General features: G+C 71.0%; 100 protein-coding genes and 15 pseudogenes (2 of these 115 only partly in view). 58 read left to right on the forward strand and 57 right to left on the reverse strand.

What is annotated here, in order from left to right:
* On the forward strand, window positions 1–201 hold the 3' end of the coding sequence (locus ACVW19_RS31615; protein ID WP_457463764.1) for an SDR family NAD(P)-dependent oxidoreductase. It extends 1311 nt beyond the left edge of the window; 201 of the gene's 1512 nt are visible here — the last part of the coding sequence; its start codon lies off the left edge, out of view; its stop codon occupies window positions 199–201.
* 13 nt (window positions 202–214) lie between these two features.
* Here the strand turns inward: ACVW19_RS31615 and ACVW19_RS31620 are convergent, their stop codons facing one another.
* Window positions 215–664 carry a hypothetical protein gene (locus ACVW19_RS31620; protein WP_457463766.1) on the reverse strand — a complete coding sequence of 150 codons (450 nt, stop codon included), beginning with the start codon at window positions 662–664 and terminating at the stop codon, window positions 215–217.
* A gap of 485 nt (window positions 665–1149) precedes the next feature.
* Here ACVW19_RS31620 and ACVW19_RS31625 point away from each other — a divergent pair, with 485 nt between their 5' ends.
* Window positions 1150–1323, forward strand: coding sequence for a hypothetical protein (locus tag ACVW19_RS31625; RefSeq protein WP_202281012.1), 174 nt, complete (start codon window positions 1150–1152; stop codon window positions 1321–1323).
* A 90-nt stretch (window positions 1324–1413) separates the two neighbouring features.
* Here the strand turns inward: ACVW19_RS31625 and ACVW19_RS31630 are convergent, their stop codons facing one another.
* Window positions 1414–1842, reverse strand: a complete 429-nt coding sequence (locus ACVW19_RS31630; RefSeq protein WP_457463768.1) for a VOC family protein — start codon at window positions 1840–1842, stop codon at window positions 1414–1416.
* Window positions 1843–2116: 274 nt separating this feature from the next.
* On the reverse strand, window positions 2117–3538 hold the full coding sequence (locus ACVW19_RS31635; protein WP_457463769.1) for a lipase maturation factor family protein: 1422 nt from the start codon (window positions 3536–3538) through the stop codon (window positions 2117–2119).
* A 171-nt stretch (window positions 3539–3709) separates the two neighbouring features.
* Here ACVW19_RS31635 and ACVW19_RS31640 point away from each other — a divergent pair, with 171 nt between their 5' ends.
* Window positions 3710–5845, forward strand: a complete 2136-nt coding sequence (locus ACVW19_RS31640) for a SpoIIE family protein phosphatase (RefSeq protein ID WP_457463770.1) — start codon at window positions 3710–3712, stop codon at window positions 5843–5845.
* A gap of 125 nt (window positions 5846–5970) precedes the next feature.
* Here the strand turns inward: ACVW19_RS31640 and ACVW19_RS31645 are convergent, their stop codons facing one another.
* From ACVW19_RS31645 to ACVW19_RS31655, 3 genes are all read right to left on the reverse strand, one after another.
* The gene (locus ACVW19_RS31645) at window positions 5971–6633 is read right to left on the reverse strand and encodes a zf-HC2 domain-containing protein (protein ID WP_457463772.1); all 663 of its coding nucleotides are present in this window, start codon (window positions 6631–6633) and stop codon (window positions 5971–5973) included.
* Window positions 6634–6784: 151 nt separating this feature from the next.
* Window positions 6785–7306, reverse strand: a complete 522-nt coding sequence (locus tag ACVW19_RS31650) for a hypothetical protein (protein ID WP_457463774.1) — start codon at window positions 7304–7306, stop codon at window positions 6785–6787.
* A 135-nt stretch (window positions 7307–7441) separates the two neighbouring features.
* A complete protein-coding gene (locus ACVW19_RS31655; RefSeq protein ID WP_457463776.1) occupies window positions 7442–7987 on the reverse strand; it encodes a sigma-70 family RNA polymerase sigma factor in 546 nt (181 codons plus the stop codon).
* A gap of 224 nt (window positions 7988–8211) precedes the next feature.
* Here ACVW19_RS31655 and ACVW19_RS31660 point away from each other — a divergent pair, with 224 nt between their 5' ends.
* Window positions 8212–9366 carry a CapA family protein gene (locus tag ACVW19_RS31660; RefSeq protein ID WP_457463778.1) on the forward strand — a complete coding sequence of 385 codons (1155 nt, stop codon included), beginning with the start codon at window positions 8212–8214 and terminating at the stop codon, window positions 9364–9366.
* A gap of 22 nt (window positions 9367–9388) precedes the next feature.
* Here ACVW19_RS31660 and ACVW19_RS31665 read toward each other — a convergent pair whose 3' ends face one another.
* Window positions 9389–9868 carry a MarR family winged helix-turn-helix transcriptional regulator gene (locus ACVW19_RS31665; protein WP_457464872.1) on the reverse strand — a complete coding sequence of 160 codons (480 nt, stop codon included), beginning with the start codon at window positions 9866–9868 and terminating at the stop codon, window positions 9389–9391.
* Between the two features lie 120 nt (window positions 9869–9988).
* Here ACVW19_RS31665 and ACVW19_RS31670 point away from each other — a divergent pair, with 120 nt between their 5' ends.
* A complete protein-coding gene (locus ACVW19_RS31670) occupies window positions 9989–10804 on the forward strand; it encodes an alpha/beta fold hydrolase (protein WP_457463780.1) in 816 nt (271 codons plus the stop codon).
* A gap of 11 nt (window positions 10805–10815) precedes the next feature.
* Here the strand turns inward: ACVW19_RS31670 and ACVW19_RS31675 are convergent.
* Window positions 10816–11278: pseudogene (locus ACVW19_RS31675) on the reverse strand (universal stress protein).
* Between the two features lie 117 nt (window positions 11279–11395).
* Between ACVW19_RS31675 and ACVW19_RS31680 the strand changes: the two are divergent.
* Window positions 11396–12241: a polysaccharide deacetylase family protein gene (locus tag ACVW19_RS31680; protein WP_457463781.1), complete on the forward strand. Its 846-nt coding sequence runs from the start codon at window positions 11396–11398 to the stop codon at window positions 12239–12241.
* A gap of 39 nt (window positions 12242–12280) precedes the next feature.
* Here the strand turns inward: ACVW19_RS31680 and ACVW19_RS31685 are convergent, their stop codons facing one another.
* Complete coding sequence (locus ACVW19_RS31685; RefSeq protein ID WP_457463783.1) at window positions 12281–12949, reverse strand: class F sortase; 669 nt, start codon at window positions 12947–12949, stop codon at window positions 12281–12283.
* A gap of 332 nt (window positions 12950–13281) precedes the next feature.
* Here ACVW19_RS31685 and ACVW19_RS31690 point away from each other — a divergent pair, with 332 nt between their 5' ends.
* A complete protein-coding gene (locus ACVW19_RS31690) occupies window positions 13282–13779 on the forward strand; it encodes a hypothetical protein (protein WP_457463785.1) in 498 nt (165 codons plus the stop codon).
* A gap of 379 nt (window positions 13780–14158) precedes the next feature.
* Here the strand turns inward: ACVW19_RS31690 and ACVW19_RS31695 are convergent, their stop codons facing one another.
* Complete coding sequence (locus ACVW19_RS31695; RefSeq protein ID WP_457463787.1) at window positions 14159–14923, reverse strand: bestrophin-like domain; 765 nt, start codon at window positions 14921–14923, stop codon at window positions 14159–14161.
* A gap of 44 nt (window positions 14924–14967) precedes the next feature.
* On the reverse strand, window positions 14968–15099 hold the full coding sequence (locus ACVW19_RS31700; protein ID WP_457463789.1) for a hypothetical protein: 132 nt from the start codon (window positions 15097–15099) through the stop codon (window positions 14968–14970).
* A gap of 791 nt (window positions 15100–15890) precedes the next feature.
* Between ACVW19_RS31700 and ACVW19_RS31705 the strand changes: the two genes are divergently transcribed.
* From ACVW19_RS31705 to ACVW19_RS31715, 3 genes are all read left to right on the forward strand, one after another.
* Window positions 15891–16814 (forward strand): SCO0930 family lipoprotein, encoded by a 924-nt coding sequence (locus tag ACVW19_RS31705; RefSeq protein WP_457463790.1) that lies wholly within the window; start codon window positions 15891–15893, stop codon window positions 16812–16814.
* 321 nt (window positions 16815–17135) lie between these two features.
* Window positions 17136–17948: an SAM-dependent methyltransferase gene (locus ACVW19_RS31710; RefSeq protein ID WP_457463792.1), complete on the forward strand. Its 813-nt coding sequence runs from the start codon at window positions 17136–17138 to the stop codon at window positions 17946–17948.
* Complete coding sequence (locus ACVW19_RS31715) at window positions 17945–20089, forward strand: putative bifunctional diguanylate cyclase/phosphodiesterase (protein WP_457463793.1); 2145 nt, start codon at window positions 17945–17947, stop codon at window positions 20087–20089. Before ACVW19_RS31710 ends, ACVW19_RS31715 begins: the two co-directional genes overlap by 4 nt.
* A gap of 24 nt (window positions 20090–20113) precedes the next feature.
* On the opposite strand, the gene ACVW19_RS31720 is transcribed toward ACVW19_RS31715, so the two are convergent.
* Window positions 20114–20998 (reverse strand): LysR family transcriptional regulator, encoded by an 885-nt coding sequence (locus tag ACVW19_RS31720; protein ID WP_457463795.1) that lies wholly within the window; start codon window positions 20996–20998, stop codon window positions 20114–20116.
* Between the two features lie 131 nt (window positions 20999–21129).
* On the opposite strand from ACVW19_RS31720, the gene ACVW19_RS31725 reads away from it, so the two are divergent.
* From ACVW19_RS31725 to ACVW19_RS31750, 6 genes are all read left to right on the forward strand, one after another.
* On the forward strand, window positions 21130–21801 hold the full coding sequence (locus ACVW19_RS31725) for a succinate dehydrogenase (protein ID WP_457464874.1): 672 nt from the start codon (window positions 21130–21132) through the stop codon (window positions 21799–21801).
* Window position 21802: 1 nt separating this feature from the next.
* Window positions 21803–23761, forward strand: coding sequence for a fumarate reductase/succinate dehydrogenase flavoprotein subunit (locus ACVW19_RS31730; RefSeq protein ID WP_457463797.1), 1959 nt, complete (start codon window positions 21803–21805; stop codon window positions 23759–23761).
* Window positions 23758–24507: a succinate dehydrogenase/fumarate reductase iron-sulfur subunit gene (locus ACVW19_RS31735; RefSeq protein ID WP_457463799.1), complete on the forward strand. Its 750-nt coding sequence runs from the start codon at window positions 23758–23760 to the stop codon at window positions 24505–24507. Before ACVW19_RS31730 ends, ACVW19_RS31735 begins: the two co-directional genes overlap by 4 nt.
* 216 nt (window positions 24508–24723) lie before the next feature.
* Window positions 24724–25503, forward strand: coding sequence for a GNAT family N-acetyltransferase (locus ACVW19_RS31740; RefSeq protein WP_457463801.1), 780 nt, complete (start codon window positions 24724–24726; stop codon window positions 25501–25503).
* Entirely contained in the window at window positions 25503–26309 is an 807-nt protein-coding gene (locus ACVW19_RS31745; protein ID WP_457463803.1) for a lysophospholipid acyltransferase family protein, read from the forward strand. Before ACVW19_RS31740 ends, ACVW19_RS31745 begins: the two co-directional genes overlap by 1 nt.
* 121 nt (window positions 26310–26430) lie before the next feature.
* On the forward strand, window positions 26431–27486 hold the full coding sequence (locus tag ACVW19_RS31750; protein WP_457463805.1) for a DUF2382 domain-containing protein: 1056 nt from the start codon (window positions 26431–26433) through the stop codon (window positions 27484–27486).
* 34 nt (window positions 27487–27520) lie between these two features.
* Here ACVW19_RS31750 and ACVW19_RS31755 read toward each other — a convergent pair whose 3' ends face one another.
* On the reverse strand, window positions 27521–28549 hold the full coding sequence (locus ACVW19_RS31755; protein ID WP_457463807.1) for an LLM class flavin-dependent oxidoreductase: 1029 nt from the start codon (window positions 28547–28549) through the stop codon (window positions 27521–27523).
* A gap of 53 nt (window positions 28550–28602) precedes the next feature.
* Here ACVW19_RS31755 and ACVW19_RS31760 point away from each other — a divergent pair, with 53 nt between their 5' ends.
* Complete coding sequence (locus ACVW19_RS31760; protein ID WP_457463808.1) at window positions 28603–29094, forward strand: phosphatase domain-containing protein; 492 nt, start codon at window positions 28603–28605, stop codon at window positions 29092–29094.
* A gap of 102 nt (window positions 29095–29196) precedes the next feature.
* Here ACVW19_RS31760 and ACVW19_RS31765 read toward each other — a convergent pair whose 3' ends face one another.
* The 5 genes from ACVW19_RS31765 to egtA all read right to left on the reverse strand — a co-directional run bounded on the left by ACVW19_RS31765 (window position 29197) and on the right by egtA (window position 34032).
* Window positions 29197–29412: a dodecin gene (locus ACVW19_RS31765; RefSeq protein WP_457463810.1), complete on the reverse strand. Its 216-nt coding sequence runs from the start codon at window positions 29410–29412 to the stop codon at window positions 29197–29199.
* A 177-nt stretch (window positions 29413–29589) separates the two neighbouring features.
* Window positions 29590–30552 carry an L-histidine N(alpha)-methyltransferase gene (egtD, locus tag ACVW19_RS31770; RefSeq protein ID WP_457463812.1) on the reverse strand — a complete coding sequence of 321 codons (963 nt, stop codon included), beginning with the start codon at window positions 30550–30552 and terminating at the stop codon, window positions 29590–29592.
* Window positions 30549–31352 (reverse strand): ergothioneine biosynthesis protein EgtC, encoded by an 804-nt coding sequence (gene egtC / locus ACVW19_RS31775; protein WP_457463813.1) that lies wholly within the window; start codon window positions 31350–31352, stop codon window positions 30549–30551. Before egtC ends, egtD begins: the two co-directional genes overlap by 4 nt.
* Complete coding sequence (gene egtB, locus ACVW19_RS31780) at window positions 31352–32680, reverse strand: ergothioneine biosynthesis protein EgtB (RefSeq protein WP_457463815.1); 1329 nt, start codon at window positions 32678–32680, stop codon at window positions 31352–31354. Before egtB ends, egtC begins: the two co-directional genes overlap by 1 nt.
* Complete coding sequence (gene egtA, locus ACVW19_RS31785) at window positions 32677–34032, reverse strand: ergothioneine biosynthesis glutamate--cysteine ligase EgtA (protein ID WP_457463817.1); 1356 nt, start codon at window positions 34030–34032, stop codon at window positions 32677–32679. The genes egtB and egtA overlap by 4 nt, the downstream gene beginning before the upstream one ends.
* Before the next feature lie 271 nt (window positions 34033–34303).
* On the opposite strand from egtA, the gene ACVW19_RS31790 reads away from it, so the two are divergent.
* Window positions 34304–35209 (forward strand): TIGR02452 family protein, encoded by a 906-nt coding sequence (locus ACVW19_RS31790; protein ID WP_457463818.1) that lies wholly within the window; start codon window positions 34304–34306, stop codon window positions 35207–35209.
* On the opposite strand, the gene ACVW19_RS31795 is transcribed toward ACVW19_RS31790, so the two are convergent.
* Both ACVW19_RS31795 and ACVW19_RS31800 read right to left on the reverse strand, forming a co-directional pair.
* A complete protein-coding gene (locus tag ACVW19_RS31795; RefSeq protein ID WP_457463819.1) occupies window positions 35163–35609 on the reverse strand; it encodes a type II toxin-antitoxin system PemK/MazF family toxin in 447 nt (148 codons plus the stop codon). The two genes, ACVW19_RS31790 and ACVW19_RS31795, sit on opposite strands and share 47 nt — an antisense overlap.
* Window positions 35610–35690: 81 nt before the next feature.
* The gene (locus ACVW19_RS31800; protein WP_457463821.1) at window positions 35691–36128 is read right to left on the reverse strand and encodes a pyridoxamine 5'-phosphate oxidase family protein; all 438 of its coding nucleotides are present in this window, start codon (window positions 36126–36128) and stop codon (window positions 35691–35693) included.
* 200 nt (window positions 36129–36328) lie between these two features.
* Here ACVW19_RS31800 and ACVW19_RS31805 point away from each other — a divergent pair, with 200 nt between their 5' ends.
* Together ACVW19_RS31805 and ACVW19_RS31810 are read left to right on the forward strand one after the other, a co-directional pair.
* Window positions 36329–37204, forward strand: coding sequence for an aminoglycoside adenylyltransferase domain-containing protein (locus tag ACVW19_RS31805; protein ID WP_457463823.1), 876 nt, complete (start codon window positions 36329–36331; stop codon window positions 37202–37204).
* Window positions 37205–37284: 80 nt separating this feature from the next.
* Entirely contained in the window at window positions 37285–37713 is a 429-nt protein-coding gene (locus tag ACVW19_RS31810; protein ID WP_109382301.1) for a VOC family protein, read from the forward strand.
* An 81-nt stretch (window positions 37714–37794) separates the two neighbouring features.
* On the opposite strand, the gene ACVW19_RS31815 is transcribed toward ACVW19_RS31810, so the two are convergent.
* A complete protein-coding gene (locus tag ACVW19_RS31815; protein WP_109382302.1) occupies window positions 37795–38247 on the reverse strand; it encodes a YbhB/YbcL family Raf kinase inhibitor-like protein in 453 nt (150 codons plus the stop codon).
* A 187-nt stretch (window positions 38248–38434) separates the two neighbouring features.
* Here ACVW19_RS31815 and ACVW19_RS31820 point away from each other — a divergent pair, with 187 nt between their 5' ends.
* Window positions 38435–39094: a phosphoribosyltransferase gene (locus tag ACVW19_RS31820; protein ID WP_457463826.1), complete on the forward strand. Its 660-nt coding sequence runs from the start codon at window positions 38435–38437 to the stop codon at window positions 39092–39094.
* A gap of 53 nt (window positions 39095–39147) precedes the next feature.
* On the opposite strand, the gene ACVW19_RS31825 is transcribed toward ACVW19_RS31820, so the two are convergent.
* From ACVW19_RS31825 to ACVW19_RS31835, 3 genes are all read right to left on the reverse strand, one after another.
* A complete protein-coding gene (locus tag ACVW19_RS31825) occupies window positions 39148–40338 on the reverse strand; it encodes a CaiB/BaiF CoA transferase family protein (protein WP_457463828.1) in 1191 nt (396 codons plus the stop codon).
* 266 nt (window positions 40339–40604) lie between these two features.
* Complete coding sequence (locus tag ACVW19_RS31830) at window positions 40605–42125, reverse strand: catalase (RefSeq protein ID WP_457463830.1); 1521 nt, start codon at window positions 42123–42125, stop codon at window positions 40605–40607.
* Between the two features lie 428 nt (window positions 42126–42553).
* Window positions 42554–43117 carry an NAD(P)H-dependent oxidoreductase gene (locus tag ACVW19_RS31835; RefSeq protein WP_457463831.1) on the reverse strand — a complete coding sequence of 188 codons (564 nt, stop codon included), beginning with the start codon at window positions 43115–43117 and terminating at the stop codon, window positions 42554–42556.
* A gap of 176 nt (window positions 43118–43293) precedes the next feature.
* Between ACVW19_RS31835 and ACVW19_RS31840 the strand changes: the two genes are divergently transcribed.
* From ACVW19_RS31840 to ACVW19_RS31850, 3 genes are all read left to right on the forward strand, one after another.
* Window positions 43294–43959, forward strand: a complete 666-nt coding sequence (locus ACVW19_RS31840; protein WP_457463833.1) for a TetR/AcrR family transcriptional regulator — start codon at window positions 43294–43296, stop codon at window positions 43957–43959.
* Window positions 43960–44110: 151 nt separating this feature from the next.
* Entirely contained in the window at window positions 44111–45148 is a 1038-nt protein-coding gene (locus ACVW19_RS31845) for a LacI family DNA-binding transcriptional regulator (RefSeq protein WP_457463836.1), read from the forward strand.
* 186 nt (window positions 45149–45334) lie between these two features.
* Window positions 45335–46771, forward strand: a complete 1437-nt coding sequence (locus ACVW19_RS31850; protein ID WP_457463838.1) for an aldehyde dehydrogenase family protein — start codon at window positions 45335–45337, stop codon at window positions 46769–46771.
* A 40-nt stretch (window positions 46772–46811) separates the two neighbouring features.
* Here the strand turns inward: ACVW19_RS31850 and trxA are convergent, their stop codons facing one another.
* A complete protein-coding gene (gene trxA / locus ACVW19_RS31855; RefSeq protein WP_457463840.1) occupies window positions 46812–47210 on the reverse strand; it encodes a thioredoxin in 399 nt (132 codons plus the stop codon).
* Window positions 47211–47431: 221 nt separating this feature from the next.
* Here trxA and ACVW19_RS31860 point away from each other — a divergent pair, with 221 nt between their 5' ends.
* Window positions 47432–48832 (forward strand): dihydrolipoyl dehydrogenase family protein, encoded by a 1401-nt coding sequence (locus ACVW19_RS31860; protein WP_457463842.1) that lies wholly within the window; start codon window positions 47432–47434, stop codon window positions 48830–48832.
* 38 nt (window positions 48833–48870) lie between these two features.
* Here ACVW19_RS31860 and ACVW19_RS31865 read toward each other — a convergent pair whose 3' ends face one another.
* The gene (locus tag ACVW19_RS31865) at window positions 48871–49515 is read right to left on the reverse strand and encodes a peptide deformylase (protein ID WP_457463844.1); all 645 of its coding nucleotides are present in this window, start codon (window positions 49513–49515) and stop codon (window positions 48871–48873) included.
* A gap of 144 nt (window positions 49516–49659) precedes the next feature.
* On the opposite strand from ACVW19_RS31865, the gene ACVW19_RS31870 reads away from it, so the two are divergent.
* Window positions 49660–51084, forward strand: coding sequence for a PepSY-associated TM helix domain-containing protein (locus ACVW19_RS31870; RefSeq protein WP_457463845.1), 1425 nt, complete (start codon window positions 49660–49662; stop codon window positions 51082–51084).
* Between the two features lie 91 nt (window positions 51085–51175).
* Here ACVW19_RS31870 and ACVW19_RS31875 read toward each other — a convergent pair whose 3' ends face one another.
* The gene (locus ACVW19_RS31875; protein ID WP_457463847.1) at window positions 51176–51550 is read right to left on the reverse strand and encodes a tetratricopeptide repeat protein; all 375 of its coding nucleotides are present in this window, start codon (window positions 51548–51550) and stop codon (window positions 51176–51178) included.
* A gap of 134 nt (window positions 51551–51684) precedes the next feature.
* Between ACVW19_RS31875 and ACVW19_RS31880 the strand changes: the two genes are divergently transcribed.
* On the forward strand, window positions 51685–52650 hold the full coding sequence (locus tag ACVW19_RS31880; protein ID WP_457463849.1) for a pirin family protein: 966 nt from the start codon (window positions 51685–51687) through the stop codon (window positions 52648–52650).
* Window positions 52651–54061: 1411 nt separating this feature from the next.
* On the forward strand, window positions 54062–54247 hold the full coding sequence (locus tag ACVW19_RS31885; RefSeq protein WP_457463851.1) for a hypothetical protein: 186 nt from the start codon (window positions 54062–54064) through the stop codon (window positions 54245–54247).
* Window positions 54248–54270: 23 nt separating this feature from the next.
* Here ACVW19_RS31885 and ACVW19_RS31890 read toward each other — a convergent pair whose 3' ends face one another.
* The 3 genes and pseudogenes from ACVW19_RS31890 to ACVW19_RS31900 all read right to left on the reverse strand — a co-directional run bounded on the left by ACVW19_RS31890 (window position 54271) and on the right by ACVW19_RS31900 (window position 57188).
* Window positions 54271–55809 carry an ISL3 family transposase gene (locus ACVW19_RS31890; protein ID WP_457463853.1) on the reverse strand — a complete coding sequence of 513 codons (1539 nt, stop codon included), beginning with the start codon at window positions 55807–55809 and terminating at the stop codon, window positions 54271–54273.
* Window positions 55810–55939: 130 nt separating this feature from the next.
* A pseudogene (locus ACVW19_RS31895) lies at window positions 55940–56137 on the reverse strand (IS3 family transposase); the annotation flags it as partial.
* A 16-nt stretch (window positions 56138–56153) separates the two neighbouring features.
* Window positions 56154–57188 (reverse strand): IS110 family RNA-guided transposase, encoded by a 1035-nt coding sequence (locus tag ACVW19_RS31900; RefSeq protein WP_457463855.1) that lies wholly within the window; start codon window positions 57186–57188, stop codon window positions 56154–56156.
* Window positions 57189–57632: 444 nt separating this feature from the next.
* Between ACVW19_RS31900 and ACVW19_RS31905 the strand changes: the two genes are divergently transcribed.
* Entirely contained in the window at window positions 57633–58982 is a 1350-nt protein-coding gene (locus tag ACVW19_RS31905) for an IS30 family transposase (protein WP_457463857.1), read from the forward strand.
* Here ACVW19_RS31905 and ACVW19_RS31910 read toward each other — a convergent pair.
* The 3 genes from ACVW19_RS31910 to ACVW19_RS31920 all read right to left on the reverse strand — a co-directional run bounded on the left by ACVW19_RS31910 (window position 58954) and on the right by ACVW19_RS31920 (window position 60426).
* Window positions 58954–59562, reverse strand: coding sequence for an IS3 family transposase (locus ACVW19_RS31910; RefSeq protein WP_457463859.1), 609 nt, complete (start codon window positions 59560–59562; stop codon window positions 58954–58956). The genes ACVW19_RS31905 and ACVW19_RS31910 overlap by 29 nt on opposite strands.
* Window positions 59563–59576: 14 nt before the next feature.
* On the reverse strand, window positions 59577–59780 hold the full coding sequence (locus tag ACVW19_RS31915; protein ID WP_457463861.1) for a hypothetical protein: 204 nt from the start codon (window positions 59778–59780) through the stop codon (window positions 59577–59579).
* A gap of 406 nt (window positions 59781–60186) precedes the next feature.
* On the reverse strand, window positions 60187–60426 hold the full coding sequence (locus ACVW19_RS31920; protein WP_457463863.1) for a hypothetical protein: 240 nt from the start codon (window positions 60424–60426) through the stop codon (window positions 60187–60189).
* Between the two features lie 682 nt (window positions 60427–61108).
* On the opposite strand from ACVW19_RS31920, the gene ACVW19_RS31925 reads away from it, so the two are divergent.
* From ACVW19_RS31925 to ACVW19_RS31935, 3 genes are all read left to right on the forward strand, one after another.
* Window positions 61109–61426, forward strand: a complete 318-nt coding sequence (locus ACVW19_RS31925) for a trypco2 family protein (protein ID WP_457463865.1) — start codon at window positions 61109–61111, stop codon at window positions 61424–61426.
* A gap of 1 nt (window position 61427) precedes the next feature.
* Window positions 61428–65723 carry a trypsin-like serine protease gene (locus ACVW19_RS31930; protein WP_457463867.1) on the forward strand — a complete coding sequence of 1432 codons (4296 nt, stop codon included), beginning with the start codon at window positions 61428–61430 and terminating at the stop codon, window positions 65721–65723.
* 437 nt (window positions 65724–66160) lie between these two features.
* Window positions 66161–67144 carry a phosphotransferase family protein gene (locus tag ACVW19_RS31935; RefSeq protein ID WP_457463869.1) on the forward strand — a complete coding sequence of 328 codons (984 nt, stop codon included), beginning with the start codon at window positions 66161–66163 and terminating at the stop codon, window positions 67142–67144.
* A gap of 48 nt (window positions 67145–67192) precedes the next feature.
* On the opposite strand, the pseudogene ACVW19_RS31940 reads toward ACVW19_RS31935, so the two are convergent.
* Window positions 67193–68446: pseudogene (locus ACVW19_RS31940) on the reverse strand (IS256 family transposase).
* Window positions 68447–68752: 306 nt separating this feature from the next.
* On the opposite strand from ACVW19_RS31940, the gene ACVW19_RS31945 reads away from it, so the two are divergent.
* Window positions 68753–68887 carry a hypothetical protein gene (locus ACVW19_RS31945; protein WP_457464912.1) on the forward strand — a complete coding sequence of 45 codons (135 nt, stop codon included), beginning with the start codon at window positions 68753–68755 and terminating at the stop codon, window positions 68885–68887.
* Here ACVW19_RS31945 and ACVW19_RS31950 read toward each other — a convergent pair.
* The 3 genes and pseudogenes from ACVW19_RS31950 to ACVW19_RS31960 form a co-directional block, all read right to left on the reverse strand.
* Window positions 68887–68964, reverse strand: a pseudogene (locus tag ACVW19_RS31950) (YceI family protein); the annotation flags it as partial. The gene ACVW19_RS31945 and the pseudogene ACVW19_RS31950 overlap by 1 nt on opposite strands.
* Window positions 68945–69316, reverse strand: a complete 372-nt coding sequence (locus ACVW19_RS31955; RefSeq protein WP_457463871.1) for a YceI family protein — start codon at window positions 69314–69316, stop codon at window positions 68945–68947. The gene ACVW19_RS31955 and the pseudogene ACVW19_RS31950, both read right to left, overlap by 20 nt.
* A gap of 1129 nt (window positions 69317–70445) precedes the next feature.
* Window positions 70446–70967, reverse strand: a complete 522-nt coding sequence (locus ACVW19_RS31960) for a hypothetical protein (protein ID WP_457463873.1) — start codon at window positions 70965–70967, stop codon at window positions 70446–70448.
* Between the two features lie 158 nt (window positions 70968–71125).
* Between ACVW19_RS31960 and ACVW19_RS31965 the strand changes: the two are divergent.
* Window positions 71126–71489: pseudogene (locus ACVW19_RS31965) on the forward strand (carbonic anhydrase); the annotation flags it as partial.
* A 111-nt stretch (window positions 71490–71600) separates the two neighbouring features.
* Window positions 71601–72071, forward strand: a complete 471-nt coding sequence (gene cynS / locus ACVW19_RS31970) for a cyanase (RefSeq protein ID WP_457463875.1) — start codon at window positions 71601–71603, stop codon at window positions 72069–72071.
* A gap of 385 nt (window positions 72072–72456) precedes the next feature.
* On the opposite strand, the pseudogene ACVW19_RS31975 reads toward cynS, so the two are convergent.
* Window positions 72457–73697 (reverse strand): annotated as a pseudogene (locus ACVW19_RS31975) (IS6 family transposase).
* A gap of 935 nt (window positions 73698–74632) precedes the next feature.
* Between ACVW19_RS31975 and ACVW19_RS31980 the strand changes: the two are divergent.
* Both ACVW19_RS31980 and ACVW19_RS31985 read left to right on the forward strand, forming a co-directional pair.
* Entirely contained in the window at window positions 74633–74926 is a 294-nt protein-coding gene (locus ACVW19_RS31980) for a toxin Doc (RefSeq protein ID WP_457463877.1), read from the forward strand.
* Window positions 74927–74940: 14 nt separating this feature from the next.
* Window positions 74941–75147 (forward strand): hypothetical protein, encoded by a 207-nt coding sequence (locus tag ACVW19_RS31985; protein ID WP_457463879.1) that lies wholly within the window; start codon window positions 74941–74943, stop codon window positions 75145–75147.
* A 355-nt stretch (window positions 75148–75502) separates the two neighbouring features.
* Here ACVW19_RS31985 and ACVW19_RS31990 read toward each other — a convergent pair whose 3' ends face one another.
* Window positions 75503–75919: a hypothetical protein gene (locus ACVW19_RS31990; protein ID WP_457463881.1), complete on the reverse strand. Its 417-nt coding sequence runs from the start codon at window positions 75917–75919 to the stop codon at window positions 75503–75505.
* A 1064-nt stretch (window positions 75920–76983) separates the two neighbouring features.
* Here ACVW19_RS31990 and ACVW19_RS31995 point away from each other — a divergent pair.
* From ACVW19_RS31995 to ACVW19_RS32010, 4 genes and pseudogenes are all read left to right on the forward strand, one after another.
* Complete coding sequence (locus ACVW19_RS31995) at window positions 76984–77304, forward strand: hypothetical protein (RefSeq protein ID WP_457463882.1); 321 nt, start codon at window positions 76984–76986, stop codon at window positions 77302–77304.
* Between the two features lie 393 nt (window positions 77305–77697).
* Complete coding sequence (locus ACVW19_RS32000; RefSeq protein ID WP_457463884.1) at window positions 77698–78537, forward strand: IS5 family transposase; 840 nt, start codon at window positions 77698–77700, stop codon at window positions 78535–78537.
* 35 nt (window positions 78538–78572) lie between these two features.
* A pseudogene (locus ACVW19_RS32005) lies at window positions 78573–79107 on the forward strand (lysophospholipid acyltransferase family protein); the annotation flags it as partial.
* Window positions 79108–79273: 166 nt separating this feature from the next.
* Entirely contained in the window at window positions 79274–79993 is a 720-nt protein-coding gene (locus ACVW19_RS32010) for an IS6 family transposase (RefSeq protein WP_457463886.1), read from the forward strand.
* A gap of 583 nt (window positions 79994–80576) precedes the next feature.
* Here the strand turns inward: ACVW19_RS32010 and dacB are convergent.
* On the reverse strand, window positions 80577–82163 hold the full coding sequence (gene dacB, locus ACVW19_RS32015) for a D-alanyl-D-alanine carboxypeptidase/D-alanyl-D-alanine endopeptidase (RefSeq protein WP_457463888.1): 1587 nt from the start codon (window positions 82161–82163) through the stop codon (window positions 80577–80579).
* A 116-nt stretch (window positions 82164–82279) separates the two neighbouring features.
* A complete protein-coding gene (locus ACVW19_RS32020) occupies window positions 82280–82999 on the reverse strand; it encodes a hypothetical protein (protein ID WP_457463889.1) in 720 nt (239 codons plus the stop codon).
* Between the two features lie 94 nt (window positions 83000–83093).
* Between ACVW19_RS32020 and ACVW19_RS32025 the strand changes: the two are divergent.
* Together ACVW19_RS32025 and ACVW19_RS32030 are read left to right on the forward strand one after the other, a co-directional pair.
* Window positions 83094–83258: pseudogene (locus tag ACVW19_RS32025) on the forward strand (pirin family protein); the annotation flags it as partial.
* Between the two features lie 177 nt (window positions 83259–83435).
* Window positions 83436–84524, forward strand: a pseudogene (locus ACVW19_RS32030) (integrase core domain-containing protein).
* Window positions 84525–84758: 234 nt separating this feature from the next.
* Here the strand turns inward: ACVW19_RS32030 and ACVW19_RS32035 are convergent.
* Window positions 84759–85760 (reverse strand): GlxA family transcriptional regulator, encoded by a 1002-nt coding sequence (locus tag ACVW19_RS32035; protein ID WP_457463891.1) that lies wholly within the window; start codon window positions 85758–85760, stop codon window positions 84759–84761.
* A gap of 107 nt (window positions 85761–85867) precedes the next feature.
* Between ACVW19_RS32035 and ACVW19_RS32040 the strand changes: the two genes are divergently transcribed.
* From ACVW19_RS32040 to ACVW19_RS32055, 4 genes and pseudogenes are all read left to right on the forward strand, one after another.
* Window positions 85868–86506, forward strand: a complete 639-nt coding sequence (locus ACVW19_RS32040) for an HD domain-containing protein (RefSeq protein ID WP_457463893.1) — start codon at window positions 85868–85870, stop codon at window positions 86504–86506.
* Window positions 86507–86680: 174 nt separating this feature from the next.
* Window positions 86681–87949: an amidase family protein gene (locus ACVW19_RS32045; protein ID WP_457463895.1), complete on the forward strand. Its 1269-nt coding sequence runs from the start codon at window positions 86681–86683 to the stop codon at window positions 87947–87949.
* 244 nt (window positions 87950–88193) lie between these two features.
* Window positions 88194–88550, forward strand: a complete 357-nt coding sequence (locus ACVW19_RS32050) for a hypothetical protein (RefSeq protein ID WP_457463897.1) — start codon at window positions 88194–88196, stop codon at window positions 88548–88550.
* 79 nt (window positions 88551–88629) lie between these two features.
* Window positions 88630–88825: pseudogene (locus ACVW19_RS32055) on the forward strand (ISAzo13 family transposase); the annotation flags it as partial.
* 48 nt (window positions 88826–88873) lie between these two features.
* On the opposite strand, the gene ACVW19_RS32060 reads toward ACVW19_RS32055, so the two are convergent.
* Both ACVW19_RS32060 and ACVW19_RS32065 read right to left on the reverse strand, forming a co-directional pair.
* Window positions 88874–89140, reverse strand: coding sequence for a hypothetical protein (locus ACVW19_RS32060; RefSeq protein WP_457463898.1), 267 nt, complete (start codon window positions 89138–89140; stop codon window positions 88874–88876).
* A complete protein-coding gene (locus tag ACVW19_RS32065) occupies window positions 89137–90414 on the reverse strand; it encodes an IS701 family transposase (protein ID WP_457464876.1) in 1278 nt (425 codons plus the stop codon). Before ACVW19_RS32065 ends, ACVW19_RS32060 begins: the two co-directional genes overlap by 4 nt.
* A gap of 172 nt (window positions 90415–90586) precedes the next feature.
* Between ACVW19_RS32065 and ACVW19_RS32070 the strand changes: the two genes are divergently transcribed.
* Complete coding sequence (locus ACVW19_RS32070) at window positions 90587–91093, forward strand: hypothetical protein (RefSeq protein ID WP_457463900.1); 507 nt, start codon at window positions 90587–90589, stop codon at window positions 91091–91093.
* A 68-nt stretch (window positions 91094–91161) separates the two neighbouring features.
* Here the strand turns inward: ACVW19_RS32070 and ACVW19_RS32075 are convergent, their stop codons facing one another.
* Window positions 91162–91575: a DUF6069 family protein gene (locus tag ACVW19_RS32075; protein WP_457463902.1), complete on the reverse strand. Its 414-nt coding sequence runs from the start codon at window positions 91573–91575 to the stop codon at window positions 91162–91164.
* Window positions 91572–92183: a TetR/AcrR family transcriptional regulator gene (locus ACVW19_RS32080; protein ID WP_457463903.1), complete on the reverse strand. Its 612-nt coding sequence runs from the start codon at window positions 92181–92183 to the stop codon at window positions 91572–91574. Before ACVW19_RS32080 ends, ACVW19_RS32075 begins: the two co-directional genes overlap by 4 nt.
* Window positions 92184–92586: 403 nt before the next feature.
* Between ACVW19_RS32080 and ACVW19_RS32085 the strand changes: the two genes are divergently transcribed.
* Window positions 92587–94737, forward strand: coding sequence for a hypothetical protein (locus tag ACVW19_RS32085; protein ID WP_457463906.1), 2151 nt, complete (start codon window positions 92587–92589; stop codon window positions 94735–94737).
* Between the two features lie 300 nt (window positions 94738–95037).
* On the opposite strand, the pseudogene ACVW19_RS32090 reads toward ACVW19_RS32085, so the two are convergent.
* Window positions 95038–95596 (reverse strand): annotated as a pseudogene (locus ACVW19_RS32090) (alkaline phosphatase D family protein).
* A 101-nt stretch (window positions 95597–95697) separates the two neighbouring features.
* Between ACVW19_RS32090 and ACVW19_RS32095 the strand changes: the two are divergent.
* On the forward strand, window positions 95698–96360 hold the full coding sequence (locus ACVW19_RS32095; RefSeq protein ID WP_457463907.1) for an IS6 family transposase: 663 nt from the start codon (window positions 95698–95700) through the stop codon (window positions 96358–96360).
* 103 nt (window positions 96361–96463) lie between these two features.
* Here ACVW19_RS32095 and ACVW19_RS32100 read toward each other — a convergent pair whose 3' ends face one another.
* The 5 genes and pseudogenes from ACVW19_RS32100 to ACVW19_RS32120 form a co-directional block, all read right to left on the reverse strand.
* Window positions 96464–96610, reverse strand: a complete 147-nt coding sequence (locus tag ACVW19_RS32100) for a hypothetical protein (RefSeq protein ID WP_457463909.1) — start codon at window positions 96608–96610, stop codon at window positions 96464–96466.
* 161 nt (window positions 96611–96771) lie between these two features.
* Window positions 96772–97881, reverse strand: a complete 1110-nt coding sequence (locus ACVW19_RS32105; RefSeq protein ID WP_457463911.1) for a polyprenyl synthetase family protein — start codon at window positions 97879–97881, stop codon at window positions 96772–96774.
* Complete coding sequence (locus tag ACVW19_RS32110) at window positions 97878–99011, reverse strand: tetratricopeptide repeat protein (protein ID WP_457463913.1); 1134 nt, start codon at window positions 99009–99011, stop codon at window positions 97878–97880. The genes ACVW19_RS32105 and ACVW19_RS32110 overlap by 4 nt, the downstream gene beginning before the upstream one ends.
* 370 nt (window positions 99012–99381) lie before the next feature.
* A pseudogene (locus ACVW19_RS32115) lies at window positions 99382–99692 on the reverse strand (IS6 family transposase); the annotation flags it as partial.
* On the reverse strand, window positions 99611–100324 hold the full coding sequence (locus tag ACVW19_RS32120) for a hypothetical protein (RefSeq protein ID WP_457464914.1): 714 nt from the start codon (window positions 100322–100324) through the stop codon (window positions 99611–99613). The pseudogene ACVW19_RS32115 and the gene ACVW19_RS32120, both read right to left, overlap by 82 nt.
* A gap of 94 nt (window positions 100325–100418) precedes the next feature.
* On the opposite strand from ACVW19_RS32120, the pseudogene ACVW19_RS32125 reads away from it, so the two are divergent.
* A pseudogene (locus ACVW19_RS32125) lies at window positions 100419–100583 on the forward strand (pirin family protein); the annotation flags it as partial.
* A 612-nt stretch (window positions 100584–101195) separates the two neighbouring features.
* Here ACVW19_RS32125 and ACVW19_RS32130 read toward each other — a convergent pair.
* Window positions 101196–103298 carry a SpoIIE family protein phosphatase gene (locus ACVW19_RS32130; protein WP_457463914.1) on the reverse strand — a complete coding sequence of 701 codons (2103 nt, stop codon included), beginning with the start codon at window positions 103296–103298 and terminating at the stop codon, window positions 101196–101198.
* 508 nt (window positions 103299–103806) lie between these two features.
* On the opposite strand from ACVW19_RS32130, the pseudogene ACVW19_RS32135 reads away from it, so the two are divergent.
* Window positions 103807–104132, forward strand: a pseudogene (locus tag ACVW19_RS32135) (hypothetical protein); the annotation flags it as partial.
* A 26-nt stretch (window positions 104133–104158) separates the two neighbouring features.
* Here ACVW19_RS32135 and ACVW19_RS32140 read toward each other — a convergent pair.
* Genes ACVW19_RS32140 through ACVW19_RS32150 form a run of 3 tightly spaced genes read right to left on the reverse strand, consistent with a single transcriptional unit; the run spans window position 104159 to window position 107696 of the window.
* Complete coding sequence (locus tag ACVW19_RS32140; RefSeq protein ID WP_457463916.1) at window positions 104159–104509, reverse strand: UBP-type zinc finger domain-containing protein; 351 nt, start codon at window positions 104507–104509, stop codon at window positions 104159–104161.
* Entirely contained in the window at window positions 104506–106023 is a 1518-nt protein-coding gene (locus ACVW19_RS32145) for an ATP-binding protein (RefSeq protein ID WP_457463918.1), read from the reverse strand. Before ACVW19_RS32145 ends, ACVW19_RS32140 begins: the two co-directional genes overlap by 4 nt.
* Window positions 106020–107696, reverse strand: a complete 1677-nt coding sequence (locus ACVW19_RS32150; RefSeq protein WP_457463919.1) for an FAD-dependent oxidoreductase — start codon at window positions 107694–107696, stop codon at window positions 106020–106022. The genes ACVW19_RS32145 and ACVW19_RS32150 overlap by 4 nt, the downstream gene beginning before the upstream one ends.
* Window positions 107697–107995: 299 nt before the next feature.
* Here ACVW19_RS32150 and ACVW19_RS32155 point away from each other — a divergent pair, with 299 nt between their 5' ends.
* The 6 genes and pseudogenes from ACVW19_RS32155 to ACVW19_RS32180 form a co-directional block, all read left to right on the forward strand.
* On the forward strand, window positions 107996–108127 hold the full coding sequence (locus ACVW19_RS32155; RefSeq protein ID WP_457463921.1) for a hypothetical protein: 132 nt from the start codon (window positions 107996–107998) through the stop codon (window positions 108125–108127).
* 735 nt (window positions 108128–108862) lie between these two features.
* Window positions 108863–109777: an RNA repair domain-containing protein gene (locus ACVW19_RS32160; RefSeq protein ID WP_457463923.1), complete on the forward strand. Its 915-nt coding sequence runs from the start codon at window positions 108863–108865 to the stop codon at window positions 109775–109777.
* Window positions 109778–110678: 901 nt separating this feature from the next.
* Window positions 110679–111095 (forward strand): fluoride efflux transporter CrcB, encoded by a 417-nt coding sequence (gene crcB / locus ACVW19_RS32165; RefSeq protein ID WP_457464877.1) that lies wholly within the window; start codon window positions 110679–110681, stop codon window positions 111093–111095.
* Window positions 111095–111442, forward strand: a complete 348-nt coding sequence (locus ACVW19_RS32170) for a DUF190 domain-containing protein (protein ID WP_457463924.1) — start codon at window positions 111095–111097, stop codon at window positions 111440–111442. The genes crcB (ACVW19_RS32165) and ACVW19_RS32170 overlap by 1 nt, the downstream gene beginning before the upstream one ends.
* Window positions 111439–111813 (forward strand): fluoride efflux transporter CrcB, encoded by a 375-nt coding sequence (gene crcB, locus ACVW19_RS32175; protein ID WP_457463925.1) that lies wholly within the window; start codon window positions 111439–111441, stop codon window positions 111811–111813. Before ACVW19_RS32170 ends, crcB (ACVW19_RS32175) begins: the two co-directional genes overlap by 4 nt.
* A 215-nt stretch (window positions 111814–112028) precedes the next feature.
* Window positions 112029–112340, forward strand: a pseudogene (locus tag ACVW19_RS32180) (IS630 family transposase); the annotation flags it as partial.
* 125 nt (window positions 112341–112465) lie between these two features.
* Here ACVW19_RS32180 and fmdA read toward each other — a convergent pair.
* Window positions 112466–113104: the 3' portion of a formamidase gene (gene fmdA / locus ACVW19_RS32185; protein WP_457463926.1), read on the reverse strand. 609 nt of this gene lie beyond the right edge of the window; 639 of the gene's 1248 nt are visible here — the last part of the coding sequence; its start codon lies beyond the right edge, outside the window — the gene reads right to left on this strand; the stop codon is at window positions 112466–112468.

A 113104-nucleotide genomic window follows, 5' to 3' on the forward strand; every position in this document is an offset into this window, starting at 1 on the left:
CTGATGACGGCCGTCGACACCGGCTGGATCACCGACGAGCGCCCCCACCCGGACAAGATCCGCCTCGCCGACGCCGGCTTCCACGCACCCCTGGACCTGGTGGACGGCGCGGCCCGCGTCTACGACCCCATCGTGCGCGGTGAGGCGGGCGAGGACCTGTACGGCGTCTTCCTCAAGGACTACGCACCCGGCAGGTGGTGACGCCGAGGCGTCGTCAGTCCATCGCTCCCAACCGGGAGTTGCGCGCCGCCAGCAGTTCCAGCACGGTGCGCCAGTCCTCCAGGACCCCGGCGTCGAAACAGGCGGTGCGGGCCTCCTCGTCCGCCGCGCGCAGGGTGAGGAGGTCGTCCTCCGCCAAAAGGCCGGGCCGGGGCCGGCCGCGGACCAGGCCGGCGACCCGCTTGCCGAGCAGCGCGCGCACCGCGTCCGCGGCCCGGTCCGCACGGATGCCCGGCTCCCCCGGCTGCAACAGCCGCCCGACCGGCCGCACCAGGCCCGCCACCTGAAGCTCCTTGTCGGCGGGGCGCCCCCGGCGCAGCAGCGCGGCGGTCCGCAGCGCGTGGTCATACGTATCGACCGGGGCGCCGCCGGGGCCCGGGGAGTCCCGGGTGCCCCGGCAGGCGTACAGCAGGTCCATCAGCTCCTCGACACTGCGCAGCTCCATGCGCCGGTCCTCCTGGAAGACAGCCGTTTGCCGTACGGCAGCACAGCATGAGGAGCTTGCGTACCGGCCAACGGGACTTGAACTACGTCATGACCATGCAATTTTCTCGAACACTCGACCACGTGGACAGCCGTGTAGTCCGATCGAGTGACCAGCCGTGGCGGTACGGATGGCGAAAAAGGAGGCTATAAGGGTCTGTCGAGCGCAGTCCGACGGGCGATTGGTGCCGCGAGTTTCGAGCCCCATCGAGCAGGGGGCCGCTCATTTGGTTAACCTGAGTCGGACGGGCAGCCGTAAAGGGGTCCTACCCGCACCCACAGGTCCGTCATGGGACACGCCGCTTCACAACGGTCTGCTCTCCTACGAGTTACCGACGCCACCGCGTCCGAACGGCTTTCGACTCATGCCCGAGCGGACGTACGACGCGGGCGCGGCAGGACCGGCGCGAAACGTCCCGAGGGTGACCGACACATAAGGAGTGCGCGGTGACACCGGAGAAGACGACCAGCGATCAGCCGACCAAGGAACGCCCCGAGCGGGCGGGCCGCCCGGCCGGGCAGCTCTGCAGTCTCGACGTGTGGGCCCGGTCGGCCCCGATCCGCCTGGCGGGCTACGAGGACGACCTCGCCGAACCCCACATCCTGCCCAGCGTCGACTGACCTCCGCTCCGGCACCGCATCGCCGCCGCGAGGGAGACCTGTGCCCGGGACCCGGGCATCCTCCGAGGAGGATGCCCGGGACCGGTGGTGTCAGGGCCGGACGTAGGGCCGGGTCATGATCTCCAGGTTGTGGCCGTCCGGGTCCTCGAAGTAGGCACCGCGGCCGCCGAAGAGACGGTTGACCCTGCCGGGCTCGGTGTGGTTCGGGTCGGCGTAGTAGGTGACCCCGACCGCCTCCAGGCGGGCGATCATCGTGTCGAACCGCTCCTCGGGCACGAGGAACGCGTAGTGCTGCGACTGGATGGGCTCGTCCCGCAGTTCGTAGTAGTCGAGCGTCACGCCGTTGCCCAGGTCCACGGGGAGGAACGGCCCGAACGGGGCGCCGACCTCCAGCCCCAGTATCGCGGCGAGGAACTCCGCCGAGAGCCGGCGGTCCCGGGCGTATACGGCGGTGTGGTTCAACTGGACCGCCGTGGCGGGAGATTCGGGTGCGGTGGGCGTGATGGGTGCGTCGGACATGGCCGGTACGTCTCCGGGTGTCGGTTTCCGTCGGGATGCCGCGAGGCGCGGCGGGAAGCGAGAAAGGAAAGAGCGGAAAGGAACACGCAGAGGACGGCGGGGCGCGGGCGGTGCCCCGCCCTCGGCCGGGCGTGAGCGGGGACAGCCCCGCCCGGATCACGCCGAGGCCGGGAGCGTCTTTCGTGTGTGGCCCAAGGCCGACCCGGCAGTCACCCGGCCGACGATAGGCGCACGCCGCCGATCACCGCAACACCCGGGCGGCCGGAACACCGTCTCAGGGTGTTCCCGAAACCCGCGCCAGCCGGGTCGGCGGCAGATACTCGCGCACGAACGTCCGCTCCCAGCACGCCCCCGTCTCCCTCAGCTCCCGCCAGGACGTGTAGCGGTACCGGAAGAGCCGGGCACGCACGTACCGGGGCGGCGCGTCGGGCGGGAACGGGGAGCGGCGCAGCAACCGCAGCGTGTCCCTGTCGTTCTCCAGCAGCCGCTCCACCAGCGCGCCGAACCACGGCCCGGCGTAGGACGGCGACAGCGCGGCGAACCACATCAGCCAGTCGAGCCGCAGATGGTACGGCGCGAACTGGCGCGGCCAGCGCCGGGGATCACCCGGCTTGCCCCGGAACTCGTACTCCCGCCAGTCCGAGTCCGCCCGGGGTGCCTCGTCGGCGGTGCCCTCGACCACCACCTCGTACCGGATCCGGCTGACGCTGCCGAACGCCCCGTAGGCGTTGACCAGGTGGAGCGGGTCGAACGAGCGGTTCATCACCTGGCGGCGGGAGAGCATGTTGCGCGCCGGGTGGTAACCGAGGCAGAGCAGCAGCGCGGACACCGCGAGGACGACGACCACGTACCACAGCGGGGCGCCGGCCGTGTCCGGCGGCTCGGCGGGGAACGCGACCGCGGACAGGGCCAGCACGATCGTGATCCAGTTCAGCCAGGAGAAGTTGCCCGACAGCACCAGCCACAGCTGTGTGACGACCATCAGCGCGGCGGCGGCCGTGGCGATCGGCTGGGGAGTGAACAGCAGGAACGGCACGACGAGTTGGGTGACATGGTTCGCGGCCGCCTCGGCCCGGTGCAGCGGCTTCGGCAGATGGTGGAAGAACCAGCTCAGCGGTCCCGGCATCGGCTGGGTCTCGTGGTGGTGGTACAGACAGGTCAGCTTCCGCCAGCACGCGTCGCCGCGCATCTTGATCAGTCCGGCGCCGAACTCGACCCGGAACAGGATCCACCGCAGCAGGAACAGCACGACGACCGGTGGGGCCACCTCGTCGTTGCCGAGGAACACGGCGAGGAACCCGACCTCGAGCAGCAGCGACTCCCAGCCGAACGCGTACCAGGTCTGCCCCACGTTCACGATCGACAGATACAGCGCCCAGGGCACCAGCCACAGCAGCATCCCGCCCCCCAGCGGAAGCCAGGAGTCCAGCCCCGCGAGCAGTGCCGCCGACACCGCGCAGCCCGCCCACGCGCAGAGCGCGAAGAAGCGGTCCGAGTAGTGCAGGTGGAACAGGCTCGGCGCCCGCCGGAACGGCACCCGCTCCACGTACCGGGGCACCGGCAGCATGCCGCGTGCTCCGATCAGCGCACGGAACTGCAGCGCCGCCGTCAGGAACGCGACCAGGTACAGGCCGGCCAGTGCCCGCTGGAAGACCAGCCGGCTCAGCCAGTACTCGGATGCGGTGAACCACTCCACGGCCGTACGCTCCTTCCCCTCATCGTCCCGCCGCCGCTCCTGTGACTCTCCGTATACCACCGGAGTGACGGGGCAACCCCGTGCGTGCCACGGAGGCGGTCGACGGGGCGGGCGGCGTCCCGGAGCCCGCAGCGGTCGAAGAATCCGGCGAATCCTGACAAAGTTACTTTCATGGCTGATCGGGGAGCGAGCGCCCTGTCACTCCCGGACGACTGGCCGGACCACCCGGATCCGATCCTGGCGCTCAACCACATGGGCAGTTTCGACTGGGACCTGGACACCGGGACGCTTCAGATGGACGCCCAGGCCCGTGACCTCTTCGACCTGCGCGCCGACGAATTCGACGACCGTCCCGAGGCGCTGACGTCACGGGTGCCGACCGTGGAGATCGCCCGCCTGGACACCACCGTCTCGCAGGCCATGAAGGACGGCAGCGAGAACTACGGCGCCTACTTCCGGGTCCGCCGCCGTGACGGCACCCTGCGCTGGACCCACACCCACGGCTACATCCTCCGGGACGACACCGGACGGCCCGTCCGCATCATCGGCATCATCCGGGACGCCACCCAGGAACTCGGCGCCGATGAGGCGGGGCGGCAGCCTGTCGCCCAGGAGGACGCCCTGCGCGAGCAGACCAACGTCGTCCAGCTCATCACGGCCGCACTCGCCCACGCCCGCACCGTGCAGGACGTCATCGACGTCCTCAAGGACACCCAAGGCCTCACCCATCTGGGCGCCGCCAGTCTCGTCGTGGGTCTGGTCGAGGCCGGCCGCATCCGGCTGGTCGCCGAGGGCCCCGCCGGCAGCTTCGTCCCGGGCACCCGCGTCACCCGGATCGACGAGCAGTACCCGATGAGCGAGGCGGTACGGACGCTCAGCCCGCGCTTCATCGAGTCGCCGGAGGAGTTCGCCGAACGCTACCCGGTGCTGTGGCCGCACCTCACCGACCTGCACGTCACCTCGGCCGCCTACCTGCCGCTCATCGTCCAGACCCGCCCGATCGGCGCCATGGGCCTGCTCTACAGCGACCGGCGCGGCTTCACCGCCGAGGAGCGCAACATCCTCGTCGCCCTGTGCAGCAGCATCGCCCAGAGCCTGCAGCGGGCCATGTTCTACGAGCAGGAGATGGACCTCGCGCAGGGCCTGCAACAGGCCATGCTGCCCCGCACCATTCCCAGCGTGCCCGGCGCCGACATCGCCGTCCGCTATCGCGCGGCCGGCATCGGAGGCTCTCTGAGCCGGGACATCGGCGGCGACTGGTACGACCTGATCCCGCTGCCCAACGGCCGGGTCGGCGCCGTCATCGGCGACGTCCAGGGCCACGACACCCACGCCGCCGCCGTCATGGGCCAGCTGCGCATCGTGCTGCGGGCCTACGCCGCCGAGGGGCACCCGCCGGCCACCGTGATGGCCCGCGCCTCCGTCTTCCTGCACGAACTCGACACCGACCGCTCCGCGACCTGCCTCTATGCCGAGGCCGACCTGTCCACCGGTGTCCTCCAGGTGGTCCGGGCCGGCCACATCGACCCGCTCGTCCGCCGCACCGACGGCTCCTGCCGGCGCGTCTTCATCACGGGCGGGCTGCCTCTCGGCCTGTCCGCCGAGTTCGACAGGCTCGAGTACCCGGTCGGGACCATGGAGCTCGATCCCGGCGACGTGCTGATGCTGTGCACCGACGGCCTGGTCGAGCAGCCCGGCGCCGACCTCGACGACGGCATCGAGACGCTCCGCGCGCTCATCACCACCGGCCCCGAGGACGTGCGCGACCTCGCCGACCGGCTCATCGACGTGGCCGAGGAACGCGGTGGTGACGACGACGTGGCCCTGCTCCTGCTGCGCCGCCGCCCGCCGGACAGCCCGCGCTCCGGAGGGCGGCTCCAGCAGCACGTGGCCCCCGGCGACCCCGAGGCCCTCACCGAGGCCCGGCGCATGATCCGTGCCGGGGTCGGAGCCTGGGGCGCCGGGGACCGTGCCGACGAGATCGAACTGGCCGCCGACGAGCTGATCACCAACGTGCTGATGCACACCGAGGGCGCCGCCGTCGTCACCCTCAGGGTCCTCACCGGCACCGAACGGCGACTGCGCGTGGAGGTCACGGACTCCTCCAGCGCCCTGCCGCGCCGCCGGGAGGCGGGGGAGTCGGGCGTCTCCGGGCGGGGCCTGCTGCTGGTCGAGACGCTCACCGACGTGTGGGGCGTGGAGGCACGGGGCGGCGGCAAGTGCGTCTGGGGCGAGTTCGCGGTGACCACCTCCTCCGCGGACCACAGCCACGACGCCGACGGCGGCACGGGACGTGGTTCCCGCTGACCGGTCCGGTCCGGGGCGACACGGTCCGCGAGGCCGTGGTCGAGCCGGTGCCGGTGGTCGGTGGGTGCCGACGGGTGTCGGCGGTCGGCGGTCGGTGGTCGGTGGTCGGTGGGTGCCGACGGGCGTCAGCGGTCGGTGGGCGTCAGCGTCACCAGGTGCTCGCCGTCCGAGGAACGCAGCTCGTAGCGCATGATCTGTCCGGAGTGCAGGGTGGATCCGCCCGTCATGCTGTTGGGCCGGGCGTCGTGGCGGGGCACGCTCCAGCTGGTCACGGTCTCCTCGGTGCCGTCCTGCCCGACCACCACCAGCCGGCAGACGCGGGGACCCGCGCCGTCCTTGACCTTCAGCTCCAGCCGGCTGCCCCAGTCCTCGTCCTCCGCCGTGATCTCCGCCCACACCCCGGACCGTTCGTCGGTCGCCGCGATGCTCTCGCGCGGTGGCCGGTCGCCGCCGCTCGTCATCATGGCGAGCGCCGGCGCGGTCGTCGCGAGCACCACCGAGGCGGCCAGCGCGAACAGCAGCCGACGGCGTTCCGCCCGCCGCCGGGCCGCCACCTGGGACAGCAGCCGGTCCAGCATCCTCGGACCGGGCCTGGCCATCGGATGCGCCAGCGGCGGCGTGGAGCGCCGGTACAGCATCAACTGCCGTGTCGTCGCCCCGAATTCGGTCACCTGTGCAGCGCAGCTGGGGCACTCCATGAGGTGGTCCTCGAAGCGGAACGCCTCCGCCTCGTCCAGCACGCCGAGCGCGTACGCGCCGACGTCGCGATGCCGTTCCAGGGACCTCATGCCGAATCCTCGTACCGTTGGGTATGGGTGGGGTTACTCCTTGCTCCCACCGGTACGCACCGGGCAGTCGATTCACTCAAGCCGCACACCGAATCGTGACCAAAGGATTCGGAGCCCTCGGGCTCACGGATTGGTCCGATTCACCGGAAGGCTAGAAAAGGTGGATGGCGAGGTGCCCGAGCGGCAGCCCGAGCTGCCACGCCGGTGTCCACACCTTCGGTCCCTCGTCCTCGCCGGCCCCCGTGCCGCCGCCCGGCACCGCGTTCAGATCCGGCGCGAGCAACTCCGTCTCCCGCAGCCAGCGCCAGGCCGACCGGGCGAGTTCCAGATCGGGCCGCGCCGTGCTCCGGTCGGCGGCGGCACTTTCCGCGGTCAGGTCCGCCAGGCGTCCCTGCACCCACTCCTGCCACGGCTGGTCGTACGCGGTCAGCGACAGCCAGGTCTCCAGCTGGGTGATCACCCGGATGCCGGAGAGCTCGCCGTCGGCGTCGGACAGGAAGACGGTCAGTGCCAGCGCGTCCCGGCCGGCCCGGAACTCGAAGGACGTAGGCGGCATCAGGTCGCCGCTGCGCAGTAGTTCGTCGGCGATGTACTCGGCGTACAACCAGGCCATGGGGACGGTGAGTTCACCGTCTCCGATGTCGTCGGTGCTCTCTTGCCCTCTGTGCGGCATCCCTTTCAGCCTTCCTCCGGTACGTGCGCGTCGCCCGACCCGGGCTCCCGGTCCGCAACACGGATGAGGACAGCCGATTACTCAACCGGGGTCGTCGGCAAGGCGCTTTACGGAGGTTTGACCCGGCCGTCGGTTTCACCGCAGGTCGGTGGCGTATCCCGGAAGCACCCGGCGCAGGGCCCGCAGCGCGTAGAACGCGCGGGACTTCACGGTACCGGGCGGGATGCCGAGGGCGGCCGCGGCTTCCGCCACACTCGCCCCCTGGAAGTACACCAGCACCAGGACTTCACGGTGTTCAGGAGTGAGTGTCTTCACAGCCTTGCGGACATCGAGCGTGGCCGCGGCCCGCTCGGCGTGGTCGGAGGTCACCCGCGCGTTCTCCAGTACCGCGTCGCCCACCTCGGCGGGCCGGGCCTGCCGTGCCCGCCGCGCGTCGATGGCGAGCCGCCGTCCCACCGTCATCAGCCAGGGCCGTACGGAGTCGAAGTTGTTGGCGCGCAGGGCCTCGGGGTGCTGCCAGGCCCGTACCAGGGTCTCCTGGACGAGGTCCTCGGCGCGCTGCCGGTCCCCGTCACAGAGCCGCAGCAGCAGTGCGAAGAGGGGCCGGCCGTGCTCGCGTTGCAGGGTGGCGAGTTCGTGCTCGGCGGTTGTCCCGTTCGTGAGTGTGATTCCGGCCGTCATGGCGGTATGGCAGCGCACGGCGATCCCCGGGGACAGGGCGCGCACAGGAGCGTGCGGCGGACGGTCGATCGCGTCGGCGAACGGTTCGACGAACGGTCGCGGCGGCCGTTCGTGCACGCCGGACGGCTTAAAACAGCGTGTCGGAGCAGCGGTGAACCGGAAGTTGATTCTTACCTATTTGTCAGTAAATACGACATCGAAGAGACGTGTACCGGGGTGAAGCGATGATTGCACGCAGTAGACAGGTGGCCCTGGCCCTCACCGTCGTCCTCGCCGCGGGCGCCGCCTGCCAGGCCCGGGGTCACCACCCACCGGAATCCGGCCATCCGGGTGCCTCGGCCGCGCGGGACCACGGCTTCACCCTGGTCGCCTCGGGGGACGTACTGCCGCACGAATCGGTCATCGACCGCGCCCGCTTCGACGCCGGACGGGCCGGCCACGACTTCCGTCCGATGCTCTCCGGGATCCGTTCCGTCGTCGCCGGCGCGGATCTGGCGCTGTGCCAGGCGGGAACCGTGTACGGCGCCGACGGCGACCACAGCGGCTACCCCGCCTTCACGTCCCCGCCCGAGCTGGCCCGGGGCCTCGCCGCCACCGGCTACGACGGCTGCTCCACCGCCTCCGACCACGCCCTGGACGCCGGCGTCGACGGCATCCGGCGGACCCTCGACGCCCTCGACGGCGCGGGCGTACGGCATGCCGGGACGGCCCGCACCGAACCTGAGGCCCGTACGGCGACCGTGCTGCGCGCGGGCCGGGCCGAGGTCGCCCATCTCGCCTACACCTACGGCACCAACGGCCTCCCGCTGCCGCCCGACCGGCCCTGGGCCGTCGACCTCATCGACGAGACCAGGATCCTCGCCGACGCCCGCGCGGCCAGGAAGGCGGGCGCCGACGTGGTCGTCGTCTCCCTGCACTGGGGCACCGAGTGGCAGGAGGCCCCCGACGGGCAGCAGATCGCCCTGGCCCGCTCACTCACCGCCGCCCGCACCGGCGACCGCCCCGCCATCGACCTGATCCTCGGCACCCGCGCCCATGTTCCGCAGGCCTACGAGAAGGTCAACGGCACCTGGGTGATCTACGGGACGGGCGATCAGATCGCCGGTGAGACGACCGGCTCCGACGGCGCCCCGGACCCCCGCGGCAACCAGTCCACGCTGGGCCGCTTCACCTTCGCCCCGCCCGCGCGTCCGGACGGGCGCTGGGAGGTGACGAAGGCCGAGTTCGTCCCCCTCCTCTTCGACGTGGACGCCGGCCGCGTGGTCAACCTCAACCGGGCCCTCCAGAAGGGTGCCGAGGTGCGCTCCGTACGCGACCGGATCCGTGACGTGGTGCTGAGCCGGGGTGCGGCGAAGGACGGCCTGGTCATGGGGGAGTAGACCGTCCCGGTCAAGGCGGCGATCAGTTCACGTCCACGGTGTCGAACAGCGTCAGCATCTGTGCGAGGACCCGCACGCAGGTCCGTACGTCGGCGTCCGTGAGGTCGCCGCCGACCTCCCGCAGCACGGCGTGCTCCCGGGCGACGACGGCCGCGATCGCCGCCCGCCCCTCGTCGGTGAGCCGGATCAGCGACGACCGCCGGTGGGCGGGGTTGGGGGTGCTCTCCACCAGGTCCCGCGCCGCGGCGTCGTTGACCATGCGCTGCACGAACTGACGGCTGATCGCCTGCGCACGGCCCATCTGGGGCACGGTCATCGGACCGTGCTTGTGCAGCAGGTCCAGCACGGCGCGTACGCCGACGGACAGGCTCTCGACGCCCTGGGCCTGCCCGTCGGCGTACGCGCCCTGTTCTCCCTGTGCGCCCTGTGCGCCCTGTGCGCCCTGTTCTATTTTTCGCTGCACCTGCCGGTACAGCGGGCCGATCAGGTCGAACACCTCCATCAGGCGCGGGCCGAGTTCGTCGGGCGAAAGGAGCCTGTCGGTGTCGTTCCCGGTGTTGTTCACCCCCTCATTTTGACACCGTGGTTGCCGAATTCCGCCGGAAGTGACACCTTGGTTGTCATGACTACGGTTGCGGAACTCCGCTACTTCACCTCCTCCGACGGCGACCTCGCCTACCACGACAGCGGCACGGGAGCCCCGGTCGTCCTGCTCCACTCCGGCTTCGTCGACCACCGGCTCTTCGCGGACCAGATCCCGGCCCTCGCCGCCCACCACCGGGTGATCGCCCCCGACGTACGCGGCCACGGCTCCTCCGCCAACGCCACGCAGCCCTTCCGCTGGGCGGACGACCTCGCCGCCCTGCTGCGCCACCTCGACGCGGGGCCCGCGGTCCTGGTCGGCGTGTCGATGGGCGGGGCCATCGCGACCGACACGATCCTCGAACACCCGGGTCTGGTCCGCGCGGTCGTCGCCTGCGGGGCGGCCACCAGTGAGTTCGAGCACACCGATCCGTGGTCCCGCCGGATCCAGGCCGAGTTCGCCCGCGCCCTGGGCGCCGGGGACATCGAGGGCTGGCTGAACGCCTTCGTGCGGGTCGCGCCGGGCGAGCACCGGGGCCCCGACGGCGTCGACCCGGACATCCCGCGCCGACTGCGGGAGATGGCGCTGCACACGATCTCCAAGCACACCCCGGACGAGAAGGACCTGCGCGTCCCCGTCACCGGCACCTGGGACCGCGTGCCGACGATCGACGTGCCGGTGCTCGCGGTCAACGGCTCACTCGAACCCGCCGATCTGACCGCGGCGGCGGAGCGTCTCGTCCAAGAGGTGCGCGACGGCCGCGCCGTCACCATCGAGGGTGCGGGACACTACGCGTGCATGGAACAGCCCGAGGTCTTCAACGAGATCCTCCTCGACTTCCTGCGCGCCCTCTGACACCGCGGAACTCAGGGCGCCACCGTCACCGGCCGGCGTCCCGCCTTCATCAGGCGGGACCGCGACCGCCCCCACGAAGCGGTGGCCCGCCTGCTCGGAGGTGCCCACCAGCACCGCGTCCGCCTTCAGTTCGTCCGCCGCCTTCACGATGCCGTTGTAGGGGTCGCCGCGGAACGTGTGGAACTCCCAGCGGAAGTCGAGCACCCCCCGGACCCGCTCGGACGCCTCCCTGACCTGCGCCACCAGCTCCTCGGTGATCTCGTCGGTGGCGTCGGCCACCGGCGCCCCGAGCGCCACGCCCGCCGCCGTCACCGGCCGCACGTACACCACGGCGAGCAGTGCGTGCTGCCGCCGCGCCGAACCGGACGCGTAGGCCGCCGCGCGCAGTGAGGAGTCGGAGCCGTCCACTCCGACCACGATCACCTTCGGTCCGTCCGTGCCCCGTTCGAACTGTACGGAGTGCCGTTCCGTCACGGTGCAGAGGCTGTCGGAGCCCGGCACCGGCGGCGTGCTGGGCCGAGCGGGTGGAAACGTCCCGCCGGACCGGTGCCACCGAGGTGGGCCCGTCCCCCGGCGGGCGACTGATGAGTCATGCAGAAGGATCAGTCGCCCACCCGGCGCCGAGTGCTGCTCGCCGGTGCCGGCGCCGCCGTCCTGGGGGCGGCCGGCACGGCCGGAGTCCTCATGACGGGCGCCGGTACCGAGGCGGCACGCACCGCCCCGCCCGCCGCCGGAGGCCTGGCCGCCGGTCGCCCGCTCAAGCCCTCCACGTACCGCCTCAGGCCCCTCACCGGCTACGGCTCGCCGAGGAGCGTGCCCCGCAGGACCCAGGTGCGGAGCGCACCCCTGCTGCGCGTGTCCGGACGGGGTCGCGCCATGGTGCTGACCTTCGACGACGGACCCGACCCCCGCTACACCCCGGACATCCTCGACACGCTCGCCGCGTACGACGTACGGGCGATGTTCTTCGTGTGCGGGGAAATGGCCTCCTACCACAAGGACCTGCTGGGCCGTATGTCCGACGAGGGGCATGTCGTCGGCAACCACACCTGGTCCCACCCCCTGCTCACCACTCTCTCCCGGAGCAGGATCCGCTCCGAGATGGAACGCACCAGCGCGGTCATCGAGGACGGGTACGGCGAGCGCCCCCAGTGGTTCCGCGCGCCCTACGGTGCCTGGAACCGCGCCGCGTTCCAACTCGGCGCCGAACTCGGCATGGAACCCCTCGCCTGGACCGTCGACACCCTCGACTGGACCTCCCCGGGCACCCGCACCATCGTCGACCGGGTGAGGAACGGCGCCGCCCCCGGCGTCGTGGTGCTCTCGCACGACGCCGGGGGCGAGCGGTCCCAGAGCGTGCGGGCACTGCGCGACTATCTGCCCGAGCTGCTGGACTCCGGCTACCAGGTCACCGTGCCCCGCCGGCAGTACACCTGACACCGGACGGACGCCCCGCCCGGCTCGGGCGGGGCCCGCTCAGCGAACCTCGGCCAGCCGGGCGAAGACGACGACGTTGCCGTCGTAACCGTCCTGCTGGGTGAAACCGCCTCCGCAGGTGATGACCCGCAATTCCGACGTGCCTTTCGAGTTGTAGACCCGGTCACCGGGAAAGTCGTTCTTCGCGAAGACCTCGACGCCGTAGATCTCGAAATCCGCGGTCTTTCCGTCCTTGCGCTCGATCTCGACGTGATTTCCCTTCTGCAGCGCGCCGAGCCCGTAGAAGACGGCCGGCCCCTGGTGGTTGTCGACATGCCCGACCACGACCGCCGTGCCCTTCTCCCCGGGAGTGACGCCGCCGGTGAACCAGCCCGCCAGATTGGGGTCCTCGGGCGGTGGCGCGTCGATCCACCCCTCGGCGTCCAGACCCACCGCCATGACCGGCGCGTCGACCTGGACCGTCGGAATCCTGATCCGGCCCGGCACCGAGTACGGCAGCGGTGTCACCGGGCCGCCCGCGGTGTCACCGGGCGCCTGGCTGTCGGTGGCGGCCGCCACGGCGGGTTGCGGCGGCCCCGCGTCGAACTCCCCCGAACCGTTCCGGATGAGTGCGAGGCCGGTGAGCAGAACCAGCGCTATCACGCCCCACGGAGCACGCCTCTTCCGCCGCGCCTCCTCTTCGATTTCCGCCGGCTCGAAAGCAGACATTCGCTCTTCCCCTCTCGACACGGCCGTCGCCGCGTCACTCGCGCATGGCAGAAACGCTAAGTGCCGCGCGCGTGACCGGCGACGGGGGAAAGGCGAACGGGTGGCCGTGCCGTCATCGGTGCGCCATCCGGGGTTCCGCCGAACGGAGATCTTCCGACAGCCCGTGACCTGCGGTGATATCCGAATGAGTGAATGTGCGCGGACATCTCCTCACCGGTACGGACCATTGCCGAAATGCGCGCCGGGGCAGTGCAACTGAGGGTTTTGCTGGGAGGCGCTTTCTCGCCGATCGACCGGGGACCGGCCCCGGGGCGCCTTCCGCGGAGGATCACATGCGCAAGTCACGTGCCCTGGCGTCCGCGGGCGCCGCGGTCGCCGTCCTCGGGCTCGCCGCCCCGGTCGCCGTCGCGGACGGTGGCCGGGGCTCCAGCCCGTCCAACATCGTCGCCCTGCCCAGCGTCATCGCCCGCGGCGGCCAGCTGACCATCACCGTCGACGGCTGCCCCGACGGCGGACACGCGACGTCCAACGCCTTCCCGAGGACCGAACTGAGGCCCATCCACGGGGGAGGTGACACCGCGAAGGGCACCGCCACCGTCGACTTCGACGCCCGCGCCGGCTCGTACGACATCACCGTGCACTGCTCCGGTCGGAGCCTGACCCGGCCGGCCGCCTTCACCGTCCTCGGCGGGGTCCGCGGCGGCCTCGGCGGCAGCAGCACCGACGGGGCGACCCCGATCGACATCGCCATCGGCGGCGGACTGGTGACCGCCGCGGTCGCCGCCGGCGGTGTCTTCTGGATGCGCCGCCGTGCCGAGAAGCAGATCTGAACCCCATTCCTTTCGGCGGCCGTTCCTCGCACGTGTGACTTCAGGGCTGCGCCCCGGATCCCGCCCGGACCCGGGGCACAGCCCTGAAGTCGTGAAATCCCGCCGGGCGGAGCCGTCCTCCGCGCCGTCGCGGCGGGAGCGACGCGTATCGCGTGCATGGCGAGTCCTCCGGGTCCCGAGGAGCGGCGGCGGACCTGTTCCGCTCGCGCCGGAAATGCGCCTCGATGTGCGAAACGCTAGAAAGCCGCACCGGTTCGCGCGATCGCAGTCGCGCGAACGGGGTATCGCCGTGGGCCGCACGGGGGAACCGCGTACGGCAGCCGGGGGACGTGCACGGCGTGGCGCACGCCCCCGCGGCGGGTGCCGTGGTGGGTACCCGTCAGCCTCCGACGTGGGGGAACAGGAGGAGGAACGGATCGGCCGAGGCGGCGAGACCCCGGCTGAAGGGCGCGTCGAAGTCCCAGATCAGAAAGAGCAGGAAGGCGATCAACGCGGAGAACAGTGCGGCGAGGACCAGCTCCCGCCCGGTGCGGCGGATCTGCAGCGCGAAGATCATTCCGATGGTGATGACGGCCCCGGCGATCAGCCCGAACCACACCACGCCCGGCATGGTCTCCCCGGTCGACTCCGCCCGAGCGGCGCGCGCCTGGTCGGCGGCGGACACCTGGTCGACGAGCGGCTGATAGGCCTGCGCCTCGAAGTCCGTCCGCGGTTCGTAGTCGGTGACGTCCCGGCGGACCCGGTCGAGGAGGTCCGTCCCGCGTTCGGTGACCCGGCCGTCGTCGGCCATGACACGCCACTCGGTGGTGACGACGTGTCCGACATAGGCGTTGACATCGTCCCGAATGCGATCACGGACGTCGGCCGGATAGATCCGTACCCGCTCCGAGATCTCGTGCAGCGCCACCGCCTCCGCCCGCACATGCTCCTGCGCCGCGCCGCGGCCCTCCCAGACGCCGGCGATGGCCAGGCCGAGGACGATGGCGTACACCACACCGATCCACATCGTCATGTACTCGATGACGTCCGGGGTCTCGCTGGGGTCCTCGTCGTCGGCGGCCGTGCGGTGACGTACGAAAGTGATGATGATCACCACGACGCAGACGGCCAGCATCGCGAGGGTGAGAACAAGCCATTCCGGCAAGAGGTGCCTCCACGGCGGGACGGGCCCTGGGCGGGCGCTCGGGTTCAGCGGGGCCGCAGCGCGGCGACGGCGACCACGGCGGGCATGGTGATGAGCAGGACGAAGGTGAGGGGCGACGTGGCGCCGCCGGAAGGCCGTTCGACCGGGGGTGCCGCCCGATACCGCGGGTAGTGCACGGGCGTCGCGGCCGGCGGCGGCGTGGGCGCGGGGGTGGCCGAGGGCGCCGGGGCCGGCGAGGGGCGCGGCGGCGGAGCGGACGTCGGCGTGGGAGTAGGAGTGGGAGTGGGAGTGGGTGCCGGACGGGCGGGCGGTGGCGCGGGGCGGGCCCGACGCGGAGGGGGCGGAGGCGGCGGTTCGGGCTTCGCCGTGGGGGTGGGCTTCGGTGTCGGAGAAGGCAGCGGGGGCGGGGGAGCGGGGGGCGGCGGGGTCGGCGTGGGTTCGGGTGGCGGTGGAGGTGGTGTGGGCGTGGGTGGCGGGGCGGGGGGTGAACAGAGCGGGGGGAGCGGCCAGGTCATGCTCCCGGCGACCGCCACCGCCTCCGTTCCCCCCGGCCCCGTCGAGGCGTGGGCGCAGGCGTCGGCCGTCGCCGCGCCAGGGGCGCCGACGAGCGCCCAGGCCAGCGTCGCCATCGCCAACGCGCGTGCGGCGAGCGCGGATCGGGTCGGTACGAGTCCTTGCACGACGGAGATCATGAGCCGGGACGGGCCGGTACACGCGCGGGCTCCAAATGAATGCCCCGATGGAGTTAAATCCGTCATCTCCCGGTTGGTTCCGGTCTGATCGCCCGTTGGGAAACGGCGTACTGGCGTGCGATGCGGCAGGGCACACAGGCGGATCGGGGCGGAAGTACGGGTTCCGGAAGAAATATGGGCCGCCGTTGAACACGGCAGGTGCCCTCATACGTACTCCACGTCGAGCGGCGGCGCAGCAGGGCGCTGCAACACCCTTGCGATGATCTGGAGTTGAGATGAAGACCTCCTGGCGGACCGCCTCACTGGTGGTGAGCGCCGCGGCGGTGCTGACGCTGACGACGGCGTGCGGTCAGGACACCGCGCCGCCGGCCAGCAGCCAGAACGTCGGCGCCTCGGCCGTGCCCGGGGACCTCGGGGGCATCGACACAGGGGCCGGCGCGAAGACGCCCGATGCCCCCGCCGGCGGCGTGGGCACGCTGGGTGTCTCCACCAACGCCGAACTCGGCGAGCTGGTGACGGACGAACTCGGGCTCACGCTCTACCGCTTCGACCAGGACACCGCGCAGCCCCCCAAGTCCAACTGCGACGGCGGCTGCGCCGAGACCTGGCCCCCGGTGCTCGCCGACGACGCCAAGGCCGGCAAGGGCATCGACGCGTCACTGCTGGGCGAAGTCACCCGGGCGGACGGCACCAAGCAGCTCACCGTCGACGGCTGGCCCGCCTACCGCTACGTCAAGGACGTCAACGCCGGCGACGTCAAGGGTCAGGGCGTGGGCGGCAAGTGGTTCGGGCTGACCCCCGAGGGCAAGAAGGCGCAGGCGGCCGACCTGCCCGGTCTGTCCACCCGCAAGGACCCCGAGCTCGGTGAGATCGTCGTCGACAAGGACGGCATGACGGTCTACCGCTTCATGAAGGACGAGGCCTGGCCGAAGCCGGTCTCCGCCTGCACCGGCGCGTGCCTGGAGAAGTGGCCGGTGGTGGCGCCGGTCGACATCAACGACACCAAGGGCATCGAGAAGAAGAACTACATGAAGTTCACCCGCCCGGACAACGGTGCCGAGCAGCAGACGATCTACTGCTGGCCGATCTACACCTTCGCCGGTGACAAGGCCCCGGGCGACACCAACGGCCAGGGCGTCGGCGGCACCTGGTACGCCGTGCGCCCCGACGGAAAGCCGGTCGGCGCGCCGGAGAAGTAGCAACCTCCCCAGGAAGCCGCACACTTCGGCGCCGCCGATCCCGGTCCGCCCCTCCGCGCCGCACGGAGGGGCGGACCGTTTTGCTGTGATTCACCGGAACTCGTGGAAATTTCGGCGGCCTTCTCCCCGCGTTTCACCGCACGTCGGAACTCTCCGGAATTCCGTCGGTACTTTTCGTGACGTTTTTACGGGCGTCAATTTGGTATGTGCCACTGGCAGTGACCGGGAACGGATGGTCAATTTCCGTTTGGGGTCGCTCCCTTGGCAGGCGATCAGTAGCCTCAGCTCGAACGCCGGATCGCCTACGCTGTGGAGAGATACATGGAGCGTCCCGCCTGGGCCCCCCGGAGCATCGACATCACGGTGCCCAGTGTTTCCCGGATGTACGACTACTACCTGGGCGGTTCGCACAACTTCGAGGTCGACCGGGAAGCGGCCCGCAGGGCCATGGAGTTCATGCCGGGACTGCCCAAGGTCATGCAGGCGAACAGGGCGTTCCTGCGCCGGGCGGTACGCTTCGCGGTCGGCGAGGGCGTCACCCAGTTCCTGGACATCGGCTCCGGTATCCCGACGTTCGGCAACGTCCACGAGGTGGCGCAGGCGGCCGCTCCCGGCGCGCGGGTGGTCTACGTCGACCACGACCCGGTGGCCGTCGCGCACAGCCAGGCCGTTCTCGAGGGCGGCGACGGCGCGGGCGTCGTCGCCGGGGACCTCCGAAAGCCCCGGGACATCCTGGCGAGTTCCGAGGTGAGGCGCCTGATCGACCCGAACCGGCCGGTGGCGCTGCTGCTCGTTGCCGTCCTGCACTTCGTGGAGGACGCGGACGACCCGTACGCGGCGGTGGCCGAACTGCGTGAGGCCCTCGCGCCCGGCAGTATGCTGATCCTCACCCATGCCTCGTACGAGGGAATTCCGTTGCCTCCGGAGCGGGCCGGTGGCGCGGTGGACGTGTACAAGGACATCCGCAACCCGTTGATCATGCGCTCGCGTGACGAGATCGCGCGGTTCTTCGAGGGGTACGACATGGTGGAACCCGGACTGGTGCCGATGCCGCGGTGGCGGCCGGACACCGCACCGGAGGACGAGGATCCCTACGAGCTCTCCGGACTCGCGGGCGTGGGGCGTACCGCGTGAGCGCGGAGCCGGACGGGCCGGAGGGCAGACTGCGCCGGTTCGCGACGATCTGGAGCCGGGCGGTCTTCCCCGTGACCTCGACGTCGTCGACCCGGCCCGAGTTCGAGGAACAACTGCTCCCGCTGGCCAGGCGATTGACTGAAGCGCTGCTGGCCAGGGCCTTCGACCCGGACGTCGGCCAGGCGGTCGGCGCCGCCCTGATCCAGGTGCACTGCACCGACCCGGAGGCGCTCAGCCGGACCCTGGACTGCGTGGACGCCTATCTCGTCCTGTACTGCGGAGGGGACGGCGACCGTGAGGACCTGCGGGCGCGCAGCGCCAGACTGCAGCACGCCATGGCCGCCGGATTCGCGCGGGCGCTGCGGGAGCGGACGCTGGCCGAGCAGGAGGCCGTCGCCCGGGCCGCGCTGGAGGCGCAGGGCGTGGTGGCGCAGGCCCTGCACGCCACCGAGGCCAGGTTCCGCGCGGTCTTCGAAGGCGCGGCGATAGGAATCGGCATCGCCGACCTCGACGGCAACGTCCTGCAGGTCAACGGCGCCCTGCGGCGCATGTTCGGCCTGTCCGAACAGGGCCTGCGCAGCCGCAACGTCAGGGAGTGGACACACCCCGACGACGCCCCGCAGACCTGGAACCTCTACGACGAGCTGGTCCGCGGCGACCGTGAGCACTACCACCTCGAGAAGGCGTTCCACCGGCCCGACGGAACGGTCCTGTGGACCAATCTGACGGTGTCCCTGCTGCGCGACGCCGACGGTGAACCGCAGTACCAGCTCGCCCTGATGGAGGACACCACCGAGCGGCGGCTGCTCAACCTCCGGCTGCGCTACGAGGCCACCCACGACGCGCTCACCGGTCTGCCCAACCGCACGCTCTTCTTCGAGCGGCTGGAGAAGGCGCTCAGCGCCGGCCCCGGACAGCGCTTCGGCCTGTGCTACCTCGACCTGGACGGCTTCAAGACCGTCAACGACAGTCTCGGGCACGCGGCCGGCGACCGGCTGCTCGTCGAGGTCGCCGACCGGCTCCAGTCCTGCGCCACCGCGCCCGGCGAGATGGTCGCCCGGCTCGGCGGCGACGAGTTCGTGGCGCTGACCACGGGCCCCGACACCGAGCACACGGTCGACGAGCTCGCCGCCCGCATCATGAACGTGCTGCTCGCCCCCATCGGCGTCGACGGCCGCGACCTGACCGTGCGCGGCAGCGTCGGCGTCGTCGAGGGACCGGCCGGGGAACGCAGCCCGGCGGAGGTGCTGCGCAGCGCCGACATCACCATGTACCGGGCCAAGTCGGCGGGCGGCAACCGCTTCGAGCTGGCCGACCCGGAGTCCGACGCCCGCGCCATCACCCGGCACGGACTCACCACGGCACTGCCCGCGGCCCTGGAACGGGGCGAGTTCTTCATCGAGTACCAGCCGCTGGTCCACCTCGGCGACGGCAGCGTCCGGGGCGCCGAGGCGCTGGTGCGCTGGCTGCACCCGCAGCACGGCGTGCTGTCCCCGGACCGGTTCATCCCGCTCGCCGAGCACACCGGGCTGATCGTCCCGCTGGGCCGCTGGGTGCTCGAGCAGTCGGTGCGCCAGGCCCGCGCGTGGCAGGAGCGGCACGGCGGCACGGGGGCGCTCGGCCCGCTGCGCATCAACGTGAACCTCTCGCCCTGCCAGCTCACCCACCCCGGCCTGGTCCAGGACACCGTCGACATTCTGGAGCGCACCGGTGTCGAGCCGGACGCGCTGTGCCTGGAGGTGACCGAGTCGGCGCTGATCGGCGCGGACGACGACCTGCTGAAGCCGCTGCGGCGGCTGGCGGAGATGGGCGTGGACATCGCCCTGGACGACTTCGGCACCGGCTACTCCAACCTCGCCAACCTGCGCCGCCTCCCGGTGAGCGTCCTCAAGCTGGACCGTTCCTTCACCCAGAGCATGCAGCAGTTCCCGGCCGACCCGGTCGACCTCAAGATCGTCGAGGGGATCGTCTCCCTGGCCCACAGCCTCGACCTCGCCGTCACGGTGGAGGGGGTGGAGACGGGGGCGCAGGCCGAGCAGCTGCGCATACTCGGCTGCGACACGGCGCAGGGCTGGTACTACGCCCGCCCCGGCCCACCGGAACGCCTGCACGACCTGGTCCTGGCCGACGCGACGGGCTGACGCCGGGCGCCCCGGCCCACCGGCTCACCGCTCCAGGAGCATCCGCTGAAGTTCCCGGGCCGCGCGGGGCGGGGCCACGTCGCTGCGGTGGGCCAGGGCGATGGTGCGGTGGAGGCCGGGGCGGGCCAGGGGGGTGACCCGCAGGCCCTGTCCGGACCGTGCGGCGACCATGCGGGGCACCACGGCGACGCCCAGCCCCGCCCGCACGAAGCCCAGCACGGCGTCCATCTCCCCGCCCTCCACCGCGAAGTCCGGTTCGAAGCCCTCCGCACGGCACGCGGCCACGGTCAGCTCCCGCAGGTCGTAGCCGTGCCGGAACATCACCAGCCGCTCGCCCTCCAGATCGGCGACGCGCACGGTGCGCCGGCCCCGGCCGGGCTGGGAGGCGTCCGGGGAGGACACCACCACCAGGTCCTCGCGCAGCAGCTCCACCGTGGTGAGGGCGGGGGAGGGGGTCGGCAGGGGCAGGACGACCAGAGCCAGATCGAGCGCACCGCGGGCCAGCTCCCGTACCAGGTCGTGGGAGCCGTTCTCCTCGACCAGCAGCCGGACGCCCGGGTAGCGGTCGTGGAAGGCGCGCAGCACGTCCGGCAGCAGACCGGTGCACAGGCTCGGTGTCGCCCCCAGCCGTACCCGGCCGCTGCGCAGCTGCACCAGCTCCTGCACCTCGTGCCGGGCCGTGTCGGCGTCGGCCAGGATGCGCCGCGCCAGCGGCAGCAGCGCCTCGCCCGCGTCGGTGAGCTTGATGTTGCCGCGCGCCCGCAGGAACAGGTCCGCCCCCAGCTCCCGCTCCAGCGCCTTGATCTGCTGCGAGAGGGACGGCTGCGCGACATGGACCATTTCGGCGGCCCGGGTGAAGTGCCGGGTCTCGGCGACCGCCACGAAGTACTGGAGCTGCTGGAACTGCATGGGGCCACTATAGAGCTTCCATAGGTGGTAGCTATGGAAACGAGCTGGACCATGTCTTGGACCGATGGGGGCCTTTGGCCCTAGCGTCTTGTGGCATGGCTCTGGCAACGCGGACGGACCGACGGCCGTCCATGGCGCGCACCGTGTGGGACTCGACCGTCGGCAAGAAGACAGTGATGGCCGTCAGCGGTCTGGTCATGCTGCTCTACCTGGTCGCCCACATGATCGGCAACCTGAAGATCTATTTCGGGGCCGTCGAGTTCAACGAGTACGCACACTGGCTGCGCACCTTGGGCGAGCCCCTCCTGCACCACGAGTGGGCGCTGTGGGTGGTCCGGGTCGTGCTCGTCGTCGCGGTCGTCGCCCACGCCGTCTCCGCGTACCAGCTCAGCCGCCGCGACATCAAGGCGCGTCCCAGCAAGTACGTCCACAAGAAGGCGCGGGCCAGTTACGCCACGCGCACCATGCGCTGGGGCGGGATCATCCTCGCCCTCTTCATCGTCTGGCACATTCTCGACCTGACCACCGGCACCGTGCACTCCGGTGGTTTCGAGACGGGCAAGCCCTACCAGAACGTCGTGGACACCTTCTCCACCTGGTACGGAAACGTCATCTACATCGTCGCGGTGCTCGCCCTCGGAATGCACATCCGGCACGGCTTCTGGAGCGCCGCCCAGACCCTCGGCGTCGGCAGCCGCACCCGCGACCGCGCGCTCAAAGCCGCCGCCAACGTCCTCGCGCTGCTGCTCACGATCGGCTTCGTCGCCGTACCCGTGGGCGTCATGACCGGAGTGGTGAGCTGAAATGACTGCCTACGCTGCTTATACCGAGTACGCGACCGGCGAGCCGGTCGCCGACACCAAGGCCCCGTCCGGGCCGATCCACGAGCGCTGGGACACCCGCCGCTTCGAGGCCAAGCTGGTCAACCCCGCCAACCGGCGCAAGCAGACCGTCATCGTGGTCGGCACCGGTCTGGCCGGCGGCGCGGCCGGGGCCACGCTCGCCGAACAGGGCTACCGCGTCATCCAGTTCTGCTACACGGACTCCCCGCGCCGGGCCCACTCCATCGCCGCGCAGGGCGGCATCAACGCGGCGAAGAACTACCGCAACGACGGCGACTCCGTCCACCGCCTCTTCTACGACACCGTCAAGGGCGGCGACTTCCGGGCCCGCGAGTCCAACGTGCACCGCCTCGCGCAGATCTCCGTGGAGATCATCGACCAGTGCGTGGCCCAGGGCGTGCCCTTCGCCCGTGAGTACGGAGGTCTGCTGGACACCCGCTCCTTCGGCGGCGTCCAGGTCTCCCGCACCTTCTACGCCCGCGGCCAGACGGGCCAGCAGCTCCTCCTCGGTGCCTACCAGGCGCTGTCCCGGCAGATCGCCGCCGGGAACGTGGAGATGCACCCGCGCACCGAGATGCTCGACCTCATCGTCATCGACGGCCGGGCGCGCGGGATCGTCGCCCGGGACCTGATCACCGGGGAGATCGACACCTACTTCGCCGACGCCGTCGTCCTCGCGACCGGCGGCTACGGCAACGTCTTCTACCTGTCGACGAACGCCATGAACTCCAATGCGACCGCCGTCTGGCGGGCGCACCGGCGCGGCGCGTACTTCGCCAACCCCTGCTTCACCCAGATCCACCCCACCTGCATCCCGCGCACCGGCGACCACCAGTCCAAGCTGACGCTGATGAGCGAGTCGCTGCGCAACGACGGCCGCATCTGGGTGCCGAAGGCGAAGGGCGACGACCGCCCGCCGAACGAGATCCCCGAGGACGAGCGCGACTACTACCTGGAGCGCATCTACCCGTCCTTCGGCAACCTCGTCCCCCGCGACATCGCCTCCCGCGCCGCGAAGAACGTCTGCGACGAGGGCCGGGGCGTCGGCCCCGGCGGCCAGGGCGTCTACCTGGACTTCGCCGACGCCATCGAGCGTCTGGGGCGGGCGGCGGTGGAGGCCAAGTACGGCAACCTCTTCGACATGTACCAGCGGATCACCGACGAGGACCCGTACCGGGTGCCGATGCGGATCTACCCCGCGGTGCACTACACGATGGGCGGCCTGTGGGTCGACTACGACCTCCAGACCACCGTCCCCGGACTGTTCGCCGTCGGTGAGGCCAACTTCTCCGACCACGGCGCCAACCGCCTCGGTGCCTCCGCGCTGATGCAGGGCCTGGCGGACGGCTACTTCGTCCTCCCCGCCACCATCAACGACTACCTCGCCCGCAACCCGCACAAGGACGAGGTCGGCGTCGGCCACCCGGCGGTGCAGGAGGTGCTGGCCGAGACCGAGGACCGGCTCAACCTCCTGCTGTCCGTGGACGGCGACCGCACCCCCGACTCCTTCCACCGCGAACTCGGCGAACTCATGTGGGAGTTCTGCGGCATGGCCCGTACCGAGTCGGGCCTGCGCAAGGCGCTGGAGCGCATTCCGCAGATCCGTGAGGAGTTCTGGCGGCGGATCAAGGTGCCCGGCACCGGCGAGGAGTTCAACCAGTCGCTGGAGCGGGCCAACCGCATCGTCGACTACCTGGAGCTCGCCGAGCTGATGTGCCTCGACGCGTTGCACCGCTCCGAGTCCTGCGGCGGCCACTTCCGTGAGGAGTCCCAGAGTCCCGAGGGCGAGGCGGCCCGCAAGGACGAGGAGTTCTCCTACGCGGCCGCCTGGGAGTTCACCGGCACCGGCGAAGCCCCCACCCTGCACAAGGAAGACCTCGTCTTCGAGTACGTCCACCCCACTCAGCGGAGCTACGCATGAAGCTCACCCTGCGCGTCTGGCGGCAGAAGAACGCCCAAGCCGACGGCGCCATGTCCACGTACGAGGTGGACGGCATCTCGCCCGACATGTCCTTCCTGGAGATGCTCGACACCCTCAACGAGGAACTCACCCTCAAGGGCGAGGACCCCGTCGCCTTCGACCACGACTGCCGCGAGGGCATCTGCGGCGCCTGCTCGCTGGTCATCAACGGCGACGCCCACGGCCCCGAGCGCACCACCACCTGCCAGCTGCACATGCGGTCCTTCAAGGACGGCGACACCATCGACGTCGAGCCGTGGCGGGCGTCGGCCTTCCCGGTGGTGAAGGACCTCGTGGTGGACCGGTCGGCGTTCGACCGGATCATCCAGGCCGGCGGCTACGTCAGCGTCCCCACCGGCTCCGCGCCCGAGGCGCACGCCACGCCGGTACCGAAGCCGGACGCGGACTTCGCCTTCGAGCACGCCGAGTGCATCGGCTGCGGCGCCTGCGTCGCGGCCTGCCCGAACGGCGCGGCGATGCTCTTCACCTCGGCGAAGATCAACCACCTGAACGTGCTGCCGCAGGGCGCGCCCGAGCGCGAGACCCGGGTGCTCGACATGGTGGCGCAGATGGACGAGGAGGGGTTCGGCGGCTGCACCCTCGCCGGCGAGTGCGCCACCGCCTGCCCGAAGGGCATCCCGCTGACCTCCATCACCGGGATGAACAAGGAGTGGCTGCGGGCCACGCGCAAGGGAACCGGCCGGTAGCCGCCGGGCGGGCAGCGGGAGAACGTTCGCCAGGGGGTGGACGGGCGGGACCGGGAGTGGTGCTCATCCCCGGTCCCGTCTGCTGTCCGGGTGACGCCCGGCATTCAGCATTCCCACATCCGTACTCCCGGCCCAGGTCACGTACACGCCAACCGGCACAGGCAGAAACAAGGGGAGTCCCACTTCCCCGCTCCGGCGCGTGACCAGGAGAGAGCCATGACCGGCGTGCTGACCGCAGACCACCCCGCGAAGCCCGCGGCACCCACCCGTTACACCGTCACCCTCGCCCGCGACGAGGAGGACGTGCGCGCCGCCCAGCGACTGCGGCACGACGTCTTCGCCGGCGAGCTGGGCGCCCTGCTGTCCACCCCCCAGCCGGGCCTGGACGTCGACCCCTTCGACGCCTACTGCGACCACCTGCTCGTGCGCGAGGAGGTGAGCGGCCAGGTCGTCGGCACCTACCGGCTGCTGCCGCCGGAGCGCGCCGCGGTCGCCGGGCGCCTGTACGCCGAGAGCGAGTTCGACCTCGGTGCGCTCGCCCCGATCCGGCCGGGCCTCGTCGAGGTCGGCCGCTCCTGCGTGCACCCCGACCACCGCGACGGCGCGGTCATCGGCCTCATCTGGGCCGGCATCGCCCGCTACATGGTCGACCAGGGGCACACGTGGCTGGCGGGCTGCTGCTCCATACCGCTCGCCGACGGCGGCGCGCTCGCCTCCGCCACCTGGGACCGGGTGCGGGGCAAGCACCTCGCCCCCGAGGAGTACCGCGTACGCCCCCTGCTCCCGTGGCGGGCGAACCCCGGGGTGGCTGCGGCGCCCGCGGCCCGCACCGAGCTGCCCGCCCTGCTGCGCGGCTACCTCCGGCTCGGCGCCCGGGTCTGCGGCGAGCCCGCGCACGACGTGGACTTCGGCGTCGCCGACCTGTACGTACTGCTGCCGATGGACCGGGTGAACCCGCGCTACCTGCGGCACTTCCTCTCCCTCGTACCGGCCTGATGAGCGTCTGGCTGCCCGCTGCGCCCTGCACCCCGAGCGGCTGTGTGGAGCCGACGAGGGCCGCGACGGCCGTACCGAGGGCGGTGCTGCGGCTGACGGCGGTCGCCCTCCTGGTCCTCGCCGGGGTGGCGCTGCTGCCGATCGGCCGGCGGGTCCCGGCGGGGCTGGTGGGCCGCTGGTGCCGGTGGATCGTGCGGGCCGCCGGGGTCCGGGTCCGGGTCACCGGTGCCGCCCCGCCCACCGGCGGGCTGCTCCTCGTCGCCAACCACATCTCCTGGCTCGACATACCGCTGCTGAGCGCGGTCCGCCCGGCCCGGATGCTGGCCAAGTCCGAGATACGGCGATGGCCGGTGGCCGGACCGCTGGTCGGACGCGGTGGCGTCCTGTTCATCGACCGTGACCGCCTGCGCGCCCTGCCGGACACGGTCGCCCGGATCACCGGGGCGCTGCGCGAGGGTTCGGCGGTCGCGGCCTTCCCCGAGGGCAGCACCTGGTGCGGCCGCCGGCAGGGCTCCTTCCGCCGGGCCGTCTTCCAGGCGGCGCTGGACGCCGGGGCCCCGGTCCAGCCGGTCCGCATCCACTACCGGAGCGCGCACGGAACGCCGGCCACCGCCGCGGCCTTCGTCGGCGACGACACCCTGTTCGCGTCCCTGTGGCGGGTGGTCTCGGCGCGCGGTCTGATCGCCGAGGTCGAGATGCGGGCCGCGATCCCGCCGGGCACCCACTTCGACCGCCGCGCCCTGGCCGCCGCCGCGCAGCCGCCGGACGGCGGCCTCGGGCGGGAACATCCGGTCGAGGACGTGTGACGGGCCACCAGAAGTGAGCGCTGTTGAAAATTAAGTGCGTTTTATCCCTTATGTGAAGTTTCCATGGTGTTGATGAGGACATCCGGACGGGAGTGACACCCTGAAAGGAGGGTGAGGCCAGATGATCACCCGCGATGAGGTCAAGATCCTCCTGGATCACCCCGTCTACGACGGCGAGGGCAACAAGATCGGTGAGGCCAAGCACGTCTTCTTCGACGACATGAGCGGCCGCCCCGAGTGGGTGAGCGTCAGGACGGGCATGTTCGGCTCCAGCGAGTCGTTCATCCCCATCCGTGACGCCGAACTGGTGGAGGACCACCTCGAAGTCCCGTACCTCAAGGAGAAGGTCAAGGGCGCACCCGACGTCGACGTCGACTCACAGGGCCACCTGTCGGAGTCGGAGGAACACCGGCTGTACGAGTACTACGGCATCGACTGGAGCGGTGTGCTGCGCGACGACACCAAGCACTCCGGCGAGGGCCGCGGCGACCGGCACCCCGGCATGGGCAAGGCGGGAACGGCCGGCGCGGCGGGCGCTGCCGGCGCGGCGGGCGCGGCTGGGATGGCGGGCACGACCGGAAAGGCCGGGACGCCGGGCACGACGGGGACATCGGGTGCCGCTGGAACAGCCCGCACGACGGGCAGGGACCGGACAGTGTCCACGGCGAACACGGCTGCGGCCGGCGCCGCGGGAACGTCGGCGACGACCGGGAAGGCGGGCAGGACCACCGCGCGCGGCGGGCCGGGCGCCGATTCCATGACGCGCATGGAGGAGGAGATGCACGTCCGCGTCGAGCGACGCGAGACCGGACGGGCCAGGCTGCACAAGTACGTCGTGACGGAGGAGGTCGAGAAGACCGTGCCGGTGCGCCACGAGGAGGTGCACGTGGTGCGCGAGCCGATCACGGAGGCCGACCGCGAGGCCTCGCTCTCCGGCACCGAGATCGGCGAGGCCGACTACGAGGTCACGCTGCACGAGGAGCGCCCCGTCGTGGAGACCAGGGCGGTACCCGTGGAACGGGTGCGGCTGACCATGGAGGAGCGCACCGAGAACGAGACCGTACGCGGCCGGGTCCGCAAGGAGCGCATCGAGAGCGAGGGAGTACCGGACGACACCCTGCGGAGCGACGACGCGACCCGGCGGGGCCGCGACGTTCCGCGGCGCGGCCGCGGCTGACCGGACGGAACCGCGTGCGCGCCGGTGAGGCTGCTCACCGGCGCGCCGCGCCGCCGTCCGGATCCGGGAGACCGGCGATACCGGCGAGCCGCCGGTAGGAGTCCAGCAGGGCCGTACGGTCGTGGGTGCTGGTGGTGACCAGGACCTCCTCGGCGCCCGTCTCCTTCAGCACCACCTCCAGTTCGTCGGCCACCTGCTCCTCGGTGCCGGCGATGTGGCCCCTGAGCCCGGACTCGTACAGGTCGCGTTCCCTGGCCGTCATGAGGAGCGACTCGACGCGCTCGGCGGGCGGCAGCGGCGGGAAGGTGCCGCGGGTGCGGGAGTGCGCCATCGACCAGGCCTCCGGAATCAGCAGCCGGCGGGCCTGTTCGGGCGTGCCGGCCACGGCGACCGTGCCGGAGATCACCACGTACGGCTCGCTCGCCCATACGGACGGGCGGAACCGCGCGCGGTAGTCGTCGATGCCGCGGCGCATCCGGTCGCGCCCGCGCAGGTCGCCGATGACCATCGGCAGGCCCGCACGGGCGGCGATCGCCGCCCCCTCACCCATGGCGAGCACGAACGGGGGCACGGCCAGCCCCTCGGCCGGGCGGGCGCGCACCCCGGTGGGGGAGGTGCCGCGGAACCAGCCGAGCAACTCGTCGATCTGCGCGCCGAAGTCCTCGGCGTCGTCCTTGTCGCGGCCCAGAGCCTTGCGCACCCCGTCGGTGAAGCCGACCGAGCGCCCCAGGCCCATGTCCACCCGCCCCGGGAAGAGTGACTCCAGCACCCCGAACTGCTCCGCCACGACGAGTGGTTGATGGTTGGGCAGCATCACCCCGCCGGTGCCCACACGGATCGTCCCGGTCGCCGCGGCGACGGCGGCGGCCAGCACCGTCGGCGCGGAGCCGGCGACCCCGGGCACGCCGTGGTGCTCGGAGACCCAGAACCGGTGGTAGCCGAGCCGCTCCACCTCCTGCGCCAGCCGCACGGTGTCACGCAGCGCCTCGGGACCGGTGTGTCCCTCACGGATGCGGGAACGGTCGAGAACGGAGAAGCGGGTGCGGGCGATCAGCGGGGTCACACCCGGTTCAACGCGTGGTCCGCCACCGCATTCCCCTGTCCGGGCCGGACGGTGTGACCGACGGTGAAAAACGCCCGCTCGCCGTGTTCGACCTGGACGACACCCTCGCGGACACCGCGCACCGGCCGCGGTTCCTGGAGCGCAGGCCGCGCGACGGGGACTCCTTCTTCGCCGCCGCGCCCCACGACCCGCCCCTCGCCGAGGGCGTCGCGCTGGTGCGCGAGAGCACGGGGGAGTGCGAGATCCTCTGCCTCACCGGACGCCCGGAGCGCTGCCGGCACGACACGCTGGACTGGCTGACGGCCCACGGGCTGCCCGAAGGGCCGGTCCGCATGCGCGGCGACGCCGACCGGCGGCCCGCCCGGTACACCGAGCCGGCGATCCTGCGCCGCCCCGCCCGCACCCGGGAGATCCGGATGCTCGTGGACGACGGCGAACTGGTCTGCGCGGACGCCCGGCGGGCCGGGTTCACCGTCGTGCACGCCCGCTGGACGGCCCCGTCGGGGGAGTTGGAGGCGGCGCAGGAGCGGGAGGGGCGGACCTGACGTCCTCCCCTCCCGCAGGTACGTTCCCGCAGGTACGTACAGGGTCCTGTGCCTCCTCACGTGCCGCCCCGTCCCGGGCGGGGCCCCCCCTCCGGAGCGGGCTCAGTCCGTCTCCTCCAGGCGGAAGCCGACCTTCAGGCCCACCTGCCAGTGCGCGATCCGGCCCTCCTCGATCTGGCCGCGCACCTGGGTCACCTCGAACCAGTCCAGGTTGCGCAGGGTCTGCGAGGCGCGCTCGACACCGTTGCGGACGGCCTGGTCCACGCCGTCGGGCGAGGTGCCGAAGATCTCCGTGACCCGGTAGGTGTGGTTCGACATACGGGTGCTCCTTTCGACGGCGGCTCCCACCGGTACGCGGGACGCCTCCTGATGTCGCACGTCACTCCACCGTGCCTCAGGCCGTGGCGTACCGCGAGACGTCGGCCGCCCCGGCCCCGATGCCCGCAGGCCGGGCCCTTCGCCCCGTCCGTCAGACGGGAACAAGCCCCCCCCACGTCAACGGACCATGCTCAGCGACAGCGCGAACCGCTCCTCCTCGTCCGTCCACCACCGGGTCAACTCCAGCCCCACTGAACCGAGTTCCTCCCGCACTCCCTCCTTGCGGAACTTCGCCGAGACCTCGGTGCGCAGTTCCTCGCCCGCGTCGAAGTCGACGGCGAGACCGAGCGCGGGCACCTTCACCGTCTGCGCCGCGCGCGAGCGCAGCCGCATCTCGACCCACTCGCGCTCGGCGTCCCACACGGCCACGTGGTCGAAGGCGGCCGGATCGAAGTCGGCACCCAACTCCCGGTTGATCACGGTCAGGACGTTCTTGTTGAAGGCGGCCGTCACCCCGGCCGCGTCGTCGTACGCCCGGACCAGCACCTTCTCGTCCTTGACCAGGTCCGTGCCCAGCAGCAGCGCGTCGCCCGGGGCGAGCAGCGCGCGGACGGAGGCCAGGAACGCGGCCCGCTCGGCGGGCAGCAGATTGCCGATCGTGCCCCCGAGGAACGCCACCAGGCGCGGGCCCGGGGTGTCGGGCAGCGTCATCCGGCCGGTGAAGTCGGCGATCAGCGCGTGCACGGCCAGGCCCGGCCGCTCGGCGACGAGCGCCTGCCCCGCCCGGGTCAGGGCGCTCTCGCTGACGTCGACGGGGACGTAGGTGTGCAGTCCGGTCAGAGCGTCGATCAGGTGGCGGGTCTTCTCCGAGGAACCGGAGCCCAGTTCGATCAGGGTGCGGGCACCGGCCGCCGCGGCGATCTCACCGGAGCGGGCGAGCAGGATCTCGCGTTCGGCCCGCGTCGGGTAGTACTCGGGCAGCTCGGTGATCTCTTCGAACAGCTCACTGCCGTACGCGTCGTAGAACCACTTCGGCGGCAGCGTCCTCGGCCTGCCGGTCAGGCCCTGGAGGACGTCGGCGCGCAGGGCCGCGTCGGTGGCGTCCTCGGGCAGGGTGCGGGTCAGCAGGAACGGACTCACGTGCGGAGCTCCTTCAGGGGTGCCGATGGGTCGGTGGGTGCCAGGACCTCGCCCGGCTCCTCGATCGGGGTGAGCAGCACGTCGGTGCGGCTCGCCGCCAGCAGCGTGCGGTCGGGGACCTCGCGCCAGTGCGGATCGTCGTCGTAGGGCTCCGAGGCGACGACGGTGCCGCCGCCCGGCCGGGCGAGGTACCACAGCGTGTCGCCCCACGCGGTCGCGGTGACGGTGTCGCCCTGGGTGAGCAGCAGGTTGAGCCGGGAGCCGGGGGCCGCCGCGGCGACCTCCAGCACGGTGCCGGCCAGCGCCTGCCCCTCGGGCTCCCCGGCGCGCAGCCGGGCGAGCACGAGGGCCCACACGAACGCGGAGTCGCTGCGGGCCTCCAGCGACAGCAGGTCCTCGGCGGGCAGGGACCCGGCGAGCGGCGCGAGCGCGCCCGGCCAGCCCCGCACGGCACCGTTGTGGCTGAACAGCCAGGTCCCCGCGGCGAACGGGGCCGCCGCGGCCTCACCGTCCGCGCCCGACAGGGTCGCGTCCCGCACGGCGGCGAGCAGCGCCGGGGTGCGGACGACCCGGGCGAGATCGGCGAACGACAGGTCAGCCCAGACGGGTCCGGCCCTGCGGTACCGGGCCGGCACCGGGTCCCCCGGCGCGTACCAGCCCACGCCGAAACCATCGGCGTTGACCGTTCCGTACCGCTGGCGCCGGGGTGCCCACGACTGGCGGTACAGTCCGTGCGGCGGGCCCACGAGGAGCCGTCCGAGCGGTTCCTCGGGGCCCACGTAAGCGATGTGACGGCACATCAGACGCTCTCCGAGCGTGCCGTGCGGAAGCCGGAGAAGATCTGCCGCCGGACGGGATGGTCCCAGTTGCGGAACGTGCCCCGGCAGGCCACCGCGTCCACCGCGAACGAACCGCCGCGCAGCACCTTGTACTCAGACCCGAAGAACACCTCCGAGTACTCCTTGTACGGGAACGCCCTGAACCCCGGGTACGGCAGGAAGTCGCTCGACGTCCACTCCCACACGTCACCGATCAACTGGCGTACCCCGAGCGGCGACTCACCGGCCGGATAGCTTCCCGCGGGCGCGGGACGCAGGTGCCGCTGGCCGAGGTTGGCGTGGAGCCGGCCGGGCTCGGCGTCGCCCCAGGGGTAGCGCGCCGAACGGTCGCCGACCGGGTCGTGGCGGGCGGCCTTCTCCCACTCGGCCTCGGTGGGCAGCCGGCGCCCGGCCCAGCGCGCGTACGCGTCGGCCTCGTACCAGCACACGTGCAGCACGGGCTCGTCGGGCGGTACGGCCTCGGTGACACCGAAGCGGCGCCGTAGCCACCGCCCCGCGCCGGACGTGCCGTCCCGGTGCCAGAACAGCGGGGCGGTGACGGAGTTCCGGCGGATGTGGGTCCAGCCCTCCGCGGTCCACCAGTGCGGGTCGTCGTAGCCGCCGTCCTCGATGAACGCCTGGTAGGCGGCGTTCGTCACCGGGGTGGTGTCGATGCGGAACGGCGCCACCTCACGCCGGTGTGCCGGGCGTTCGTTGTCCAGGGCCCACGGCTCGTCGGAGGTGCCCATGGTGAACGGACCGCCGGGAACCAGCACTTCGGACGGACCGGTGAACAGAGGCACCGGCTCCGGGTCCGGAGCGGTCAGAGCCTGCGACCCCTTGCGCAACTGATGGGTGATCAGCATCGTCTCGTCGTGCTGCTGTTCGTGCTGCGCGATCATCCCGAAGGCGAAGCCCGCCTCCGTCAGTCGCTCGCCGTGGAACGCGGTGCCCTCCAGCACGTCCAGCGCCCGGCCGCGCACGTCCGAGGCGTAGCGGCGGGCCTCCTCGGGAGGCAGCAGCGGCAGCTGCGGCCGCTCGGCACGCGGGTGCTCGAAGGCGTCGTAGACACTGTCGATCTCGGGCCGTATCGCCTCCTGCCCGGCGACGGCCCGCAACAGCCACTGCTCCTCCTGGTTGCCGATGTGGGCGAGGTCCCACACCAGGGGCGACATCAGCGGCGAGTGCTGCGCGGTCAGCTCGGGTTCGTCGACACAGCTGGTCAGCAGGGTGGTCCGGTCGCGCGCGGTGATCAGCGCGGCGACCGCGCGCTCGCGCAGGGCTTCGGCGTCGAGGGCGGGGTCGGTCATGAGCGGGGGTCCTTCCCGTGCGGAGGCGCTCCGTGCGGGTGCGTGCGCGTGCCGGACACGGCGGTGCCGTCGGCGCGGACGGCGACACCGCCGCGCAGGGTGTCGAGCAGCTCGTCGGCGGGGCAGCGGCCCCGGGCGACATAGCGGTCCCGGTACGCCGCCACCGCGTCCACGACCTCGGCCGTGGCACCCAGCCGGGGCAGCGCCCGCAGCGCCGCGGCGAAGCAGGCGGTGGCCACCTCGCGCAGCTCCGGATCGGACAGGCCGCCACGGGCCGCGTCCCGCCACAACGGATTGTGCGGTGCCGGCATCCCGTGGGTCCGTTCGGCCAGCGGCTTCACCGCCCGGTAGGCGGTCTCGGCGGCCTCCGGATCGTCGAACAGCGCCGTCGTCACGGCCAGCGGCACGATCCAGCCGTCGTCACCGGGCTGGGCGTCGATCATCCGCAGCTCCAGGTGACCGCGCGGCCTGACCGGCGGAAACAGCGTCGTCACGTGGTAGTCGAGATCGTCCCGGGTCGGCGCCCTGGGCGCCCTGGCCCTGGTCCACTCACGGAAGGTCAGCCCCTTCGGCACGTGCCACGGGCCGCCGTCGCGTCGTACGCACATCACCGGCGCGTCCAGGACGTGGCGGGTCCAGGCCGCGCGCGGATCGGAGTCCAGCACGGGGCCGCCCGCGCGACCGGTGCCGATCTGCGCCCAGCGCAGCTGCCGGGTGGACAGCCAGCCGGTCGGCCGGTGACCGGCCAGCGGGGAGTTGGCGAACGCGGCGACCAGGACCGCGCCGAGTTGGTGCGCCAGCCACCAGCGCCGCACATGACCGAGGGGGCCGGGCTCCTCGTACCCGGCGTCCAGGCACACCTGCACGGACGCGGAGGTGCACATCATGGCGCGGCCGGCGGGGCCGGTGCGGTCGAGGCAGGCCTCCATGGCGTCGTAGCGCGGTTCGCGCAGGAACCGGCGTGGTGTGTGCCAGGGATCGTGGCCGAGACCGACGAGAGTGAGATCGTCCTCGCGCAGTACCGCGCGGACGGCGTCGAGGTCGGCGCGGACGGTGTCGACGCACTCCATGAGGGAGGCGGCGGGCGGCGAGCTGAGCTCCAGCTGGCCGCCGGGTTCGACGGTGAGCGCCGAACTCAGGGGCACGGTCCGCAGTGCGGCGTAGGCCGCTTCGAGTCGTTCGGATGTCACGGGGAGCTGCGGGGCACGCAACTCGTGGACGAGCCATTCCACCTCGACTCCGAGGCGGTGCGGCGGTCCGGTCTTGAAGCAGATGCCGCGGACCAGCGCATCCACCTCGGCTTCGGTGACGGCGGGATGTGGCCCGGTATGGCCACTTGTCGAATCGGACATGTGGGGATCCTCCTGAGATACCACCATGTCGCCGGCCGGGGTCCTTCGGTCCCGTCCGGCTGCAACTCGTCCACCCAAAACCCTCGCGACGCTCCGCACAAGGGCGCCCGTTGGGGCGTCCCGGGTGCGGGGAAACTCCGTTGCGTCGCCTCACCAGCATCGCTCACGATGCTCGTACGGGCACGACGGGGGAGATCACGGGGGAGCCGGTGGGGATGTCGACGAGAGCAGCCGTGGGGCGCGCGGTCACGGAGCGTACGGGGGTCGCGGCGTGAGCGCGCGCCTGCGCGGCATCGCGCGCGAGACCGAGCAGATCGTGGCGGCGGGGACCTACCGCGCTCCGAGCGGCCGCGAGGTGCGCCTCGCGGCGGCCGTCCGGGCGGCCCGGGACGGGACCCGGACGTACGGGCCGGAGCCGGTGCGGGTTCCGGAGCGGGCCTTTCCGGTCAGGACTCGGATCGAGGTCACCGGGGAGAGCAGCCTGGAGGCCGCGCGCCGGCTCGCGGGAGACGCGGAGCCGGGCGGACCGCTTCGGGAGCCGGCGGTGCTGAACTTCGCCTCCGCGAGGAACCCCGGCGGCGGCTACCTCAACGGCGCGCAGGCCCAGGAGGAGGCGCTGTGCCGGGCCTCCGCGCTCCACACCTGCCTGCTGCGGGCCCCCGAGTACTACGACCACCACCGGACCCACCGTGACCCGTTCTACTCCGACCGGGTGATTCACTCACCCGCCGTGCCCGTCTTCCGTGACGACCGCGGCCGGCTCCTCGAGGAGCCGTTCCGGGCGGGCTTCCTCACCTCGCCCGCGCCGAACGCGGGCGTCATCCTCCGGACGGTACCGGAGCGCGCGGGCGAGGTGCCCGGCGCCCTGGCCGTCCGGGCGGAGCGGGTGCTGGAGACCGCCGCGGCGGTCGGCTACCGGCGGCTGGTGCTGGGCGCCTGGGGCTGCGGGGTCTTCCGCAACGACCCCGCGCGGGTGGCGGGCGCGTTCCGGGCGCTGCTGGAGCCGGGCGGCCGGTTCGCGGGGGCCTTCGAGTACGTGGTCTTCGGGATTCTGGACCGCACGCGCGAGGGCGCGATCCGTACGGCCTTCGACCGGACGTTCGCGGATCTGGTGGCGGACACGGCGGCGGTCAGCTCCAGCCGTACCGCTCCCGCAGCCGGTGACGCACCAGATTGAACCGCATCCGGTCCAGGGCACAGGCCTCACGGCGCATGCCGTCCTCGTGCAGCCGCAGCACCCGGTCGACGGCGACCCACGAATCCCGGCCCGACCGGTCCCACGGCCCGCTGCCGATCGGTACCCAGTCCCGGTCCCCCTCGCGCCGCCTGCTCGACAACTGCACGGCGAGGACGGTCCCGGCCGCCTCACGTGCGACGACGAGCACCGGGCGGTCCTTGCCCCGGCCGTCGTTCTCCTCATAGGGCACCCAGGTCCAGACGATCTCCCCGGGATCGGGGTCACCGTCGTGCGCGGGCGAGTATTCCGTGCGCACCCGGCCCACATCGCCGGGCCCGGCCTCGGCGGTGGCGGTGGGGCCGAAGCGCCCCGGGGCTTCCTCAGTGCTGTACTCGGTCACGGGCGTACCGTACGGGATACCCCCAGGGCCGTGATCAACTGCCGTGCGCCACCGGGCCGGTGGCCCGGTGGCGCGGCGGTCTCAGGTGGTCGGCGCGGTGCCGCGCACGCCCAGGCCCGTGAGTTCCCGCCCCGAGACCATGCCGGCCTCGATCCGTACGAACACCCCGTCCCGCATCGGCATCCAGGAGTCGGGACCGTTCCGCAGCAGCCGCTCGTGCTCGGCGGGGTCGGTCACCACGGCGGCCCGGCCGGTGATCACCACGCTCCAGCCGGCCCGTATCTCGGCCTGGAAGTCGTCGGCCTCGAAGGCCACCACGACACCGTCGATCGCGCGCACCAGGTCGGAGTCCCGCGAGGTGCACAGCAGCACGGAGGAGTCCGTGTCCAGGGAGAAGTTGACCGGGAGGACGGCAGGCAGCGCCTGCCGGGTGTACACGACGCGACCCACCGGCACCTTGGCCAGCAGGCGCAGGCACTCCTGGCGATCGAGTGCGCGGAAGCCATCGCTCTGGAACATCGGTCCATCGTCGGCGGCGGAAGCCACCAGGGCTAGGGCCGGACGGCCCTGATGAGCCACCGGTGCTTGAAAACGGTCCCGGTGGGTACTCCGGGGGCCGGTGGGGTCCGGCAGGGACGGCCGGGCCCTGCCGTACGGCGCCGGGCGACGTGCGGCAGGCGAGGGGCGAGGGGCGCTTTCCGCCGGGTGACACTGAGCACATGGCCCGCACCCCCGCCTCTCCCGGCCCTCCCGGCCCTCCCGCCTCCCGGCAGCCCGTGCCCGCCGAGCTCCGTCCCTATCTGGAGGAGCAGGTCCACCGCATCCGCACCGTCTGCGACTCTCACCTGGTGAGCGTCCTCGCGATCGGTTCGGTCGCCCTCGGCGACTACCTGCACGGGCGCAGTGACGTCGACGTCATGGTCGTGGTGGACCCGTCCCTGCCCGGCCGGGCGCTGCACGAACTGGCCGGGACACTCAGCCACTCCGCGCTGCCGTGTCCCGCGGCCGGGCTGGAACTGGTCGTCCACGCCTCCGACATCGCCGCCGGGGCGGGGGAGGGCGGGGCCGGCTACCTGCTGGACCTCAACACCGGGGCGGAGCTGCCGGAGAAGGTGAGTTTCGACCCGGGGGAGTCCGCGGACTTCTGGTACGTCATCGACCTCTCCATCGCCTCCCGGGCCGGACGTCCGCTGTTCGGCAGGCCGGCCCGGGAGGCGATCGCCGAACCGCCCCGCGCCGCACTGCTCACCGCGCTGCGGGCCTCCGTCCGCGAACACGCCGACGGCGAGGGCCACCTGGCGGACAACAGGGTGCTCAACGGCTGCCGCTCCCTGGTGTTCTGCCGCGCCGACCAGTGGCTTCCCAAGCGCAGGGCGGCGGAGGCGGTCGCCGGCTCCGAGACTGCTTTCCGGCCCCTCGTCGAGGCCGCGTTGCACAGCTTCGAACGCCCCCGTGGGGCCGCGCTCCCGCTGCCCGCCGCCGACGTGCGCCGCTTCCTGGACCATGTGGCCGCCCGCGTCGACGAGGCCACGGAGGCCCTGTGGGCGGCGGGTGGCGGAGGGCACCTCGACGACGGCCCACGGGGCTGCCTATGATCCCCGTGCGGCATCGCGTGTCGGTCACCGGCAGGGTGAGGCATGGAGGCGCCGCGGATGCCCGTGGAGGCATTGAAACCGTGTCAGTCGAGTTCAACCACACCATTGTCCTGACCCGCGACCGGGAGAAGTCCGCCCGTTTCCTCGCCCGGATCCTGGGGCTGGAGGTCGGCGAACCGGCCGGAATGTTCCTGCCCGTGACGACGGCCAACGGCGTCACGCTGGACTTCGCGACCATCGACGCCGACATTCCCGTGCAGCACTACGCCTTCCTCGTCTCCGAGGACGAGTTCGGCCCGATCCTCGGCCGGCTCGTGGACGCCGGGGTCCCCATCCAGGCCGATCCGCACGGTCGGCACCCGCGCCGGATCAACCGCAATGACGGCGGACGCGGTGTGTACTTCCCCGACCCGGCCGGACACGGCCTGGAAGTGATCACCCGTCCCTACGGCAGCGACCCGGCGTCACCGCTGAACGGCGTCACGGAGGAAGTCCCCGGAGCGCTCTGAGCACCGGGCCGGCCGGGGCGGGCTGCGAGCCGTCTCACCCGCCCCGGCCGCGGTCCCCGCCGGTGAGACCCGGCGGAGGGCTCAGCGCCGGTACAACCCGACCAGGGTGCCGTCGGCGATCCGAGCCCTGTCCACCGCCTCGTGCACCTGCTCCGCACGGGGCGCGTCGGGCAGCACACACGGCTCGGCGAGGGCGTAGAGCCGGAAGACGTAGTGGTGCGCGTCGTCCCCGGGCGGCGGATGCGGCCCGCCCCAGCCGCGCTCCCCGTAGCCGTTGACCAGTGCGGTGCCCCGCGGCGGACTCTGCCCCGCGCCGACGCCGCCGCTGTGCGGGTCGATGCCCACGACGATCCAGTGCACGAACGTCCCCGACGGCGCGTCGGGGTCCTCGCACAGCAGGACCAGCTCCGCCGCGTCGTCCGGCACGCCGCTCCAGGCCAGCGGCGGCGAGACGTTCGCCGCCTCGTACGCGTGCCGCCGCGCGATGAACGTGTGGTCGTTGAAGGCGTCACTGCCGATGTCGATACCGGTCATGCGCCCCGGGGTACCCCCTCGCCCTCCGGGCATGCGCTCCCGCACCGGCGTGGGAGGTTCGTCGGACGGAGCGTGCTTCGGACCATCCGGGAGGGGGTACGCGGGAGCCGCACCGGGGCAGCCGTCCCCGGTGCGGAGACCGGTGCGGAGACCGGTGCGGAGACCGGTGCGGAGAGGGGCGTCCGTCATGCTGTTCCGTGATCGGCGGGAAGCCGGCCGGGAACTCGCCGAGAGGCTGCGCGGGATGCAGGGTGACGGCGCGCTGCCCGAGGCCGTCGTCCTCGCCCTGCCCCGCGGCGGCGTCCCCGTGGCCCACGAGGTCGCCGAGGTGCTCGAGGCGCCGCTCGACGTGCTCGTCGTCCGGAAGATCGGTGCCCCCTTCCACCGGGAGGTCGGCGTCGGTGCGATGGCCGGTGACGAGGTGCCCCTGTTCGATCCGTCGACCCTGCGGGCGCTGGGCCTGAGCGAGGCCGATCTCGATTCCGTGGTCGAGCGGGAGCGCGTAGAACTGCGACGCCGTGAACAGCTCTACCGTCGGGGCCGGCCCGCCCCCGAGCTGCGGGGACGTACCGTGATCGTCGTCGACGACGGCCTGGCGACCGGTTCCACGGCCCGCGCCGCGCTCCGGTTCGTACGGCGTCAGGCACCCGCCCGGGTCGTGCTGGCCGTCCCGGTCGGCTCCCCGGAGAGTGTCGAACGGATGCGCGCCGAGGCCGACGAGGTGGTCTGTCCGCACCGACCCGCCGGCTTCATGGCCGTGGGTGAGTGGTACGCGGACTTCGACCAGCTGACGGACGAGGACGTGCTGACGGCGCTGCACCGGCGCCAAGGGGCGCCCGGTTCGTAGGCGTGGAGCGGACGCCGTCGTCCGCTCGCGCCCACTCGGGCAACGGCATCCGTTCAGACGACGTCGTCCGCGCGGAGGGTGTCGATGTCGGCGGGGGAGTGGCCCAGTTCGGTGAGGATCGCCTCCGTGTGTTCGCCGACGGCCGGTACCGGGTCCATGCGGGGCGGCAGGCCCGCGAGGTCGGCCGGCGGAAGCAGGGCCTGAACGGTCGCTCCGGGCACGGCCACCTCGCGCCAGCGGTCACGGGCGGCGAGGACCGGGTGGTCGAGGAAGGTGGCGACGTCGTTGACCCCGGCGCAGGCGATGCCGGCGGCCTCCAGTTCCTCCAGCAGTTCCTCGGCGCCGGAGCGGGCGCAGCGCTCGGTGATGACGGCGTCGAGTTCCTCGCGGTGCGCCACCCGGGCGGAACCGGTGCCGAAGCGGGGATCCTCGGCCAGCTCGGGGCGGCCCAGGAACTCCGTGCACAGGGCCGCCCACTCGCGCTCGTTCTGGATGGAGAACAGCACCTCGCGCCCGTCGGCGGCCGGGTACGTCCCGTACGGGGCGATCGTGGCGTGCCGGGTGCCCAGCCGCGGGGGCTGGGTGCCGCCGTAACGGGTGTAATAGGCGGGCTGGCCCATCCACTCGGCGAGCGCCTCGAACAGCGACACCTCCACGGGGTGGACGGTGCCGGTGGTCGCGCGGGTGTACAGCGCGGTGAGGACACCGCTGTACGCGTACATCCCGGCGGCGATGTCGGCCACCGAGATGCCGGTCCGGGCGGTGCCGTCCGGTGTTCCGGTCAGCGACACCAGGCCCGTCTGGCACTGCACCAGCAGGTCGTACGCCTTGCGGTCGGCCCAGGGGCCGGTCGTGCCGTAGCCGGAGATGGTGCAGGGGATCAGCCGGGGGTGGCGCCGGGCGAGCTCGTCGGTGCCCAGGCCGAGCCGGCCGGCCGCGCCCGGTGCCAGGTTCTGCACGAACACGTCGGCACCGGCGAGGAGTCGGTGCAGGATCTCCCGGCCCCGCGGATCCTTGAGGTTCAGCGTGAGGGAGTCCTTGGAGCGGTTGAGCCACACGAAGTAGCTGGAGTGACCGTGGACGGTGGTGTCGTAGCGACGGGCGAAGTCTCCCTCGCCCGGCCGCTCCACCTTGATCACACGGGCGCCGAGGTCGGCGAGCTGACGGGTGGCGTACGGCGCGGCCACGGCCTGCTCCAGACTGACCACTGTGACCCCGGACAGGGGATGTCTCTGCACGTCCACGCCTTCCGCTCACCTCCCCGATTAATACGGCCGAGGTGGGCGGCCTGTCAACGGGCGCCCGGCCCGTTCGGCGCCACGCCCGCCCGGCGGTCGGGGCCGCCCTGCGCGAACTACGGGAACTGGCGCCGACGGCCGTCGCCCGAAGGCCGTTCGAACAGCCGGGCAGGCCCCGGCGGTGCGGAGACAGGTGCGGGGCGTGCGTCGTGTGACGCACGCCCCGCACGGACGGGAACCCGAAGCCGCCCACTCGCCCTTCGCCGAAGGCGTCAGGCCTTTTCCTGCATGGTGCGCCGGGCCGGATTGCCCTGTTCGGCGGCCTTGGGGTCCTTCTCGCCCGCCTTCGCCCGCACGCCCTGGGCGATGCGGGCACCGATCTTCTCGTCGATGTTCGTCCAGTACTGGAAGGCGCGCTCGAGGACGGGTTCGGTCACGCCGTTGAGGAGGTGTCCGACGACGTTGTCGACCAGCCGGTCGCGCGCGGCGTCGTCCATGACCTCGCGCACCAGGGTGCCGGGCTGGCCCCAGTCGTCGTCCTCGGGATGGGAGACGTAGGCGGTGCGCATGAGGGCCCCGTCGGCCTCCCAGCTGGGCGGAGTGCCGTAGTGCTCGGTGTCGGCCGCGGGACCGCCCTTGGAGTTCGGCGCATACACCGGATCGGTCGTCTTCCGGTAGGCCATCGCGCCGTCCTTGGAGTAGCTGTGGACGTCGACGACCGGGGCGTTCACCGGAAGCTGCTGGTAGTTGGCGCCGATCCGGTGGCGGTGGGCGTCGGCGTAGGAGAAGATCCGGGCCAGCAGCATGCGGTCCGGGCTCGGGCCGATGCCGGGGACCAGGTTGTTGGGCTGGAAGGCCGCCTGCTCGATCTCGGCGTGGTTGTCGGTCGGGTTGCGGTCGAGTGTCATGCGGCCGACCGGGATGAGGGGGTAGTCGCCGTGCGGCCACACCTTGGTCAGGTCGAACGGGTTGAACCGGTAGTCCGCGGCTTCCTCGTACGGCATGATCTGCATGTACAGGGTCCAGCTCGGATACTCGCCGTCGCGGATGTGCTCGAAGAGGTCCCGCATGTGGTAGTCGGTGTCGGCGGCCGCCATCTGGTCGGCCTCGTGCTGGGTGAAGCACTCGATGCCCTGGTCCGTCTTGAAGTGGTACTTCACCCAGAACTTCTGACCCTCGGCGTTGATCCACATGTACGTGTGGGAGGAGTAGCCGTTCATGTGGCGCCACGTCCGCGGGATGCCGCGGTCTCCCATGAGCCAGGTGACCTGGTGAGCGGATTCCGGCGAGAGGGTCCAGAAGTCCCACTGCATGTCGTGGTCGCGCAGGTTGTTGTCCGCCCGGCGCTTCTGCGACCGGATGAAGTGCTGGAACTTCATCGGGTCCTTGACGAAGAACACCGGCGTGTCGTTGCCGACCATGTCGTAGTTGCCCTCGCTGGTGTAGAACTTCACCGCGAAGCCGCGCGGGTCGCGCCAGGTGTCCGGGCTGCCGCGCTCGCCCGCGACGGTCGAGAAGCGGATGAGCAGGTCGGTGCGGGTGCCCGGCTGGAAGACGGCCGCCTTGGTGTAGGCGCTCACGTCGTGAGTCACCTCGAAGTGGCCGAAGGCGCCGCTTCCCTTGGCATGCGGCTGGCGCTCGGGGATCCGCTCCCGGTTGAACTGCGCCATCTGCTCGATGAGGTAGGCGTCGTGCAGCAGGATCGGCCCCCCGGGGCCTACGGTGAGCGAGTGCTCGTCACTCTCCGCCGGGGCGCCGGAGTCCGTCGTGGTGGCAGGCGGGGTGTCTGTCATGGGCTGCCTTTCGTCGTTCGGTGGCGGCGTGCCGGGTTCCGCGCGACAGGGAGGCGGGACGACCAAGGTCTCTTCGGCCCTGTCCGCAGGCCGTGGCATACCGGCCCCGGGGCTGCTCCTGAGCCCCGGACTGCTCGGTCCCGGTAGGACGCGTGCCCCGGAGAGACCGCACCAATCCGGTCCGGGCCCCGGCCCGGCGGTGTCCCGGTGTGGGCCGGGCCTTCGACCACGGCCCGTGACGCCGGGGAAGAAGCAGGTGGCACCCCGCCGTGACATCGTCCGTCACCAGTCTCCGCCGCGGGCCGAAGCGCGCAACGTGAGAGGGGCCGTGCGGGGGCGCCCCCGGAGCAGGGGCACCACGGCCGAAGGGGCCGAAGCCGTCGTCGAGACGGCTTCGGCCCCTTCGGGACGCGGTCGTGCGGGGTGGGTCAGGCGGCGGCCGGTGCGGTGGCGTGGCCGTTGAGGGCGACGATGACCTCGGTCAGCTGCCCGACGACCTCGGCGTCGTCGGCGGGGCGGACCTCGGCGAAACGGGTCACGGAGCCCGGGATCGAGAGCTTGATGTCCTCGATCACCTTGCCGCCCGCGATCCCCAGGGCCTTGCGGGCCTCGTCCTGCGCCCAGACGCCGCCGTACTGGCCGAAGGCGGTGCCGATCACGGCGACGGGCTTGTCACCGAGGGCGGAGGCGCCGTACGGGCGGGACAGCCAGTCGATGGCGTTCTTCAGGACGGCCGGCATCGTGCCGTTGTACTCGGGTGTGAAGAGCAGCAGGGCGTCGGCGCTGCCCACGGCCTCGCGCAGCTGCGTGGCGGCGGCGGGGACGCTGCCCTCGACGTCGATGTCCTCGTTGTAGAAGGGGATCTCCGCGAGACCCTCGTAGAGCGCCACGTCGGAGCCCTCGGGCGCGAGCTTCACCGCGGCCTCGGCGAGCTGACGGTTGTGCGAACCGGCGCGGAGGCTGCCGACGAGGGCGAGGATGCGGACGGACATGCGAACTCCTGGGGGGTGAAATACGGGTGGAACACGGGTGGAACACGGGGTGCGACGGCCGGACGCGACGGCGTGACGAAACATCGCCGCAACAATCCGGACCGAGGTCCGTTTTCTTTTCTAGCATCCTAACCGGACCCTGGTCCATTTTCTTCCCGATGCTTTACCCTGGCTTCATGTCCGCCGTGCCGCCGCCTGCCCCGATATCCCAGGAGCCCGTCGAGCCGCAGGAGTTGCCGCAGCTCGGCGGCGAGATCGACGAGCCCTGCCTGCGAGCCGACGCGGCGCGCAACCGCGCCCGACTGCTGGAGGCCGCCGCTCTCCTCGTCGCCGAACGCGGCGCGGACGGTCTCACCATGGAGGCGGTGGCCGTGGCGGCCCGGGTGGGCAAGGGAACGGTCTTCCGGCGCTTCGGCGACCGCACCGGACTGCTGTCGGCACTGCTCGACCACTCCGAGAAGAAGTTCCAGGCCGCCTTCCTCACCGGACCCCCGCCGCTGGGGCCGGGAGCGCCGCCCGCGGAGCGCCTGCGGGCGTTCGGCCTCGCCCTGCTGCGCCGCACGGCCGACGAACTGGAACTGCAGCTCGCCGCCGAACCGTGCGCCGACCGCCGCTTCACCAACCCGCCCCGCCGTGTGCTGATCCACCATGTGTCGCTGCTGCTGCGCGAGGCCGTCCCCGACGCGGACTGCGAACTCCTCGCCCACACCCTGATGGCGCCGCTCGACCCCGCCCTGGTCCACCACCTGACCCAGCAGCGCGGGATGCAGATGGAGAGGCTGGAAGCCGCGTGGGTGGACCTCGTCGACCGCGTGACGGGTTCCGTGACCTCCCCCGGCTGACCGGGCCGGCGCGCCGCGGCCGCACAGTCCGGAGCGCACCACCCCGACCGCACGGCCGGGGTGCCCTGAACTGGGACGGAATCGTGCTGCGACGTTCTCAACTCCCCCGGCTGCAGGGCCCGTTCGCGCTTCTGCAAGGATGCGTTGCGTCATGGTGCAGATACCGAACCCACCCGCGCCCGCATCCGTCGCACTGCCGCGTGCCGTGCCCACGAGCGCCGACGTGGCCCGACTGGCCGGCGTCTCGCGCGCGACCGTCTCCTACGTCCTGAACAACGCCGAGGCCGTCCGGATCAGTGAGCCCACCCGCCGCCGCGTCCGCGACGCCGCCAGGGAACTCGGGTACGTGCCGCACGCGGCGGCCCGCAGCTTACGGGCCGGCCACAGCCGCATGGTGCTGATGCCGGCCCCGGCCTTCCCGGTCGGCCCGGTCTACAGCCAGTTCGTCAACGACCTCCAGGTGGCGCTCGGCCGCCTCGACTACACGGTCGTGCAGTACGGCACCGTCGGAGTGCACGACGACGAGGCCGCCCGTGCCTGGGCCGAACTGCGCCCCGTGGCCGTGCTGGTCCCCGGCTCCGGGCTCGGCCCGCGGGGCGTCGCCGTGCTCAAACGCTCCGGAGCGCGTGCCGTGATCACCCTCGGCCCGGAGTCCGTCGAGGGCGCACACGCCCTGCTCATGGACCACGACGTCGTCGGCCACAGCGCGGGCGCCCATCTGTTCGACCGAGGTCGGCGCCGCATCGGCGTCGTCGTCCCGCGCGAGCCCGGTCTGGGTGCGTTCTCCGCGCCCCGCCTGGCCGGCGTGTGTGCGGCGCTGCGCGGCACCGACGCGACGGTCACCGAACTGCCCCTCGCCCACGACGAGGGCGCCGCCGCGCGGCTCGCCGCCGGCTGGCGCGACCTCGGCCTCGACGCCGTGTTCACCTACAACGACGAGTACGCGATGCTGCTGATGCGGGCCCTGGACGACGTCGGCGTCCGCATCCCGGAGGAGACGGCCGTGGTCGGCGCCGACAACCTCATGCTGGGCCGGCTGCTGCGGCCCCGGCTGACCACCGTCCACCTCGATCTGCCGTCCGGCCGGGAACTCGCCGAACTCGTCGACCGCGCGGTGCGCGATCCCGCCGCCGCACCCGAGGCCCACAAGGTGCTGGGGGCGTCGGTGGTCCAGCGCGAGTCCAGCTGAGGCCCGTTCGTGTGCCGGGCACCCGCCCGCGCCGCATGCGAGGCCCGGTCGCACCGTCGGACGATGGGGGAAGCCGAACCGTCCGGACGGTGACTAGGATGTTGCCTGCTCAACCAAATGGTACGCGGAAGGACAGCCGGGCTCGCGCTCGCGCGGTGCGCCGGTGACCGATCGGAGAGCCCACACATGCCGTTGCTCGACCCCACGACCTGGCAGCCCCGCAGCCTTACGGGGCCCGACCACACCGTCACGGAGCCCGCCACCGGCGAACAGCTGGCCACCGTCACCCTCGCCACCGGTGAGGACGTCGGGGCCGCCGCCGAAGCGGGCCGTGCCGCCCAGAGCGAGTGGGCGAAGGCCCCGCACTTCGTCCGTGCCGCGGTGCTCCGCAAGGCCGGCGACCTGTTCGCCGCGCACGCCGGTGAACTGCGGGAATGGCTGGTCCGCGAAGCCGGCAACATCCCCGGCAAGGCGGACTTCGAACTGCACGTCGCCGCCCAGGAGTGCTACGAGGCCGCGGCCCTGGCCTCCCGCCCGCCCGGTCAGGTACTGCCCACCGAAGGGCCCCGGCTGTCGTACACCCGACGGGTGCCGGTGGGCGTGGTGGGCGTCATCGCGCCGTTCAACGCGCCGCTGATCCTGTCCATCCGTTCCGTCGCCCCGGCCCTCGCGCTCGGCAACGCGGTCGTCCTGAAACCGGACCCGCGCACCGCGGTCTGCGGCGGACTGGCGCTCGCCGCGGTGTTCGCCGAGGCAGGGCTGCCCGAGGGACTGCTGCACATCCTGCCGGGCGGCGCAAAGACCGGTCAGGCACTCGTCGCCGACCCGCGCATCCCCGTCATCTCCTTCACCGGATCCACCGGTGCCGGCCGGCACGTCGGGGAGGCCGCGGGCCGTCACCTCAAGCGGGCCCACCTGGAACTCGGCGGCAACTCCGCGCTGATCGTGCTGGAGGACGCCGACCTCGACGCGGTGATCTCCACGGCCGCCTGGGGATCGTTCTTCCACCAGGGCCAGATCTGCATGACGACCGGACGTCACCTGGTGCACGCCTCGCTCTACGACGAGTACGTCGAACGGCTGGCCGCCAAGGCGGACTCACTCGCCGTCGGCGACCCGCACCGCGACCAGGTCCACCTCGGCCCGCTCATCGACCGCGGACAACTCGACAAGGTCCACGCCCTGGTCGAGTCCAGCACCGCCGGCGGCGCGAAACTCGCCGCGGGCGGCACCCACGACCGGCTGTTCTACCGGCCCACCGTCCTCGCGGACACCGGCGACGACACCCCCGCGTACACGGAGGAGGTCTTCGGCCCCGTCGCACCCGTACGGTCCTTCAGCGACGCCGACGAGGCCGCCGCCCTGGCCGCCGCGAGCCCCTACGGCCTCTCGCTGGGCATCGTCACCGCCGACACGGCACGCGGGCTGGACCTGGCGGAGCGGATCCCGACGGGGATCGTGCACATCAACGACCAGACCGTGAACGACGAGGCCGTGGCCCCCTTCGGCGGCGTCGCCGCCTCCGGCACCGGGTCCCGCTTCGGCGGCGACGCCAACCTGGACGCGTTCACCGAGGTGCGCTGGACCACCGTGCGCGGGGACGTCGCGCAGTACCCGTTCTAGAAGGTCCCGTTCCGAAAGGAACCGAGCCGGGGCCGGTCGGTCACTGGCCCTGGCTCCCCGCCTCGCTGCCGGCCTTCGCCTGCTGCTCGGCGATCGACTTGCGGACCTCGTCCATGTCCAGCTTCCGGGCCTGCCCGATGACGTCCGCCAGCGCGGCTTCGGGCAGGGCACCCGGCTGGGCGAACACGGCCACCTGATCGCGGACGATCATCAGCGTCGGGATCGACCGGATGTCGAAGGCCGCGGCCAGCTCCGGCTGCGCCTCCGTGTCCACCTTGCCGAACACCAGGTCCGGGTTGTCCTCCGCCGCCTTCTCGTACACGGGAGCGAACTGACGGCACGGCCCGCACCAGGACGCCCAGAAGTCGATGAGAACGAACTCGTTCTCCGTGACCAGCTGGTCGAAGTTCTCCTTGGTGAGCTCCACGGTGCTGCTCATGGCGTGTTTCCTCTTCCTGATGTCGGGTCGAGCCATCCGCACAACACGGCCGGCCGGGTCACGTATTCCGCGCCCCTACCCATGTGGCCACCGTGCACACCACCCACCAGACTGACCCCATGAGGCAAACGGAACCGACAGGACCGACGGAACCGACAGGACCGACAGGGCCGACGGGGTCGAAAGGATCGGCGGAACCGGAGTCCACGGACTACGACGTCGTGGTGCTGGGCGCCGGGCCCGTGGGGGAGAACGTCGCCGACCGCACCCGCGCGGCAGGGCTGACCACCGCGATCGTCGAGAGCGAACTGGTCGGCGGCGAGTGCTCCTACTGGGCGTGCATGCCCAGCAAGGCCCTGCTGCGTCCCGTTCTCGCGCGGGCCGACGCCCGCCGCACCCCCGGCCTGAGCCGGTCGGCGCAGGGGCCGCTCGACGCGAGCGCGGTCCTCGCCCACCGGGACGAGTACACCTCGCACTGGAAGGACGACGGGCAGGTCCAGTGGCTGGAGAGCGTCGGCGTCGAACTCCACCGCGGCGTCGGGCGGATCACCGGCCCGCGCACGGTGACCGTCACCGCCGGCGACGGAACGCGGCGCGTCCTCACCGCCCGGCACGCCGTCGCCGTCTGCACGGGCAGCCGCGCGCTGCTGCCCCCGCTGCCCGGACTCGCCGACGTCGCGCCGTGGACGAGCAGGGAGGCCACCAGCGCCAAGGCCGTGCCCGGCAGGCTGGTCGTGGTCGGCGGCGGTGTCGTCGCCACCGAGATGGCCACGGCCTGGCAGGCGCTCGGCTCCCGGGTCACGCTCCTGGTACGCGGCAAGGGCCTGCTGTCCCGGATGGAGCCCTTCGCCGGAGAACTGGTCGCCGAGGCGCTCACCGAGGCCGGCGCGGATCTCCGTACCGGTACCTCCGTCACCTCGGTGACCAGGGAGAACGGTGCCGTCGTGGTCGTCACCGACACGGGGGAGCGGATCGAGGCAGACGAGATCCTCTTCGCCACCGGCCGTGCCCCGCGCACCGACGACATCGGCCTGGAGGCCGTCGGTCTGGAACCCGGATCCTGGCTCACCGTGGACGACAGCCTCCGGGTGACCGGCCAGGACTGGCTCTACGCGGTCGGCGACGTCAACCGGCGTGCCCTGCTCACCCATCAGGGCAAGTACCAGGCCCGTGTCGCGGGCGCCGCCATCGCCGCGCGCGCCGCCGGGGGGCCCGTCGCCGCGGAGGCGTGGGGCGCGCACGCCGCCACCGCCGACCACGACGCCGTACCCCAGGTGGTGTTCACCGACCCGGAGGCGGGCTCGGTCGGCCTCTCCCTGGCCGAGGCGGAACGGGCGGGGCACCGCGTCCGCGCCGTCGACCTCGACCTGTCCTCGGTCGCCGGCGCCGGTCTGTACGGGGAGAACTACAAGGGCCGCGCCCGCATGGTCGTCGACCTCGAGAGCGAGACCCTGCGCGGCGTCACCTTCGTCGGCCCCGGAGTGGGCGAACTGGTCCACTCGGCGACCGTCGCGGTCGCCGCCCAGGTCCCGGTCGCCCGCCTGTGGCACGCGGTCCCGTCGTACCCGACGATCAGCGAGGCGTGGCTCCGACTGCTGGAGGCATACCGGGACAGCACCTGAGTCACCGGGAGAGCGGGCCGCAGGCGGGCGACCGGGACCTACGGGAGTTCGAAGCCCAGTGCCCGCGCGGCCGCCTCCGCTGTGGGCTGCGACCAGCGCTCCGCCACCGCCTGGTGGGACGAGAGCGAGCGGGGCTCGGCCCGGTCGAGATAGAGCGTGCCGTCGAGGTGGTCCGTCTCGTGCTGCACGATCCGCGCGGGCCAGCCGCCGAACACCTCGTCCACCGTCCGCCCGTGCTCGTCCTGCCCGGTCAGCCGCACCTCGGCGTGCCGCGCCACCACCGCCTGGTAACCGGGCACGCTCAAGCAGCCCTCGAAGAACGCCGCCCGCTCGCCGCCGACCGGCGCGTAGACCGGGTTGACCAGCACCCGGAAGGGCTGCCGCACCCGGCCGCGCGCCAGCCGCACCTCGTCCGGGACGGGCGCCGGATCCTCGATCACCGCGATCCGCAGCCCCACCCCCACCTGCGGCGCGGCCAGGCCGACCCCCGGCGCGGCGTGCATGGTGACCCGCAGCGCCTCGACGAACCGGGCCAGCAGCGTGGGGTCCAACTGGCCGTCGAAGGGCTCGGACGCCTGCCGCAGAACCGGATCACCGGCCGCGACGATGGGCAACGGCCCTTCACCGGCGAGGAGTCGCTCGACGCGCTCGGCGAGGGGCGCACGATCGTTCGGAGTTCCCATCGGGCCAGGATGACACGTGTCCACGACACCCCCGTTCCGCTGAGTGACTCAGCTCACACGCGCAGTCCGGGAACTGACGGCCCCGCCGCCCCGACGACTGGAGCAGTACCACGGCTGCCAAGACGCCCCGGGAGAAGCCCACCGATGACCACCGCTCCCTCGACCACCACGGACGAGGCCCCCCGACCCCCCGCCCCCGCACGGTCCGGATCCGGCTGGCCCACCCTGCGCCCCCTGATCCTGCGCCTGCACTTCTACGCGGGCGTGGTGGTGGCGCCGTTCCTGCTCGTCGCCGCCTTCACCGGCCTGCTGTACGCCGCGTCCTTCCAGGTCGAGAAGATCGTCTACGACCATGAGCTGACCGTCCCCGTCGGCGACCGCGCACTGCCGATCTCCGAGCAGGTGGCCGCCGCCCGCGAGGCGCACCCCGAGGGCGCGGTCTCCGCGATCCGGCCCGCACCCGAGGCGGACGCGACCACCAGGGTGATGCTGTCCGGCGTGCCGGGAGTGGACCCGGGCCACACCCTCGCCGTGTTCGTCGACCCGTACACCGGGGAGGTGCGCGGCGCGCTGGAGCAGTACGGTTCCACCGGTGCGCTGCCCCTGCGCACCTGGCTCGACGAGTTCCACCGCGATCTGCACCTCGGTGAAACGGGCCGCCTCTACAGCGAGTTCGCGGCCAGCTGGCTGTGGGTGATCGCCGCCGGCGGTCTGGTGCTGTGGTTCTCCCGCCGGCGGGCGCTGCGCAAGATCCGCGGCACCAGTGGCCGGCGGCGCACTCTGGGCCTGCACGGAGGCATCGGAGCCTGGGCCGCGGCCGGCTTCATCTTCCTCTCCGCGACCGGACTGACCTGGTCCACCTACACCGGTGCCACCGTCGCCGACCTGCGCGCCTCGCTCGGCCAGGAAACGCCCACGGTGTCGGCCGCCGCGGGCGGCGAACACGCCGAGCACGGCGCGGCGGGCGGACACGGGGGCGACGCCGAGCACGGCGTCGGCCCCGACAAGGTCCTCGCGGCGGCACGGGCCGAGCGCCTCGGCGACCCGGTGGAGATCGTCCCGCCCGCCGACGCGGCCTCCGCGTACGTCGTGAAGCAGGTGCAGCGCAGCTGGCCCGAGAAGCAGGACGCGGTCGCCGTCGACCCGGCGACCGGCGCGGTCACCGACGTCGTACGGTGGGCCGACTACCCGGTGCTCGCCAAGCTCAGCCGCTGGGGCATCGACCTGCACACCGGAAGCCTCTTCGGCCTGCCCAACCAGATCGCGCTGATGCTGCTCGCGGCCACGCTGATCCTGCTGATCCTGTGGGGTTACCGCATGTGGTGGCAGCGGGGCCGGGGCTCGGCCTTCGGCCGGCCGATCCCACGCGGTGCCTGGCAGCAGGTGCCGCCGTACATCCTCGTCCCGCTGCTGGCGGTGATCGCCGTACTGGGCTACTTCGTCCCGCTGCTCGGCATCCCGCTGGCCGCCTTCCTCGCCGTCGACATCGTCCTCGGGGAGATCGCTCACCGGCGGGGACGGCGGACGTACGGGGGAGGCGAACGCGCCGGAACGGCGCGGACGCCGTAACCGGGAGGCGGTGGGAACCGCGCGGGCCGGTGCCGGTCTCCCTCCGGGAGGAACCGGGCACCGGCCCGCGCGACTGCCGTCCCGCCGTCCTCTACGCGTGGTCGAACTCGCGGTCGGGTCCACCGTCGAACTCGCCCGCCAGTGCGGCGGCGATCCGCAGGTGGGACTCCGCCTCCTCGTTCCGCCCCTGCCGTTCGAGGGTGCGGCCGAGCATCAGCCGGGCGTAGTGCTCCACCGGATCGCGCTCCACGATGATCCGCAACTCGGCCTCGGCGCGGCGCAGCTGGGCCGAGTGGTAGTAGGAGCGCGCCAGCAGCAGCCGCGGCCCGGTCTGCTCCGGCACCTCCTCGACCAGCCCGCTCAGGACGCGCGCCGCGGCGGCGTAGTCCTTGGCGTCGAAGAGCAGCCCGGCGCGCTCCCAGCGCTCGGCCGGGGTTCCGTGGTCGTAGTAGTACATGGTGTCCACTCGTGACCTCCTTCGACGCCGACAACGGAGCTAGTTGATTGAATATTCCACGACTGGCTTGGGGTGGCGGAGCGGGAATCGACGGAGTGACTCACCGGAGTGACTCACCGCGCCCTCGAAGCTAAGTTGTGCCCATGAGCAATCTCGAGCGGGAAGCCGTTCCGTCCCTGTGCGGTGGCCGCGGCTTCGTGGTGGCGGAGCCGGTGCGTGAGCTCCTCAGCCCCCGGCAGGTCAAGCTCGGCGAGTCCACCGAGGTCCGGCGGCTGCTGCCCAACCTGGGGCGGCGCATGGTCGGTGCGTGGTGCTTCGTCGACCACTACGGCCCGGACGACATCGCCGACGAGCCCGGCATGCAGGTGCCGCCGCACCCGCACATGGGTCTGCAGACGGTGAGTTGGCTGCACGAGGGAGAGGTCCTGCACCGTGACTCCACGGGCAGCCTCCAGATGATCCGCCCGCGCGAACTGGGCCTGATGACGTCCGGCAGGGCGATCAGCCACTCCGAGGAGAGCCCCCGCTCGCACGCCCGCTTCCTGCACGGCGCCCAGTTGTGGGTCGCCCTACCGGACGGCCACCGCCACACCGACCCGCACTTCGAGCACCACGCCGACCTCCCGGTCGTCACGGCACAGGGTGTCGAGGCCACGCTCATCCTCGGTGACCTGGACGGCGCCACGTCCCCGGGCACGGCATACACCCCGATCGTCGGCGCCGACCTGGCCCTGTCGAACGGCGCGGACGTCAGGTTGCCCCTGGAGCGTGACTTCGAGTACGCGGTCCTCGCCATGTCCGGCGAGGTCCACGTGGACGGCGTACCGGTGCTCCCGGGCTCGATGCTCTACCTCGGCTGCGGCCGCGACGAACTCCCCCTGCGCGCCGAGTCCGACGCGGCGCTGATGCTCCTGGGCGGCGAGCCGTTCGAGGAGGAACTGGTCATGTTCTGGAACTGGATCGGCCGCACCCAGGAGGAGATCGAACAGGCCCGCCGGGACTGGATGGAAGGCACCCGCTTCGGCGAGGTGAAGGGCTACGACGGTGCCCCGCTGCCGGCGCCCGAGCTGCCGCCGGTGCCGCTGAAGCCGCGCGGAAGGGTGCGTTGACCTGCGAGAACAGCTGATCATTGACGCTAGGTGGGTGACATGCTGTCGGGCGCCGCCTCCCGCCCGGCGGCCGCTCGTGGGAGGACAACTGGGTATGCCCGAAGGCTTGATTTCTGGAGCTGGGCGATCCCAGGGTCTGGCTGTCTGTGGGCGGCTGTGGCAGGACTCTTGCTAACCCTTTGCTCACTCTACTGACGCATTATCAAATTTTCTCAGGGGTTCGTGTCCTATTTCGCAAGAGTGGCATGGCCGTTGCAGGCTGGGTGGCCACTGGGCAGATACCGACTTGATGAGCGAGCGAGTCACGCTCTGGTACGGGGACTTGGTACTCGGCCTGGCGTCTTGTGGAAGTCCCACAAGGTGAGTGGCCGTAGTGGTGAACGTTCCTGGACTGCTTCCTGGATGGACATGCCATGTCGGAGTGCTCCCGGCAGGTTCTTGGTCTGCTGGTAGTACAGCGGTAGCAGGGTGCTGACCAGCGGAAACGGGCCGTCTTGTGGCCGGTGGTCGACCCTTGGTCTGGGAATGCTCCGGATCTTGGTGCAGCCTTGGAGGAGACGGGCCGCAGCGTGCCTGCCTCGCGGACCGACACGGAGGTGGAGTGCCTTGATCAGCCTGAGGCGGCTGGACTTGGGAGGGTAACTCCGTCTCCTGCAGTGCCTGTGCAAATCACCGTTGGGGTGGACACGCCGAAGGGGAGTTCCTCCAGCTCTCCGGGCTTCGTAACTCGCGTTGAGCTTCCTCCTCCGATGAGGGGGAGCTTCGAGCCGCTGTGCCGTGTCCAGTTGCGGGGAAGTCGGTCCGGCGCTTGTGCGCGAACACCCCCATGGCCAAACGTGGGGATGTCCCCCTGGTCTGCGAGCGTAGGCGGCTGTCGGTAACGGCAACTGAGTCGGTTGGCGCAGGCTTGCCGAGGACTCCTGGGGGTGGTAATGGCTGGGAGACTCCGCTGGTGTGGCCGCCGATCGTCGCCGCCGACAGCCGACCTGCCGCGCCTTCCCGTGAGGGCATGACGCGCACCTGTCGTCACGGCTCAGGGTGCACCCACGCCGGCCGCGGTCGGCGGTGGTGCCGACCGACGCGGAACGAGCCCGAGCAGGCCGCAAGGAGGGTTTGCCGAACTGACTTCACATGTGGCGATCTGTTTGCGGAGCTCAGAGGTGGGAGCGGGGCCGGACGGCTTGCTCCGGCCGATGGGGTGCGCTGACATGCGGGAAGCCGCGCGAAGCGGCTGCGTCCCCCTTTGCTTGCCTGACCGTGACTGCCGTGCCGCGTAACTGATCCGCGTAGAACCTCGGAAAACGGCGGCTCAGCCAGCGTCTCGGACGCTGCGCTGCCTGCAGGGTCTTCCACCTGGGTCAGACCTCTGCGGTCGCGACCCCTGTCATAGAGCAGTCGTACGGTAGGGAGCATGAAGATCAGGATTCGTGACGCCTGTCCAGCCGACGTCGAATGGATGAGCGACAACACGGAGCGCTGGACGGTCACCATTGAGAAGCAGGAGGGGGCCGCCTCCCTGGCGGAGGCGCTGCATGCCCTGATCGCCGAGGATCCCGACCAAGGCGGGGTCTGTCAAACGAGCGGCTCTGTCCCGTAATCGGTGGTAGCGCTGTGTAGTGATCACTGGAGGAGGATGCGGTGGCGGAGCAGGGGGAACCCGGCTCGGCCATGCATCTGCCTCATGATCCGTTTGGTTCGTGTGTTGACGCCCTCGGTGCGGCCGTTGTGGTACGAGAGGGTGAGGCCGGCGTCGACGGCGGCGCGGTCGAGTTCGAGGCCGTTCGCGAAGGAGTGCAGGTGGGGCAGGTCAGCGGTGCGAACCGTAGTGATCCAGTTGGTGAGCTTGGCATCGTTGCCCTCCGCCGGGGCCAGTAGCTGGGCGAACGTGCCGACGAGGGAGACGAGTTCGGTCATTTCGGGGCAGGTTCCGGTGAGTTCTCGCAGGAGCGCGGTGTCCTTGTCGCGCAGGTTCTCCGGGCGGGTGAGCAGGAGACGGGCGAAGCGCTGCGGGGTGGTGACCGGCTTGTCGCCCTCGGCGCGGCCCTGGGTGAGGTAGCGGTAGAGCAGGTTGAGGCTGCCGGTGTAGCCCAACTCCTTGATCTCCCGGAAGAGCTGGAGGACGGGGACGGCCGGGTCCGCGGCGCGGCGGGTGCGCAGGTGGTCGCGGTAGGGGTCGACGAGCGTGGGCTTGTAGCGGGGTGCGCGGCGGTCGGCGGTGGGCTCCTTCATGCGGGAGTACCGCTTGACGGTGTTCAGGGCGACATCGAGGCGGCGGGCGCATTCGAGGAGGCCGACGCCCTGGCCGAGCAGGTCGTGGACGCGCTGCCACCGCTCGCGGGTGGTCTGTTCGCGGACGCCTCCGGGCCGGGCGGGGTTCACGGCGGTCGCCCAGCAGGCCGCGTGGGAGCGGACTTCGGCCAGGACCTTGCCGCACAGGTTGGACCAGAGGTGCCACCGGTCGCTGACCTGCACCGCTTCGGGCAGAGCCTGGCGGATCGCCTCGGCGTAGGTGGCGGAGCCGTCCCGGCACACGTACTCGGCCCCGGGATGCTCGCGCAGCCAGGTGACCAGGGTCGGGGCGGTGCGGTCGGGCAGGACGTCGATCCGCTCGCCGGTCTCGGCGTCGATGATCACGGTGGCGTAGCGGTGCCGGCGCTTGAGGGCGAAGTCGTCGACGCCGATCACCCGCGGCACACGTGGCGGTGGTGTCCGCAGGCGCGTGAGCAGGCGCAGAGCCGTCGAAGGAGAGATGCCGCAGCCCCAGGCACGGGACAGGCGGGCACCCGCCCGGCCCGCTAACTCCTTGACTAAAAAGCTGAGTTGGCGGGCCAGGCGTGGGGTACGGCGCTGGTAGCGCTCCACCAGGCCCGGCACCTGTTCGCGGAAGGTCTGCCGCGGACATCCCGGCACCGGGCAGACCAGACGCCGAACCCGCACCGACACCACGACCCGCCGCCCGTCCACCGGCACGTCCACGAGCGTCCGGCCGTGCAGGCCGTGCACCTTGGCCGTCGGCGCCCCGCATGCCGGGCACGGCACCGGATCGTCCCGGGTCCGCGCAGACACCCGGATGACCTCGCCCTCGTCCTGTACACCCTCGATGACGAGGGCTGACAGCCCCGAAAACACCACACTCACAAGCTCGTTGACATCACGCACACCAGAACAACGACGACCGTCACCCTTCGTTACCACCGATTACGGGACAGAGCCGAACGTTTTACAGTCCCCCCGCCTGCACACGAGGCACTGATGTGCACCGGCTTACGTGGAGTCGAGTTGCTGGACTCTAGGCGATCGAGGGGGTTGTCCTCAGTTCGAACTCGATGGGTGTGAGCATGCCGAGTGCGGAGTGCCGGCGTTGCCGGTTGTGGAAGATTTCGAGGTACTCGAAGATCGCGTTAGCCAGTTCCAGGCGGGTGCGCCACCGGCGGCGGTTGAGCAGCTCGGTCTGCATCCGGCTCCAGAACGATTCAATCATGGCGTTGACGCTCCTATAGTTGTCAACTCGCGGCGGCCGTCGTTCGTGGGGCGGGTCGAATCAGGTGGTAGACCTCACGGATGACGTAGCGCTTGAGGCAGCGGATGATCTCCTTTTTCGTCTTGCCTTCGGCGGTGCGGCGGGCGACGTAGTCGATCGTGGGCTGGTGGAAGCGCATACGGACGATGACGGTGCGGTAGATCGCGGCGTTCAGCTGCCGGTGGCCGCCGTGGTTGATGCGGTGCCGGCCGCTGGTCATGCCGGAGCCGGTGGGCACGGGCGCGATGCCGGCGAGCTTGGCGAGGGCGGCTTCGGACTTGATGCGCTCGGGGTTGTCGCCGGTCACGACGAGGATCTCGGCAGCGGTATCCACGCCGATGCCGAAGGGTTCAAGCAGCTGTGGGGCCGCGCGGTGAACCAGATCGGCGATCATTTTCGTCAGGTCCTTGGCCTCGGCATCGAGGTACTGCCACCGTTTGGCCAGCGTTCGCAGAGCATGACGCAGTGCGTCCTCGGGGCCCTCCAGTTGCCGAGGACGCAAGGCCGCCAGATGCCGGGCCAGGGCGATCTGTGTCTTGCCCGCGGTCTCGTCACGCAGGGGATCGGGAGCGTGGACAAGCATCGCTTTCATGGTGACCATCGCCGCTGTGCGCTGTTCGACGGCCTGGTCGTGGGCGATCTTGAGCTGACGGATCATCTCGGCTTCGCCGTCGGCACTCTTGGGGGTGGCCGTCGCGAAGCCGGCCAGGACGGCTCGGGCGGCGTTCTCGGCGTCCAGGGTGTCGGACTTGCCGTTCATCCGCCGCAGCCGTCGGTCCGGGCGGCCGGCCTCGACCACCTTGTGCCCGGCCCGGCGAAGGAACGAGGCCAGGGTGGCGCCATAGGACCCGGTTCCTTCGATCCCGAACGCCAGAATCCTGCCGAATGAGTTTGCCCAGTCGAGGAGTTGCTGGAAGCCGCCGGTGTCGGTGGGAATCGTCAAGGTCGCCAGGATCCCGCCGATCGTGTCCATCACGGCCGCGACGTGCACGTGCTTGTGTGTGTCGACGCCGATCACGACGTGCCCGGACCTGTGCTGCTCGTTGGAGGTCACCGCGTTCCTTCCCGCCGGTAGCGTGGGTGCACGCTGTCGCCGGCCGGACGGACAGGACTGTCACGGGGACGCTTTGACGAGTTGGCTCCAGGCTCCTATCAGGTCACGTCCGTCCGGCGGCAGCGCTTGCTGCGTGCCCGGCCGGACGGTCGACAGACCAACGCCAGGACACCCGCGGGGTCGGTCGTAAGCAAGGGTCAGACCGTCGCGGCCGGGACTACCCGATCCTTGCGGGATCCGGTACGAAGAGACTGACAGTCGTAGCAGTCGCCGATCGTGCCCATCGAGGGGACCAGGCCGGAGGCCCGGGCCCGTTCGGTGAACGCCCAGGAGGTGAACTGGGCGGATTCAATCGGTCGTTGCAACACCTCGTCCTCGGAGGTGTTGATGGGCAGGCCAGCAGGGTGGATGGCGGCGTTGACTGGACGGTCGCCGATGAAGTCCCCGGGTGCGCCGGTGCTTCGGCGGGAAGTGGCACGTCAGTTCTGGCGGGAGATCGCGAAGGGGTTGCTCGCCGAGGAGGCGGCAGCTGCGGTTGGCGTATCCCAGGCGGCGGGTTGCAGGTGGTTCCGTCACGGTGGCGGCATGCCACCAATGGATCTTGCTCCGCAGTCCGGCCGGTACCTGTCCTTTCACGAGCGTGAAGAGATCGCGATCCTCAAAGCGCAGGGCATCGGAGTCCGGGAGGCCGCGCGACGTCTCGGCCGCGATCCATCGACGGTATCCCGGGAGCTGCGGCGCAACGCCGCGCCCCGTGGCGGCCGGCTGGACTACCGGGCTTCGGTCGCGCAGTGGAAGGCCGACCTCGTGGCCCGGCGCCCGAAGACAGCGAAGCTGGCCGCGAACGACCGGCTGCGGGACTACGTGCAGGAAAGGCTGTCCGGCCAGGTCAGCCGGCCGGACGGGACGGAACTGGGGCCGAAGGGCCCGCGGTGGAAGGGGAAGAACAAGCCGCACCGCGGCGACCGCAAATGGGTCATGGCGTGGAGTCCGGAGCAGATCGCGAACCGGCTGAAGGTCGACTTCCCCGATGATGAGTCCATGCGGATCAGCCATGAGGCGATCTACCAGGCCCTGTTCATCGAAGGCCGTGGAGCGCTCAAGCGTGAGCTCGTTGCCTGCCTGCGCACCGGCAGAGCCCTGCGGGTGCCTCGTGCCCGGTCCAAGCGGAAGGCGTGGGCCCACGTCACGCCCGAGGTGTTGATCAGCGAACGGCCGGCCGAAGCCGACGACCGCGCCGTACCGGGACACTGGGAGGGCGACCTCCTGATCGGACTTGAACGATCGGCAATCGGCACGCTGGTCGAGCGCACGACCCGGTACACGGTGCTTGTCCACCTGCCCCGCCAGGACGGCTACGGCATCGTTCCCCGTACCAAGAACGGGCCGCCGTTGGCCGGTTACGGCGCGGTGACGATGAAAGATGCGCTTGCGGCGACGATCGGCACCCTGCCCGAGCAACTATGGCGGTCGCTTACCTGGGACCGGGGCAAGGAGCTCTCGGCGCACGCCCAGTTCACGATCGAGACCGGCGTCCCGGTCTACTTCGCCGATCCGCACAGCCCCTGGCAGCGCGGCACGAATGAGAACACGAACGGCCTGCTGCGCCAGTACTTCCCGAAGGGAACCGACCTTTCTCGATGGGCGGCGGAGGATATCGAGGCGGTCGCAGCCACGCTCAACAGTCGCCCCCGCAAGAGCCTCGGTTGGAAGACACCCGCCGAAGCCCTCAACGACCGTCTACTATCGATGAAATAAGCCGGTGTTGCATCCACTGGTTGAACCTGGTCTGGACGCCGTGGTCGGAGTGGATCACGGTCCCGGCTGTCGGACGCCGGTTGCTGATCGCCATGCTCAGCGCGTTGGTGACGAGTGCGGCGGTCTGCGTGGAGTCGATGGACCAGCCGACCACCCGGCGTGAGTAGGTGTCCAGGACGACCGCGCAGTACACCTTGCCCTCCCGGGTGGGGTGCTCGGTGATGTCGGTGACCCACAGCTTGTCCGGGGCGGTTCTGGCGAAGTTCCGGTCGACCAGGTCGGCGGCTGTGGGGGTGTCGTGCCGCGGCCGACGGCGGCGGTTGCCGGGCAGGCCCTTGAGGCCGGCCCGCTGCATGAGCAGCATGACGGTGCCGTGGCTGACGGGGATACCATGCCCGAGCTTGAGCTCGGCGTAGACACGACGGATGCCGTAGGAGCCGTGCGAGGTGGCGTGAATCGTGGTGATGGCCTCGGTGAGCCACGCATGCCGCAGGGGGCGAGGCGAGGGCGGGCGGGAGCGCCAGGCGTAGTAGCCGGACTCGGAGACGTTGAGCACTCGCGTCGCCCTCTGCACGGACATGCCCTCGCCGGCCATCACCGCGACGGCCTCGAACCGTCTTTTGGGGGCACCACCTTGCCTATGAGCTCGACTGCCCGGCGGTGGATTGCCAGTTCCGCCTCCAGTTCGGCGATCCGCCGTCGAGCAGCTACGAGTTCGGCCTGGTCCCCGCTGGTCGGGCCGGGCAGTTGCCCGGTGTCGATGAGGTGCTGACGGCGCCAGACGTAGATCGTCTGCATCACTGATGCCGAGGGCGTGGGCGGTCTGCCGGATCGGCCGGCCGGCTTCGACGAGATCGAGGACCTTGCGCCGGAACTCGGGAGGATAACTGCGGGGCAATGGAGCCTCCTTGAGTGTCTGGAGCATCATCTGTCCAGCAAGTTGACTCCACCAGACCCGGGGTACATCAGAGCCTCCATCAGACCCGGAGCAGTTCAGCGCCATCAGCGGCTTGAGCCTGATCGCCGACGGGCATGACGATGCCGCTGCCCCCGGACTCCCAGAAGGCCGGGCGGGCGAGGCTTCTGACCGTTAGATCTCGCCGCCGGTCGCGCGTCAACCTGTTTCAGCCCGGAAGTGTCTCAAGGCAGCATTGCTGCCTGGCCGCATGACGAGGGCGTCGGTCAGGCGGCAACGCACGGGTCGTCAGGGGCGGATAGCGATGATGGCTTCGGTGTGTACGAGTTCGTCGAAGACGCCGTCGGGGTTGAACTCGCTGAGCGCCTGGCGCAGGTCGCGTTCGAAGGCGTCCTTGTGGTCGCCGAGCTGGGTGGGGCTGGAGTAGCTGTAGGAGAACTGGAGGCCGACGACTTTGTTGAGGGTGCGGGTGACGGTGCGGTCCCAACGGGCGGTTTCGACGTTGGAGAACGGGGAGCGGGCCAACACGTCCTGGTGGCGTTCCTTGGGGTGGGAATAGGTGCCCGACCCGGCTCGGGGCTCGGGCCCGAGGTGGCGGGTGCGGACATCGGCGATGGCCTGGAGCCAGGGGGCGGTCTAGAGGTCGCCGGGGGCGCCGCCGGAGGCGAGGACGACGGCCCCGTTCGGCTCGATGAGCTGGTCGAGGTCGCGCAGGGTCTGGTTGCGATCCATCCAGTTTCTCTGAACTAACAACCTTGCCTCCAGTCGGGTGGCAGGGGAAACGTCACCGGGGTTGCTTCCTCACCTGTTCGTCTGTGAACTCGGTGCTGCTTGAGCGAGTCGTCATCGAGGATGATGAATGCCCAGTTCTCTGCCTCGGCCTCATCATGTCCTTCGGCAAGGATCTTCCGAGATTCCTGGCCGCGTGTCCGCAGAGGTGCTGTGACCTGGGCTGAACAGAGCGAAGATGTCCAGGGTTGCCGGTCAGCAAGCGGATCAGTCCCTCGGATGAGTGATCTGCAGCCGCGAGCCGTCGGGGGGACGTCGTCCGGGGGCCACCCCACCTCCTGCTCTTCGAGGCTGCTTGGCCCACCTGCCCCAACTCGCCTACTGAGAAGGTGCTTTGTGAATCAGGCGATCTCTTGGCAAACTTCTGGCCCCACGTGGTTCGGAACTACCCGAACCCCACGAGGACGAAGGTAGAGGTCGGATGGCTGAGATCGGACTGGCTGCGGCGATCGAGGAGCTGCGGCAGGAGTTGTATCAGGCCCAGGACCGAGGTAGCGGTGAACAGTTCTCCTTCCAGGTCGAGGAGGCTCAGCTGGAGCTTACGCTGGAGCTGCGCCATACCGGCCAGGCCGATGGGAAGTTGGAGTTCGGGGTGGTAAGGGGAGGAGTCGGGGGTTCGAGAGCCTCCGCCCGGACACACAAGCTGACGCTCAAGCTGAAGGTCAAGGACAGGGCAGCCGGCGGCTCGAGCCCTGAAATCTCGCACAACCAGTCCGGCTCGTGGGACGACGAGGACTGAGTTGGACGCGCGCAGGGTGGCGGACGTCCGCGGCGGCGTCGCGGACGGGTATCGGAGTCTCGGTTCTGGATACGTCATCGCGCCGAGGCTGGTATTGACGGCCCGGCACGTGGTTGTCCGGGAGGAGACACGCCTCGCATGGCCGCGCATCATCGTGCGCGTCGGCCACCCGAGGCCGGGCAGCCGGGTGGAGCATTCCGCGACGGTGGCGTGGGTCCATCCCGAGCGGGATGTGGCTGTTCTCCTGCTGCAGGAACCGGTGCCGGTGTCGGGCCAGGTACGTTGGGCACAACCCGTCGGAAGGAAGCCGCTGCTGTACGAGGGGATCGGTTTTCCGAAGGCAGCGGTCAAGGCTGACGGTCGGCGGCAGCCTGAGCACCTCCGCGGCAGCCTGCCTGTGCTGACCGGGGGCAACGGCCCGGGCAAGAACTATGCCCTGGACCAGGATGTGGCCCCGGCAGGGCCGGAGGACTTCGAGAAAGCCTGGGGGGGTGTTTCGGGCAGCGCGGTATTCTGCTACGACCATCTTGTCGGTGTGGCCATCCACGACGACGACGCCTTTGCGAACCGCAGGCTCCAAGCCTGCCCGGTCCACACCTTTGTGACCCATCCGGGATTCGTCGAGTTGATGGTGCGTCATGCGGACGTTCCCGTACTGAGAACCGTGTCTGCGGACGAGCAGCCGGACGCGCAAGCCGATTACGCCCTCGGTCTGCTGCTTCGTCTGTCGGAGGGCGCCGTCTCCGACGCGAACGTCGTGGCCAAGGGACCTGACGAGCAGTTGCTGACGCTCTCGGGCGGCATGTACGTGAGCCGCCAGGTCGAGGCGGATATCCTGCGCCGCCTGGACGAGGGGAAGGTCACTCTGGTCGTCGGCGAGGCAGGACACGGCAAGACCACGTTGCTATGGGGTCTGCATCATCAGTTGAACGCCCAAGGACGGCAGCCCGTGCTCGTTCGCGCCAGCGATCTGCTCGCAGGGCTGAGGCGGGAAGGTCAAAGCACGGCGGGAATCTCTCCACCGCAGCTGCACGCCGCACTGCCGGAACTGGCGCAGTCGCAGAAGCGCCCAGTCCTGCTCCTCGACACTCTCGACCTGCTCTTGCACAGTGACGACACCCGCACCGTGGTTGTCGAACTGCTGACCTCCCTAGTGCGGCTGCGTATTCCCACCGTGGTGACATGCCGTCCGGTGGAAGCCACCCTCCTGCGCACCACTGGTGTGGAGGACCAACTGCCCAACAGGCGCGTCAACCTGCTGTCGTACGACGATGAGGAATGCCGGGCCGCCGTGCATGCCTACAGTCGGCATTTCTACGCGGGGGTGCGGACTTTCACCGCGGACGAGGTGGCGAACAGCGTCCTCAACGCCGCCTCCCGCGGTAGAGCGCTGCGGGAGGTGTGTGCCAACCCCTTCGCGTTGCGGTTGCTGTTCGAGGTCTACGCTCCGGACAAGCCGGACGAGGACGTGGACACGCCACGGCTGTACGACGAGTACTGGCACAAGCGGATTCGCTCGGATCAGCGGGCATGGCGGCGTCCGGAGGAAGACCAGGACGTCGATCTGTCCGGGTTTGCCGAGTCGACCGCGCGGCTTTTGCTGGCCCTTGGTCGGCTTGACATTACTCGGCCGGAACTCGAAGCGCGCTTGCGGGACATGGAGGCCTCCGGTCCGGTGGGGGCCTCCGCCGCGATCGACCTCTTGCGGACCCGAGGTGTCTTCACCCTGCGCCAGCAAGTCAACCGACTGTGGTTCTTCCACCAGACGTTCTTCGAGCACGCGGCCGCGCGAGGCGTCCTGTCGTGCGGTGCCGAAGCGGTCCAAGAGCTACTGGAACGGGTGAAGCAGGACCCCGGCGACCTGTTCTTCGGCGAGGTGGCCTCCGAGGTGCTCCTCATGGCCGACCGCTGGTCCGCCTCGGGTTCTGATCCCCTTGCCGGCCTGCTCGGCCCCTGGCTGGCCTCAGACCGTCCAGCGCTGGTGAGCCTGGCTCTGCCGGTATATGCGAAGCTCAAGCATCCCGACGCCGAGCTGGTCACCCTCGGACGCGCCACCCTCGAGAGTGCCGAACCCAACGACGTCCGCCGGTTTCTCACCATGCTGCCCTCGGTAGTGCACCCCGATCCGGTACGGCCCTTCGGGGACCTTGCGGTCATCTGGAACCGTCCAGACAGCCAGCAGCTTGCCCTGCGCAGACCGCTTCTGGAGGCACTGATCCGTCTCACCGCTACGAACGCTACGGAGGCGTGGCGGTTCATTCAGGACCACGCATGCCTGGACTGGTTACGGGAGCGGCCCGTCGACAACAGGGGATACAACGAGTACCCGTACACGGCCGTCCTCTCGGCCGTCGCCGCAGCCGACCCGGAGACTGTGCTGGACGAAGCGCTCGGCTTCGCGGAGCGGCTTGCCGAGGCCGGCAACGGCGGTGGGCTGACGGACCTGACATTGGGCATTATCGGCTGGTGTCGCACCCCCCGGCTCGCCCGACGCGCGGCCAAGGGAGTGCTGAGCGCATTAGAGCGGCTGAACCCGAAGATGACCAGTCTCGACCTGGAACGTGCTTATGCTCGCCTGTTCCTTGTCACCAGACCCAAGTCCGCCGACGCAGCGTCGGCCGTCGTGGAGACCTTCGAGGCCGACCAGAACCGCGGGGCGAGCCCGCTGAGTCGCCGCGCGGTACTGCGGGGATGGGCCGCAGCCGTCATGCAGGCCGACGAGGTGCACGTGTCCGACTTCCTGAGTGCATGCCTCTCTACCCGGAGGCCGCACCAACAGGTCGCGGTCTGCAACGCGGTTCTCACCGAGGCGCTTATCGGTCAGCCGGAGCGCTTCACGCGCACGCCGTTGGCCGCACCAGTGTGGGGCACTGACGAGAACGTCACTGTCTCTCCCCTCACCGCTCAAGTCGTCATTCGGTGCAAGGAGGCCCTGGGGGCCCTACCCTGCCCGCACAAGGATCCGGACGGGGCCAAGACAACCCCATGGCTGATGCGCAGGGCACTTCAGGACGCCGACCTGCCAGACACGGTGCTGCGCGATCTGCTTCCGGTCGTACCGGAGGAGGCAGCCGAACGCTACTGGCTGACCTCGGACGCGTGCTGTGTGTTCCTGGTGGATGCGGCGGCTGGCGGTCACCCTCAGGCAGAGCACATGCTGCATACGTTCCTCACCGACCCGGACGCCCGCCGACGTGTCACCGCGCTGACCAACGGAAAGGACAGCGTCACCCGGATCGGAGGAGAGCTGCAGCGCAAGGTCACCACGCACCCGCACCTCATCGACGACCTGCTCCCCTACGCGGACAGCACTAATCAGCCCGACCTCGTACAGCAGGCCGTCACGAAGGTTCAGAAGGCGGATCGGTCGACAGCTCAGGCGTGGTTCACGTCGGCTCAGTGGTCGCGCCTGGTCGACTACCGCACGCGCTTGGTAGAGCATGCCCTGCCGCACATCCGACGCCAGGGCTACATGCTCTGGAGCGCGCTTCTCGATGTTGGGGTCGATGTCCATCCTCAAGTCACCGAGATCACGGACGCCCTTAGGGCCGCGGCCGCGCAGGACCTGCGAGAGGCCCTGCTCGGGCTGGCCGGGGACACGGTCCGTGCACGGCGATGGGGCCCGGAATCAGTACCCCTGGTGCATCAAGCACTCCAGCCAATCATCGACGAGGGTGCTCGTCGGCGCGCGGCGGGGACAATCAAGGGGAAGGCCATCGCCCAGGAGGCGACGGCCAGGCGGGTGATGGCCCAGACGTACGCAAACCTCGGGGACCTGGACGACGCCTACGACGTAGCCGAAGTCCTCCTGTCCCTGGCAACCGACTCCGGGTACGACGTCGCAGACGAGGCACAGCGAGGGTTCTTGAGCAGGATCATGGAGCCCTACGGCTTCCTCATCGAGAGGATGACGGACCACAACGCCTCCTGGGCGGCGGAGCTACTGGTCATGGCCGCCGAAGCGCTGCAGGAGATCCAGCGGGACGGAGCCAAGTGGAAGCGGGAGATTGCCCGGACCTGGACTGGTACGGTCCTCCGGCTCACCGAGGGGCTGAAGGAGGCCGAACGGCAGGCCCTCGCCCGCACATTGATGACGGAGCCGACCCTGGCCACTTCAGTGCTGGTGGAGACGGTGGACAAGGCGGAGACTACGCCAGCGTGGGTGCGCAGCCTCCTTGACGATCCTGCGGTTCCCGGCGAGGTACGGACAAGACTGCACGGCACCTTGCTGCTGCACTCACGGCAGGGGCACGCTTATTCGGGCTGGCCCGAACTTCTGCGGTACCGCGTGCGGTGATTCAGACCAGACGATCCGGCGGGCCTGCCGCCCTACTGTCCTCCTCCTTGAGGAGGACAGTAGGAGCGAGCATGCTCAGACACCTGTTTGACTAGGCTCCTCGGGGGCGCTGCTGGTAGCAGCGACCTGCTGGTCGTTCGCATCAGTGAGAAGCCGTTGGTCAGTGGGGTCGAGTGGCGATGATGGCCTCGGTCCGTACGAGTTTGTCGAAGGTGCCGGCGGAGTTGAATGCGGTGAGGGCCTAGCGGAGGCGCGCTCGAAGGCGTCCTTGTGATCGCCGAGCTGGGCGGGACTGCTGTAGCTGTAGGAGAACTGGAGGCCGATCACGGAGTCCAGGTCGTGGGTGACAGTGCGGTCCCAGCGGGCGACGAGTAATTGTCAAGAGTTGTGGGTGGGGAGCCAAATGCGTCCGTCGATGAGATCGATAGCCTGCCTCCATGGTTGCGGACGAGGGGGCCGAGCACATCAGTACCTATCTTGAGGACCAGGGCTGGGGTGCGACGCGTGCCTGGGTCGAGAAGGGGCTGTCCGAGGCAGAACGCATCGAGGATGTCGCGCGGTTGCGTGGCGGCTGGACGTCGGAAATGCGCCGTCTGGACATCTGCGGGCGGGGCGGTCGCCGGTCGCTGGTCCTGCGGTCTTTCGTCAAGCCCTTCTACGTTCGCCACGCGGAGGGCCTGCTGACCCGCGAGGCAGCCGTTCTGCGCCTGCTCGGCGGCACGGACGTGCCCGCGGCCAGGCTGGTGGCCGTGGACGCGACAGCGCAGTACTGCGACCATCCGTCCTTGCTGATGACCCTGTTGCCCGGGACCGTGCGCCTGGGCGATGAGGGGGCCGACCGGCGTGCCGAACTGCTGGCCCACCAGTTGCTGCGCATCCACCGGCTGCCAGTGACCGCCGAGGCACGGCCGCGCGCGTATCAGGCGTGGACCTCTCCCGAGCGGGTGAGCCCGCCCGAAGACACCGATCGGCCCGAGCTGTGGCAACGGGCCGTGGACGTGATCCGCCGCGAGCCCCCGGAGTACCGGGCCTGCTTCCTGCACCGGGACTTCCATCCCGGCAATGTCCTCTTCACGGGCGACGGCGACGGTCTGCAAATCAGCGGCGTCGTCGACTGGGTGGAGACCTCCTGGGGGCCGGCCGACCTGGACGTGGCCCACTGCTCGACGGCCCTGGCTCTGCTGCACGGGGTTTCCGCGGGCATGGACTTCGCCGACCGCTACGTCGCGGCGGGAGGGACGCTGGCCGAAGATCGCGCCGCCCATCTCTACTGGCGCCTGCTGGACGCCTTGGCCTTCGCCCCGGACGCCGAGAAGGTCGCCGTCCCGTGGCGCGAGGTGGGCCGTGCCGATCTGACTCCCACCCGGCTGACCAGGCGGCTGGAGGGATACCTCCAGGCCCTCTTCGCGCGCTACGCCTGAAGCCGGATCGACGGCCTGCGAGCGAGGAGGCCCTGGCTAGCGGGCCTGTCATGCTGCGAGTTGTTCAGGGCGTTCGACGAGCCGGCCGCGTTCGAAGCGGGCGCCGGCCCGGACGAGGACGACGAGGTGGGGCGCGTTCACCGCCCGCCACCGGGCCTGGGCGGACTCGACCAGCTTGAAAACCATCGCCAGGGCGGCGGTGCGGGAGCCGACCCCGCGGGTGACCTTGGTCCGCAGCCGGACCGTGGCGAACGTGGACTCGATCGGATTCGTGGTCCGCAGATGGATCCAGTGCTCGGCCGGGAAGTCGTAGAACGCCAGCAGTTGCCCCTGGTCGTCGGTGATCTTCTTGACGGCCTTGGGGAACTTCGCGCCGTAGAGCTGCACGAACGTTTTGATCGCCGCCTCGGCGTGCTGCTTGTCCTCGGCGCTGTAGATGTCCTGGAGGGCCTTCTTCGCGCCCGGCTGCGCGGACTTCGGCAGGGAGTCGAGCGCATTTGCGGTTTTGTGAACCCAGCACCTCTGCTCGCGGGTGGTGGGGAACACCTCCGCGAGGACCTTCCAGAAGCCCGAGGCACCATCCCCGACCGCGAGCACCGGGGCGCGCATGCCCCGGCGGGCGCAGTCCCGCATCAGGTCGGCCCACGACTCACCGGACTCGCGGTAGCCGTCCTTGAGCGCGACCAGTTCCTTGGAGCCGTCGGCGCGGACCCCGATGAGCACCAGGATGCAGGCTTTGGCCTCCTCCAGGCGGACGTTGAGGTGGATGCCGTCGGCCCACATGTACACGTAGTCGACCTCCGCGAGGTCGCGGTCCATGAACGCGGCGTGGTCGGCCTGCTACTGCTGCGTCAGCCGGGTGACCGTCGCCGGAGAGAGCCCGGCGGAGGAGCCGAGGAACTGCTCCAGGGCGGGCACGAAGTCGCCGGACGACAGTCAGTGCAGGTAGAGCAGCGGCAGCACCTCGCTGATCTTCGGCGACTTGCGGCACCACGGCGGCAGAATCACGGAGGAGAACCGCTTGCGCTCGCCGGTGGCCCCGTCGACGCGCTTGTCGTTCACCCGCGGCGCCTTCACCTCGACCGCGCCGGCCGCGGTGGTGACCTGCCGGGGCTGGTGGTAGCCGTTGCGGACCACGAGTCAACGGCCGGTCTCGTCCCGCTGATCGGCCAACTCGGCGATATACGCGTTGACTTCGGCCTCCAGGGCGGCGGCGAGCATCCTCCTCGCTCCCTCGCGGACGATCTCGTCGATCAGGAAGCCGTTGGCGGTGGTGCCGTCGTCGTTGACTACGCTGAGCACGGGCGTGCCTTCCCGGCCGGTGCTGCGAACACCGGCCTACTCGATGACCATCAGTCGATCACTCGGGAAGGTACGCCCTTCGCGTGCTCCCCGAGTTCGATCCACGGGTCTTGAGCATGGCTCCCTGGTGGGCGTTCCCGGCGCTGTGGGCGCCGCGTGCACCCGGCGGAGGGGCCGTTCTCCATCACCTGGTGAACCGGGGGAGGAGCGTGTGGCCACCGGCTTGTCGAGCTCGTACACGACGACGATGTCGCTCATGCCTTTACCGTAGGCCGAGGGGTCGATCCGCCCGCAGCCTCGAGCCGGGTGGCTGTGACCGGCTGTCGCGCCTGGCCCGCGAACGGCGGCTACCCGGGCCTGTCCACCGGGCTGAGCCTGGCCACCTCGAACTCCACCCGGACCTCGTCGGCCAGCCGCAACGCGCCCAAGAACGCGGTGTAGGGCTTGATTGCCCAGGCGGACTGCGTGACGGTCGCCCAGCCGCGCACCGGCCCGCCGTCATTCCCCCTCCCGTGCACGGTCGCCGGGTGGGTCCGGCCTTTGATGGTGAGCTCCCCCCGTGATCTCGAAGGACTGCGGGGTTCCCGTGATGCGGGTGGAACGGAAGGTGATCGTGGGGTGCTCCGCGATGTTCAGCAGGGCCTTGTCCGCCAGCGTCCGTTTGATCTCGGCCCGGTCGGCATCGGTGAGCGCCCTCAGCCCGCCCGTTCCCTCCCGGACCTCCAGCGAGCCCGTCTCGACCGTCACACTCACCGACGACCTGTCCGGGGCGCCGACGGCCACCACGGCCTCCCCGGACCATCGGGTGGCCTCGATGGTGAGGTCGTGTCCCGCCCTGCGGCCCAGCCCGGCGCGGCCGGTCTTGATCAAGAGGCGGCCGGTCGACGGCCCGAGCCGGTACGTTCCGTCAGTCAGCTCACAGCGCCCAGGCTACGGGCGGACACGGCTGGGGCCGTCGATGCGGTCCAGTCGGCGTGTCCCCCCCATGGGGCGAGACGATGTCGCAAAGGAGCCGGATACCCGGTGTGGGGCGCGGAAAGCCGTCGCTGCTGCCGGGCCGCGGAGCGGTACTCGTTGACGCCGCTGAGGACACGGGTGCGCAGGAGTCTGCGCGTATCGAAGGCGTGCACGGTGGCGAGCTGTCGGACCGAGTCGGGTGGCAGCTGACGGCGGGCCCGAGGGGGCCGATGCGCGGTGTGGTGCTCCGGGTAGGTGACCCGGACCTGTCGGGCGGGAGCCTCGCCCCTGAGGAGGACGTGATCGAGGGCCTCACGCCGGATGCTGCCGATGCTCCTCCCGCCGTGGGCGGCCCTCCGCAGCGCTCGCGGCGCGCTCTGGGGGATATCTCCGTCTCGTCGGCTGCGAAGACCGCGTCGAAGGCCTCGCCCTACTGGTCATCGCGGTCGCGCGGCAGGAAGCGCCGGAATCTCGGCGCGTGCCCGGGCCGGCGGCGAGGATGCGTGCCGGGTGAACGGCCCAGGCCTGGGCCGGATGGGCGGTGACGCCGGTGATGGGCAACCGGTGGGTGCCGTGCTCGCCGAACGCCGGCGCGTAGAGCCTGCTGCCCGGCGCGGTGTCGCTGGGCGGGAAGGCGCGGGCGGTGATCCCTTCGGCCTGGGTGGTGAGGACCTCGCGCCGGGTAGGGCCAAAGCGGCGCGGGGCCGGGCCAACGTTCGCGGCGTGGAGGATTCCCCGGACCGGCCAGGCGGTGATGGGGCGGTCGCGCCGGGCCGGCTCGCCCTGGATCCTCCGGTGCCCCCAGCGGGGGTTCTCCCGCGCCAGACGCGAAATGAGCTTTTTGATCGTCTTCCTGGGCGGCGGCCGTCCGGTTCGCGGGCGCCGCCTGCTGTGGTCTCCCTGGGCGGCGCTGCACCGGCGGTGCCGGGCCAGGAGCGTGCCGGGGGTGACCGGGAAGACCGGGCGCCCAAGGCCGCCGGGTTATCAGCCCGGAGGGCGGCGCACCAGAACCGGTGCGCGGGCGCGTAGCGGAGCGAGCCCTTCACCTGCCGGCGCGGCACCGCGTTCTCGTGCCGCGGCACGAGCGGCTGCGTCCTTGGAGGCGTCGCGGCGCAGCAGCCCCGCCGGGACGGACGGCGGCTTCCGGGTCACCTGGTACACCAGCGAAACGATCACGCAGAAAGGGAGCCGGTCGGCGCCGCATTGCCGCCCTCGCCTGCAGCGATGACTTTCCGAGCCCCACAGGCTCCGCAGCACCGGCCACCACCCGCATGATCGCCTGATAGTCCTCGGGCAGGACGCCCTGGTCCATGCCGTCCTCACGCAGCGGGACCAGCAGCAGGCCGCCCGCTCCCGGCGTGGTCATCCGCTCCAGCTCGGCATCCATGGCCGGATCATCCGCCTCACCCGCGCGTTCGGCCTCGATGAACTGGCCGATCACCACCTCTGCGGCCTCCGGCCGGGCCACCTCGGCCTCGGTCTCGGCCAGTTCCTTGCGCAGCTGTTCCACGCGGTCGGCCAGCGCGATGCGCCGCTGCATCACCCACGTCAGCACCTCGGCCACCAACAGATTCCTCCCACCCGCGAACTCCCCATGTTCTGATGAAACGGCTTCAGTGTGAGATGACCCCCACTGGGTACCGGTGGCCCTTGTACGACGGCGGCGTACTGCCCACGGACAACCCCCTCCACCATGATCAACCCAAAGACCATCCCACCCGGTCAGCCAACGTGACAGTGCCCGTCACCGTCCTCGGAGTCACGGACATCGCGGTGTGCGGAAACTCCGCCTGCGGTGCGATGACCGTCCTGGCCGAGGGCCACGACCTGCCCGGCACCCCAGCGATCGCCGACTGGCTGCGCCACGCGGACGCCTCCGAGGCCCGTACCACCGCAGCCCCGGTCGGCGGCGAGAAGGCGGCCGCCCTGGTACCGGAGAACGTCACCACCCAGCTCGCCAACCTGGCCACACGCCCCTCGGTTGGTCTATGCGCTGGCGCACAACACGGCTACCCTGCACGGCTGGGTCTACGATATCCCCACCGGCACCGTCGAAGAAGCTGGCGCCCTTGGCATCGCTGTGGCGGCCTGGCCGCACGACCTGATCCCCGAGCACCGGTCCCGGATCACCCACCACCCCGCAAGCTCGCCGCCCCGCCCTCCTGCGGACCAGCACATCGGATAAGGGAAACCTCCCATGGTGCACGCTCAGTTCGACCCCACCGCCCGCCAGCAGCTGGCCATCGCTGCGGTTGAGGCCAAGACCCGCCGGGATGTGTCCTGGCAGCAGATCGCGGACGCCGCGGGCCTGTCGGTCACCTTCGTCACCGCCGCCATTCTGGGCCAGCACGCCCTGCCCGTCGACGCCGCGAAGGCCGTCGCCGAGCTACTGGGCCTGGACGACGACGCGGTGATGCTGCTCCAGACCATCCCCACCCGCGGCTCGATCGGGGACAGTGTTCCGACCGACCCGACGATTTACCGCTTCTACGAGATACTCCAGGTCTACGGCACCACCCTCAAGGCCCTGGTGCACGAGCAGTTCGGTGACGGCATCATCTCCGCGATCAATTTCAAGCTGGATGTGAAGAAGGTCGCCGACCCCGAGGGCGGCGAGCGGGCGGTCATCACTCTGGACGGCAAGTACCTGCCCTACAAGCCCTTCTGACCCTCCCCGGGGCGGGGGCCGGAACCTCCAGGCTCCCGCCCCCCGCCCCCGTCTTCCCGCGAGATGCCCAGATGCCGCGCGCGCCCGGATCGGCATCTGCTCAGCCCGGTGCAGCCGCCGGATCTCTGCCCAGTCCTCCACGAGAATCGCCTTCCCTCCTGACCTTGACCACCAAGGGCGGAGTCAGACGAAGATCATCAAGTGGGTCACCTTTGATCCGCCGTCAGAGGGTCAGCATTCGGGTTCTGGATCACTTTCCGTCCTGGGGCCACGGAAGGTCGCCACAACCGCGATCATGAGCGGTCGTGGCGGCGCTGTTACGTTGTTGAGTGTGTGAGTGCCTGATGGTGTGGCGGGGGTGGTGGGGTCGGGTTCCGCTCCGGACTCAGGCCGTGGTGGGCCGGCCGGCGACGCCGGTGACCTGGTCCCAGAGGGCGAAGCACATGGTCATCTCGGCGCGGTGGTCGGGGGCGGTTATCAGGTGGCGGCGGGCCCGGAAGTGGGATGGGATGCCGCTGAACGCGGCCAGGAACCGCTGGACTCCGCCGACGCTGCAAAGCCCTTCATGGCGCGTTCGCGCTGCCGGGTGGGCTGGTGGGAGTTCTCGGCCCGGTGGTTCGGGCCCTGGTGGGAGCGGTGTTCCACGGAGGGCATGACCTCGCGGTGGGCGGCGCGGTAGGAGCGCGGCTGGTCGGTGATGACCACCCGCGGCACCGAGCGGGTCTTCTGGAGCAGGTTGCGGAAGAACCGCCGGGCTGCAGTGGTGTCCCGCCGGTTCTGTATGAGGATGTCCAGGACGGTGCCGTCGGCGTCGACGGCCCGCGGCCAGGATTTTCTGCAGGTGGCCGGTCCGCTGCCGCCGGGGGTGCCGCGCTTTCCCTTCCCCCGCACATAGGTCGCCACCAGGGCCTCCCGGAAAGCCTCGCGCCGCAGCGCGTCCGCGACGATCGATGCCACCTGCGCCCGGCTGGCCCCGGCATCGCCGGCATGGGAGGTCGAAGCCGGCGCCGAGGGCCAGGGGGTGATCTGCACCCACCGGCTGGGGACATAGCGGACCGTGTGCGCATCCGGCGTCCCGTCCGCATACCTCATCGCGTTCTCGCTCCACCGGCCGTCCAGTGCCTGCAGGACGGCATCGGGCAGCAGGCGCGTGGCCATCTCCCGGTCCACCGCGTCCGCCCGGTCTTGTCTGTTCACGTTCCGCCCCCAGATCCTCTCTACCGCATGCCTCTGCGGCCCGCACCTGCTGCGCAGGGCGAGGACCAGAAAACACGGTGCTGCCCTCACCCGCCGCGCTCCAGCGCGGACCGCGGGCGGCGGCCCGGCGGGGGAGTCCGGGAGCCGGTGGGCGAGCCGAGGCGCTCGCAGACCCCGCCGAACTCGGGCAGCGCAACCCCCACTCCCCCTCCAGGGCGGGGAAGAACTTCTTGGCCTGGAGGGGGAGTGGGGGTTGCGCTGCCAGGTGTGTCCGAGACCGTCGGCCAGGACTCGGCGGACCAGGCGCCGCCCGAGGCCCTGACGGTGGCGATCGGAGTCGACGGAGATTTTGTTGATGCTGCCGGTGCGGCAGGCGTCGCACACCCCCCTTACCAGACGGCCGATGTCGTACCCGTCTCGGTCGAACATCCGCAGGTTGTGGTCTCCGGTCGGGTGCCATGGCGGCCAGTACAGGAACCGCACGTCCCGGCGCCGGGTGGTCAGCAGGATCCAGCGCCACCGCAGCGGCGAGAGGGGACGCGGGAACGGGCGGTGTCACCGGCTGCTCCTCCAAGATCGGAGTGGGAGACATGAGACGCCGGGCTGCGGTGTGCGCGGCCGTGTCCGCGTCCGGTTCGGTGCTTGTCCACGGCACGGCCCTGGCCTGTCCCTACGGGAGAACCGGCGCGGCGGTCCAGAGCTTTCCCGGCGACCGCCTTCGCGTGCGGGACGCCGGGAACGCGTACCGAGGCCTGCGGAGAGGGGCGTCCAGTAGTCCAGATCGTCATCATCGCCCTTTGTGAAGCCGAGGGCTGAGGGCTGAGGGCTGAGGGCTGCGGGGCGGACCGCGCTCGCCGGTACCGCGCCAGGCCGGCCACCACGGGAACGGCCGCTCGGGCCGAGAACTGTGGCCACCTCCTCAAGGCCACTCAACATCCCACCTCATCTGCGGAAACGCCGTAAGTCACCGGCATTGCAGGTCCGGGCCGCTTTCCGCAGGGGGCGGTCCGGGCAGAGGGCGGCGCGGCATATTCGTCTCACGGCCGACATCGAGATCGACGACAGCACCAGGCCGCCCTCCAGACCCTGGCGGACGACGCCGGGTTGCCCCTGGAGGCCTACCTTGCCCGGGTGGCCGAGGAGAAGCAGCGCGAGCGCGCACTGGCGGCCGGTGCCGAGGCTTCCGCCGTGTGACCGGCGATCCGGCAACCGTCGCCGCGTTCGACGCCGCGTTCGGCGGTCCGGCCCGGCACGCTCCGCGGGCGGCCTGACCTGTGCCTGGGGAGTATTACGTCGACTACCGGTGATTCCTGGAGCGACAGGAAGAGCTCCTGCCGGGAGACCTGCCCGTCAACGACTTCTCCGTGCTCGTCGGCATGGCCGCCCGCCACAAAGTTGATCCACCACGCCAGGACCAGCACCAGCCCGTCCCTTTCTGGCGCGCGGCCGTCTTCTTGGAGGAGTGCGTGGTGCTGCGCCCGCTCCCGGCCCGCAACGAGCTGTTCGGCTACGGATTGGCCGTCGCCTACCTGGAAATGCACGGGGAGCGGGCGGACACCAAGTTCGAGGTCTGGTGTGAGCTGATCACCGAGGTCCGCGCCCTGGAACTCGATTCGTACGGCATCGCCGAGCGGCTTCGGTCCCTGCGGCTTCCCTGACTGCTTCGGCTCGGGTGCCGAGCGCTTCGGTCGGCGAGCTCGTGGTCCACGACCCGGACGGCAAAGTGACCGGCGCGGTCCTGCTGCCACTGGACCAGGCGAAGTCCGTCCTGGCGTCCTCCAGCGCGACCCGACCCGAGATCGAACCCCTACTGGACTACCTCGACAGCCTCAGCGCCGGCCGCGTGTGGTCCTACCGGGACGACCAGCCCATCGAATAGCCGCACCCGGGCACCGGCCCCGGGAGCAGGGAGTCTCAGCGCCGGCGGCCGCCCCGCCCGGCGGGGCCGCCATCCGCCGGACTCGAAGGCGGGAGCCGGCCGACCGCGCGATTCGTGCCCTGTGATTGGCTGGCCATCGGGGAGGCCGGCGGCCCGTTCGGGCAGCGGGCGAAGGGCCTCGGACGGGCTCCGCTTCGTATGGTGCCTGTCCGAGGACGCCAGCGGGCGACGACAGGCCGGGCGTGTGCCGCCCTGCCGCGCGGCAGAAAGCGACGGCTGAGCGCGGTGGTGTGTCTTCACCCGTGCCCCCCCACACACACCCGTCGCCGTTCTCGCACCGCGCCGTTCGTCGCGCTCACCGGCTGTCCTTGGCGGTGTCGCGGCGCGGCCGGTTCGGCTCCCTGCCGATCTGCGCGGTGACCTGCCTGATCTCCCTTTCGCTGTAGGCGGTGCGCACCCCGGAGAAGCTGAATCCGGCAGCGCGGGCGAGTTCCGCCAGCCCGTAGGGGCGGCTGCCGTGGACCTCCCGGCCGTAGGCCAGCAGCTGGCGGATCTGAGCGTCGACGGCCTCCTTCTGCGCCTTCAGGTCCTCGAGCGCCAGCAGTAAAGGGTCGACCTGCTGGTCGTCGCTGGCGGCCTCCAGGGGGAGGGCGCCCCTCTGGCGCTGCTCGACGGCCTGTTCGCAGGCGTCGTCGTAGCAGTCCTCGGGGGTGACGGTGCCCGGCTCGGGCAACGGGTTGCGCAGGGCGGCCAGCTCTTCAATCGTATGCATGCTTGTGGTGGTCGCAAAACATTGCGCTGATCGCAATACCTGGGTGGGGGGTCGGGCGTCCTGGTCGCCGCGCTGGATCCGCGCCCCGGGACGGCCCCCGCTATCCAGGGGCATGATCGCCGGTAAGGCATATGAGGCAACAGGCCGTTGCCCCTACATGCCTCACAAGCCTCCGAGGGCTCACGAGGTAATCCAGCGATTGCGGGCGAGATGCTCGTGAACCGGGGCACATCAAGGCGCCCTCCGGCGAGCTGAGCATGTAATCAGGCGTGACGGCTCGGTCTACCTGACCGGACCTTCATCTTCTCCTGGCTGTTCGTCAGGCATGTCCAGAACGGCCTCTCGGGCGTACCGAGGGCTCCCCGGGGTTGGGGCCACCCTAGGGGCCATGAGTTCGGTGAGGAGCCTGCTCGGGTCATCCGTGGATAGCGCCAGGCCCAGGCTCTGCACGATGCGCAGAGCACAGTCCCGGATGGCCTGAGCGTCATTCTCGGGCGCCGCCGTGCTCCTGATCTCGTCACACACTCGGCTGAACTGCTCAGCGCTGATCGTTGGCCGACTTACCGGTTGCGCCATGGTGCGCTCCTCCTGGAAGAGCGGGCCGTTCCACCCGCTCTTCCAGGAAGCGCTGAGCACACCCCGACGGCAACTGGAGAGAGCCAGCGCGCAGGCGCTCGACCAGAGCCGCTCAGCGTTGGCACGCGCTCGAGGTGCGCCGTCACAGGACACCGGTGTCTCGCGGACGTGACCTGGAGCCCAGCGACAACAGGAGGTGCGGAGCCGGCGTGTCATCCGTGCGGGCGGTGTTCGTCGGCAGTGGTTCCGGCCCGTGGGCCGCCTTTCGGGCGGCACGACCAGGTGTGATCGGCGTCCTACGTGCGGCTGCGAGCGGGAGGCAGGATTATGCGGATGGCGGGTCATGATGAGTTGTCATTGCGGATGGGAGGGGCGTCCGCGCGCTGGACGACCGCGCTGTCCGCGACGGTCGCGGTCGCGGCGGGGGTTGCGGCAGGCCTCGGTGTGCCGGACGCCGAGAAGTGGGGGTCCTTTCCGGGACCGTGGGTGTGGGGGCCGTCGGGTACGCACTCGGGGTGCTCAGGCGCCGGGTGGAGGCGGGCCCGGACGGGCTGCGGATCCGCGCAATGCTGCGTTGGCGGCGGCTGGAGTGGGACGAGGTCCTCCGCTTGGAGAACCTGCCGATAGCTGCCGACCCCCGAGCCCGCAGCGGCCCCCGGCAGCGTGTCGCGGCCATGCTGCGCGACGGCGCTGTCGCCTGGCTGCCGGTGCCGTACGTCGGCGCCGCGGAGGTGCGGTCCTTCGAGGAGCAGGCGGCCCAGCTGCGCGCACTGCGCCGCCGCTACTCGCGCGGTACCTCGGCGCAGTAGTTGCGGGCCTTCGGCATCGCCGTGTTCGTCACCGTCGCCTGACTGCGCTCTCTCGGTTTGGTGTCAGTGGATGGCGTGTCGGTGGTGGGTTTCCGTGGTGGTGTCCGGACGCGCTGGTCAGCGAACTGGGAATCGGCCTTGCCGCAGGTGTTGCCACTGTTGTGAGATGAGAGGGCGTTTACGTAGGCTTATTCCCGAATGCGGCTTCTATCTCCACACCCCTTTGAGGATTTTCATCTGTTAGATGATGAATGCCCTCCCTCCGGCCACAAGGTCGAGTGCCCGCCTCATCCGCTTTCGCCTTCGGAAGTCCGTCTGGTTTGAAAATGATGCAGAACCGCCCGGCAGCCGGCGGAACCGAATCCTCCGGCATGCTCGTGCTCGCGTTGGACGGTGAGCGAGCGGAAGCCGTACCCCAGCGACCTGTCCGACGCCCGGTGGGCCCTGATCGAGCCGACGCTGACGGCCTGGAGAAAGGCCCGGCTCGACCGCAGACCGACCGGACAGCCGGCCAAGGTCGACCTGCGCGAGGTGTTCAACGCGCTCCGCTACGTCAACCGCACGGGAATCTTCTGGAAATACCTCCCGCACGACTTCCCGAACCACGGCACCGTCCATGCCTACTACGCCGCGTGGCGTGATGAGGGAATCTTCGCCCAGCTCAACTATGACCTCACCGGCCTGGCCCGGGTGAAGGAGGGGCGCAAGCCCGAACCGACCGCCTCCGTGATCGACACCCAGAGCGTGAAGACCTCCACCAACGCGCCCCTGACCAGCCAGGGAACGGACGCCGCCAAGAGGATCGTCGGGAGGAAGCGCGGCATCCTCACCGACACGCTCGGGCTCCTCCTCGTCGCGATCGTCACCACCGCGAGCCTCTCCGAAAACGTCGTGGGAACACGCCTCCTCGACCAGGCCAAGGAAACGTACCCGACCATCACGAAAAGCTGGGTCGACGCCGGCTTCAAGAACGCCGTGGTCGAGCACGGAGCGCGGCTCGGAATCGATGTCGAAGTCGTCAACAGAAATCCCGGAGTCCGCGGCTTCCATGTCGTCAAAAGGCGCTGGGTGGTGGAGCGGAGTATCGGTTGGATCATGATGCACCGCCGCCTCGCCCGCGACTACGAGACCCTCGCCGCCAGCTCCGAAGCCATGATCCACATCGCCTCGATCGACAACCTCGCCAAGCGCATGACGGATGAGACGACACCAACCTGGCGAGGAACCTACTAGGTCATAAGCGGCAATCCGTCCACGCTAAACGCCCTCTGAAGCGGCGCATCACGTTCCTGGCCAAGGCGGAGTACTTCACGGCGCCGGGTTTCAGGGGCCGGCTGACCGCGCTCGTTCTCCGCGGTGCCGGGCAGATTTCGGTGGACAGGTCGGGCAGGGCCGCAGGGCAGGCGGCGCTCCAGAAGGGGCTGGGGGTGCTGGCGAAGGGGGGAACTGCTCGCGATCTATCCGGAGGGCACGCGTTCACCCGACGGCCGACTGTACAGGGGCAAGGCCGGGGTGGCGGTGATGGCTCTGGGCGCGCAGGTTCCGGTGATTCCGTGCGCGATGGTGGGCACGTTCCAGATCCGGGCTCCGGGACGTGTCCTGCCGAGACTCCCGGCGGTCACGATCCGTTTCGGCAAGCCGCTGGACTTCTCGCGCTTTGCGGGGATGGCGCACCAGAAGACGGTGCTGCGGGCCGTCACCGACGAGATCACGTACGCGATCTTGCGGCTGCCGGGCCAGGAGTACGTGGACCGGTATGCGGCCGACGTGAAGGCCGCACAGGCGATGGGGCGGCGGGGCTGAGGTCCCGCCGCCCTTGGGAGCGATCCAGTCCGAACGGCCGTCCCAAGCGAGAGCCATGCGACCACCACACCGGCCCCGAAGACCTCTTGTCCGCTCATGCGGCACTGTCACGTTGACTGACCGGGTGGGATGATCTTCTGGTTGGTCATGCTGGGAGGGGCCGTCCGTGGACAGCGCGCCGCCGTTGCACCAGGGGCACCGGTACCTGGTCGAGGTCATCGCGCACTGCGTGGGGCGGTACTTCCGCTTCCCGCTGTCGTTCCGCGAGGCCGGGGAGCTGATGCCCGGGCGCGGTGTGATCGTCTCCCCCGAGACGGTTCACCGGTGGTACGCCAAGTTCTGGCAGGGCTACGCCAACGGCCTGCGCCGCCGACGGCCCCGGTCCGGCGACACGTGGCACCTGGACGAGGTCTTCATCAAGATCAACGGTGTGCGGCAGTATCTGTGGCGGGCCGTCGTCCAGGACGGCAACGTCCTGGACGTCCTGGTCCGGTCGAGGCGGGACGCCAAGGCCGCCAAGCGGTTCCTGGCCAAGCTCATGCAGAAGCAGCAGCGGGTGCCCCGGGTGCTGGTCACCGACAAGCTCCGCCCCTGCGGCACCGCCCACCGGGAGCTGATGCCCTCGGTCGAGCATCGCTGTCACCAGGGCCTGAACCACCGGGCCGAGAACAGCGACCAACCCACCCGGCAGTGCGAACGGGCCATGAAGGGCTTCCGCAGCGTGGGCGCAGCCCAGCGGTTCCTGTCCGCGTTCAGCGGCATCGCACCCCATTTCCGGCCCCGCCGCCACCGGATGACCGCCGCCGAACACCGAGCCGAGATGACCATCCGGTTCACCCTCTGGGGCCACATCACCAAGAACATCGGCCTGCCCGCCCAGGGCTGAGCCTCGGCCCGGAACCCGGCCCCATCACACTCCAACGCCCCGTCAGGCACCCCCGCACCCACCAACGTGACAGCGCCTTCGGCCAGTCTGCCGCAGGCGCTGTCAGACGGCTCCTATCGCGTGCCGCCCACCTTGTTGCACACCCTTGTTGGACACGCATGCCCGCCTGCTGCCATCCGGACGTCGACACGCCGAGCCGGAGCCGACCGCTGGTGTCCAGCAAGGATGTCCAACAGCTACCGACTCGGGGCCGCTACAGCGACGCGGGAAGTGGCTGCCCTCTGTGGGCTTTGTAGGGGATGCGCTCGTCGTCGAGGTGACGCTGGTGCAGCGCCGCGCCCCGAGGGGCGGTTGAACGGGGGCATGATCCTCGCCGTGACCGGCCTCCTCGCGGACATCGCCTACGGCGTGGCGGGCGGCGGCCGGCTGGTGGAGCACGCGGGCCCTGCCGCCGGGTGCCTCGCCCGGTCACCGCTGCCGCCTGCGCACTGCCGCTCTACGCGACCCGGCGCGGCGCGCGCTGAGCCCTGGCCCTGCTCGGCGCGGACCGCCAGGCGGTCCGCGCCGAGCGCCCAGGGGTGCCTCAGCACTGCGCCGACTTGCGCCACGAGCACTCCAGGTCCACGTTGCTCTCCGTGCTCCGGACGGCCTTCGGCCGCACCGTCACCGCCCGGTTCTCGTCGGACGAGGCGAGGGTGACCACGATGGCGTCCTCGATGCTCTTGACCGAGCCGGCGAGATAGTTGTTGAGGACGACGCTGTAGACGAGTTCGCGTCCGCCCGCGTCGGTGACGTATCCCGACAGGGCCGACGCGCCCGTCAACGACCCCGTCTTGCCACGCGCGTTGAGCGCGGCCGGCGTGCCGCACAGACGCGAGCGCAACGTACCGCCGACGAAGCGGTTCGGGTCACAGGCCACCGGGAGGGCCCGGTACCAGTCGGCGTACCAGGGCTCGGTGCGCACCGACAGGAGCAGCTTGGCGAGCTGGTCCGCGGGGACGCTGTCCATCCGGGACAGCCCGGAACCGTCGACCTGGCGCAGCTTGCCCGGGTCGACGCCAACGCGCTTCAGGTAGCCGCTGATGCCGGCGAGGCCGGCATCCCAGGTGCCGCGCCCGGAGGTCTCGTATCCGATCGCCTTGGTCAGCGCCTCGGCGTGCATGTTGTTGGACAGCTTCATAAACGGGATCAGCAGCTCCTTGAGGGGCATGGACTCGTGCGTGGCGAGCCTGCGCGCGCCCTTCGGAGTCGCCTCGCCGAGCCGGGTCGCCCCGGTGACGCGCACGCCGTGCGCGGCCAGCGCGTCACGGAAGACGTCCGCGGCGTAGCCGGTGGGCTCCCAGACGCTGACCCACTCCTTGGCGGTGGCGCCGCCCACAGGCAGGGTGCCGCTGACGGTGACGGTGTTGGTGCCGTGCTGCCGCTCGACGGTGAGGTCGCTCGGGCCGCCCCGGTCGACGGTGGTCGCGCGCACGTCGAGGTGGACGTAGTGGTTGGCCGGGGTGACGGTGGTGCGCGGCCGGTCGCCGGGCTTGTCCCCCGGCGCCGCATGCACGATGACCGTGCCGGTGTCGTAGTCGGTGTCGGGGGCGACGCTCAGCGCGGAGGTCTGCGCCGAGTAGTACGAGGATTCGTCGTCGGAGGCCCAGGAGCGGCCGAGCCGTTGGTCGTCGAAGCGGGTGTCGTCGGCGACCAGGCGCCCGGTGACGCGCCGCACCCCCGAGTCGGCGAGCGCGGTGGCGAGCCGGTCGTAGTCCTCGGCGAGCAGGGTCGGATCGCCGGTGCCGCGCAGATACAGGTCGCCGTCGAGCACGGAGCCGTGCCGGGCACCGGTCGACAGGACGTCGGTGGTGAAGCGGTGGTCGGGGCCGAGCAGCGCCATGGCCGCGGCCGAGGTGAGCAACTTGGTGTTGGAGGCGGGCATGAGCCGCCCGCTCGGCAGGTGCTGATAAAGGACCGCGCCGGTCTTCGCGTCGGCGACGACGACGCTCGCGGCGCCGCCGTCCATGCGGGCGTCGCCGAGGATCGTGTCGATGGCCTCCGGCAGCCCGGTCCGGTCACCGTCCGCCCCCGCGGGCGAGCTCCAGCTGAACGTCGCCGCGACCACGGCGGCGACGACGGGCCAGATCCAGTGGCGCATACGGATGGTGCGTCTCACGGGTCTACTCATGCCACAGGAGCATCCCGGATCCCGGCCGACGGCAACAGACCCCCGCGCCGAGCCGCACCCCGCCACCGCTGCGCAAGCGTCCGGTGTGACCGATCACCACCACCTCGCCACGCACCTCACTTCCGGCCTGTAGGCCTTCCCCGTGATGGTGGGCACGCTTCGTTGCTCACGCGGCGAGCGTGAGCTTGGCCGCGTGGTGTCGGCGTTCGTATTCGTCGGGGCTGAGGTGGCCGTTGGCGGAGTGCCTGCGGCGGGTGTTGCAGCGGGTCAGCCATCCGAAGACGGTCGTACTGCGGCGGCTTCACACCGGAGACGGGATCGTCGTCGAACAGCCCCAGCCGGTACGCGTCCAGCAGGATCGCCTTCAGCTTGTCGAACGCGTTCGCCCGCGCGGCCAGGCCGACGCCGTCGCGCTCCATGCTCAGGAGGAAGGCTTCGACGACCTTGTGGTCGAAGGTGCTCATCCGCCGGCTGCCCAGCAGCGGCAGCAGGTGGATGCTCAGCAGCGACTCCAGATGGCCCACCGACGGCCGGCCCCAGATCCCGCGGCCGGCCTCCCCCCGGGCGGCGTACTCCTCGAACCGCATCGCCCCGTACTTCGCGATGCGCTCCGCCTTCGCCTGCCCCCGCGGCGCCGCCTTCTTCGCGTTGCAGACCTCCGCCAAACGCGCGATCGCCTTGTCCTGGGTCGCGAACCCGGACCCCTTCACCTGTTTCCCGGCCGTCGACCGGTACCGGATCTTGTACGGGTGCGGGCACTTCGACCACCGCGACCGCGGATGCTCACACTCCTTGAAAAACGACCCCACCCCACGAACCAGGTCCGTGGCACTCACGGTTGCCGACTCCTCCGGGACCGATGCTGACAGTTTGCTCACCGTCGGCGGTCCGGAACGCCGCTGACCTGCGCTGATGCGCGCACGGTTCGCCATGTTCTGGCACTGGACCGGCCGGACCCGGGAGGAGATCGAACAGGCCCGCCGGGACTGGATGGAAGGCACCCGCTTCGGCGAGGTGAAGGGCTACGACGGTGCCCCGCTGCCCGCCCCCGAGCTGCCGCCGGGGCCGCTGAAGCCCCGCGGAAGGGTTCGCTGACCTGCGGAGACGGCTGACTGGTTGGTGACGGGTGGGCGACTCGCCGTCGTGCCTTGTCTCCCGTCCCTCCACCGCGTGCGGGAGGGACGCTGGACGTGCTGCAGGCCCCTGTCGGGCTCGGAAAGTCATCGCCGCAGGTAGCAGCGGTCGGGCGATCTCGGCTGGCACCATGTCCGCGTGTTCGCTTCGATGCTGTACGAGGTGGCCCGCAAGCTGTTGTCCGTTCCCGGGGTACTGCTGCGCCACGACACAGCAAAGGATGCCGAGTTGCTCGTGCTCCGGCATCAGAACGCAGTACTGCGCCGCCAGATCGCCGGCCCGGTCCGCTACGAGCCCGCGGATCGGTTCTGGCCGGCGGCACTGTCCAGTCTGACACCCCGTCACCGCTGGCAGGCAGTCTTCCCCCGTCACGCCCGGCACGCTACTGGCCTGGCATCGCCGACTCATCGCACCGAAGTGGGACCACAGTACCCGGCGCGCCCGCACCGGGCGCCCCCCCCGACCAGAGCGGCGCTCAAGAACCTCGTGCTACGGCTCGCTCGGGAAAACGCGAGGTGGGGCCACCGGCGGATCCAGGGCGAGCTCGCTCGTCCCGGGCACCCGATCGCCGCATCCACGGTATGGGAGATCCTGCATGCAGCCGGCACCGACCCCGCCCCGCGCCGCACCGGTCCGAGTTGGCGCGAGTTCCTGACCCACCAGGCCGAGGGCATCGTGGCCGCGGACTTCTTCCATCTCGACACCGCCCGGGGGCACCGGTTGTACGCGCCGGCGTTCCTCGAGCACGGCACCCGACGCCTGCACATCACCGGCGTCACCGCCCACCCCAGCCGGGAGTGGGTGGTGCAGCAGGCACGGAATGTCGCCGCCGATCTGGGCGTCCGCATCGAGTCCCTGCGGTTCCTCCTGCGCGACCGCGACGGCACGTACGGGCCTGCCTTCGACGCCGTCTTCCAGGCCGAAGACATGGAGGTACCACTCAGCGCACCGCGGGCTCCCCGGATGAACGCACATTGCGAGCGGGTGATCGGCACCATCCGGCGTGAAGCGCTGGATCACGTCCTGGTCATGAACGAGGCCCACGCCCGACACGTTCTCGCTGACTTCCAACGGCACTGCAACACGCATCGGCCCCATCGGTCCCGGAATCAACTGCCTCCCGACGCCCAGGATCAACCCGCCACTGTGCACGATCTGGGCAGCCGCAGGCTCCTGCGCACTCGCGTCCTCGGTGGCACCCTCAACGAGTACCGCTACGCCGCTTGACCAGCAGCGATGACTTTTCGAGCCCGACACGCGAGTTCGCATCCGATGCAATCGGCGGCGGATGGGACATTGGTACAGCCGTTGGCGCTGAGAATGATCATGCGCGAGGGCTTGGCGCCGGTTTTCGTTCCGAGGTTCCTCGACCGGCACGGAGACGCACCCATGCTCCCAAAGTAGTGCGCGTGTACTCGCAGCCGTCGCTCTCGTCGACGAGGACTGGCGGAGAGCCGGTGTTCAGACCCTGCGGTGTTCCACCGTGTCCTTGGCTTCGGGAATCGCGGTCCGGGCCGTGCCGGTGGTGGCGAAGCGTTGGCGGTAGGCGGTGGGGGTGATGCCGAGGTGGCGGACGAAGACGCGGCGGAGGGTCTCGTCGCTGCCGAAGCCGCTGTGCCGGGCCGCCGAGGTGACGCTGTGCCCGTCGAGGAGGAGTTGTTGGGCGCGGTCGAGACGGACCCGCTCGACCCAGCGGGCGGGGGTGGTGCCCAGTTCGGTGTGGAACAACCGGGTCAGGTGCCGGGGACTGACGGCCGCGGCGCGGGCCATGGACGGCAGGCCGTGATCAGCGGCCGGGTCGGCCAGCACGGAACTGATCAGGGTGCGCAGGAGGTCATTGCGCGCGGGCGGGGTGGTGGCCGTGGTGAATTGTGACTGTCCGCCTGGACGCTGCAGGAAGACGACCAGTTCGCGTGCGATGCGGCGGGCCGCATCGGCTCCGTGGTCGTCCTCGACGATGGCCAGTGTCAGGTCGATGCCCGCGCTGATACCGGCGGAGGTGATGAACCGTCCGTCCCGGACATGGATCGCATCCGGCTCGACGCGTACCCGGGGGTGACGGCGGGCGAGTGTGTCGGCGTGCCGCCAGTGGGTGGTCGCCCGGCGCCCGTCGAGCAGGCCGAGTTCGGCCAGGACGAAGGCGCCGGTGCACACCGAGGCGACCCGCGTTGCCCGTGCGGCCACGGTGCGGGTCGTCGCCAGCAGCTCCGCGTCCATCGGCTGCTCGGTCAGGCGGTCGCCTCCGGCCACGAGCGCCGTGTCGATCCGGCCGGCCTCGGCCGCCGTCACGGTGCCGCTCAGCGGCATCCCGGTCGAGGTCCTGACCTCTCCACCGCACGCGGAGATCAGGACTAGGTCGTAGGGGTGGTCGAGCCGGCTCGCCTGGTGCAGGACCTCCGCGGGGCCGCTGACGTCCAGCATGGTCACACCGTCGAACACCACGAAACCCACGCGATGCGTCATGTCTGGATCTGTGGTTTCTCTGGCAGAAAAGACATGGCGCCATGGTACGTGCCCGGCGACCCTGGAAGGGAAGCCGGACCGCTGAGACAAGGGAGTGGAGAGAGATCATGAGCGAGACGGTCGCGAGTGTGCGGATCCCGGACAGCACTCTGGCGCGGGAGGCGACCGAACTGGTCCGTGAGGCAGCCTCACCGCTGCTGTTCGACCACTCCCGGCGCGTGTTCCTGTGGGGATCGCTGCGCGGGCGCGAACAGGGGCTCCGGTTCGATCCGGAGCTGCTGTACGTCGGGGCGATGTTCCACGACCTGGGGCTGACCAAGCGGTTCCGCCGCACCGACCAGCGCTTCGAGATCGACGGTGCCGACGAGGCACGACAGTTCCTGCACGCCCACGGCATCACCGGCGAGGAGGCCGACCGGGTCTGGACGGCGATCGCCCTGCACACCACGCCGGAGATCCCGCTGCACATGGCCCCCGAGATCGCCCTGGTCACCCGGGGAGTGGAACTGGACGTCCTGGGCATCGGCTACCACGCGGTCTCCGACGAACAGCGTGCGGCCGTGGTGGAGGCCCACCCCCGCCCGGACTTCAAGAACCACATCCTGGCCGCGTTCACCGAGGGCATCAAGGACCGCCCCGAGACGACGTTCGGCAACGTCAAGGCCGACGTACTCGCCCACTACGTGCCCGGATTCGTCCGCGGCGACTTCGTCGAGGTCATCAAGAACTCCGCCTGGCCCGAATAACCCCGACCCCTCGACCGACGAGGACCGGCCGGCGCCACAAGCGCGGTGACAGCGTCGTCATCCGACCCGGCTTCAGCCAGTTCACCCCCTGTACGTACGGTTGTACGCACTTGCCTCCCGATCACGTCGAGGTCACTCATGCCCGCCCAGCAGCCGAGTCCTGCCGTTGCCAACGTGCCGCTCCTGATCCCGCCTCGCCACGACAGCGGTGGAACGACAAGCGCTCCCCGCGATGACGTCTCGGCTCCAGGGGAGATCGACCCGTCGGTCTGGCGTGTTGTCGGTGATCCGCTGGTCGCGGCGCCCGCGGGGGGCGTGTTGTCCGGCTCCCGGATCGCGGTGAAGGACCTCTTCGCTGTCGCCGGCCATGCGATCGGGGCGGGAAATCCGGCATGGCTGCGCGAGGCACCGATCGAGTCCGCCCACGCCGCGGCCGTCCAGGCCCTGCTGCAGGCAGGGGCGGACGTCACCGGTATCGCACGGGCCGACGAGCTGGCCTACGGCCTGTCCGGGCTCAACACGCACTACGGGATGCCACCGAATCCCGCGGCGCCCGGGCGGGTACCCGGAGGGTCCTCGAGCGGCTCGGCCAGCGCCGTCGCCCTGGGTCTGGCCGACATCGGTCTGGGCACCGACACGGCGGGCTCGGTGCGGGTGCCGACCTCCTACTGCGGGCTGTACAGTCTGCGGCCGTCACACGGTCTGGTCCCGGACACCGGCCAGATCGGTCTCGCACCCTCGTTCGACACCGTGAGCTGGATCACCCGAACACCGCAACTGCTCAGCCGGGTGTCCGACGTGCTCCTTCCGCGGCGACCCGCTCAGCCGATCAAACGGCTGCTCCTGGCCACGGACCTGTTCGACCTGGTGGACCCGGCACTGCGTCTGCCGCTGCACGACGCAGCCCACGAGTGGGCGGACCGGCTGGCCGTCCCGCTGCAGCCGAGGAGCAGCACCTGCGCCGCACATCTCGAGGAGTGGGCGGAGGCGCTGGGTGTCCTCCAGGCCGTGGAGATGTGGCAGCTGCACGGCAGCTGGCTGCAGGCGCACCGCGAGGCCGTCTCGCCCCTCGTCGCAGACGCCATCGCTGCGGGCGAGGGCATGCCGGCCGAATACCTCGCGTGGGCCCGGGACACCGTGATCCAGGCGCGGAGCACGCTCGCCGAACTGATCCCGCCCGGGACCGCGCTCGTACAGCCGGCGGCCCCAACGGCGGCTCCCCCGCCCGGCCCGGCCGTCACCGGCATGGCACTGCGTACCGCGACCGTGCAGCTGATCTGCGCTGCAAGCGTGGCGGGCCTGCCGGTCCTGACCCTGCCCGGAGTGCAGAGCCAGGTCGGCCCCGTCGGGATCAGTCTCGTCGCGACCGCCGGAAGCGATCGCGCCCTGACCGCCGCACTCGCCGATCACACCGCCGACTCCGCGACCCTGACACCGTCCTGACACCCCTGCACGCCTCCCTGCCGGAGGCGTGAAGTGCTGCCCCGATGACCGCATCGGCCAGCAACGTTGTCCTTGCCGAAGCGGCTCGCCGTGGAGGCGCCGGCAGCCCCACGGGGGATTTTCCCACGCCGGGCGCAGCACCGGGGCGCGGACGGAGCGCACGGTGCGGGGCCGGCCCGGGCGCTCCGTCCGGGACTGGGCGGCGTGGCGGCGGGCGACCAGGTCGCGGCGCCGCCGTAGCACCGTGTCCGGCCGGACCGGCGGCCGCAGCCTGTGCGGTACCTCCGACGGGAGCCGGTACGGCAGCGCCGCCGGGAGCGCCCGGTCGCTCGGGCTGGACCGCACCTTCTCCTTACCGGGTTGGCGCTCCGGCACCGACAGTTGGTGGCGCAGGGCGAGGATCTCCACGTCCGTGTCCCGATCGCTCATCGACAGCAGGCGCAGCAGGGCGAACGCGTTCGCCCTGCCCAGGTGGGCCGGTCGCAGCAGCACGGTTGGTCATCATGCCGCGTTGGTCGACAGCCGCGCGACGGCGCAGACCCGACCGACCGCGCTCGACATCCCGTACACCCCTCACACCGGCTCCGACCAGAGCGGATGAGGTCACCGGCAAGCGCAGGTTCAGGTGTCAGGCTCGCGTCTGACTCGTTGTCTCTGCCATGGGTCGGGGAAACTTCGGCGTGCTCAAGACCCGCTGGGTGTTCCCCAACCGCCACTCGCGGCACTCCTGGGCACCTCCAAGGCGCTGATCGGGGCGCCGTCCACGAAGCCACCCGAGTCCTTCAGGCCCTCGACCGCACCATTCCCACCGGCGCCATCACCGTGACCACGGCCGACCAACTCGCCGCCATCGCCGGCCACGCGCTGAGCCGATGAACCCGTACCCGGAACCGAGGAGTTATTTTTCGACAGCTCCCCGGCCCGTCAGGCGGATGCCTGTCCGCTGATCTCCGCCGGCAACTCCAGCGACCTCAGCCACGCCCCCCTGTCGATGGCCGAGGACACGATGACCAACTCGTCCGCCTGGGCGAGCTCGGTGAAGCGGTCCAGGTAATCCTTGACCTCGGCGGAATTGCCGACGGTGGTGTACTGGAGCATTTGCAGAACCTGCTGTCCGGCGGGGGTCTCGAGGATCACGTCCGCCTCCTCCGGCGTGAACGTCCGGCCGCCTCGGCCGAGCATCTGGGTCACGCGGTGGCGCTTCGTGGCGTGGAAATGCTCCTGGGCGTCTTCCGTCGTGTCCGCCGCGATGACGTTGACGCCGGCGATGACGTACGGCTTGTCCAGTTGCGCCGACGGCTGGAATCCGCCCTGTGCATGACTGTGTGGCCGGTCTGGGCGACGAGTGTGGTGAACAGGTGCTGGATCTCGTTGCAGGTCAGCGGGATCAGGTCGTCCGGAGCCCGTTCCTGTGCACGTTCATCGGCGGTTGCCGCGGCAAGGAAAGCGTGGGCGAGCATCGCGAGGGTGACCCAGCGGTGCCAGGATGTCCAGCGCCTGACCTGGTGTTCGTCGAGCCCGGCCAGGCCCTTGCCGGACTGGAAGGTCTCCTCGACCGTCCACCTGCGTCCTGCCACCTCCACGAGGGTGGACAGCGGCACTCGGGCTGCCGAGTAGCAGCGGTGGAAGGCGAGTTCGCCGGTGCGCCGGTTGCGGCGGACGAGCAGGTGGCGATGGCCGGGCCGGTCGTCGGCGATGTCGGCCAGGGCCCAGTCGTAGAAGCGGTGCCCTTTGGCTCCGGCGCCGGCGGAGAGCTTCTGCCAGGCCCGCTTCGGCAGCTTCTTGGCCAGGACGTCGGCGCGGAACTTGCCCGCGCGGGTGGTGATCTGGTGGTCGCAGGCGACGGCGAGGACGTAGCCGACCTGCCGTCCCTCCAGCGTGGTCCGTAGGTGCGGGTTGCCTCCGTGGACCTCGTCACCGGCCACCCAGGAGGCGGGGACGCCGGCGTCCAACGCACGGCCGATCATGCGTGCGGCGAGCGCGGGTTTCGTGGCGAAGCCGACGGTGTCAGGGATCCCGGCCGCACGGCAGCGGGCCGTGTCCTGGGTCCAGGAGCGCGGAACGTGTAGTTCCCGGTCGACCGCCGCGTGCCCCCGCGGGGTCGAGTAGGCGAGGTAAACGGCCACCTGACTGTTCTCGACGCGTCCGGCGGTGCCGGTGTGCTGACGCTGCACGCCCACCGTGGCGGTGCCCTTCTTCAGGTCGCCGGTCTCATCGACGGCCAACACCACGTCGTGGTCGTGCAGTTGCTCGACGACGAAGCTGCGGATGTCGTCGCGGACCGCGTCGGCGTCCCACCTGGCCCTGGACAGCAGGTGCCGCAGGCCGTCCGGGGTTGCGTCCCCGGCGTACTCGGCGAGCGTCCAGCAATTCTTGCGTGGCAGGTCCGACAGCGAACCGAGCACCATCGCCCTTGCTCGGCGCCGCGGTTCCACCCGGGCGAACCGCCCCGCGATGCGGCCCATCAGGACCTCGAATCTGGCCTGCCACCGGGCAGGATCTATGCTGTGACCTGCGGCCACCGTCTGATCTTCTGTCTTCACACACCGATGATCACCGGTGGCCGCACCGGTTCCCGGACCAGCCCCAGAGCCTCGGTGAAAGTCGCGTGATGTCTGATTCTGAGAGGACCCTGGCGTGTTCAACTTCGGGATCGAAAGCTACCGGCCCCAATGGCTCAACGGTCGCTCCGCGGTCGTGGCAGGCCACGGTCAGCAGCTGCGTGCGCTCATCGGCCGCCCGTTGACCCATGCCTGGCTGGTCTGGGACGTTCAGGGCAGCGAGTGGTTCTCCGACTGCCCAGTCCTGCTCGACTTCACCGGAGAACAGGTTGAGATCAACCACGCAAAGTTCGACGACCTCTCGATCACCTGGAACACGGCCGACCCCCACCAGCCGGTCCAGTGGCCCGACTTCGATCTCCAGTGGCGCCACGACATGCGCCCCGAGCTGCACGCCCTGCAGGGCCAGGTCCTCCAGGACGTCGAACTCCTCGAATGGACCGGGAGCGACATGGCCCAGGGAACAGTCGCCGTCAGCTTCTGCTTCCCCCGCAGCCAACTGACCATCTTCAACGCCCTCGACGAGAACGGGCTGACCGTCGGGCCACCGGAGTCGCGCTACCAGCGTCACTCACTGCGCTAAAGCACCCGCCCCGAAAACCGGGCACCCTCACGCGTGCCGAGGCCCTGGGACCAGCCTGGTGCCGGCGGTCACCCCCCCCCGGCGGCACCGGCTCCCGCCCCGGGGGACCTGCCGCCCAGCCCCGGGACCAGCACCGCCGCCACCGCCAGGTGCATCAGGGCGAGGGAGACCCGGGTGCCGCCGTCCATGCCGTCGCCGATGAACGGCAGGAAGGACACGGCCAGTACGGCGCCGGCCACCCCGGTCCAGATGGCGCGGGCGCGCCGCGCCCCGAACCGCTCCAGGGCGGCCAGCAGTCCCCAGCCGGAGAGCGACGCGAGCAGTGCGACGACCGCCACGGGCGCGGCGCCGATGTCGAGCGTCTGCTCGCCGTCGGCGATCCGCAGCCGGTGCCCCAGCAGCGGGTCCGCGACCAGCCACACCAGGACGGGGGCCAGGACGGCCAGGGCCGCAACCCCCAGGCGCCTTCTCCGCGCGCTCACCTGGCGCCCCCCGAGAGCGCCCCGTGCAGGAAGACCTCCACCAGCTCCCGCGCGGTCAGGTCGGGCTCGTCCTCCGTACGCGGCTGGGTGAAGAGCAGCCCGAAGAAGAGGGCCGCGATCTGCTCCGGCGGCCGGCGCAGGGCGGCCTTGTCGGGCTCCAGCAGTTCCGCGAGGGCCGCGTGGATACGGGTCGTCGACTCGTCGCGGCCCGCGCCGCGCACCGTGCCGGGGTGCTTGCCGCCGCGATGCCCCAGCGAGCCGGCGATCGCGCCCATCCGGGACAGGTGCGCCTGCAGCGCCTCGGCCGCCTCCGCGAGCCGGTCGGGCAGCGGCTGGGACACGTCGATCGCGTCGAGCTCGCGGACCGCGTGCTCGGGGGAGAGCGCCTCGGCCATGCAGGCCTGCAGCAGTTCGTCCTTGTCGGCGAAGACCCGGAAGATCGTGCCCTCGCCGATGCCCGCGGCGCGGGCGATCTTCGCGGTGGTCACCGCGGCGCCGTACTCGGCGATCAGCGGGATCGCGGTCTGGATGATCATTTCGCGGCGCCGCTCCGGCGACATGCCGGGGGCGCGGCGGCGGGTGGTCGGGTTCTCCCTGGGTGCTGTCATGACCGCGAGAGTACGGAGTGAGGACTCACTCCGTCAATGAGTGAGGACTCACTCCGTCAATGAGTGAGTCCTCACTCCGCCCACTTTTCCCGTACTCGGCTGATTGCCGATGGCAGCCCACCAAAATCCACGACTACGGCTGGAGTGCTAGGCGGGAGTGAGATCGGGCAGGGATGTGGTGTCGGAGGTGTCCATGTGCAGTGCTGACTGCCCGCCCGACGCGAACTCATCGCCACCACGCGAATCCCGCCCCACCCCTGCCGGTTCCGGGCTCCGACCGGCCTCGCCGCCGCTCCGCCCGGTGTGCCGGGGAGCGGGCCGCACAGACGTATCACTCGCTCGATCGGGCTAACCCCGGACCCGGGAGGATCACCGGGGCGGCCCGCACTCATACGCTCCACGAGTGACTCGTACGAACGCCTTGAACACCGGCCGCGACGACTTCCTCACCTGGGCGACGGGGGAGAGAGGCGTCGCACTGCCGGTGCGCCTCACGGACGCTGTACTGACGATGCTCGCGCTGCGCGGAGCGGACCGCAGGGCGGGCGTGCCGGAGCCGACCCCCGGCCTGCTGCGGCAGGTGCTGCACGAGGACCTGCCGCAGCTGCTGTGCGCCGGCGACGACGAGCTGGACGCCCTGCCCGGCGTCCTCGGCACCCTCGCCGACCGGGTCCGGGCAGCGGGCCGACTCAACGCCAAGCGTCACGCGCGCCTGCTCGCCGCCGTCGAGGACGCCGTGCCCGGCTTCCGCCGCGCCATGGCGGACCCGGCGAATCTGACCTGGCACCGCTGGTACGCGTCGCTGCTGACCGCCGACGGTGTCGACCCGGACGACCCCGCCGCCGTGGGGGCCTGGCTCGACGCCCACGAGAACACACCGCACGCCGACCGGCCGGCCCTGCCCGAGCCGCTGCACCGCTTCGACCTCGCGGAACGGACGTTCGCCGTGCGGATCCGTCTCGGCGAGGCGCTGCTCGCCGCGTTCGCCCGCGACACCCGCGAGGCATCACCGGCAGGCCCGCTGCTGCCCACACCGCCGCTGGACGACCGACGCCCCGACGACGCGCTCAGCAGTGAACTGGATCGTATCGCCGATGCGTTGACCGACCGGTGGACCGCGGCGGGGCTTGCGGAGGCGTTCGCCGCCCGGTACGCCGCACTCGCCCCCGCCCCGGAGACGATGCCGCACGTCGTGCTCGCCGACCGCATGCTCGACGAACACCTCGACTACTACGGCGACTCGTCCGTCCCGCTGCCGCCCCCGCCGGCCGTCCCGTCGCCCGACGAGATCCGGGACCTGCTGCACGCCGCCCCGCTCCCCGCGGCGCTCGCGGCCGGGACCTTCGACGACGAGCTGCGCGACGTCGCGGAACGCTGCGGCCTGCCCGGCCCCGCCACCGCCGTGTGGGCCGACGGCACCCCGCAGGAGCTGCTCGAGCTGGCCGCCGACGTCCTGGCCGCCCAGGCCGAACGGCTGCCGCCGGTCACCGGCCCGCAGGAGGCGTACTCGTTCGACGCAGCGCACCTCCTCTACTCGCTGTACGAACGCGGCAGCACCCCCGACTCGGTCGCCCGCAAGATCGCCGACGCGAAGTCCGACGGCCTGCCGCCCGAACTGGAGGACGCTCCGACGCCCGTGTCGCGCAACGCCCCCGACGCCTACGAGCTCCCGTCACCCGAGGAACTGTCCCAACTCCTCGGGATGCCCGCCGTCACGGACGCCGACCGCGCCGAACTCGACCTCCCCGCACACGGCCTGGCGTCGCTCGTGGACCAACTGGCCGCCACCGGCTGCGTCTTCCGTACCGGCGACACCTACGGGCTCACCCCGCTCGGCGCCGCCGTCATGCGCCACGTGCTCACCGCCGGCCATGTGGCCGCCCCCGACCAGGAAACCGTGGCGGAGTGGAACGCGGCCGAGACCGTGGCCGCCACCCGCCACTGGCCCACCCGGATCGCCGCCGCCACGCTTGCCGCGTGGGCCGCGCACCACGGTGGCACGGACGCGGCATGGGGCGAACTGCTCGACGCCGTCTCCGCGGCCAAGGCCGACGAGGCCGATGCCGCCCGCACGTCCGAGTACTTCGCCCGCCTCGATGTCGCCGCGATCCCCGACACGGTGCTGCGCGCCGCGCTCACCGACCCGGTGACCGGGGCCGCCGCCCGCGGGCTGCTGCTGGCCCGGGGAGAGTCCGTCCCCGAGGACACGGTCCCCCTCACCGCCCGCGCCACGGTGCTCGTCGAGGAGCTGGACCAGCGCTGGATCGACGACATGCTCGGCCATGTGAAGCGCCGGTACGACGCGGGCGAGACGGGCACCCCGGCCGCGGCCGACATCCCGCCGACCACCCTGCTCCCCGCCTTCGACACGGCGGCCGCCGCCTGGCCCGGCGGCGCCGCAGCCCTCACCGACGCCCTGGCCGAGGCGGACCCGGGCACGTCGCTGCGCATCCTGGACACCCTGCACGCCCACCACCCGGACCGCACGGTGGCAGACGCGGCGGCCCACGCGAAGAAGACGGCGCAGCGGGCATCGTCCGGGCGCCGCCGCTGACATGCCCCGGCCCCGGCCGACAGCCTGCAGGCGCACCCACCCTGCTGCGTACCAACGCCCGGGCCCGGCAGGGCTTCGCCAGGAGTGACGGTCGGGGAGTCCGGCGGGGAGATGTCCGCGCCGCTGGTGCGGCAGGGGCAGCGGGGCGCCACGGTGGACACGAGGGCCTGCCGAGTGGCGGTGCAGATGTAACAATCCGCACCGAACCCAGCAGGCCCTCACCTGTTCAAGCACCCGGCCGTGCGCCGGTATCACCCGGCACAGCGCGTCCGGCCCGGTCCTGCCCCCCCACGGCGCCGGTCAGACGGCTGGTCCCTCGCTGTCGAGCCGGACGCCGGGGCGACCGTTCTCGACGACGTATGTCGCTCGGGTGGAGACCGCTGCACCGGGCCTGGTGACATAGGGGACGACCCGGAAGTCGGTCGTCCACAGGTCCGGTGTCACCGTGGCCCGGATGTGGCCGCGGCGGTAGTTGGCGAACTTGATGTGCGGGTTCGAGAGGAGCGAGTCGCGGTTGTAGGCGTCCTGGTCGGCGCCGTCGCCCTCGGTGGAGACCGCGGTGCAGACGAACTCGCCGGCCATGACCGGTGCCTTTGGGGCGCGGTAGTCGGCCTTCACGTCGCCGGCGTGGTGACGGTGGCGGTCGCCGGTGAGGACGACGAGGTTGTCGACACCGCGGTCGCGCGCCCTCGAGGACGCGTCGGCGGTTGGCTTCGTACCCGTCCCAGGGGTCCATGAAGACGCTGACGTCCGGGCCGGTGTCCATGTCGGTCCCGGCCATCGGCGCCTGGTTGGCGAGAATCCGCCACCGCGCCCGGGACCGTTCGAACCCGTTCAGCAGCCAGGCCGGCACTGTCACATGGGCGAATGGCGTGGGAGGAACTTTGAGTTGATCATGGTGGAGGGGGGGACCGTCTGTGGGGGAGCTCGTCGCCGTCGGACCAGGGCCACCGGTACCCGGTGGAGATCATCGCGCACTGCGTGTGGCGGTGCTTCCGCTTCCCGCTCGGCTTCCGCGAGGTCGAGGAGCTGATGCTTCAGCGCGGCCTCCTCGTCTCCCACGAGACCATCTGCCGCCGGCGCGCGCAGTCCGGGCGGCCTGCGCCGCCGACGGCCCCGGCCCGAGGACACGTGGCACCTCGACGAGCTCTTCATCAAGATCAACGGCGAGCCGAAGTACCTGGGCGGGCCGTCGACGCCGACGGCACCGTGCTCGACATCCTGGTCCAGGGCCGAAGGGACGAGGCCGCGGCCCGGCGCTTCTTCCGCCGCCTGCTGAAGACGACCCGCTCGGTTCCGCAGGTGATCGTCACCGACCGGCTCCGTTCCCACAGCCCCACCCACCGCGAGGTGATGCCCTCCGTCGAGCATCGCTGTCACAAGGGCCTGAACAACCGGGCGGAGAACAGCCACCAGCCGACGAGGCGGCGTGAGCGCGCGATGAAGGGCTTTCCGCAGCGTCGGCGGGGCACAGCGGTTCCTGGCCGCGTTCGGCGGTGTCTCACCCCCCTTCGGCCCCGCCGCCACCTGATGAGCGCGCACGGTTACCGCGTCGAGGTGATCATCCGCTTCGCCATCCGGGATCAGGTCATCAGCGTCGCCGGCCGGCCTGCCGCGGCCTGAGCACGAAAGCCGGAACCCGGCCCCACCACACCCGACGCGCCGTCAGGCGCTCACACCCTCAACAACGTGACAGCGCCTTCGAACGTGTTGCTCGGTGGTTTCTTCAGCCGTTGGCAGCGGCGGTCGCGGCGGTCGCGGCGTGGGGCAGGAGGTCGTTGAGGAGTTCCTGGACGACTTCGAGTCGGGCGGCGCCCAGGGCTTGCGGGTTCGTTGCGGTCTGTCCGGCGGTGATGAGCAGGGCGAGCCGCACCGTTGCAGTGAGGAGATCCGGTCGGGATCGATCTTGCTCTGTTGGGCTGCGCGAACCCCCCGGTCGCCATCACGGGAGAGGGCGGTACGTACGACCGACCTCTCCCGTCCCAGATGGATCTTCAGGGCCTGGTGGCGATGACTTTTCGAGCGGTACACGCTTCACCAACTGCGGTCGAGCAGGCAGGCGAACAACGCGTCCAGATCCTCGGCCGCGCCCCGCGCGAGGGGCACCCCGCGCAGACCGTGACGCGCGGCGTCCAGATGCCGGCGCGCCTCCTCACGGGCTGCGGCCCGCCCGCCCGCCTCCTCCACCAGCATGGCGGCATGCGCCGCAGCCGCACCGTCCAGCAGCCCGGGCGCCTCCAGCAGTACCGCCAGTTCCCGCGCGGCCGGCCCGTCCCCGGCCAGCGCCGCGAGTACTGGGTAGGTCTTCTTGCGCAGCCGCAGGTCGCCGTGGACGGGCTTGCCCGTCACCGCCGGCTCACCCCAGATGCCCAGCAGGTCGTCCACCGCCTGGAAGGCCACGCCCAGATGCAGCCCAGCCTGCTCCAGCACCGCCACGGTCCCGGCAGGAGCACCGCCCAGCACCGCACCGAGCGCGATCGCACAACCCAGCAAGGACCCGGTCTTGCCCTCCGCCATCGACCGGTACTGCCCAGGATCCACCGCACCGGCCCCGCTCCACGGACGCCGCTCGAACCGCAGGTCCTCCGCCTGCCCGCACACGAGCGCGTTGAGCGTCCCACCCAACCGCCGGACCGCTTCCCCCGTCCAGGGCCCCGGTGTCTCGGCCAGGCACTGCACGGCGAGAGCCAGTAGCGCGTCGCCGGCCAGGACGGCCGGACCCGTCCCATAGGCCTTCCACACCGCCGGGCGCTGCCGCCGCAGGCCGTCACCGTCCATGATGTCGTCGTGCAGCAGGGAGAACGTGTGTACCAGCTCCACAGCCACCGCACCCGCGACAGCCACTCCGCCGTCCGCCCCCACCGCCTCGGCCCCCAGCACGGCGAGCGCCTGCCGCACACCCTTGCCCTCGGAGCCGCCCGGATCCGGCGTCCCGGCTGCATCGCTCCAGCCCAGCGCGTACGCCGCCATCTCACCGGTCCAGGGATGCAGCCGCCCCACCGCCTCCACCAGCGACGGCCGCACCAGCTCACGACAACGCTCCAGAACACCGCCTACCGCGGCGCCGTGACCGTGCGACACTCCCGTCGCAGCAGCGTCCGCCGAGCCGGAGGGTGAGTACACCGACGACAAGGAGGAACTCATCGCAGCCCCTCCACGCCGACCGCCTGCAGCGCCTCCGCCCCGCCCGCCGGCAGCACCGGCCCTCGGCCTTCGTCCGGTAGCGGCCCCAGCCCCAGTTCAACCGCCGCCTTCTCCACCATCTCCCGGGCGTGCCGCAGCCCGATGCGGTCGAGCGTCGAGCGCAGCTCCGCCAGCTCGGCGGCGCTCCGCGCAGCGTCCCGGCCCAGCCGGGCACGTGCCTTGACCAGCCCCAGTCGCGACAGTGCCGTCCCCCGCGGCTCCTCGATCTCGCGGAACTCCTCCAGTGCCCGCGCATACAGCTCCCGGGCCTCGGCGTAACGACCAGCCCGGTACAGCACGTTGCCCCGCATCTTGTGGTTGTAGGCGAGGGCGCTCGACAACCGCATCTCCCGGCAGGCCTCCTCCGCCTGCGACAGCAGCGACAGGGCACGCCCCACTTCTTCGTCGCGTACGGACACCACATCCGCGATGCCCCGCAGCGCCCATGCCCACCCGCGCCGGTCTTCCGCACGCAGCGCCGTCTCGGCCGCCTCCTCGAACAGTGCCAGCGCCTTGTCGTAGGAACCGGTGTTGCGGTGCATCTGCGCGATGCCCTCCAGTGCCCACACCGTGTGCCGTGCCTCACCGCGACGGCGGGCCTCGGCCAGCAACTGCTCGTGCAGTCTCCCCACAGCCTCGTAGTCGCCCTGTATTCGCCCCGTTTCGGCGAGCCCCGCCAGCGAATAGCCCCGTACGACGACGTCACCGCCCCGCTTGCCCATCTCGGCCGCCAGCCGCAGCAACCGGTACGCCAGAGCGAACGCCCCCCGCTGCCGGGCCAGTGTGCCCCCGCTCCACAGGGCCCACGCCATTGCGCCCTCGTGGCCGGCCGAACGCGCGGCCCGGTAGCTCGCCTTCCACGCCCGGTCGGCCTCCTCGATCCGCCCCAGTCTCCGGTACGCCTCCGCCACGGCCAGCCCGCAGCGGGCCATCTCCCGCCGGTCACCGGCCTGCTCCGCCGCCCGCAGCTCCTCGACGCCCCGGGCGAGCACCTCGGGCAGGGAGGCGTTCACCGACAGCGACCCGAGAGCCCCTTGGTACTCCGGCGCGGAAGCCTTCACCCGCTCCGTCCCACTTGCCTGACTGGCCATCAAGACTCTCCTCCGGTCGACTTGGTGATCAAGATGGCGACGGCATGAGGAGGTTCCGCATGAGCCGCGAAATCAGTCTCCTTATGGGTGCCGGGTCATCCTCAAGTGCTACGAGCAGCACGCGAAAGTCGTCGGCGAGGTGTACGGCGGCCCTGCGGCCGTCGGCGGCTGCGGAGCGGCGGCAGTTGCACGGACCAGTGACGAGTCGGCGCGCGACCCTACGTGCCTGCTGCTTGTCGGCCGGGCGGTCCGTGGTGGGGGCGGTGTGCCGAGTTACGAGCCGCTCGAGCGGCGCTGTCACACTGTTGGGCGTGTGAGTGTCCGAGGGCGCGCCGGGGCCTGGTGGACTTGCGCTTCGGGCCTGGGGCCAGGCCGTGGTGGACCGGCCGGCGACGCCGGTGATCTGCTCCCGGATGGCGAAGCGGACGGTCATCCCGGCTCGGCGGTCGGGGCTGTCATCCGATGGCGGCGGGGCTGGAAGCGGGGTGAGATGCCGCTGAAGGCGGACAGGAACCGCTGTGCCCCGCCGAGGCTGCGAAAGCCCTTCCTCGCGCGCTCGCGTCGCCGGGTGGGCCGGTGGCTGTTCTCGTCCTGGTCGTTCAGGCCCTTGGGGGAGCGGTGCTCGACCGAGGGCATGGACCCGCGGTGGGTGGGGCTGTGGGAACGGAGCCGGTCGGTGACGGTGGCCAGCAGGAAGCTGTCGTCACCCGCGGTACGTATGTCCCGCAGCCGCCCGGGTGGGGGATTACCACGCGCTTGGGGTCGTACTGCGGCGGCTTCACACCGGAGACGGGATCGTCGTCGAACAGCCCCAGCCGGTACGCGTCCAGCAGGATCGCCTTCAGCTTGTCGAACGCGTTCGCCCGCGCGGCCAGGCCGACGCCGTCGCGCTCCATGCTCAGGAGGAAGGCTTCGACGACCTTGTGGTCGAAGGTGCTCATCCGCCGGCTGCCCAGCAGCGGCAGCAGGTGGATGCTGAGCAGCGACTCCAGATGCCCCACCGACGGCCGGCCCCAGATCCCGCGGCCGGCCTCCCCCCGGGCGGCGTACTCCTCGAACCGCATCGCCCCGTACTTCGCGATGCGCTCCGCCTTCGCCTGCCCCCGCGGCGCCGCCTTCTTCGCGTTGCAGACCTCCGCCAAACGCGCGATCGCCTTGTCCTGGGTCGCGAACCCGGACCCCTTCACCTGTTTCCCGGCCGTCGACCGGTACCGGATCTTGTACGGGTGCGGGCACTTCGACCACCGCGACCGCGGATGCTCACACTCCTTGAAAAACGACCCCACCCCACGAACCAGGTCCGTGGCACTCACGGTTGCCGACTCCTCCGGGACCGATGCTGACAGTTTGCTCACCGTCGGCGGTCCGGAACGCCGCTGACCTGCGCTGATGCGCGCACGGTTCGCCATGTTCTGGCACTGGACCGGCCGGACCCGGGAGGAGATCGAACAGGCCCGCCGGGACTGGATGGAAGGCACCCGCTTCGGCGAGGTGAAGGGCTACGACGGTGCCCCGCTGCCCGCCCCCGAGCTGCCGCCGGGGCCGCTGAAGCCCCGCGGAAGGGTTCGCTGACCTGCGGAGACGGCTGACTGGTTGGTGACGGGTGGGCGACTCGCCGTCGTGCCTTGTCTCCCGTCCCTCCACCGCGTGCGGGAGGGACGCTGGACGTGCTGCAGGCCCCATGTGTGGGGCTGGGTAATTCCACGGTCTGTCCGTCTGTGGGTGGCTGTGGCAGGATCCTTGCCAACCCTTTGCCAACCCTACTGATGAGTCATCAGGTGTCGGCGGAGGTTCGTGTCGTACCTTCGCGGCGGTGCAGTGGCCGTCGCAGCTTGGGTGACCACCTCACGGATGCTGACCTGGTAGGTGGCTGAGTCACACTCCGGTGCGAGAACTCACGTACCGCACTCTGAGTAGGTGGGTTGAAGCGTCCGTCGTGGGCACCGTTGCACTCGGGTTCTCCTCTCTCGAGTACCCGAAGCAAGGACGCGGCGCCGACACGACTCTCACGGCCGATGCGCAGCATGCGATCCGGAACTCTTCGCGACCGACCAGGACGTACCCTTCGCTCCCGCGAAGTCCACGTATCTGAGAGATCACCTCACCCACATCGACCGAAACGATCCACCACCGGCCGAGTCGCACAAACCATCGGACACGCCCGCGCGTACAACGCTCGGAGCGTCAGGGCCGGGGGGCTTGGTTGTGGGGAGTGGGCCGGGCCCGGGCGACGAGCAGGGCGACGTCGTCGTGGTCGTCGGGGTGGCGCAGGGCGTGCAGGAGCCGGTCGCAGGTCTCCTCCAGGGGACGCCCCGGGTCGTCGAGCAGGCCGAGGAGGGTGTTCAGGCGCTGGTCGATGGGCTGGTCGCGGGTCTCGACCAGGCCGTCGGTGTAAAGGACCAGCTGGTCACCGGGACCCAGATCAAAGGTGGCGGTCCGGAACGGGATGCCGCCGACACCGAGAGGCGCGCCAGGGGGCAGGTCGAGCAGCTGGGGGGCGAGGCCGGGGCGGACCAGGGCGGGGGGCAGGTGACCGGCGAGGGAGACGCGGCACTGCGCACGATGCGGGTCGTAGACGGCGTAGGCGCAGGTGGCGATGGTCTCCTCCAGGCGGGTGGTGGTGTGGTCGAGGCCTTTGAGGACCTCTGCGGGGGCGAGGTCGAGGTCGGCGAAGGCGCGGGTGGCGGTGCGCAGCTGGCCCATGGTGGCGGCGGCGTTGATGCCGCTGCCCATGACGTCGCCGACCACGAGGGCGGTCCTGTCGCCGGCCAGGGGAATGGCGTCGAACCAGTCGCCGCCGACCTCGACGGCGACTGCGGCGGGCTGGTACCGGCTGGCGACCTCCAGGCCCACCGGGTGCGGCGGGTGCTGGGGGAGCAGGTGGCGCTGGAGGGCGAGGGCCGCATGACGCTGGCTGCGATACCAGCGGGCATTGTCGATGGACAGGGCGGCGCGGGCGGCCAGCTCGCCGGCCAGGACTTCGTCGTCCCGGTTGAACGGTTCGGGGTTGCCGGTGCGCTTGAGGCCAAGAGCCCCGAGGATCTCGCCGCGGGCGGTCAGCGGCACGGCCAGGTAGGAGTGGAGCCCGGCGCGGGCCAGCAGCTCGACCGCCCGGGGGCAGCGGGCGATGCGCGGCAGGTCGCGGCCCTCCACGCGGGGCACCCGGACCGGGCGGCGGAGGTTCACGCACTGGGCGGCCAGGCGGTCGGTGTCGTAGACGGCGAGTTCACCGGGCGGGTCGGCAGCGCGGGCGGCCTCGGTGGAGCAGACGGAAGCCACGGCGAGGGCGCGGAACAGCGCGGGCCCTTCATGGGTCTCCGCCGCGTGGCCCTGCAGGACGCTGTCGAGCACGTCCACCGTGGCCACGTCGGCGAGGTCCGGCACGCACACCTCAGCCAGCTCGCGGGCGGTCTGCTCGAGGTCGAGTGTGGTCCCGATGCGCAGGGAGGCGTCGGCGATGAGCGTAAGCCTTCGCCGGGCCCGGGCCGCCTCGATTTCTGCCCGGCGCTGCTTGGTGACGTCCACGACCGAGGTGGCCACCCCCAGCACCTGCCCACCGGAGTCCTCCAGCCGGTAGCGGGAGACCGACCAGACATGCTCGTGGTCGGGGTCGGCCGCGGTGCGGCCGACGACAGGCCGGTCCAGCAACGGCACTCCGGTCTCCAGCACCTGGCGGGTCGTGGAGTCGACGTCAATGTCCAGATGAGGCAGAACCTCGCGAGGGCGCCGGCCGATGTGGTCGGCGGCAGGCATACCGTTGATCCGCTCCAACGCCGGATTGACGGTCACGAACCGCAGGTCGGTGTCCAAAATGGCCAGCCCGATCGGAGCCTGCTCGATCAGGCGCACCGACAGCGCCAGATTCCGCTCCACCTCCCGCAGGATGGCCTGGTCGGTGGCGGTGCCCAGGGCATAGAAGTCCCCCAGGCTGTCCTCCAGCCGCATATTGCGGAACTCCACCATCCGCGTGTGGCCGTCCTTGCACCGGATGGGGAACCCGCCGGCCCAGCTCTCACCGCTCACCATGACCCGGTCGAACAGCTCGGCCACCTGTTCCAGGTGCTCCTCCTCAAGCAGCAGCCGGGCCGCGTACCGGCCCAGCGCCTCCTCGGTGGTGTAGCCGAACAGGTTCTCGGCCTGCGGGCTCCACAGCACGATCCGCCCGTCCGCATCGAGGACGACAGGCGCGACACCCAGCACGTCCAGCAGTCCGCCCGGAGTGGAGGAGACGTCCTTCACCCGCTCTGCCCGGCCGTGAACAGCCCCGAAAACTCCCTCCACGACCATCCCGGACACCCCTTTCACCGGCTGCCACGCAGCGTGCACTGCGTCCGCCTGCGCCGGTCCTCGCAGCCCCGGAGTGCCCCCGGACCGGCCGGCCATGCATCCCCGGAATTCCGGGTGACCCTGGTCCCCGTCCGGCACCGCACCGTCTTCCCCGCACCCAGGCGCCGGACACAGGCTGCCCCGGGGAAGGACGCGCTCTGGCCGACCCGGCCGTGCCCGGGCGCCGACGTGACGCGGTGGACACCGCGACGGCACCCGTGTCCACCGACCACGAACCGCACGTATCCCCACCGCCCCACCGCCGGCTGCGGACACCGACAACTGTCCACAATGTTCCACCAGGTTGCACCACTCCGCAGGGCGGCACGGTGCCGCCCCGACGGAAGCGGCGGGCGGTTGAGCCGGGTACCGGTGCCTGAACTCGGCCCTTGCCCTTGCCCCTGCCGAAAACCTCATCCGCCGAGGTGGGAGCCGATGTGCGGGATGCGCGGGTTCCCGAGCACGGACGCTGGGATCGGTGCTCTCGCGGGGCCGGCGATCACCCCGGCATCAGATCACGGTGCTGGAGCGCCAACTCGGTGGCGAGAAGGTTGGGTTCTCCCCGAACGGCCGCGCGTTCCTGGTGGCGTTTCTGCACCGTCTGCCCTCGACCGGGGATACCGCCGCATCCACGGCGAACTCCTCGTCCTGGGCGTTACGGTGGCCGCCTCCACCGTCCGGGAGATCCTTCGGGAAGCCGGGACCGACCCGGCACCCGAGCGCGCTACGAGCGCGTGGGCGGATTTCCCGCGCTCCCAGGCCGACGCCCTGCCGGCGTGCGACTTCCTGGAATCGGCAGGCGCAGGGCAGCTCGGGACGGCTCAGCGCAGCACGTCCGCCCAGTTCGCGGGGACGCGGCCCGCCGGGCCGGGCGCCGGCTGGTCCGCCGGGTGGCTCACCGGTGGCGCGAGTTCGGGGCCGGTCTCGTACAGCTCGTTCGTGTCGTAGTTCCAGAACCAGCCCTCGCCCGGCTCGTAACTGCGGATCACCGGGTGCCCGGCGGCCCGGTGGTGGGCGGTGGCGTGCTTGCCGGGGGAGTCGTCGCAGCAGCCGATGTGGCCGCACTGCGCGCAGCGCCGCAGATGGAACCACCAGCCGCCTGCGGCGTCGCACTCGACGCAGCCGGTGCCGCTGGGCGGGACGCGGGGGTCGATTCCGGTGTCGCTGGTCATGCCGGCTCCTGGGGTGTCGTACGGTCCTCGGACGTGGGCGGCGGCCCGTCGGGCGAGGCGGAGGAGAGTGCCGTTGCGTCGGGTTCGACGGCGGCCAGGGGCAGCAGTACCCGGAAACGGGTGTCGCCGGGCACCGACTCCACGCCGATGCTGCCGTGGTGCTTGTTGACGACGATCCGCCGGGAGATGTCCAGCCCCAGACCGGTGCCCCGGCCGACCGGTTTGGTGGTGAAGAACGGGTCGAAGATGCGGTCGCGGATCTCCGGCGGCACGCCGGGCCCGGTGTCCCGGAACTCGACGAGAAGCCGGTCGTCGTGGAGCGCGGTGCGCACGGTCAGCGTGCCGTCGCCGCCCGCGCCGTCCATCGCGCAGACCGCGTTGTCGATCAGGTTGGTCCACACCTGGTTCAGTTCCGCCGGGTAGGCGGGGATCCGCGGCAGCGTACGGTCGTACTCCTTGACGGTCCTGATCCGCGGCCCGATCTTGCCGGACAGCATCAGCAGCGTGCTGTCGAGGAGTTCGTGCACGTCGGCGACCTGGTAGGGGGCACGGTCCAGCTGGGAGTACTGCTTGGCGGCGTCCACCAGGGCGGAGACTCGGGTGGTGGAGTCCGCGATCTCGTCCATGAGCAGCTCGGTCTCCACCGTGTAGTTGAGCCAGCCCACGGCGCCCGGCAGGATCTCCTGCCCGACGGCCGCCGCGACCTGCTCCAGCCAGTCCACGTCGAGCCCGGCCTGTACGAAGGTCGGCGCGATCTGCCAGCCCTGCTCGATGCCGTGCTCCTCCAGCCAGTCGGTGAGGGCGTCCTCGCGGTCGGCCACCTCCAGCGGGGTGAGCACCGGTGCCTTGGCGACCCGCTCGGCGGTACGTTGCTGGATGTCGATGAGATTCGCCAACTGGTCCCCGGAGAAAGGGCTTTCGGCGATGAGGGCGAGCTTGTGCCGCATCCTGGCCACCCGCTCCCGCAGCGTCGCGGTGGCCCGGACGGCCGCCGCCGCCGGGTTGTTGAGCTCATGGGTGAGCCCGGCGGACAACGACCCGAGCGCCAGCAGCCGTTCCCGCTGCCCTACGGCCGCCTGGGTGCTCTTCGACCCGAAGAACAGCCCCTCCAGCAGGTGCACCGCCATCGGGAACCACTCGCGCATGATGTCCGCGAAGGTCTCGGCGGGCAGCACGAAGAACCGCGTCGGCTCCGTGACGCGCATCGAGTTGTTGTAGACCTGCCGCAGCCGGTCCCCGAGGTACGCCTGCATGGCGCCCGAATAAACCCCGCGCTGCGAGGACCGGATGACCTCCACGTCGTCGCCGCCGACGCGGCGGGAGAGCACCACCGTGCCCTCCAGCATCACGTAGAAGCAGGCGGCCGGCTCGCCCTCGGTGTAGACCGGGCCGGGGTCGAACCGCTCCATCCGCCCCTCACGGCACAGCCGGCCCAGCTGTTCGCCCGACAGCTTCTCGAACAGGAACAGCGAGCCGATCTCCTTCGAGCTGCACGGCAGCGGCCGGCCGCTCATGACTGCTCCAGATACCGGTGGACGAGCATCACGGCCATGGCTCCCTCTCCTACGGCGGACGCGACCCGCTTGGCGGACTCCGCGCGCGCGTCACCCGCGACGAACACGCCGGGCACATTGGTCTCCAGGTGGTACGGCGGCCGGTCCAGCTCCCAGCCGGAAGGCGGACGTCCGTCGGGCGTGAGGTCGGGCCCGGCCAGGATGAACCCGCGCCCGTCCCTCAGCACCGTGCCGTCCAGCCAGTCGGTCAGCGGGGCCGCGCCGATGAACACGAACATCCACTGGGTGTCGACCAGCTCGCTCCGCCCGCTCGCCGTGTCGCGCAGCGTCAGCTTCTCCAGATGGCCGGAGCCGTGCGCGGCCTCCACCACGGTGCCCGTGCGCACCGAGATGTTGGGGGCCTCCCCGATCTGCTGGATCAGGTAGTACGACATCGACGCCGACAGGGAGGAGCCCCTTACCAGCAGGGTCACCGACTTGGCGCCCCGTGCCAGGTACATCGCCGCCTGCCCCGCCGCGTTGGCGCCGCCCACGATGTAGACGTCCTGGCCCCGGCAGGACGGCGCCTCGGTCAGAGCCGAACCGTAGAACACCCCGCAGCCGGTCAGGTCCCGCGCGCCGGCCGCGGGCAGCTGCCGGTAGGACACCCCGGTCGCCAGGATCACGCTGTGTGCGGCGACCGCCGAGCCGTCCGAGAACCGTACGGTCCGGGCCGCGCCGCCCACCTCCAGGCCCGTCACCTCGCGCGCGGTGAGGATCTCGGCGCCGAACCTCGCCGCCTGCCGGCGGGCCCGGTCGGTCAGCTGGGCGCCGGAGACGCCGTCGGGGAAACCCAGGTAGTTCTCGATCCGGGAGCTCTGCCCGGCCTGCCCGCCGGTCGCCGAGCGCTCCACGAGCACCGTCCGCAGCCCCTCCGAGGCCCCGTACACGGCAGCGCCGAGCCCGGCCGGGCCGCCGCCCACCACGACGAGGTCGTAGAAGTCGGCCGCCGGTGTCGTCGCCAGCCCCACGTGGGCCGCGAGCTCCGGTGCCTCCGGCTCCAGCAGGGGCGTGCCGTCCGGTGTGACCACCAGCGGCAGCCGCTGCCCGTCCTGCCCGGCGGCGGCCAGCAGCCGCCTTCCCTCGGGCTCGTCGGAGGAGTACCAGCGGTAGGGCACCTGGTTGCGGGCCAGGAACTCCCGCACCTGGGACGACCGCGCCGACCAGCGGTGCCCGACCACCTTGGTGCTGGGCACCGGCCGGTAGTCACTGCGTCGCCAGGCCTGCAGCAGGTCGTCCAGGACCGGATAGAGCTTCTCCTCGGGCGGGTCCCAGGGCTTGAGGAGGTAGTGGTCCAGGTCGACGACGTTGATCGCGTCGATCGCCGCGTTGGTGTCCGCGTACGCGGTCAGCAGGACCCGCCGCGCGCCCGGGTGCACGTCCATGGCCTGTTCGAGGAACTCGATGCCGTTCATCCGCGGCATGCGGTAGTCGGCCAGGATGACGGCGACGAGGTCGCCGCGCAGTTTCAGCTCGCGCAGCGCGTCCAGCGCGGACTCGCCGGACTCCGCGCGCACGATCCGGTACGAGGCGCCGTAGCGCCGCCGTAGGTCCCGGGCGACGGCGCGGGAGACCCCCGGGTCGTCGTCCACGGTCATGATGACGGTCCGCGTCGGCTCCACGGCCTGTGCCATGTGTCTGCCACCCCGCGTGGTCGGACGGGCAGCGCGGCGCGCCCTTGCAGTACCGCGCCGGCTTCCGCCCATCGTATGTTCGATCGCCACGATTTGCCCGAGTGTGCGGAGGTCCGTCGCCCCGGCCGCCCGCTTCCGTGGTCACCCGGTGGGGGAGACCGGACCGAGGACGGCTCACCGCACAGGGAGGCAGACGGCATGACGCGGCCGATCGCGGCAGGGGGGATCGGAGGAGAGCCTCGCCACGCCGGCGCGGGCAGGGACGGGAGGCCGAGCGCCGCGGGCTGCCGCTGCGCCGGGTGCACGCCTGGCGCTTCGAGGCGCACGACGCCTTCGACGCGGGCGACCGGGACACCCGGCGGCAGGGGGTGCGCGACGGACTCGCGAAGGCCGCCCGGACCGTCACCGAGCGCCACCCTGTTCGTCGGTGACCGTCCGCGGCCCACCGGAACGCGGCAGGCGGTGAGCACCGCATCGTTCGTGCTTCTCGCCGGACTCTTCTTGACGGGGTGCCCCCAAGAATCGCGAACGTCGCCCGCTGCAACCGTTGCCCGCACCGATCGCCGATCCTGACGAGACGAATCGCCTCGGCATACGTCGGCACCGTCGCGCCTCGCGCCTGATGCGTGCCGGTGCGAGGGTCGTGTCCCGCGTCGCGGTGCAGGGGATCAAGCGTTACGCGTTCCGGGACCTTGTGGTCGAAGGTGCTCATCCGCCAGCTGCCCAGCAGCGGCAGCAGGTGGATGCTGAGCAGCGACTCCAGATGCCCCACCGACGGCCGGCCCCAGATCCCGCGGCCGGCCTCCCACCGGGCGGCGTACTCCTCGAACCGCATCGCCCCGTACTTCGCGATGCGCTCCGCCTTCGCCTGCCCCCGGCGGCGCCGCCTTCTTCGCGTTGCAGACCTCCGCCAAACGCGCAATGGCCTTGTCCTGTACGAGGCCCCTGGCGATCTCCGGAGAGGCGGCAGTCCACGAGGCGCCCTGCTGGGGTGAGTTGAACGCCCGGTCCGGCGGAGCCGCCGTCCCCGACCTGCGGATTCCGGCGCCTTGATCGGCTGCACCACCCGGCGGGACGCCATCGGTGCGCGAGCGGAACAACCGTCGAGGACAGGACGGGCGGCACCCTGGAGGAAGAGGAGGTGTGGGGGCGGGAGAGGAGGCGTGATGCGAACCAGTGACGAGATCTATCACCGGGTTCGCTGGGACCCGCGGTTCGATCCGGCCCGGTTCGTGCTGGGGATCCGCCGGCGCGGGGACGGCCTCGAACGCGTCCCGCTGTCCTCCTTCGTGCCCGGGGGCGACATCCCGTGGCACCGGGTGGTGTTCGTCGAGGCGGACGGCGAGCTGGTCTGGGACCGGGCCACGGGTGTGGACCGCGTCGACACGTCGGGTGCCGGCCGGGTGCGGCACCCGCAAGCGGGCCTGAGCTTCGGCGCGGGCCCCGGCGGGGGCGAGCCCGCCGGCGTCCTCGACGTGCCCCCGACGGCCCGGACGGCGGTGGCCTGGATCCCGCCTGCGGAACTGTGGCCGCCGATCCAGGACATCCGCCGGGATCACGATCCGCAGATCCACCGGTGGCCGCCGCACGTCAATGTGCTCTTCGGCTTCGTGCCGGAGTCCCACTTCGAGCGGGCTGCCCCGCTGCTGGCCGCGGCGACGGCCGGCGCGCCGGTCTTCACCGCCCGGCTGGAGGGGGTGCGTACCTTCCGGCACAGGGCGTACTTCACCGTGTGGCTCGACCCGGCGGCAGCGGGCGAGGGGCCGTGGGCGGACCTGCACCGCCTACTGCGGCAGCGGTTCCCGCGTTGTCGTGGGCCCGCCAAGAACTTCACCCCCCATCTGTCCCTGGGCCGGACCCGGGACCCGCGGCGAGTCACCGCCGACTGTGCCACCCGGCTCGACGCGATGACGGCGACGGTCTGGGAACTCGTCCTGCTCTCCCGCGGCGGCGACGGACCGATGCGGCCACGGGCCACGATCGCCCTGCGAACGGGCGAGGTCCGCCGGCTGCCCGGGCCCGGCCCCGAGGCGCCGGGCCCGGAGGACACGGCATGGCTCTCCCCGATCACCGACAGGTGAGGCCATGGCCGGGTGCGGCAAGGCGCCGCCAGGGATTCAGGCCGCCAGGGCGGAGTGTTTCGACGCCTGCCGGAGACGCGTCAGAGCCCGCCCCTCCCACCAACCAACGGTGGCTCGCTCCGCCGGTCACCGGCACCTCATGCCTCCCTTACGAGCCCCCTGAGCTGACCCATGTCTCGGAAAGTCCCTGAAGCCAGGTTTATGATCCTGGCGTAAGGAAAACCACGCAGTGCCAGCACCACGCAAATACCCGGACGAGCTCCGCGAGCGGGCCCTCCGTGAGGTCCGTGGCGGTCGGGGCGGCCTGGTGGGGGCCTGCGGCAGGAAGACCCGGTTGACGTACGGAAGAGTGTCGATGTCGGGACCCAGCAACGCTGCACCGGCCTTGGGGCCGGCGATGCCGGCGGCCCGGGCGCCGAGCAGGGGGTCACGCCACAGGACGCCGGGCAGCGCCCGCCGGTTCTGCTCGTCCTCCAGGAGGGCTTCGACGCGGTAGCCCGGCATGTCACCGGCCAGGACCCGGCCGCCCGACGACGGAGCTGACGCGTCCAGAATCGGCCACGGCGCGTCCAGCGCATTCCGGTTGCCCGCCGGCAACGGCGCCGGCCTGCGAGCCGATCAAGATCATTCTCAACGTCAACCGCTGCACTCCTGCTGCTCAACCGCGCCTCCTCAAGCGCGAGGTTTAGGGTGGCCGTACGGCATCGGTGGAGTCGCAGGGGATGGTGCCCGATGGGCGGCAGTGACGTGACGACGGTCCTTGCTCACCCAGAGCAGGGGCGGGTGCACGGTGGTCGGTGTGCAGAGGCGTGTGGGGCGTAGCGGCCTGAGGAGCGTGGCTGGAGGGCCGAGCACGGTTGCCGGGTCGGCCGAGCGGGCCACGGCTGCTGAGGAGGCGCGGCTGCGGGGTGAAGCGCGTCGGCGGGAGTTGGCGGTGCTTTCCGTGATCGCCGTCGGTGGGGCGGTGGGGGCGGGCGCCCGCTATGAGGCGGGGCAGCTGTGGCCCACGGGCAGCAGCGCGTTCCCGTGGACGACGTTGGGTGTCAACGCGGTCGGCTGTCTGATCATCGGTGTGTTTCTGGTGGTGGTGACCGAGGTGTGGTCGGTGCACCCTCTGGTGCGGCCGTTCTTCGGCACGGGGGTGCTGGGCGGATTCACCACCTTCTCCACGTACTGCGCCGACATCGAACGTCTGGTCGCCCAGGAGCGGGCCGGTATTGCGCTGGCCTACCTGGCGGCGACCGTTGTGGCCGCGATGGCCGCGGTGACGGTCGGCGTGGCGGCGGCGCGCCGTGCCCTGGTCGGAAGGAGACGGTAATGGAGCTTATGGGTCGCGCACTGCGCATGACGGTCTTCGTGGACGACACCGACACCTGGCATCACAGGCCGCTGTACACGGAGATCGTGCACCGGGCTCACGAGGCTGGGCTGGCGGGGGCGTCGGTCTTCCGTGGGGTGGAGGGGTTCGGGGCGTCCTCGATCGTGCACACCACCCGGTTGCTGTCGATGGCGGACGACCTGCCGACCATGGTTGTCATCGTGGACGAGGAGGACCGGATCCGTGCCTTCCTGCCGCAGCTGGACGAGTTGGCCATCGAGGGGCTGGTGACTCTGGAGGAGGTCCAGGTGGTGCACTACGTGGGGCGGGAGGCCGTGAGCCGATGAGATTGCTGCTGGTGCTGCTCGGCGGCGCGATCGGGGCCCCGCTGCGGTATCTGACCGACCGGGCGGTGCAGGCGCGTCACGACACGGTTTTCCCGTGGGGCACCTTCGCCGCCAACATCACCGGCTCAATGATTCTCGGCGCACTGACGGGGGCGGCGCTGTCCGGTGCCGCGTCGGGGGACATGCAGCTGTTCTTGGGGACCGGGCTGTGCGGGGCGCTGACCACGTACTCGACGTTCTCCTATGAAACGCTGAGCCTGGCCGCGGCCGGCGCGAGGTTTCTGGCGTTCGTCAATGTGGCGGCCTCGGTCATCGCAGGGCTCGGAGCGGTGTTCATCGGCTTGGCCGTGGCCAAGGCGGTGTTCGGATAGGCCCCGGCTCCCACTATCCGGATACCGCCTGAGCAACTCACTCCGCTCCCGTGGCGCCGCCGGTGCGGACCGCGTCCGCGCGCCCGGCCGACGCTGATCACCTCGACCTCTTCGACGATCACCAGGCCCTCGGTGACCAGTTGCTTCACGCTCCGGGCCGGCTCGGGGCGGGCGGGCTGAGGCCGTGGACCGCGTGGGCCCCTCCCTGGATCCGCATCCTGGACAACTGCATCACCCGCAAAGTGCCCGTCATCAAGCAGTGGCCGGCCGCCCATCCCCGGTTCCACCTGCACTTCACGCCGACGAGTGCGTCCTGGCTGGACCTGGTGGAGCGGTGGTTCGGCGAGTTCACGCAGAAGAAGCTCACGCGCGGTGTCCACCGCTCCGTCCAGGCCCTCGAACGCGACATCCGCGGCTGGCTCGCCGACTGGAACGAGCATCCACGGCCCTTCGTCCGGACGAAGACCGCCGACGAGATCCTCGACAAAGTAGCCGCTTACTTCCGGCGCATCTCGGACTCAGGTCACCAGGACCTGTCCGGGCGATCGTGTGACTGCCCCGCTGCCGGGCCGGGCCCGGCCTCCGGGCGGCTTGTGCCGATCGGAGTCAGGGCCCGGTGGTGCCGGATCCCGGTTAGGGGGATCGGTCGGCTTCAGCTGGTCACCGCGCACTGACCGCGGTCTGCGGCCTTCGGTCCCTCCGCAGTGGGACGGACATCGAAGTCGAAGATCCCGGTCGGGAGGTAGAGGGAGCAGCAGGCGTTGGGGATGTCGACGATCCCGCTGATGCGTCCCTCGATGGGGGCCGCACCGAGGAGCAAGTATGCCTGCTCTCCGGTGTAACCGAACCTCTTCAGGTACTCGACGGCGTTGAGGCAGGCGCGGCGATAGGCGACCGTCGCGTCCAGGTAGTAGTTGGTGTCGGTGTCGTGGTCCACGGAGATCCCGATGAAGGAGATGAACTCCGAGTACCGCGGCTCGACGTTGCCCGGTATGAAGATGGGGTTGGTGGTGACACCGTACTTCTCCATGCCGCCCTTGAGCAGATCGACGTGGAAGTCGATGTAGCCGCCCATCTCGATGGCACCGCAGAAGGTGATCTCACCGTCTCCCTGGCTGAAGTGAAGATCACCGCCTGACAGCTTGGCGTCCGTGACATGGACCGGGTAGAAGACGCGGGATCCACGAGTGAAGTTCTTGATGTCGTGGTTGCCGCCGTTCTCCCGTGCGGGAACGGTGCGGGCCCCTTCCTGGGTGACACGTTCGGCATCTGATCCGGTCGCCCGGCCGGC

This window comes from Streptomyces sp. TE5632 (assembly GCF_054061295.1).

Coding starts and splice junctions, on each gene's coding strand:
- ACVW19_RS32035 (WP_457463891.1), bottom strand. CDS start 85,760: ATGACGCATCGCGTGGGTTTCGTGGTGTTCGACGGTGTGACCATGCTG.
- ACVW19_RS32110 (WP_457463913.1), bottom strand. CDS start 99,011: ATGGCCAGTCAGGCAAGTGGGACGGAGCGGGTGAAGGCTTCCGCGCCG.
- ACVW19_RS31800 (WP_457463821.1), bottom strand. CDS start 36,128: ATGTTCCAGAGCGATGGCTTCCGCGCACTCGATCGCCAGGAGTGCCTG.
- ACVW19_RS31840 (WP_457463833.1), top strand. CDS start 43,294: ATGTCCGCCGTGCCGCCGCCTGCCCCGATATCCCAGGAGCCCGTCGAG.
- ACVW19_RS31910 (WP_457463859.1), bottom strand. CDS start 59,562: ATGTCCGTGCAGAGGGCGACGCGAGTGCTCAACGTCTCCGAGTCCGGC.
- ACVW19_RS31685 (WP_457463783.1), bottom strand. CDS start 12,949: ATGTCTGCTTTCGAGCCGGCGGAAATCGAAGAGGAGGCGCGGCGGAAG.
- ACVW19_RS31650 (WP_457463774.1), bottom strand. CDS start 7,306: ATGCCGCACAGAGGGCAAGAGAGCACCGACGACATCGGAGACGGTGAA.
- ACVW19_RS31865 (WP_457463844.1), bottom strand. CDS start 49,515: ATGGGAACTCCGAACGATCGTGCGCCCCTCGCCGAGCGCGTCGAGCGA.
- ACVW19_RS32130 (WP_457463914.1), bottom strand. CDS start 103,298: ATGGTCGTGGAGGGAGTTTTCGGGGCTGTTCACGGCCGGGCAGAGCGG.
- dacB (WP_457463888.1), bottom strand. CDS start 82,163: ATGAGTAGACCCGTGAGACGCACCATCCGTATGCGCCACTGGATCTGG.
- ACVW19_RS31815 (WP_109382302.1), bottom strand. CDS start 38,247: ATGACCGGTATCGACATCGGCAGTGACGCCTTCAACGACCACACGTTC.
- ACVW19_RS31620 (WP_457463766.1), bottom strand. CDS start 664: ATGGAGCTGCGCAGTGTCGAGGAGCTGATGGACCTGCTGTACGCCTGC.
- ACVW19_RS32140 (WP_457463916.1), bottom strand. CDS start 104,509: ATGACCAGCGACACCGGAATCGACCCCCGCGTCCCGCCCAGCGGCACC.
- ACVW19_RS32065 (WP_457464876.1), bottom strand. CDS start 90,414: ATGGGCCGCATCGCGGGGCGGTTCGCCCGGGTGGAACCGCGGCGCCGA.
- ACVW19_RS31720 (WP_457463795.1), bottom strand. CDS start 20,998: ATGCAGTTCCAGCAGCTCCAGTACTTCGTGGCGGTCGCCGAGACCCGG.
- ACVW19_RS31765 (WP_457463810.1), bottom strand. CDS start 29,412: ATGTCGAACCACACCTACCGGGTCACGGAGATCTTCGGCACCTCGCCC.
- ACVW19_RS32080 (WP_457463903.1), bottom strand. CDS start 92,183: ATGACAGCACCCAGGGAGAACCCGACCACCCGCCGCCGCGCCCCCGGC.
- ACVW19_RS31725 (WP_457464874.1), top strand. CDS start 21,130: ATGGCGCGCACCGTGTGGGACTCGACCGTCGGCAAGAAGACAGTGATG.
- ACVW19_RS31935 (WP_457463869.1), top strand. CDS start 66,161: ATGGTTGCGGACGAGGGGGCCGAGCACATCAGTACCTATCTTGAGGAC.
- ACVW19_RS31905 (WP_457463857.1), top strand. CDS start 57,633: ATGGCGGCGTTGACTGGACGGTCGCCGATGAAGTCCCCGGGTGCGCCG.
- ACVW19_RS31640 (WP_457463770.1), top strand. CDS start 3,710: ATGGCTGATCGGGGAGCGAGCGCCCTGTCACTCCCGGACGACTGGCCG.
- ACVW19_RS31670 (WP_457463780.1), top strand. CDS start 9,989: ATGACTACGGTTGCGGAACTCCGCTACTTCACCTCCTCCGACGGCGAC.
- ACVW19_RS32160 (WP_457463923.1), top strand. CDS start 108,863: ATGCGAACCAGTGACGAGATCTATCACCGGGTTCGCTGGGACCCGCGG.
- trxA (WP_457463840.1), bottom strand. CDS start 47,210: ATGAGCAGCACCGTGGAGCTCACCAAGGAGAACTTCGACCAGCTGGTC.
- ACVW19_RS31880 (WP_457463849.1), top strand. CDS start 51,685: ATGAGCAATCTCGAGCGGGAAGCCGTTCCGTCCCTGTGCGGTGGCCGC.
- ACVW19_RS31915 (WP_457463861.1), bottom strand. CDS start 59,780: ATGCAGACGATCTACGTCTGGCGCCGTCAGCACCTCATCGACACCGGG.
- ACVW19_RS31655 (WP_457463776.1), bottom strand. CDS start 7,987: ATGACGGCCGGAATCACACTCACGAACGGGACAACCGCCGAGCACGAA.
- ACVW19_RS31845 (WP_457463836.1), top strand. CDS start 44,111: ATGGTGCAGATACCGAACCCACCCGCGCCCGCATCCGTCGCACTGCCG.
- ACVW19_RS31990 (WP_457463881.1), bottom strand. CDS start 75,919: ATGCATACGATTGAAGAGCTGGCCGCCCTGCGCAACCCGTTGCCCGAG.
- ACVW19_RS31830 (WP_457463830.1), bottom strand. CDS start 42,125: ATGACAGACACCCCGCCTGCCACCACGACGGACTCCGGCGCCCCGGCG.
- ACVW19_RS32145 (WP_457463918.1), bottom strand. CDS start 106,023: ATGAGCGGCCGGCCGCTGCCGTGCAGCTCGAAGGAGATCGGCTCGCTG.
- ACVW19_RS31805 (WP_457463823.1), top strand. CDS start 36,329: ATGGCCCGCACCCCCGCCTCTCCCGGCCCTCCCGGCCCTCCCGCCTCC.
- ACVW19_RS31665 (WP_457464872.1), bottom strand. CDS start 9,868: ATGGAGGTGTTCGACCTGATCGGCCCGCTGTACCGGCAGGTGCAGCGA.
- ACVW19_RS31705 (WP_457463790.1), top strand. CDS start 15,891: ATGAAGACCTCCTGGCGGACCGCCTCACTGGTGGTGAGCGCCGCGGCG.
- ACVW19_RS32040 (WP_457463893.1), top strand. CDS start 85,868: ATGAGCGAGACGGTCGCGAGTGTGCGGATCCCGGACAGCACTCTGGCG.
- ACVW19_RS31740 (WP_457463801.1), top strand. CDS start 24,724: ATGACCGGCGTGCTGACCGCAGACCACCCCGCGAAGCCCGCGGCACCC.
- cynS (WP_457463875.1), top strand. CDS start 71,601: ATGGTGCACGCTCAGTTCGACCCCACCGCCCGCCAGCAGCTGGCCATC.
- ACVW19_RS31630 (WP_457463768.1), bottom strand. CDS start 1,842: ATGTCCGACGCACCCATCACGCCCACCGCACCCGAATCTCCCGCCACG.
- egtA (WP_457463817.1), bottom strand. CDS start 34,032: ATGTCCGATTCGACAAGTGGCCATACCGGGCCACATCCCGCCGTCACC.
- egtB (WP_457463815.1), bottom strand. CDS start 32,680: ATGACCGACCCCGCCCTCGACGCCGAAGCCCTGCGCGAGCGCGCGGTC.
- ACVW19_RS31690 (WP_457463785.1), top strand. CDS start 13,282: ATGCGCAAGTCACGTGCCCTGGCGTCCGCGGGCGCCGCGGTCGCCGTC.
- ACVW19_RS31835 (WP_457463831.1), bottom strand. CDS start 43,117: ATGTCCGTCCGCATCCTCGCCCTCGTCGGCAGCCTCCGCGCCGGTTCG.
- ACVW19_RS31645 (WP_457463772.1), bottom strand. CDS start 6,633: ATGAGGTCCCTGGAACGGCATCGCGACGTCGGCGCGTACGCGCTCGGC.
- ACVW19_RS31885 (WP_457463851.1), top strand. CDS start 54,062: ATGAAGATCAGGATTCGTGACGCCTGTCCAGCCGACGTCGAATGGATG.
- ACVW19_RS31735 (WP_457463799.1), top strand. CDS start 23,758: ATGAAGCTCACCCTGCGCGTCTGGCGGCAGAAGAACGCCCAAGCCGAC.
- ACVW19_RS32170 (WP_457463924.1), top strand. CDS start 111,095: ATGGAGCTTATGGGTCGCGCACTGCGCATGACGGTCTTCGTGGACGAC.
- ACVW19_RS32105 (WP_457463911.1), bottom strand. CDS start 97,881: ATGAGTTCCTCCTTGTCGTCGGTGTACTCACCCTCCGGCTCGGCGGAC.
- ACVW19_RS31745 (WP_457463803.1), top strand. CDS start 25,503: ATGAGCGTCTGGCTGCCCGCTGCGCCCTGCACCCCGAGCGGCTGTGTG.
- ACVW19_RS31660 (WP_457463778.1), top strand. CDS start 8,212: ATGATTGCACGCAGTAGACAGGTGGCCCTGGCCCTCACCGTCGTCCTC.
- ACVW19_RS31750 (WP_457463805.1), top strand. CDS start 26,431: ATGATCACCCGCGATGAGGTCAAGATCCTCCTGGATCACCCCGTCTAC.
- egtC (WP_457463813.1), bottom strand. CDS start 31,352: ATGTGCCGTCACATCGCTTACGTGGGCCCCGAGGAACCGCTCGGACGG.
- ACVW19_RS32150 (WP_457463919.1), bottom strand. CDS start 107,696: ATGGCACAGGCCGTGGAGCCGACGCGGACCGTCATCATGACCGTGGAC.
- crcB (WP_457463925.1), top strand. CDS start 111,439: ATGAGATTGCTGCTGGTGCTGCTCGGCGGCGCGATCGGGGCCCCGCTG.
- ACVW19_RS31710 (WP_457463792.1), top strand. CDS start 17,136: ATGGAGCGTCCCGCCTGGGCCCCCCGGAGCATCGACATCACGGTGCCC.
- ACVW19_RS31680 (WP_457463781.1), top strand. CDS start 11,396: ATGCAGAAGGATCAGTCGCCCACCCGGCGCCGAGTGCTGCTCGCCGGT.
- ACVW19_RS31820 (WP_457463826.1), top strand. CDS start 38,435: ATGCTGTTCCGTGATCGGCGGGAAGCCGGCCGGGAACTCGCCGAGAGG.
- ACVW19_RS31870 (WP_457463845.1), top strand. CDS start 49,660: ATGACCACCGCTCCCTCGACCACCACGGACGAGGCCCCCCGACCCCCC.
- ACVW19_RS31850 (WP_457463838.1), top strand. CDS start 45,335: ATGCCGTTGCTCGACCCCACGACCTGGCAGCCCCGCAGCCTTACGGGG.
- ACVW19_RS31925 (WP_457463865.1), top strand. CDS start 61,109: ATGGCTGAGATCGGACTGGCTGCGGCGATCGAGGAGCTGCGGCAGGAG.
- ACVW19_RS31730 (WP_457463797.1), top strand. CDS start 21,803: ATGACTGCCTACGCTGCTTATACCGAGTACGCGACCGGCGAGCCGGTC.